Source organism: Nonomuraea marmarensis (assembly GCF_043197025.1).
GTDB classification, from domain to species: Bacteria; Actinomycetota; Actinomycetes; order Streptosporangiales; family Streptosporangiaceae; genus Nonomuraea; species Nonomuraea marmarensis.
In genome coordinates, this window is the sequence record NZ_JBICRM010000020.1 from 55,692 (window position 1) to 166,209 (window position 110,518).

The window sequence follows — 110,518 nt, forward strand, 5'->3', positions numbered from 1 at the left end:
CTGCAGCAGATCCGCACCGCCGTGCAGCATCTGCGTGACCGCGGGGTGGCCGACCTCGCGCAGATCACGCTCATGAGCGACGGCGTCAGCGTCTACGAGTGCACCTCGGCCGACGAGGTGATCGACCTGCTCCAGGGCGGCCAGGGCGTGTTCGGCATCGCGCTCGGCCGGGTCTGGCGCGAGGTCGAGGGCTCACTCGCGGAGCTGCCGGGGGAAAGAGCGGCGGTCGAGGACACCGTCCCGGCCGACCACCCCGCTGACGAGCTAGCCCGGCGGCGACGAGCGCGCCGCATAGTCTAGTAATCTAGGACAGCAAGGCTGACGACCCCGTGCGGGAGAGTCTCCGGACCCCAGGTCCCGGAGCGCCGAAGGAGCAACCCTCCCCGGAATCTCTCAGGCATCCTGTACCGCTCGGGCGAGGCAACTCTGGAAAGCAGGCGCGCCCGCCAGGTGTGCCTCACCGACGGTGCAAGCCCCTGTCCCGGGGTGAAGCTCTCAGGTCGCGATGAGCTCGCGCTGACAGAGGGGGAGATCCGGCACTCGTCCGCGCCCTGGCGCCGGTCTCCATAGCCTCGGGAGGCATCTCCATGACCGATCTGTCCGTTCCGCCGTTCTCCTCCAGGCATATCGGGCCATCGGCGTCCGAGCAGCAGCGCATGCTGGAGGCCGTGGGCTTCGAGTCCGTGGCGGACCTGGTGGCCGTGGCCGTTCCCGAGGCCATCAGGGCCAAGGACCGGCTCAAGCTGCCCGCCGCCGCAGGCGAGGCCGAGGCCATCGCCGAGCTGCGCGCCCTCGCCGGGCGCAACCGGGTGCTCACCTCGATGATCGGGCTGGGCTACCACGACACCGTCACGCCCGCCGTCATCCGCCGCAGCCTGCTGGAGAACCCGGGCTGGTACACCGCCTACACCCCGTACCAGCCGGAGATCTCGCAGGGCCGCCTCGAGGCGCTGCTGAACTTCCAGACGGTCGTCTCCGACCTGACGGGCCTGCCCGTCGCGGGCGCGTCCCTGCTCGACGAGGCGACGGCCGCCGCCGAGGCGATGACGCTGGCCCGGCGCGCGGGCAAGTCCAAGAGCAGTGTGTTCGTGGTCGACGCCGACACCCTGCCGCAGACCAAGGCCGTGCTCGCCACCCGGGCCGAGCCGCTCGGGATCACGCTGGTGGAGGACTCCCTGGGGGGCGGGCTGCCCGAGTGCTTCGGCGTGCTCGTCCAGTACCCGGGCGCTTCCGGGCGGCTGCGCGACTTCCGTGCCGTGGCCGCCGCCGCGCACGAGGCGGGCGCGCTCGTCGTGGCCGCCGCCGACCTGCTGGCCCTGACCCTCGTGGCCGCTCCTGGCGAGCTGGGGGCCGACATCGCGATCGGGTCCTCGCAGCGGTTCGGGGTGCCGTTCGGGTTCGGCGGGCCGCACGCCGCGTACATGTCCGTACGCGAGGGGTTGCAGCGGCAGCTCCCCGGACGCCTGGTGGGCGTGTCGGTGGACGCCGACGGCGACCCCGCCTACCGGCTGGCCTTGCAGACCCGCGAGCAGCACATCCGCCGCGAGAAGGCCACCAGCAACATCTGCACCGCCCAGGTCCTGCTCGCCGTCATCGCCGGCATGTACGCCGTCTACCACGGCCCCGAGGGGCTGCGCGGGATCGCCCACCGGGTGCACCGGCACGCCGTGGCCCTCGCGGGCGGGCTGCGCGAGGCGGGGCTCGAGGTCGTGCACCGCGAGTTCTTCGACACCGTGCTCGTACGCGTGCCCGGCCGGGCCGCCTCCGTGGTCGCCGCCGCCGTCGAGCAGGGCGTCAACCTGTGGCAGGTCGACAATGACCACGTGTCGATCTCGTGCGACGAGAAGACCGGGGCCGCCGAGGTGACCAAGGTGTGGGCCGCGTTCGGCGTCGACGGCACAGGCGACGGCACAGACGTGGGCCTGGACGCCGACGCGCTGCCCGCCGCGCTGCTGCGCGAGTCGGCGTACCTGACGCACCCGGTCTTCCACAGCCACCATTCCGAGACCGCGATGCTGCGTTACCTGCGCAAGCTGCAGGACAAGGACATCGCGCTCGACCGTTCGATGATCCCGCTCGGCTCCTGCACGATGAAGCTCAACGCGACCACCGAGATGGAGCCGATCAGCTGGCCCGAGTTCGCCGCGATCCACCCGTACGCGCCCGCCGACCAGGCCGAGGGCTACCTGGAGCTGATCGGCACGCTGGAGGGCTGGCTGGCCGAGGTGACCGGTTACGACGCCGTCTCGATCCAGCCGAACGCGGGCTCGCAGGGCGAGTTCGCCGGGCTGCTGGCCATCCGCGCCTACCACCGCGCCAACGGCGAGAGCGGGCGCGACGTCTGCCTCATCCCGTCCTCCGCCCACGGCACGAACGCGGCCAGCGCCGTCATGGCCGGCATGCGGGTCGTGGTCGTGGCCTGCGACTCCGACGGCAACGTGGACCTGGCCGACCTCGACGCCAAGATCGACAAGCACCGTGACGCGCTGGCCGCGATCATGGTGACGTACCCGTCGACGCACGGCGTCTACGAGGAGACGATCATCGAGGTGTGCGCCAAGGTGCACGACGCGGGCGGCCAGGTCTACGTGGACGGGGCCAACCTGAACGCGCTGGTCGGGCTGGCCAAGCCGGGCGAGTTCGGGGCCGACGTGTCCCACCTCAACCTGCACAAGACGTTCTGCATCCCGCACGGGGGCGGCGGCCCCGGCGTCGGCCCGGTGGCGGTGCGCGGCCACCTGGCGGCCTATCTGCCCGGGCACCCGCTGCACAACGGCACGCCGGTCGGGCCCGTCTCGGCGGCGCCCTACGGGTCCGCGGGGATCCTGCCGATCTCGTGGGCGTACATCAGGATGATGGGCTCCGACGGGCTCACCGCCGCCACCGAGCAGGCCATCCTGTCGGCGAACTACCTGGCGCGGCGGCTCGCCCCGCACTTCCCCGTGCTCTACACAGGGCGGGGCGGGCTGGTGGCGCACGAGTGCATCGTGGACCTGCGGCAGATCACCAAGGAGACCGGCGTCACCGTGGACGACGTGGCCAAGCGGCTCATCGACTACGGCTTCCACGCACCCACCATGTCGTTCCCCGTGGCGGGCACGTTGATGATCGAGCCGACCGAGAGCGAAGACCTCGGGGAGCTCGACCGGTTCGTGGACGCGATGGTCGCCATCCGAGGGGAGATCTCCAAGGTGGCGTCCGGGGACTACGACAGGACGGACAACCCGCTGCGGAACGCGCCGCACACGGCCGAGTCGGTCACCGCGGACGAGTGGCGGCACCCGTACTCGCGGTCCGAGGCGGCCTATCCGCTGCCGTCGTTGCGTGACGGGAAATACTGGGTGCCGGTGCGGCGCATCGACCAGGCCTACGGGGACCGCAACCTGGTGTGCTCGTGCCCGCCGCTGGAGGCCTACGAGGATTAGTTCGCTCTGCGGGCGTGTGTCCTCGTCGCTTCGCGTACGAGGACTGACCCCTGGCGGGGGCGCTGAGCCGCGCGGAGTAGCGTGGGATCATCGAGTGGGTCATCGGGGAGGCCGGTGATGCGCGGTGGCGTGCTGGGCGACCTCGTCAAGGGCCAGGTGTGCCTGTTCGCCGGGCTGAGCGTGTGCTTGGTCATCATGCCCGGTTGCCTGTCGTTCAACTGCGGGATGAGCGATTTCGGGGTGCACTGGGGCACGGCGGTGCCGTACGCGTTCGGGTTCCTCGGCGCGGCCCTCTTCACCAGGAGAGGGCTGCGGGCGGCGGCGCCCCTGTTGCCCGCGCCGCGGTTCGTGCGGGTGGCGGGGGACTCGTTCGCGTTGCTGCTGGTCGGGATCCTGCTGACGCCCTACACCTTGGCCGACGCCGTGCATTGGGTTCACAGGTCGTTCGGGGCGGCGTTGTTCCTGTACGAGATGGTGCTGGCGGTGCGGCTGCTGGCGTGGGGGTTCGGCGGGTTGTTGTCGGTCGTCGTCCAGGTGGTGGGCGGGGTGACGTCCGGCGTCTCCGTCGTGCTGGCGGAGGGGCCGCTGGTGGTGGGGCAGGCGGTGTTCCAGCTCGCGTTCGGGGTGACCATCATCAGGATGGCGCGGCTACTGCCCCGCCAGGGGCCCGAACCGGGCGAAACGAGCACCGGCCAGTCCTTCAGCGTCAACTGAGCAGACATGATCGCCCGAAGTCGTTAGGCTCGGTGCGACCGTCGCCACAAGGAGCTCCCTTGACGTTCTCAGAGCTGGAGACCCCGCCCCTCGACGCCGCCCGCCGCCTGGCCGAACGCGGTGACCTCGACGGCGCCGCCGCCATCCTCAGCGAGCTCGCCGCCGATCCGGAAGGACCCGACAGGGCTCAGGCCGCCGTCGGGCTCGCCGTGGTGCTGGAGGAGCGCGGCGACGTCGAAGCGGCTCGGGCCGCCGCCAGGACCGCGCTGGCCACCGGGCACCCCGAATACGCCGCCCAGGCCGCCTGCCATCTGGCGCAGGGCTTCGAGCGGGAGGGGCGGGCCGAGCAGGCCAGGGCCGCCTGGCAGGCCGTGCTGGGGGTCGGCACGCCCGCGTACGTGCCGCTGGCCCATCTCGCGCTGGCCCGGCTGGCCATGGAAGCGGAGGATCCGGACGGGGCAGCCAAGGAGCTGCGGGCCGCCATGGCGGCCGGAGACGACCGGCTCGGGGCGCACGCCGCGCAGGAGCTGGCCGGCCTCCTGCTGGAGCACGGGGAGCCCGGGGAGGCGGCCGGGGTCCTCATGGACGCGCTGGAGTTCGCTCCGGGCGAGGAGGTGCCGGGGCTGCGGATCCAGCTCGGGATCGCGCATCTGGAGCTGGCCTGCGCGGAGTTCGCCGAGACGGTGGAGGCCGGGGCCGATCCCCAGACGAGCGCCCTGGCCATCGAACTGCTGGCCCGCACGCTACCGCTGCGCGGGCGGCTGGACGACGCGGACCGGGTGTGGTCGTACGGGCTGGAGCACGAGGACGAGACCCTGGCCGCCGAGGTCCGCCTCCGCTACCACCGCGACACCTGACGGAGCGCCCTCCCCCTGAGGGACCGCGGCCCTGCTGCCGGGCATGCGTGATGGCGGAGGTGCTCCCGTCGCCTCCGCCCGGCCCGCGCGTCAGCCGCGGCGCATGATGGCCGCGGCGGCGGCGACGTTGATGACCACGATCGCCAGCCACGTGATCGTCAGCCCCACCAGCCCCGCGTTGCCCGCCGCGATGGCCGTCAGCGGGATGCCGATGCCCATCGAGCCCAGCGCGATGGGGATCATCGCCGCGCCCGGGGTCTGCCTCTTGTGCGGAGGGGCGCCCCGGTAGTCCGGCCCGTGGTCCAGTTCGGCGCGGACGCGGGCGGTGATCGTGGCGTCGAGGCGTTCGACGAACGACTCGACGAGCGCGGCTTCGTAATCCGGACCGAGATCACGGCGGGCGTCGATCGTGGCCTGCAGGTCATCCCGGATGCGATTGTCTGGCATAACGGTAATCATCCACCGTGTCCGCCGCGCCGTCATCAGACCTGAGGGCTAAGGTGCGCTCCTCCCCAGGTACGGTGCTGGCATGGAGGTGATGACCCCGCGAGGGCCCGCGCTGGTCGAGGTCGACGAGGTCGATGATCCCCGGCTGCTGCTGGTGCTGACCCACGGGTCGGCCGGGGGAGTGGACGCGCCGGATCTGCTGGCCGTACGCGATGCCGCGCTCGGTGTGGGGGCGAGCGTGGCCAGGGTGACGCAGGCGTTCAGGGTGGCGGGAGCGCGGGCGCCGGGCTCGGCGGTCCGGCAGGACGAGGCGTGGGAGATCGTCCTTGGCGAGCTGCGCGCTCGGTGGCCGGGGCTGCCCGTCGTGCAGGGCGGGCGGAGCAACGGGGCGCGGGTCGCCTGCCGTACGGCCAAGGCGGTCGGTGCGGCGGCGGTGGTGGCGCTGGCGTTTCCGCTGCACCCGCCGGGTAAGCCGGAACGTTCCAGGGCCGACGAGCTACGCGGCGCCGGGGTGGACGTGCTGGTCGTCAACGGGGACCGCGATCCGTTCGGCGTCCCCGACGCCGCCGATGCGGCGCGCCTGGTGGTGCTGCCGGGGGAGGGACACGACCTCAAAAAGGACCCCGCCCGGGTGGGCGAGGTCGTGGCGGAGTGGCTGATCCACTACGCCTAAGGTGCTCACCGGGTCGCGCGTCAGGCGGCGCCGACCAGCGGGTCGGGCCGGTGCGGGGCGATGACGGTGCCGCTGGGAAGGAGCTCCCCGGTGTCCTCGAACAGGACGACGCCGTTGCAGAGCAGGCTCCACCCCTGCTCGGGGTGGGTGGCGAGGGTCCGTGCCGCCTCGCGGTCAGGCGCCTCGGCATCCGGACAGGCCGGGTCGTGCGGGCACATCGGCGTGCCTCCGATATCTCGTGGGATGCTCCCGTTTGGAGGGGCGGGAGCTTGCTCGGGTGTTGTTGTTCTGGCAAGTGTGCGACGTATGTCACATGTTCCGACATAGTCCGTTTGGACTGTTACAGGAGGATCCCCAGGTCGTGTGACCTTCGACACAGCGTGCCTTATGCAGGATAACCGGCCAAGCGCGACACGCGCACTACGTTTGCAATCCCTTGAGCAGAGCGTCGAGTCCGCGCTCGAAGTCCACATCGGCTCTTTCGTCACGCCTGACCCACTCGTCAACTTCTGGATCGGCCCACCCAGATTGCTGGACCTCGACGGCCACGCTGCCGAACACGAAAGCCCTCAGCGCTCGTACGGCCTCCGCCGCGTCGTCCAGGCCCCCGTCGGAGAGTTGCTCGGTCTGCTCCCTGATGGCCACGGCGGTGGCGCCCTTGGGGGGTTTGGTCAGGGCCAGGGCGAGGACGCCCGGGTGCTCGCGCAGCAGCTCCCTTCCGGCCCTGCACCAGTGCTTGGCCGTTTCCTGCCAGGTCGCGGACTGTTCGACGTGGACCGTGGTGACGTGCTCGGCCAGGGCGTCCATCAGCGCCTCCTTGCCCCTGGGCAGGTGGTGGTAGATGGCCATGGCCTCCACCTGGAGGGCGTCGCCCAGGCGACGCATGGTGAGCCGGCGCAGGCCCTGGCTGTCGGCGATGTGGAGTGCGGCCTCGATGATGCGCTCGCGGGAGAGTGGCACGGGTGGTCTCTTGGCGGGCATGGAGATCATCTTACTATGTAAAGGGCCCGGCTCCGGGTCGATTTCCGCCCGTGTCGCGGGACGGCGTACTCTTGGCGGTTGACCGAGTACCGACCGCGTTTGAAGGGGCCTTCGATGGCGTTTTTCCGTCCGCGGGTGAGCCGGGAGGCCGAGGTTCGCTACCACGCGGACCAGGAGATCTCCAAGGGTTTCCCCGAGTTGCTCGAGAAGGCCAGGCAGGCCGAGCAGACGTTGCAGGAGCTGCGGGCCGCTTCGGCTGACGAGACCGAGCTGCTGGCCGCCGGGCTGGCGTTCGACCGGGCGCTCACGGATGCGCTGCGGGCGGCTGAGAGCGGGCAGCGGGCCACGTTCGGGGTGAAGGCCTACGACGATCGGATCGCGCGGCGCAAGGCCAAGGCCACGCCTGCCGGGGCGATGTGGACCGCTGAGGTGGAGCGGTTGCGGACGTTGCGCGAGGACAACCGGATGTGGGGGATCCCGCGTATCCCCCGCCTGGTGCCCGCGACCCGCTGACCCGGATTCCGTGCCTGAGAAGCCCCGGCGCTTGGTGTGCCGGGGCTTGTGGCGTCAGCTGGCCCAGTCGAGCAGCGGGCGGGTGTTGCTCGGGTGGCGGAGCTTGGACAAGGACTCCTTCTCCAGCTGGCGGATGCGTTCCCGGGTGAGCCCCAGGTGCTTGCCGATCTCGTCCAGGGTGTGCGGCTTGCCGTCCACGAGGCCGAAGCGGAGCGCCATGATCTTGGACTCCCTCGGTGAGAGGTTGTCCAGGACGCCGCGGAGCTGATCGCCCAGCAGTTGCCGGTCGACGATCTCCGAGGCCTCCGGCGAGTCGACGTCCTCGATGAGGTCGCCGATCGTGGTCTCCCCGTCCTCGCCGATCGTCGCGTTGAGCGAGATCGGCTGGCGGCTCGTACGCAGCAGCTCCTCGATCTGGTCCGGCGTCTTGTCGAGCTCGACGGCCAGCTCCTCGGCCGTGGGCTCGCGGCCCAGGCGCTGGTGCATGTCACGCTCGATCCGGGACAACTTCGAGAGCATCTCCAGCACGTGCACCGGCAGCCGGATCGTACGGGCCGAGTCGGCGAAGCCGCGCTGGATGGCCTGCCTGATCCACCACATGGCGTACGTGGAGAACTTGAACCCCTTGGTGTAGTCGAACTTCTCCACCGCCCTGATCAGCCCCAGGTTGCCCTCCTGGACCACGTCCAGCAGGGACATGCCGCGGTCGGTGTACTTCTTGGCGACCGAGACCACCAGCCGGAGGTTGGCCTCCAGCATGTGGTCCTTGGCCTGCTTGCCGTCCTCGACGACCAGGTGCAGGTCCTCCCGGGCGGCGGGGGACAGGTCGGGCTGGGTCTCCAGCTTGTACTCGGCGTACAGGCCGGCCTCGATCCGCCGGGCCAGCTCGACCTCCTGGGCGGCGGTGAGCAGCGTGCGGCGGCCGATGGACTTGAGGTAGGTGTGCACCGAGTCGCCCATGACGGACGCGGTGTCGTCCAGGTCGCTCGACTCGTTGTCGACGTCCTCGGCGTTCAGTTCGAGGTCTTCGGGTACGTCCTCCACATGCTCCGGCTTGGGCTCGGGCTTGGTGACGGCCTTCGCCTCGGCCGGGACGGAGGTTTTTGCCTCAGCCGCCTTGCGGCCGGTAGTCTTTGCCCGCGAAGGCTTCTTCGGGGCGGATGTCTTCTGCGGGGGGCTCTTGGGGGCGGTCTTGCTGAGAGACGGCTCGTTCTCGGCAGCCAGGCTCACGCCGCTCTCCGACAGCTCGCGCAGGATCGTGCGGCCTTCAGAGGGGCTGATGCCGGCCTTGGCGAACGCGTCACGCAGCTCCGCCAGAGAAAGGTGACCCTGGGCTCGCCCTCGTTCAATCAGCTGGTCGAGAGACGTGGGTGGGGTCGCCACGGCGGTTCTGGGCATGAGGACACCTCCTCCGTACGGAGTGGAAGCGATCAGGCAGGTTGTGGTGGGGCGGCTTCGTCGTCCGCACGGCGCACCAGTATCAATAACGTCATTCGCCGTCATTTGTTCCCGAGTGTGCCGCGGGGTACGTAAAGGGGCGGACCGCCCTATAAGCGAACCGCCCCTGGTGTCAGTCTTATTCCGTCATCTCCAGCGTGACCTCGGGCATCGGCATCGGCTGGGCGTCTTCCATGCGCTGGTCCGTCCAGTATTCGATGACCGCGCCCGGATCCGGGTTGACCTCGGTGGAGACCACGATGTCGTCGTCGGTGCCCTCCGGGGACGGGACCGGCCGGTCCGGCGGCTGGCTGGACGGTGGCGCCTTCTCCACCACAGCTCTGGTCTCCTTGCCGACCTCTTCGAGCTTGCCCGCCGAGGCGGCCGCCGCGATCGAGGCGCCGGCGGCGACGATCACGCCGACGACGGCCGCGGATGCCCACATCTTGCGGGTCTGGTCCATGAAGGCTCCCTCCCTCTCCCCACTATGACGCAGCCGCAACTCGTCAGGTTCCTGCCCTTAGCCGTACCAGATCGGTCTTGCCGTTCGGCAGCAGCGGCAGGCGTGGGACCAGGCGCAGGCTGCGCGGGGCGGCGTGAAAAGGAAGCCTATCGCGGCAGAATGCCCGCAATTGGGAAAGCGTGGGCGGCGTGTCGGGGTCGGCGGGGACCACGACGGCGGTGACCAGTTCGCCCCATTCGGGGTCGGGGGTGCCGATCACGGCCGCGTCGGCCACCTCGGGGTGCGTGCCGAGCACCGCGAGCACGGCGGCGGCCACGACCTTCTCACCGCCGGTGTTGATGACGTCGTCGGCCCTGCCCAGCACGCGCAGCCGGCCGCCGGCCAGCTCGCCCAGGTCGGAGGTGACGAACCAGCCGCCGTCGAACGGCGCGGCGGGCTCGCCGAAGCGGTAGCCGGAGAACAACATCGGGCCCGCGATCCTGATCAGGCCATCCTCGCCAATTTTAAGATCTACATTGTAAAGGGGCTGGCCGTCGTACACGCAGCCGCCGCACGTCTCGCTCATCCCGTACGTGGTCACGACCCGGCCGCCGAGGTCGCGAGCGCGGTCGAGCAGCCTTGGCCGGGGCGCCGCGCCGCCGAGCACGATCGTGCGGAACACCGACAGATCGGCCTCCAGCTCGACGAGCCGGTGGAGCTGGGTGGGCACGAGAGAGACGTGGTCCGCCCCGGAGCTCATGACCGCCTGGGGGTCGAAGACCGGGTGGATGATGGGCTCGCTGTCCGAGAGCAGGGCGCGTACCAGGACCTGGAGGCCGGAGACGTGGGAGACGGGCAGGCAGCACAACCAGCGCTCGCCCTTGGAGGCCTCGACGCGGCGCAGGGACGCCGCCGCGGAGGCGCGCAGCGCGGTGGCCGAGAGCTGCACGCCCTTGGGCGCGCCGGTGCTGCCGCTGGTGGCGATCACGACCGCCACGTCGGCGGGGACGCCCGCGCCGCCGGCCTGGATCGCCCCGTTGACGTGCGTGGGGCGCAGCGCCTCGAGGGCCGCCCCGGAGTGGCCTGGAGCCAGGGGGAGGACGGCGGGTCCGTCGCCCGACAGCGCGTCGCGGACCGCCGTGAACAGGTCAGGGCCCGGAGGCTGCACAATGGCATGCAGCGGACGGTCCGGATGCGACGGGTTCCTCCACATGCTCGTAAGGTTAATGGCGACAGGTCGGACAGAGGCTGGCAGGGAGGGTCGTTGACGCGTTCTCCCGTGGCTCCTGTTGTCTTCCGCATCCCCATGCGCACGCGATTCCGCGGGCAGACCGTCAGGGAAGGGGTGCTGCTGCACGGCCCTGCCGGGTGGGGGGAGTTCTCCCCGTTTCCCGAATACGGTCCGCGCGAGTGTGCCCGGTGGCTGGCGTGCGCCCGCGAGGCGGCGTTCGAGGGGTGGCCGGAGCCGGTGCGTGACAGCGTTCCGGTCAACGTGACCGTGCCCGCGGTGGACGCCGCGCGGGCCTACGACCTCGTGCGAGAGTCCGGGTGCGGCACGGCGAAGGTCAAGGTGGCCGAGCGGGGGCAGACGTTCGACGACGACGTGGCCCGGGTGGAGGCCGTACGCGACGCGCTCGGCCCGTCCGGGCGGTTGCGGGTCGACGTCAACGGCGCGTGGGACGTCGGCGAGGCGGTGCGGCGGCTGAAGCGGCTCGACCGGTTCGACCTGGAATACGCCGAGCAGCCGTGCGCCACGCTGGAGGAGCTGGCGGCGGTGCGGCGGGCGTGCGACGTGCCGATCGCGGCCGACGAGTCGATCCGCCGGGCCGAGGACCCACTGCGGGTGCGGGCGGCGGAGGCGGCCGACATCGCGGTGGTCAAGGTGCAGCCGCTGGGCGGGGTGCGCGCGGCGCTCAAGGTGGTGGAGGCGTGCGGGCTGCCCGCGGTGGTGTCCAGCGCCGTGGAGACGTCGGTGGGGCTGGCCGCGGGGCTGGCGCTGGCGGCGGCGCTGCCGTCGTTACCGTACGCGTGCGGGCTCGGCACGATGTCGCTGCTGTCGGGTGACGTCGTGGCCGACTCGCTGACGCCGGTGGACGGGCGGCTGGCGGTACGACGCCCTATGGTGAATTTTCAGCATTTGTCGGCTTTTGAGATTGAATCTCCCCAGTGGCTGCACCGGATGCAGGAGGCGTCACTTTGAACCCCGCCACAGCGCTGGCCACGGTCCTGGTCGACGAACTGGTGCGCTGCGGCCTGACCGACGTGGTGCTGGCCCCCGGCTCGCGGTCCGCCCCGCTGGCGCTGGCCCTGCACGCCGAGTCGCGGGTGCGCCTGCACGTGCGCATCGACGAGCGTTCGGCGTCGTTCCTGGCGCTGGGGCTGGCCAAACGCTCCGAGCGCCCGGTCGCGCTGATCTGCTCGTCCGGCACGGCCACCGCGAACTTCCACCCGGCCGTGATCGAGGCCGGTGAGTCCGGGGTGCCGCTGCTGCTGCTCACCGCCGACCGCCCGCCCGAGCTGCGCGGCACCGGCGCCAACCAGACGATCGACCAGATCAACCTGTACGGCTCCGCGACCCGCTGGTTCGCCGAGGTCGGCGTGCCGGAGGACCGTCCTGGGCAGGTGGCCTACTGGCGTTCGCTGGCCTGCCGCGCCTACCAGCGCGCGTCGGGCCCGGCCGATCCTGGCCCGGTGCACCTGAACCTGGCCTTCAGGGAGCCGCTGATCCCCGACGGCGACACCACCTGGTGCGAGCCGCTCGACGGCGGCGCCAACGGCCCCTGGGTGCGGGCCAGGGTCGCGCCCCCGCCGGTCGCCCTGCACATCCCGCCGACCAGGCGCGGCGTGCTCGTGGTCGGCGACGGCGCGGCCAACGTGCGCCGCTACGTGGCCGCCGCGGGCATGGCGGGCTGGCCGGTGTTGTCGGAGCCGAACGGCGGCGCCCGCTACGGCGACCACGCCATCTCGACCTACCACTACCTGCTGGGCACGCCCGAGTTCGCCGACGCGCACCGGCCCGACGTGGTCGTCACGCTCGGCCGGCCGGGGTTGTCCCGGCCGCTGCTGTCGTGGCTGAGGCGGGCGGGGGAGCACATCGTGGTGGCGCCCGGCCTGGACCGCTGGCCCGACCCGACCAGGTCGGCCACGCAGGTGGCGCAGGCGGTGGAGATCCCGGTCGCCTCGGGCGACGACACGTGGCTGCACGCCTGGCGGCAGGCGGACCAGGCGGTCAGGTCGGCCACGGACGAGGTGCTCGACGTGTCCGGCACGAGCGAGCCGCGGCTGGCCAGGGACCTGGTGGACGCGCTGCCCAACGGGGCGCTGCTGTTCTGCGGGTCCTCGATGCCGATCCGGGACCTGGACCAGTCGATGCGGCCGCGGCGCGGGCTCAGGCTGATGGCCAACAGGGGCGCCTCGGGCATCGACGGGGTGGTCTCCAGCGCGATGGGGGCGGCGCTGGCGCACAACGGCCCCTCTTATGCGCTGATCGGCGACCTGTCGTTCCTGCACGACCAGAACGGCCTGATCCTCGGGCCGCGTGAGCCCCGGCCCGACCTTTGTTTCGTGGTGGTCAACAACGACGGCGGCGGCATCTTCTCGCTGCTGCCCCAGGCGGCGGTGCGCGACCCGTTCGAGCGGGTCTTCGGCACGCCGCACGGGGTGGATCTGGGGTATGTGGCGGCCGCGACGGGGACCCCGTACACGCTGGTGTCGGACCTCTCCGAGTTGCCCAAGGCGTTGCGGGGCGAGGGGCCGCGGGTGGTGGAGGTGCGTACCGACCGCGAGGAGAACGTCGCCGTGCACGGCCGGCTGCGGGACGCCGCGCAGGAGGCCGTCCGCGCCTTCCTGGCGGGGCTAGCCGCCGAGGGTGTCTAGGAGGCGGTTGAGCGGGCCGTCCAGGCCGTGGCGGTCGGCCAGGCGCACCAGGGCCTCCGGGTCGCGCGGCTTGGCCGGCAGGGTCAGGTCGGCGGCGGGCAGCGGGGCGTCGGGGGCCACCTCGACGACGGCGGGCGCGGCGCGCAGGTAGTCGCGAGCGGCGGCCAGCCGGCTGCGGGCGCCCGCGGGGAAGCCGTCGGTGGCGCCCGCGTCGAGGGCTTCGAGCAGGGCGTCCAGGGTGCCGAAGCGGGTGATCAGGGCGGCCGCGGTCTTCTCGCCGACGCCCGCGACGCCGGGCAGGCCGTCGCTGGGGTCGCCGCGCAGGGTGGCGAAGTCGGCGTAGGCGCGGCCGGGGATGCCGTATTTGGCGGTGACGAACGCCTCGTCCACGATCTGCAGGTTGCGGATGCCGCGGATGGTGTAGAGGACGCGGACCGGGCGGGCGTCGTCGACGAGCTGGAACAGGTCGCGGTCGCCGGTCACGATGTCCACCGCGCCGGTGGCCTGGTGGGTGAGCGTGCCGATCACGTCGTCGGCCTCGTAGCCGGGCGACTCCAGCCGGGCGATGCCCAGGGCGTCGAGCACCTCCTGGATGACCGCGATCTGCGGGACCAGCGCCTCCGGCACCACCTCGGTGTTGCCGTGGGCGACGCGGTGCGCCTTGTACGTCGGGATCGCCTTGACGCGGAACGCGGGCCGCCAGTCGGCGTCCATGGTGGCCGCGAGGGCGGTGGGGGAGTGCTGGCGCACGAGCGTGGCGATCATGTCGATGAGGCCGCGTACCGCGTTGACGGGGGAGCCGTCGGGTGCCTTGATCGACTCGGGGACGCCGTAGAAGGCGCGGAAGTAGAGCGACGGGGTGTCCAGAAGCATCAGCACGTGTCCATGGTGTCACTTCCTGGCGGGTTACCGCCCCGGTATGCCCACCGCCAGCAAGCAGGCGTCGTCCTCCGGGTTGGGGCCGCCGATGTCGGTCAGGAGGCGGTCGAGCCCGGCGTCCAGGTCGCGTCCGGGCACGTCGCGGGCCGCGGCCAGGGCCAGGTCGAGGCCGACGTCGATGTCGCGGGTGCGCCGCTCCACCAGCCCGTCGGTGAACATCAGCAGCAGGTCGCCGGGTTGCAGCCGGGTGGTCGCCAGCTCGTACGGGCTGCCTGAGGTCGCGCCGAGCAGCACGCCCCTGGGCTGGGGGAGCTGGCTGGCGACGCCGTCGCGCACCAGGATGGGCGCCACGTTGCCCGCGTGGCCCCAGGCGAACACGCGGGTCTCCGGGTCCAGGTGGCCGATGATCGCGGTGGCGGTGGTGTCCTTGAGCTGGTGCATGACCAGCTCGTTCAGCCAGGCCAGCAACCGGTTGGCGGGGGTGCCGGTCATGGTGAGGCCGACGAGGGCGTGGCGCAGCTGGGCCATGCGCGCGATCGCGGGCAGGCCGTGGCCGGAGACGTCGCCGATGGCCAGCAGCAGGCGGCCGTCGGGGGTGGGGGCGGCCTCGAACCAGTCGCCGCCCAGGTTCGCGGTCTTCTCGGCGGGCACGTAGCGCACGGCGATCCTGGTGTGCGGCAGGTCGAGGCAGCCGGCGGGCTCGGGCAGGATGGCCTCGCGCAGGGCCAGCATCACGTGGCGTTCCTCGGCGGCCTGCTCGCGGGCCTCGAGGAGTTGGCGGCGCGACTCCGACATCATGCGTTCGGCACGGCGGCGGCCGGTGATGTCCTGGATGACGCCGTGCATGCCCGCGGGGCCGCCGGGGGCCATCAGGGGTTCCAGCACCACCCGCAGGTCGCGCAGCTCGCCGCCGCGGCGGATGCGGAACTCGGCCTGGACCGGCTCGACGCCCCGCACGGCGGACCACAGGAGCCGGTCGAGAGCGCCCACGTCCGCGGCCTCGATGTGCGCGCCCAGCTCGGGCAGGGGGATGGGGCCCTGGTCCGGGTCGCGGCCGAAGATCACGTACACCTGGTCGGACCAGATCGTCTCGCCGGTGTGCAGGTGCCATTCCGCCCAGCCCATGTTGCCGAGCCGCTGGGCGTGCGCCAGTCGTATGGCGAGCAGCTCGGCGTCGCTCTCGTGCCCGAGCAGTTCGGGCGCGCCTATGACGTCGACCATGGTCTCACTCTCGAGCGCGGTGGAACTGGACAATTGACCCCACAATACGTGATCGGTCTTGAACGGAGTGTAGCGATGGCTTGCCGTGTTGTGAGAGCTTTTCGCGGATTTTAGAAGGCCCCGCACCACATCGGGTCCGGAGTAGATTGTGGGCTGTGACGTCCTCAGACTTGTATCCCGTGTCCCGTCTCACCGCCGTTCAGGAGGCCACCGCCAAGGCCGGTCTCGACGCCCTGCTGCTCACGCCGGGGCCCGATCTGCGTTATGTGAGTGGTTATGAGGCCAGGCAGCTGGAGCGGCTGACGTGTCTCGTGGTGCCCGCCGCCGGCGAGCCGTACATGATGGTGCCCCGCCTGGAGCTGCCCACCGCGCAGGCGTCGCCCGCCTCGCGGCTCGGGCTGGAGTTCGTGGCGTGGGAGGAGACCGACGACCCGTACGCGATCGCGGCGGCGCGGCTCGGAAACGTGGGCAAGGTGGGCTTGGCCGACCGGATGTGGGCCATGTCGTCGCTGCGCTTCCGCGAGGTGCTGCCCGGGGCCGAGCAGGTGCTGGCCGGCAGCGTGCTGCGGGAACTGCGGATGCGCAAGTCGCCCAGCGAGGTGGCGGCGCTGCGGCAGGCGGGGGAGGCGATCGACTCCGTGCACCGGCGGGTGCCGGAGTTCCTGCGGGCCGGGCGCACGGAGCGCGAGGTGGGCAAGGACATCGCGGAGGCGATCCTGGCGGCCGGGCACGAGACGGTCGACTTCGTCATCGTCGCCTCGGGGCCCAACGGCGCCAGCCCGCACCACGACGTGTCCGACCGGGTGATCCAGGCCGGGGAGCCGGTCGTGGTGGACATCGGGGGGCAACTGCACAACGGCTACTGCTCCGACTCCACGCGCACGTACAGCGTGGGGGAGCCGCCCGCCGAGTTCGCCGCGTACTACGAGGTGCTGCACCGTGCCCAGGACGCGGCCTGCGCGGCGGTGCGGCCCGGCGTGTCGTGCGAGTCCATCGACGCGGCCGCCCGGGACATCATCGCCGAGGCCGGGTACGCGGACTACTTCGTGCACAGGACCGGGCACGGGATCGGGATCGAGACGCACGAGGAGCCGTACATCGTCGCCGGGAACGGCGAGCCGATGGAGCCGGGGTTCGCGTTCTCGGTGGAGCCGGGCATCTACCTGCCGGGGCGGCACGGGGCCAGGATCGAGGACATCCTGGTGTGCACGGAGAGCGGCGGGGAACGGCTGAACAATTCGCCACGGGATCTGGTGATCGTCTAGCGCGTGCACGTCGGCCCAACTTCGTAGCCACTCGTGACACCATGACTGCTTTGCGTGTGCTTAGGTAGTCCTTTGACTTTGTCGTGTGTCGGATGGGGTTGAAGGGTGTCAAGGTACGGCTGGCGTCATTCGGCGTTCGCGCCCGTGGTGGGCTTGGTGGTCTCGGCGCTGCTGCTGGTGGCCGGAGTGGTGGGAACGCTGCTGGAGTCCGTGGGCGCGACCACGGCCCCGGCGGCGGCGGAGCTCGTGGTCACGCTCATCATCGGGGTGTTCCTGACCACCGTGCTCAGGATCGTCAGGGCCGTGCCGGACATCCGGCGGGAGAGCGCCGCGACGGCGCGGGCCGTGGCGAACGTCCAGGCGGTCAAGCCGACCGAGGACACGCTGGTGGCGCGGCGGCTGAAGCTGTTCAGAGAGGCGGCCGAGGCCGGGAACGACTGCGAGGCGGTGCTGAGCGCCCGGTCCGCGCTGGACGAGAGCGAGATGGCCAACAAGCACCACCTCGACCACGCGCTCATCTGGGCGCTGCCGGTCTTCGGGTTCATCGGCACCGCGCTGACGATGGCCGGGATGGTCACCTCGTTCTCGGCCGCCCTGGACCGCCAGGGTGACCCCGGGGTGCTGATCACCGCGCTCAAGCAGCACGTGCTGCCCGAGCTGGCGTCCGCGTTCGGCGTCACCCTGATCGCGCTGTTCCTGAGCGTGCTGGCGTTCGGTGCGATGGCTGTGGTCGAGCGGGCGGAGCGGGCCGGGGTGGCGGCCGCCGACGAGGTGTTCCTGATCTACATCGCGCGCCTGCCCGCCAAGCAGGCGGCTCCCGCCATGCACGGGCTCACCCAGGAGCTGGCCCAGTCCAGAGGCAGGACCGAGGAGCTGGTCAAGGGGCTGGACGCGCTGCGTACCGCGGTGGAGCGGCTGAGCGCGGCCGAGAGCCGGCCGCAGAAGTACACGCTGGTGAGGGAGCCGTGAGGAGGCGGCCCGCCAGAGCGTTCGCGCCGCCGCTCGACCTGCGCTTCATCGACCTGTTCATGGCCATCGTGCTGGCGCTGTCGTTCGTCGCGATCATGCTGACCGTGGTGGCGCGAATGCTGCCGACGGAGGCCGCCTCGCCGCCGCCGCGCCACGAGAAGAGCGTGGTCCAGCTCAAGAGGGAGCTCGACGCCGCCGTGCTGGCCAAGCAGCGGGCCGAGGCCGAGCTGCGCGCCACGCGGGAGCAGATCGCCGACCAGACCGCCTTCGCGCTGCCCTGGTGGCTGATCGGGTTCTGTGCCCTGCTCGGCGTGCTCGCCGTGTTCATGGGCTGGCGGATCCGGCTGTGGAACAAGGGAAGTCTGCCGCGCCTGCGTAGCTGGCTGATGGTCACCGTGGTGGTAGCCGTGATCACGGTGGTGATCAGGTCGCTGAGCGACGGGGACGGCTATCTGCTGCTCGCCGAGATCCCCTGGTGGGCCGCCGACGCCCTCTGCCTGGGGCTGCTGCTGGTCGCGTACGTGCTGATCTCCGTCATCCGGGCCAGCCACGCCACGCTCGGCGAGATCAGGACCCGATCGGTGCGCGAACCGGCCCTCGACGAGAAGCGCCCAGTCGGGCCCACTCACTGACCCGGTCGGGGTGGGACGGGCTCACGGTCCCACGATAGGGGGCGCGGGTGTGGCACAGTCGCTGGCATGTTCGCGGAGGTCACGTACGCCAGCAGGGCCGGGTCCGCGCGGCCCAACGAGGACCTGGTGGTCGCCGGGCCGTCGTGGATCGTCGTGCTGGACGGGGCCACGGCGGCGGCCGGGGTGGACAGCGGGTGCGTGCACGACGTCGCGTGGCTGGTGGGGCGGCTCGGGGGTGCGCTGGCGTCGGCGCTGGCAGCTGAGTGCGACGGCACGCTGGCCCGGATTCTGGAGGCGGCCATCGAGGAGACGATGGCCGCGCACTCCGGCACTTGCGATCTTGGTAATCCCGACTCGCCGTCCTCGACGGTGGCGATGGTGCGGGGTGGCCGGAACGGTGTGGAGTATCTCGTGCTGGGGGATTCGCCGGTGGCCCTCTCCATGGTGGGGGGCGGGGTGCGGGTGGTGAGTGACGAGCGGGTGGAGGGGCTGCCGGGCGGGCGGCCGTACACGGTGGAGCTGGTGCGGCGGATGCGTAACGCGCCCGGTGGGTTCTGGGTGGCGGGTGCCCGCCCCGAGGCTGCCCGGCACGCCGTGTGCGGGGCGGTGGACGTGGGGGAGGTGCGGGGGGCCGGGGTGGTCACGGACGGGGTCGCGCGGCTCGTCGAATGGTACGGGTGGAGCTGGGGCGACGTGCTGGCGGCGCTGGAAACGGGCGGCCCTGGCGCCTTGATCGAGGCCGTTCGGGAGCTCGAAGTGTCGCGAGGCCCGGTGCGCGGGAAGCGGCATGACGACGCCACCGCTGCCTGGTTGCGCGTGGAAGGGACCGCCTGAAGTCGATTTGACCCCTTTGCGGTGCGGTGTATCAGACCCCGCCGCCGGTGCTCTGGGATTGCGAGGGCGGCGGAGGGAGTGCTCATGTTCGTCGGCAGGACTGCGGAGCTCGCCCTGTTGCGCGGGGAACTGCGCGCGGCGATCGGGGGCTCCTCCCGGACCGTGGTGGTCGAAGGGCCGGAGGGGATCGGCAAGACCGCGCTCATCCACCACACGCTCGATGGAGAGGCGGGCGTGCGGGTGCTGGCCGCCAGCGGTGAGGAGATCGAACGCCAGCTCAGGCTGGGCGTCATCCGGCAGCTCGCGGACGAGGCGGCCCGGCAGGACCGTGGGGCGCCCGGGCAGGACGTGGGTGCGGCCGGGCAGGATCCGTGTGCGGTGGGGCAGGCGGTGTGCGAGGTCATCGACCGGTTGCAGGCGCGGGGGCCGCTGGCCGTGGTGGTCGACGACGCGCAGTGGGCGGACCAGCCGTCGCTGCGCGCCCTCGGATACGTGCTGCGGCGGATGCGGGCCGGGCGGGTGCTCGTTGTGGTGGCCTGCCGCGAGCTCGCCGACGCCTGGCTGCCCGAGGGGCTGCGGCGGCTGCTGACCGGCGACGACACACTCCGCATCACGCTCGGTGGACTCAGCGCGGGCGACCTGGCCGAACTCGCCGCCGGCCCGGCCTCGGGCCTCGCCGACCCGGCAACCGGCCCGGCGCGGGGAGCGAGCGCCCCCGGGCAGATGAGCTCGGCGGCCGGGCAGGTGAGCCTCACCGAGCCGGCGGCCGTGCGGTTGTGCGAGCACACCAGGGGGAACCCGCTGCACGCCCGCGCCCTCCTGGCGACCGTGCCCGTGCCGGTGCTCGCGGACCCCGGCGCCCGCCTGCCGGCCCCGGACACGTACCTGCGTCCCTTCGCCCGCCGCCTGCACACCTGCACGCCCGCCGCCCGGCAGCTCGTCGCGGCCTGCGCCGTCCTGGGCGGGCGGTCCCCGCTGCACCTGGCCGCGGCCGTCGCCACCGAACCGGGCGGGGTCGGCGAGCCGCTGAACGCCCTCGAAGAGGCCGTCGCCGCCGGGCTGCTCAGCGAGCTGCCCGGCCGCCTGATCGACTTCCCCGAGCCGCTGGCGCGGGCCGCCGCCTATGACGGGCTCGGCGCGGGCACCAGGGCGCGCCTGCACCTGGCCGTCTCCCGGCTGGTCGACGACACCGGTACGGCCCTGCGGCACCGGGCGGCCGCGGCCGGCGGGCCCGACGAGGCGCTGGCCGAGGAACTGGCCAGTTTCGCCGCCAAGGCGGCACAACACGGGCAGTGGCAGGAGTCCGCCGCCCACCTGGACCTGGCCGCCGGGCTCACGGAGTCGGCGGCGCGCCGCGACGAGCTGCGTACGGCCGTGCTGGAACACATCCTCCTCGGGGGCGATGTGATCCGTGCGGCCGAGCTGGCCGGCCCGCGGAACGCCGACCCGCGGCCGGTTCGCCGGTACGTGCTGGGACGGCTCGCGCTGGCCGCCGGACGCTTCGATGAGGCGTCCGAGCTGCTGGCCGAGGCGTGGCGGCACAGGGAACCCGGATTCGCCGCCGATGTGGCCGAGCAGCTGGCCTGGCTGCAGTTGGTCACGGGGGACCGGGCGGCGGCGGTGAGCTGGGCCCGCCTGGCGATCGAACAGCCCATCCAGGGCATGGTCGCCAGGCCGTACGACGTGCTGGCGCGGGGAGGGGCACCCAGCGCCAGCACGCCACCCGACAGCCTCGCGGCGGCCGTCGCGTTCCTGGAACGGGACGCGGCCGAACAGGCGTGCGCGGTGCTCAGGCGGGTCGTGACCGCGGCCGGGAAGGCGGGACTGCCGCACCACCGGCTGCTGGCCGCCGCGCTGCTGGCCGTCGCCGAGCACGGGAGCGCCCGCTGGGACGAGGCCGCCGCCGGGGCCGGGCACGCGCTGGCGGAGGCGGCGGCGCTCGGTCAGCGGTGGTTGCTGCCATACCTGGAGGTGGTGTGCGTGGCGCCGCTGGCGGCCGGTGGCGAGCACGAGCGGGCGCTCGCCCACGCCACCGCCGCCAGGACCGCAGCCCGCCGCCTGCGCCACACGATGGGGGAGCGGCAGGCGGACCTGGCGATGGCGCTGCTCGGGACCGAGGGCGAGCCGCCGGGGGCCGGTGACGCGTTCGTCCCGGACCCGCGTCCCGGCCGGGTCGAGGCGCTGGTCGCCGACGGGCGGCTGGAGGAGGCCGAGCGCACGCTGGCCGCGTTCGACGAGCGCGGCGCCGTGCGGCGGCCGGGGCCGCGCGGGCAGGCCGAGCGGATCAGGCTCGGGGGTCTCGTCCTGGGCGCGAGGAACGTTCCAAACCAGGCGGAGGAGAGCTTCGCCCGCGCGCTCGCGCTGGTGGAGGGCGGCGTGTGCCCGCTGGAGGAGGCGCGCGTGCTGCTGGACCTCGGCAGGCTGCTGCGCCGCACGGGCCGGCGCAGAGCGGCCGCCGAACGGCTGGCCGCCGCCCGCGCCATCTTCGATCGGCTGGGGGCGCGCCCGCTCGTGGACCGCTGCGCGCACGAGCTGGCGGCCTGCGGGCTGGAACCCCCGGCCACGGTACGGCTCGGGCTGACGCCCCAGGAGCTCAGCACCGCCACGCTGGTGGCCGGCGGGCTGACCAACCGGCAGATCGCCAGGGAGCTGCTGATCAGCGTCAAGACGGTCGAATACCACATCGGCAAGATCTACACCAAGCTCGGGATCGGCTCCCGGGTGGCGCTGGCCGCCAAGCTCGCTCCCTACGGCCGGCCCACGTAGTCAGATCCGGATCCAGGAGGTCACCACCGGGCCGCCGCGCTCGGGGCTGACCCGCAGTCGCAGCGGCCCGGGGGCCAGCGCGCCGGTGGCGAAGCGGCCCAGATCGTCCGAGCGCAGCCGGGTGCCGCCGTCGGGCCGTTGCACCTCGATCTCGGCCGCCCCGCCGGACAGCCGCCCCACCAGCCGACCGGCGCGAGCTGAGAGACCTCGGCACCAGGCTCGAACAAGCCCTGCTCGGCCCCGTCGCCGCGCACGGCACGTTCAGGGCCGACAGCCCGCTGTTCTCCTCGCTCCACCTCGACGACGGCCCCCTGACCGGCTACGACCTCGAACGCCTGCGCCGCGCCCCCCACCGCCTCGTCCTGTCGAGCTGCGACTCCGGCCAGATGGCCCCCGTCGGCGCCGACGAGCTGCTCGGCCTGGCCACCGCCCTGCTCCACCAGGGCACCGCCGGCATCGTCGCGAGCGTCGTCCCCGTGAACGACGAGACCGCCGTACCCGTCATGGCCGGCCTGCACGACGGCCTGACCCTCCCCGAGGCGCTGTGCCAGGCCAGAGGCGACGACGTGTCGTTCATAGCCATCGGAGCGGGCTGATCGGCCACGCTGCTGATACCTTGATCGGAAGTGCACGATCATGAAACAATTCCCCAACAGATGTATATCCGGGTATTGGGGGTCGTCGCCCATGATCCGCGAGCCGATCGAGCGGCCCTAGGATGTCGGACGACGAGCTGGACGAGGCGTTCGAGCTCGGCAGGACGTGTGCGCTGGCCGCCGAATGCGGCAGGGACCTGCGGCGTTGTGCGCAGATGTACGGCGGGTTGTTCCCCGAGGCGGCCTTCGACGACGAGTTCTACAGCGCCCTGACCCTGGCGATGGCCTTCAGCGCCCCCTGGGCCACCGCCGACCGGCTGAAGATCCTCAACCGGGCCGCCCTGTGGGTCATGGCCGTGGAGCGACTGGTCGACCACACCGCGACCACCCGCGAACAGGTGAACCGCCTGACCCGCGAATGCCTGTCCGTGGCCGACGGCGCCGTGCCGCGGTCGGCGGTCACCCGTTTCCTGGCCGACCTGCGCGACGAGCTTGGCACCGTGGAGGAGTTCGACGACCTGCAGTGGCTCTGGCGTGACCAGCTCGCCAGGATGCTGGGCGGCATGGCCAGGGCGTGGGTGTGGCGTGACAGGCACGCCCTGCCGACGTTGTCCCGCTACCTCGACAACGCCGACAGCCGCGGCTCGTGCTTCGTGGACGTCTCGCACTGGATCTACACAGCCGACGACTGGTCCAAGTCCCACCTGGAGGACCTGCGGGCCGTCAGCAGGCAGGTGCAGCGTTACCTGCATCTGCTGGGCGACGTCGCCTCGTACCGCAGGGACATGAGCTGGGGCGACCTGAACGTGCTGGCGCTCGGCGTCACGCGCGCCGAGGTGACGGACGCGATGGCCGAGCTGGCGCGCGAGGCGTCCGGCCTGATAGAGCCGGTACGCGAACGCAGCCCCCGTACGGCCGCCTACCTGCGAAGACAGATCGGTTTCAACGCCGGTTTCAACGGCATTTCGGCCTACGGACCGATAACTTAATGGGCCTGTCGGATTCCCTGACAAACCCGCTTGACACTGGAGCTGTTAGATCGGCGAATAAGGTGGCTCCAGACTACAAACCGTGACATTTTGTTTCTTGTAAAAGATTGCGGCTTGAGTGGAAAATGTGGCGTTGCTAGGGTGTCTCGATGCCAGGCATGTGGATCGACCTTCTCAAACGCGCCTTGACAGGTACCACTGACCACGGCACCACAGGGTGGGGTTGTGCATGCGCGGGAGATGTACAGGCGGTGCTGGATGGAATTCGGTCGCACTGACCGTTGGCGGTTGCCGACAGCGATCAAGATCTTGATCGCCGGGGGATTCGGCGCGGGCAAGACCACCATGGTCGGATCCGTCTCCGAGACCCGGCCACTACGCACAGAAGAGGCCCTCACCCAGATCGGAACCCACGTCGACGACCTGTCAGGCGTCGAGAGGAAGCTCACCACCACCGTGGCCATGGACTTCGGCCGCATCACGATTCGCAACGACTACATGCTCTACCTGTTCGGCACCCCGGGCCAGGAGCGGTTCTGGTTTGTGTGGGACGAGCTGGCCGTGGGCGCGCTGGGCGCGGTGGTGCTGGCCGACACCCGCCGCCTGGAGGACTGCTTCCCCGCCGTCGACTATTTCGAGAAGCGCGAGCAGCCGTTCATCGTCGCGCTCAACTGCTTCGACGGCACCAGGCCGTTCACCGTGGGTGAGGTGCGCTCGGCGATCGGCCTCGAGCCGGAGATCCCGATCGTGCGCTGCGACGCCCGAAAGCGCGACTCGGGCAGGGAGGTGCTCATCACGCTGGTGGAGCACGCGATGCGGATGGGTGCCACCCCGGTCGGGACCATGTCGTGACCATCAACGGCTACCTTTGACCGATGGAGGAGATCGACCGCCGGATCGTCACGCTGCTGGCCCACGACGGCCGCATGAGTTTCACCGACCTGGCCCGGGAGACCGGGCTCTCGGTCTCAGCGGTGCACCAGCGCGTACGGCGCCTGGAAAAGCGCGGAGTCGTGCGCGGATACGCCGCGATCATCGACCATGACGCGGTGGGGCTGCCGCTGACGGCGTTCGTGTCGATCAAGCCGATCGACCCGGCCGCGCCCGACGACGCCCCCGAGCGCCTGGCGCATCTGGCGGCCATCGAGGCGTGTCACAGCGTGGCGGGCGACGAGAGCTACATCCTCAAGGTGCGGGTGGCCTCGCCGGTGGCGCTGGAGGACCTGTTGCAGCAGATCCGCGCCTCCGCCAACGTCTCCACCCGCACCACGGTCGTGCTGAGCACCCCTTACGAGCACCGGGCCCCCCACGTGGCCAGCGAACCCGCCTCCGACCAGGACCGCCCCGCCTGACCGGCCGCCACCCGGGGGGCTGACAACCTCTTACGAAGTGCGGACGGCTACGCCCCCGACCCCCTCCGGGACGCACGCCGATGCGACGCTGCCCACCATGAACGACCCCACGCCCGCCGCCCCGGCATCGGGCAGCGCCGCGTCGTCCGTCGCGCCACCGCGCACCGTCCCGGCCCTGCCGAGCGCGGCGGCACTGGCCGGCGCACCGGCACGCCGCCGGACGGTCTTGGCCGCCGGGCTGCTCGCCGCTCAGGTGACCGTGCTCGCCGTGATCTTCCATGCGGCGCCGAGCGGCCTGTACTGGTGGTATGCGGCCGCCTGGGGGCTGTTCGCCCTCGCGGTGTGGGCGTTGCGCGGCGTGCCAGGCCGCTCGGCCGCCCGGCTGGTGCTGGTGGGCGGCCTGGCCGTGGTCGCCACCGGACTGCTCGGACCGCCGGGCACCAGCACCGACTCCTACCGGTACGCCTGGGACGGGCGCGTCCAGTCGGCCGGAATGTCCCCCTACGACCATGCCCCGGCCGACCCCGCGCTCGCCTCCCTGCGCGACCCCTGGCTCTTCCCCGGCTGCGCGCAGGGCCACTTCTATCCGATCGGAGGGGGAGCGTGCACGAGGATCAACAGGCCGTCCGTGCACACGATCTACCCGCCGCTGGCGGAGGCGTACTTCCTGCTCGTGGACCGGCTCGCACCCGCAGGAGCCAGGCACGTGCCGTTGCAGGTCTCCGGCGCGCTGCTGGCGGGGGGCACCACGGCCGTCCTGCTGGTCCTGCTGCGCCGGCGCGACGTCCGCCAGGCCGCGTACTGGGCGTGGTGCCCGGTCGTCCCCATGGAGGCGGTCAGCAACGCCCACGTCGACATGCTCGCCGTGGCCGCCGTCGTACTGGCTCTCGGCGTGAGCACCCGGCACCTGCGAGGCGGGACGGCCGGGCGAGGGTGGCCGGTCCGGTGGAGGAGGCTGGCCGGGCGGGGGGCGTTGCTCGGTGCGGCGGTCGCGGTCAAGCTGGTGCCCGCTGTCGTCGTGCCCGGCGCGTTGTCAGGGGCGCTGTCGAGCGCGCGGCAGGCTCGCCGTGCCCTCTGGACGCTGGTGCCCGCCGTGCTGCTCGTCGTCGCCGCCTACCTGCCCTACGTCCTCGCCTCGCGCGCCTCCGTGCTCGGCTACCTGTTCGGCTACGTGGCCGAGGAGGGCTACGACGAGGCCGGGGCAGGCGACCGCTACGCCCTCCTGCGGCTGCTGCTGCCCGATTCCTGGACGCTTCCGGCCTGCCTGGCGATCCTCGCGGCCGTCGTGTTCCACGTCCTGCGGCACGGCGATCCGGACCGCCCGCAGCGCGGCGCGCTGACCCTGGCCGGCACGGCGTTCCTCCTGCTCACCCCCGGCTACCCCTGGTACGCGCTGCTCATCGTGGCCCTGGTCGCCCTCGACGGCCGCTGGGAGTGGCTCGGCATCCCCCTGGCGGGCGCGGTCGCCTACCTCACCCCGATGGGCACCCCCGCCTACGCCATGGCCGCCGTGGTCGTAGGAATAGGAGTTGTACGACGACATACGATGTCATCATGATGACTTCCGCGGACCGTATCGCCTGGGTTCGGCTTTCCTCCGTCTACCTCCCCCTCGACACTCCGGTCAGCGACGCCAAGGTGCTCACCGGCAGGCAGCGGCCGATGACGGAGATCGCGTTCCTGTTCGCCGAGATCGGGACCGAGCAGGGGCACGAGGGCATCGGGTTCGGCTACTCCAAGCGCGCCGGAGGCCCCGGCCAGTACGCGCACGCCAAGGAGATCGCCAAGGACCTGGTCGGCGAGGACCCCAACGACATCGCCCGCCTGTGGGACAAGCTGGTCTGGGCGGGCGCGTCGGTCGGCCGCAGCGGCCTGGCCGTGCAGGCCATCGCGGCCGTCGACATCGCGCTGTGGGACATGAAGGCCAAGCGGGCGGGCCTGCCGCTGGCCAAGCTGCTGGGCGCGCACCGAGACTCGGTACGCTGCTACAACACCTCGGGCGGCTTCCTGCACGCCCCCGTCCAGCAGGTCATGGACAACGCCACGGCCGCACTCGAACGCGGCATCGGCGGCATCAAGATCAAGATCGGCCAGCCGGACACGAGGGCGGACCTGGCCAGGGTCACGGCGGTTCGTGAGCATCTCGGCGCGGACGTGCCGCTGATGGTGGACGCCAACCAGCAGTGGGACCGGGCGAGCGCGCATCGGATGGGGCGGGCGCTGGAGGCGTACGAGCTGGTGTGGATCGAGGAGCCGCTGGACGCCTACGACCACGAGGGCCACGCGGCCCTGGCCACCGCGCTCGACACCCCGATCGCCACCGGCGAGATGCTCACCAGCGTCGGCGAGCACGCCGAGCTCATCAGGGCGCGCGGCGCGGACATCATCCAGCCGGACGCGCCCCGCATCGGCGGCGTCACCCCGTTCCTGCGGCTGGCCGCGCTGGCCGGGCACGAGCGGCTCCAGCTCGCACCGCACTTCGCCATGGAGATCCACCTCCACCTGGCCGCCGCCTACCCGGCCGAGCCGTGGGTGGAGCACTTCGAGTGGCTGGAGCCGCTGTTCAACGAGCGGCTGGAGATCCGCGACGGGCGGATGATCGTGCCGCAGCGGCCCGGCCTCGGCATCACGATGAGCGAGCAGGCGGCCAAGTGGACCGCCGAACGGTACACGACATGACCAGCCGCACCCAGCAGCTCGTCGACACGCTGACCGCGCGCATCCAGGAAGGCGTGATCAGGCCGGGCGAGCGGCTGCCGGCGGAGAGCGGCCTGGTGGAGACGTACGGCGTGAGCAGGACCGTCGTCCGCGAGGCCATCGCACGGCTGAAGGCGGCCGGGCTGATCGAGACCCATCACGGGCGCGGCAGCTTCGTCCTGGCCCGGCCCAGCACGACCGGGTTCGAGCCCGCGCCGGGCACGAGCCTGCCGGACGTGCTCGACCTGCTCGACTTCCGCATGGGGGTGGAGGTGGAGGCGGCGGGCCTGGCCGCCGGGCGGCGCACGGAGGCCGCGCTGGCGGGCCTGCGTGCGGCGCTGGAGAGCTTCGGGCGGGCCGCCGGGCACCCGGGCGCGGCGGTCAACGCCGACTTCCAGTTCCACCTGCGGATCGCGCTGGCCACCGGCAACCGGTACTTCGGCGACCTGCTCGCCTCACTGGGCCCGTCGATGATCATCATGCCGCGCGAACGGCTCCGCCCGGATCGCCCGGACTTCGCCAGGATCGTCGCCGAGCACGAGAGCATCTACGCCGCGATCGACCGCGAGGACGCCGAAGGGGCCCGGGCGGCGATACGCGTGCACCTGTCCAACAGCCGCGCCCGCCTCCTGAACGCCGGCCCACCGCCCTCAGCCCACCCCTGACGGCTCAGGGCGCGCCGGGCGGTCATAGTGGGCACGGAGGCGGGACTCGGCCGTCTCCGTGGCGCCCAGGTGTTCCAGGCCGAGCAGGGCCGCGCCCATGACCGGCGGCACGTCGGCCACGACGAGCTTCGCCCGCGGCGCCCGCAGCGCGAACGCCGGGTCCAGCAGCGACGTCAGCAGCGGATCCCTGGCCGTCAGCAGGCCGCCGCCCAGCACCACCTCCGCAGGCGTCTCCAGCAGCCCGAGGCGGCGCAGGCACACCTCGGCCAGCACCGTGACCTCCTCCGCCTGCCGCTCGACCAGCGACCTGGCCACCGCGTCCCCGTCCGCCGCCGCCGCGAGCACGCCGGGGGACAACTCGTGCAGCCGCCCCTCGTCCACCTGCCCGAAGTGCAGGTCCAGCACGAGTTCCTCGACCGTCGCCGTGCCGAAATGGGAGGTGACCAGACCGGTCAACGCCGTCGGCGAGCCCCGGCCGTCCTCGGCGCGGGCCGCGTGCCACAGCGCCTCCTCGGCCAGTCCCTGACCGCCGCCCCAGTCGCCGCTGACCCGGCCGAGCGCCGGAAAGCGGGCCACCGCGCCGGTGGGGGAGACACCGACCGCGTTGATCCCCGCCCCGCACACCACGGCCACCCCCCACGAGGCCGACGCCCCGGCCCGCAGCAGCGCGAACGTGTCATTGCGCACCGCCACGTCCCGCCCGAACCCCCTGGCGGCGAACTCGCGGGCGAGCGCCTCCTCCTCGACCGGCAGATCCGCGCCCGCCAGACAGGCCGACACATGGTCGAACCCTCCCACGGGCATGACGGCCGGAGGCAACGTCGCGAGCGCCTGCTCGACCACGTCCGCCGCCGCCGGCACCCCGTCCCGCTGCGGCACGAACGCGCCCGCGCGGCCCGTCGCGAGCACCTCGCCGTGCTCCGACACCACCGCCACGTCCGTCTTGCTGTTGCCGCCGTCCACAGCGAGAACAAGCCTGTCCCGCGCCACTAGCCCACCGTCCACGGCAGGTGGTCGCGGTTGGCCGCCAGCAGCAACCCCGTCAGCTCCTCGGCGATCTCGTCCTGCCCGATCAGCGGATGGGCGAGCAGCGCGTCACGCACCCGGTCCGCCCCGCCGTGCAGCGCCGCCCGCAGGGCGAGCGTCTCGTACGCGGACACGTTCGCGATCAGCCCGGCGTACAGCGGCTCCACGGGCGGCACCGGGAGCGGCGCGGCGCCAGTGGCGGAAATCGTGGCGGGCACCTCGATGACCGCCGAGTCGTCGAGGAACGGCAGCGTGCCGCCGTTGCGCACGTTCACCACCTGGGTATCCCCCCGATCCCCGAGCAACGAGGCGATGAGCGCCACGGCCGCCTCCGAATAGTACGCCCCGCCCCGCTTCGACAGCAGCTCGGGTTTCGCCACCACGGCAGGGTCGGCGTACAGCTCCAGCAGCCGCGTCTCCATCTGCGCCACCTCGGCCGCCCGCGACGGCTTCGAGCGCTGCTCGCGCACCACCGCGTCGTGCGCGTAGAAGTAGCGCAGGTAGTACGAGGGCACCACGCCGAGCCGCTGCAGCAGCCCGAGCCGCAGGCCCAGGCTGTCGGCGATCTCCTGCCCGTGCGTACGCAGGATGGCGGGCAGCACGTCCTCGCCGTCGAGGTACACGGCCCGTTCCCAGGTCAGGTGGTTGAGCCCGGCGTGACCCAGCGAGATCCGCGAAGGAGACACGCCCAGCCCGGCGGCGAAGCGGCGCTGGAACCCGATGGCCACGTTGCACAGGCCGATCGCCCGGTGCCCGGCGTCGAGCAGCGCTCTGGTGACGATGCCGACCGGGTTCGTGAAGTCCACGATCCAGGCGTCCGGGGCGTGCGTACGTACCGTGGAGGCGATCTCCAGCACGAGCGGGACCGTGCGCAGCGCCTTGGCCAGCCCGCCCGCGCCGGTCGTCTCCTGCCCCACGCAGCCGCACCGCAGCGGCAGCGTCTCGTCCACCTCGCGGGCGGCCTGCCCGCCCACCCGCAGCTGGAACAGCACCGCCCGCGCCCCCGCGACCCCCTCCGCGACCGAGGACGTGGCCAGCACGCGGGCCGGATGCCGCGCGTGCGCCAGCATCCGGCGCGACACCCCGGCGACCAGCTCCAGCCGCCTGGCGTCGGGATCTATCAGGGCCAGCTCCGTCACCGGCAGCTCGTCGCGCAGCCGCGCGATGCCGTCCACCAGCTCAGGCGTGTACGTCGAGCCGCCCCCGACCACGGCGAGTTTCAACCCTTCACTCCCGTCAAAGTCACGCCCTCGATGAACACTCTCTGGGCGAAGAAGAACACGATGATCACCGGTGCGGTCACCAGCAGCGTGGCGGCCATGGTGAGGTTCCACTGCACGCTGTGGAACGCCTTGAACGTGGCCAGGCCGAGCGACAACGTCAGGTCCTGCTGCTCGACCCCGGCGTACAGGAGAGGCCCGTAGTAGTCGTTCCAGCAGTAGAAGAACTGGAACAGGGCCACCGCCGCGACCGCCGGGCGGGCCATCGGCAGGATCACCCTGACCAGCGTCCTGAAGTCCGAGCAGCCGTCCACCTTGGCCGCGTCGGTGTAGTCGCGCGGGATCGTGACCAGGAACTGGCGCAACAGGAAGATCGAGAACGCGTCGCCGAGCAGCAGCGGCAGGATCAGCGGCCACAGGCTGTCGGTCAGCCCCAGCCGCGCCCAGACCAGGTAGATCGGCACCGCGACGACCTGCGGCGGCAGCATCATGGCGGTGATGACCAGCAGGAACGCCAGCCGCCGCCCCCGGAACCTGAACCTGGCCAGCGCGTAGGCCACCGGCACGGACGACACGACGGTGAACACCGTGCCCAGGCCCGCGTACAGGAGGGTGTTGCCCGCCCACCGCAACAGCATGGACTTCTCGAGCACCACGGCGAAGTTGTCCCAGTTCCACGTCCGCGGCCACAGATCGCTGGTCAGCGCCTGCTCGTCGGTCATCAGCGCGGTCAGCACGATGAACACCACAGGGGCCAGGAACATCAGCGCCAGCGCGATCGCCAGGGCGTGCGTGGCGATCCAGACCAGCGCCCGCCGCCTGCGGGCCCTGACCCCGTCCCGCCGCGCCGGGGAGGCCACCGTCCGGGGCGGCGCGGTGATCGTGGCGCTCATGCGTCCTCCTCGGCCCGGCGGAACTGCCGCAGCAGGATCAACGTGAAGATCATCGAGGTGCCGAACAGGAGCAGCGCGAGCACGCACGCGTACCCCATGGAGTAGTCGCGGAACCCGGCCTGGAACAGCCACTGCGGCAGCGTCAGCAGCGACTCGTCCGGATAGCCCGGGGTGAACGTGCTGCCCGCCGAGTCGGTCACGCCCGAGGCCACCCGGGAGGCGATCATCGCCTGGGAGAAGTACTGCAGGGCGTAGATGACGTTCGTGACCAGGGAGAACATCAGCACCGGCGAGAGCATCGGCAGGGTCACGCTGCGGAACTGCCGCCACGCGCCCGCGCCGTCGATGGCGGCGGCCTCGTACAGGTGCCTGGGCACGTCGAGCAGCGCCGCCATGAAGATCACCACGAGCTGGCCGCAGCTCCACAGCGACAGCAGCGTCAGGCTGGGCTTGGACCAGGCCGGGTCGCCGAACCAGTCGGGCCCGTCGATCCCGAACAGGGCAAGGAACTGGTTCCACGGCCCGGTCGCCGGGTTCATCAGGAAGACGAACGTGATCGTGCCCGCGGCCAGCGGCACCAGCGAGGGCAGGTAGAAGATCGTCCGGAACAGCCCGGCGCCGGCCTTGAGCCTGACCACGAGCTGCGCCATCGCCAGCGAGAACAGCACGGTCGCCGGGACCATGATGAGCACCAGCCACAGCGTGTTCTTCGCCGAGGTCGCCACCCTGGGGTCCTGCAGCAGGTAGCGGTAGTTGTCCAGGCCGACGAACTCGAGGGTGTACATGTCGTAGCGGTGGAAGGAGAAGTACACCGTGGACAGCAGCGGGTAGACGAAGAAGATCGACACTCCGGCGATCCACGGCGACAACCAGACGAGGGCACGCAGGCCCGCGCTGCGCCGCCACAAGGACGGTGCAGCGCTCGCGACAGAGGCCACCGGTCAGCCCCCGGACAACTTCAGTTTGTCGTTGATCTGCTTGTCCACGCCTTTCAGCCCGGCGTCCAGATCAGGTACGTCGCCTTTCTCCCATTTTGTGAAGAAGGTGGAAAAGGCTTCCTGGTTGAAGACGCTGTTCACGCTGGCGGGAAGCGTCGAGGTTTTCGGGTGGGCGAATATATCCAGAAATGTCTTGAAATTTGCGTCATTGGCTAGGTTTGGGGACTCCATGGACGCCTTCGTCGTGGGGACGTTGCGGAGCGCGTTCGAGAGCGTCACCAGCGAGTCGGTGTCCGTCGTGAGGTGCTTGACCAGCTCCCACGCCTGCTGCGGGTGCTTGGCGCCCTTCGGCACGCCGATCACGGTGCCGGCGGTGAAGCCGCTGCCGTACAGGTCGGGCCGGTCGTCGGCGACGGGCAGGGGAGCGGTGCCGTAGTCGAGGTCCTCGGCCTCGTTGGCGATCATGGCGTTGCGCCACTCGCCGTCCAGGCCCATGGCGACCTTGCCCTCGTAGAACGGGTGCTTGGCACTCCACTCGTCACCCAGGCTCTTGCGGAACTTCTCCAGGTTGTCGTAGCCGTACCAGTCGACGAGCTCCTTCTGCCACTGCAGCAGCCGCTTCCAGGCCGGGTCGGTGCCGATGGCCGAGGTTCCGTCGTCGTTGTACCACTTGGCGCCCACCATGGGGCCGAGGTGGTTGGGGGCGTTCTCGTAGTACTGGACGCTGGGGATGAAGCCGGCCACCTTGATCTCGCCGTTCGCGTCGCGGACCGTGAGCTTCTTGGCCAGGTCGGCCAGCTCGGTCAGCGTCTTGGGCGGCTGGTTGCCCTTCATCAGCGCCTTGTTGTAGTAGAGCCCGTACGCGTCGGCCAGCAGCGGCAGCGTGCACTGCTTGCCGTCGAAGCCGGAGTAGGTACGGGCCACCTGCGGCAGCACGGACATGTCGATGCCGTCCTGCCGGATCACCGGGGTCAGGTCCTGGAACGCTCCCGACCTGCACCACTGCGCGACGTTGTCGGTGGTGAACGAGGCCGCCACGTCGGGCGCGTTCCCGCCGCGGATGGCCTGGGTGATCTGGTCGTCCTGTACGCCCTTGGTGGCCTTGACGGTGATCTGCGGGAACTTCTTGTTGAACCCCGCGATGGCCTCCTCGAACGCCTTGACCTCGGCGTCGGTGGAGAATCCGTGCCAGAGCTCGAGAGTGGCGGCCGGGAGGGCCTGCGAGGCCGATCCCGAGGGTCTGGGCTGGGCGCCGAGCGAGGGCCCGCTCTCCTTGTTGGCTGTGCAGGCGGTCAGCGCGAGGGCCGCGGCGACCGCCAGGGGGACGAAGCGCACGGGGGGTGCCTCCTGCGATGGATCAGGTGGGAACGGTTGAGCTGAAGACCTCGTCACGCACGGTGTCGAGGGCGAGGTCGAGGGCGCCGGCCAGGACGGGGTTGCCTTCGACGCTCGACAGGCGTACTCGGGGTTGGGGGATGGTGAGCGCGTGCAGCTCGTGTTCGACCAGCTCGCGCAGGGTCTCGCCGCCCGGCAGCACGACGCCGCCGGTCAGCACGATCAGTCCGGGGTCGACGACGGAGGTGATGGCGGCCAGGCCCACGGCCAGGCGGGCGGCGATGTCGCGCAGCCCGGCTCTGGCGTCGTCGGCCCGCTGACCGCTTCCCTGCGCCGCCCGTACGGCGTTCGCCACGGCGTGGCGGAAGTCGGCGCCGCGCACACCGTACGAGCGCAGCAGCTTCAGCACGGCGGGGCCGCCGGTGAGCGCCTGGTAGCCGTGGTTGGCGTAGCGCCCGGACTCGCGGGCCGTCTGCGCGCCCGGGGTCGGCATGTAGCCCACCTCGCCCGCGCCGCCCGTCGCGCCCCTGTGCATCCGGCCGCCCAGCACGACGGCCGAGCCGATGCCCTCGTCGGCCCACAGCAGCACGAAGTCCGGGCTGTCCCGGGCCGCCCCGTGCGCCTGCTCGGCCAGGGCGACCAGGTTGACGTTGTTCTCCACGTCCACCGGCACGCCGAGGCCCGCGCCGAGCGTCGGCACCAGGTCGGGGATCTGCCAGCCGGGCACGTCCTTGGCGGCGGCGTACCCAAGCCTGCCGGTGGACGGGTCGATCGCGGCCTGCACGCCGATCACGACCCGGCGCAGCTTGTCCGGCGGGCTCGCGCCCAGCAGGGCGGTATTGAGCCGGTCCACCAGCTCGCCAGGGGGCCGTCGCGGGGTCGCCAGCGTGTGCTCGCCCACGACCGTGCCGGTGATGTCGGCCACCTTGGCCGCGATCCGGTCGGGGGTGACGTCGAGCGCGCCCACGTACGCCGCCGCCGGGTTGATCCGGTAGACCTCCGCCGTACGCCCCGGCAGGCCCTCCCTGATGCCGTCCAGCACGACCAGCCCGGCCTCCTGCAGCCGGGACAGGAGCTGGGATGCCGTCGGCTTGGACAGTCCGGTCAGGGCGCCGATCTCGGGGCGGGTCAGCGGCCCGCGTTCGAGGAGTGCCTGCAGGGCCGCGCGATCATTGATGGCGCGTAGCAGACTGGGTGTCCCCGGCACCGGACCGCTCACGGGTGGTACTCCTTGCGTGTGAAGTTAGGAAACTTTCCTAACTCGGAACATAAAGAGTACGACTGTGGCGGTCAAGGGCCGAAACCAAGACGTAACAGAAGGAGATCAAGAGGAAAGCGATGGGAGTGCCTCGACAGGCATGCTAATGTCGTCGTTTGTCGTAACAACAAGCAGAATGGCCCGGAGTGTCTCATTAACCACAATAATGGTCAGGCGGCAACTCGTCAAACCGAGCTCACACGGGAGCAGAAATACGTCACCCGCCTCTATGAGCGCCTCGACACCCTGCGTGAGCGTACCCAGCGGCAGCTCAAGGAGGTGCTGGCCGCGGGCGCCGTCGGCACGATGCAGAACAGGTCGGAGCGCGACACGTTCGCCGACATGTATGCTTCCAGGCTCGCGCGGCTCTGGGCGGTCGAGCGCGGCCTGGTTTTCGGTCGGCTCGATCACGTCGACGAGGGCCGGCTCTACATCGGCAAGCTCGGCCTCACCGACGATGAGCAGCTGCGCCTGCTCATCGACTGGCGGGCGCCGGTGGCACAGCCGTTCTACCGCGCCACCCCGGCCGCCCCGATGGGCGTGACCAGGCGCCGGCACCTGCAGACCAAGGGCCGCAACGTGGTCGTCGTCGACGACGACCTGCTCGACCTCGACTCGCTCACCGACGACGACCGCGCCACGCTCAACGGCGAGGCGGCGCTGCTGGCCGCGCTCGACGAGCATCGCACGGGCCGCATGCGCGACATCGTCGCCACCATCCAGTCCGAGCAGGACCGCGTCATCCGCAGCGACCTGAACGGCGTCCTGGTGGTGCAGGGCGGCCCCGGCACCGGCAAGACCGTCGTGGCCCTGCACCGCGCCGCCTACCTCCTCTACACCCACCGGGAACGCCTCGAGCGCCGCGGCGTTCTCATCCTCGGCCCCAACCTGACCTTCCTGCGCTACATCGAGCAGGTCTTGCCCTCGCTCGGCGAGACCGACGTGCTGCTGTCCACGGTCGGCGAGCTCTACCCCGGCCTGACCGCCACCGCCAGGGAACGCCCCGAGGTGGCCGCGATCAAGGGCGACCCGCGGATGGCCGAGGTGATCGCCAAGGCCGTACGCGACCGGCAGCGGGTGCCGCGCAAGCCCGTCGAGCTCACCATCGGCCGCATCACGCTCACCATCGACGGTTCGATGCTGGAGGGCGCCAGGAACAAGGCCACCCGCTCGCGCCGCCCGCACAACCAGGCCCGCGCCGTGTTCGTCCGGTCGCTGCTCAACGCCCTGGCCAGGCAGCAGGCCCGCAAGATCGGCAAGGGGCTCATCGACGACGAGGAGCTGGCCGATCTGCGGGAGGAGCTGCGTACCGAACCGGTGGTCAAGTCCGCGCTCAACCGGCTGTGGCCGTACCTGACGCCGCAGCGGCTCCTGCTGGGCCTGTACGGCTCGCCCGAGCGTCTGGGCTACGCGGCCTCCTCTTTCACCCCTGAGGAGCGCTCGCTGCTGCGCAGGGACGGCGGGGAGTGGACCGAGTCGGACGTGCCGCTGCTCGACGAGGCCGCCGAGCTGCTCGGCGAGATCGACGAGCAGGTGCTGCGGGCCAGCGCGCTGCAGGCGGAGGAGGAGCTGGCCGCCGCCAGGCAGGCCGAGGAACGCGAGCGCGAGGCCGAGCTCTCCTACGCCCGCGAGGTGCTGGAGCTGACGGGCCTGTCCGACGTCATGGAGGCCGAACGCCTGGCCGAACGCCAGCGCGGCGAGGGCCCCTACCTCACCACCGCCGAACGCGCCGCGGCCGACCGCACCTGGGCCTACGGGCACGTGATCGTGGACGAGGCGCAGGAGTTGTCGCCGATGGCGTGGCGGGCGGTGATGCGGCGGTGCCCGACGCGTTCGATGACGATCGTCGGGGACATCGCGCAGACCGGCTCGGCGGCCGGGGCGCGCTCGTGGGAGGAGGTGCTCGACCCCTACGTGGCCGGGCGCTGGCGCCAGGAGCGGCTCACGGTCAACTACCGCACGCCCGTGGAGCTGATGGCGGTGGCCGCCCGCGTGCTGGCCACCATCGACGCTTCCCTGCGGGCTCCCACCTCCGTGCGCGAGCTCGGCGTACAGCCCTGGTCGGCGCCCCTGTCGGCGCTGCCGGAGCTGGCCAAGGCCGAGGTCGGGGAGGGCGGCAAGGTCGCCGTGGTGGTGCCGGACGCGCTGCTGTCCACGCTGGGTCCCGCCGTCGCCGCGGTCGTGACGGGCGCGGCGGTGGTCGCGCCCGGTTCGGGGCGGGCGAGCGGGGCGGCGGCCCTGGACGCGCCGGTGGCCGTGCTGGGGGTGACGGACGCGAAGGGGCTGGAGTTCGACTCGGTGATCGTGGCCGAGCCCGACCTCATCGCCGCCCAGTCGCCACGAGGGCCCAGCGACCTGTACGTCGCCCTCACCCGGGCCACGCAGCGGCTCGGGGTCGTACACGAGCGGCCGCTCTCGGAGGCTCTTCAGGGCTTGCCAAGCCGCTCCCCGGCACCGGCAAATGAGCTTTGACCTGCTGACGATGCCTGCCCTACCTGCGAAAACTTGATGTTTCTGCTGATCGGGACACGGTTGACATCTGAGGTGGAGTCGGTAGTTTGCTGCGCAGTCCAGCACGGGACTTGGCCGGTTGGCCGTCTCTGACATCGCCGGATCCTGCGTCCGTGACGGAGCGTGGCTTCGTCCACACAGCCAGGTGCAGGGCCGTCGGTCCGTCGAGTCGGGGCACCCCAACCGGGCGGGGGGTTGGACCCGGGACGGGTCCGGGAGCCCAGTAGACAACGGAATTCCGAGCTCGCCGCCGACGAGACGGGTCCGGTCCGAAGGGTTTCCGGGCCCTCTTCCCGCTCTCGTGCGCAGGACCGCCGTTGCGCCGGGTGGTCCCGTACGCCACGGGATCACCCTGCCGCCCCCCGACCCCGGCTCTCGACTCCTGGGTGTTGCGCTGGCGTGAGCGTGACCGTAGGGCGGTAGCGTTTTCGCAAGCAGACTTGCGACTTTGGCGAGGAGACCCCGGAGTGGTTCAGGACAAAGCGAGCCTACCGCCCACACCTGGGCGCGACTCGGCCACCACCGAACGGCCCATTTCTTCCACGCCCGAAGCCGCGCCCGCAGGGAACGGCACCACCCCGGGTCCGGACGAAGCACCCGCACCGGACGTCTCCCCCACGCCCCCGGTTCCGCCCTCCGAGAACAACCCGCCCCACCCTGAGCCCCGGTGGGCGCTGGCGGCCCGGGTCGTGGCGGGCGTGGTCGGTGGGTTGGCGCTGTACACCGCCTTCCCTCCGCTCGACTGGTGGTGGTGCGCGCCGCTCGCCATCGCCCTGATCGTCGCCTCCCTCTACGGCACCCGCCCCAAGCGGGCCGCCTGGCTCGGCTACCTGACCGCGGTGGTGTTCCTGCTGCCCACCCTCGCCTGGGTGCGGGCCATCGGCGACGATGTCTGGCTCATCCTGGTCGGCGTGGAAAGCCTGTTCTACGCCGCCATGGCCGCCCTGGCCGCGCTCGTGTTCAGGCTGCCCGGCTGGCCGCTGTGGTTCGGCGGACTGTGGGTGGCCATGGAGTGGGCCCGCGGCCTGGTGCCCATCGGCGGGTTCCCCTGGGCAAGGGTGGCCTTCAGCCAGGGCGAGTCGCTGTTCACGTCCTACGCCGCACTCGGCGGGGCGCCACTGGTGTCGTTCGCCGTCACCCTGTGCGGCGCTCTGCTGGCCTACGCCGCCCTGATCCGGCCGGCCGCCGCCCTGGGCAAGACTGCGGCGCTCCGGAGGGCGGCCCCTGTGGCGCTGGCGCTGGCCGTGCCGGTGCTCAGCCTCGCGATTCCCAGGCCGGGCGACGAGGGCCGGACGGTCAACATCGGCATCGTGCAGGGGAACGTCCCCGGCCGGGGAATGTACGCTCTGGGCGACGAGCCTGCCGTTGTCCTGAAGAATCATGCCAACGAGACGAAACGGCTGGCCCAGGCCGTACGAGAAGGCAAGCTCCCCAAGCCCGACCTCGTCGTCCTTCCGGAGAACTCGACCGACATCGACCCCTACCGCGACGAGTTCGCCCGCCAGATCATCCAGGACTCCGTCCAGGACGTCGGCGTGCCCACGCTCGTCGGAGCCGTGGTCGCGATCGGCGACGATGACCGCGCCACCCGCAGTCTCGTGTGGGATCCGGTGACCGGGGCGGGCGACTATTACGACAAGCAGAATCTGGTGCCGTTCGGGGAGTACACGCCGTTCAAGGAGATCGTGCTGGCGTTGTGGCAGCGGGCCAACCTGGTCGGCAGGCAGTCGGTGGCTGGCGACAAGCCGGGCGACCTGAAGCTGGGACCCGTCACGATCGGCGCGGTCAACTGCTACGAGGTGGCCTACGACGACACGGTGCGCGGGACCGTACGCGCCGGCGGCACCCCGCTCGTGGTGCAGACCAACAACGCCACCTACGCCGAGTCCAACCTGCCGCCGCAGCAGCTGGCCATGTCCAAGCTGCGCGCCGTCGAGCACAACAGGGCCGTCGTGACGGCCGCCACCACGGGGATCTCGGCTTACGTCACGCCTGACGGTAAGGTCTCCTGGCAGACCCGCGAACTGGTCGCGGACATGAACGTGGTCAAGGTGCCCGTACGCACTCAGGAAACGATCGCCACGAAGGTGGGTGCGGTTCCAGAGTGGGCATTGATGATGATGGGAGTGGCGGCAGCGGGAGCCGCCGCGTGGCGTGGCAGGCGGCGAGGCGACCGGATGAGGAACGACTGATGATGGAGACTCTCGGCCGGGTGCTCGTCGTCGTACCGACCTACAACGAGTGCGACAACCTGCCGATGATCGTCGAGCGGATCCGCGCCGCCGTGCCCGAGGTCCACATCCTCGTGGCCGACGACGACAGCCCCGACGGCACCGGCGAGGTCGCCGACGGGCTCGCCGCCGACGACGACCAGGTCCACGTCCTGCACCGGCCGGGCAAGCAGGGGCTCGGGGCCGCCTACATCGCCGGGTTCCGCTGGGGGCTGGACGAGGGCTTCGACGTTCTGGTCGAGATGGACGCCGACGGCTCGCACCAGCCCGAGGAGTTGCCGAAGCTGCTGGAGGCTCTGGTGGACGGCGCCGATCTGGCGATCGGCTCGCGCTACGTGCCCGGTGGCAAGGTGGTCAACTGGCCGCATCGGCGCGAGCTGCTGTCCAAGGGTGCCAACGTCTACACCCGGGTCATGCTCGGCCTTCCCGTACGCGACGCCACCGCCGGGTTCCGCGCCTACCGGGCCGCCACCCTGGAGAAGGTGGGCCTGTCGGGTGTGGAGTCGCAGGGCTACTGCTTCCAGGTCGACCTGACGCTGCGGACGTCCCGGCATGGGTTGCGGGTGGTGGAGGTGCCGATCACGTTCGTGGAGCGTACGGTCGGCAAGAGCAAGATGAGCGGCAAGGTCATGTCCGAGGCATTGTGGCGCATCGGCCTGTGGGGCGTCACCGGCCTGCCCAAGCGCCTGCGCGGCGGCGGCCGAGACTAGGCGCGCGAGTCCTCGCGGCGGGTCGTCTCCGGCGGTGTCACCGTGCGCTTGTGAGCGGAGCGGTGGTGGCGGGCCGTGCACCCGGGCGATGTCATTCCGGTGGTGTGCGGGCGGAACGCTTCGGGGTCGCCGGGCGTTGTTCCTGCTGTAGCGCACGTGTGCGGAATCGAGGAAACGATGCGGCTCCTGCTCTTCCTGGCCTTCCTGGTCGTGCCCGTTCTGGAGATCTGGCTGCTGATCCAGGTCGGCTCGGTGATCGGCGGGCCGGCGACCGTGGCCCTGCTCATCGCCGACAGCCTGCTGGGCGCCTGGCTGGTACGCCGCGAGGGCCGCAGGGCCTGGCGCGCGATCCAGGAGGCACTGCAGTCCGGCCGGATGCCCGACCGCGAGCTGGCCGACGGCGGCCTCGTGCTGGTGGGCGGCGCGCTGCTGCTGACGCCGGGGTTCTTGACGGACGTGTTCGGGTTCTTGTGCATCCTGCCGTTCACCCGGCCGGTGATGCGCCGTCTAGGCTCGTGGTTCTTCGACCGCAGAATCAAGAAGATGGCGGCCGCTTCGCCGTACGCGAACCTGTTTCCGCCGAACCAGGACGCCGCGGGTCCGTACGATGGCCGCGTGGTGCACGGCGAGGTCATCCGCGAGGACCGCGAGCCCTGACTCGCGCCGGTGCCCGTGTTCGTGGACGCAGTGCAAAACCCCCGGGCCTCCGAGCCCGGGGGTTTTCACCGTGAGAAGAGGTCAGGCGCTCTTACGACGCTGGGCCCGCAATACCGCGAGCCGCTCGTTGAGCACCTCCTCAAGGTCTTCGATCGACCGCCGCTCCAGGAGCATGTCCCAGTGTGTCCGCGGGGGCTTCGTCTTCTTGGATTCCGGCTGCTCGCCGTCCACGCGCACCGCGGTCACGCCGCACATGCGGCACTCCCAGGTCGCGGGGATCTCGGCCTCGGCGGCAAGCGGAACCTCGAAGCGATGGCCCTTAGGACAGGTGTATGACACCTCCTGGCGCGGGGCCAGATCCGTGTTACGGTCGTTCTCGTAGCTGGTTGCCCCGAGCCGGGTGCCACGAAGTGCGCGCTCGCCCATGTCTAAATGCCTCCTACAGGGCCCCCTTGCGTGGGGGGTCTGTCTCCCACGGTGTCTAACGCTTGGTACCGTGATGGGATTCCCACCCACAGGGTGATCCAATCGCGCTTGGGGCGTCGGTTCTTCACGCGGTCTTCGATTAGGGCGCGGTCCAGGGATAACGCGATTTGCAATGATTCGGGAGTGCAGGGCCGCCATGATGCGCGGCTTGTCTCGTGTTGATCGCGTGGCGACCGGATCGCTGCAGCTCCCGGCGCTGTAGGGCATACGTGAGGCTGTCGGCTTCGTACGTGATCTGGAAGGCCGGGCGTCGGGGAGCGGCACTGCGTGATGGTTCTTAACCCTTGGTCGTGTTCTGGTGACGCTTCACTTTCAGCAATGCCGCCGCCAACCAGAGGCCGCCGATCATGATGAGGGCGCCGTGCGCGATCCGGAGCGGGTACGGGCCGAAGAACTGCGGGATGAACAGGACGAATCCCAGCGCCAGTGCCATCCCGCTCCACTTGGGCAGCGTGCTGGAACGCCATACGGAGATCGCGGCCATGACCGTTCCGGCGGCCAGCAGGAGCAGTCCGGCGGCGAACATGGTGATGGCGACGGGCCCGTACCTGAACTCCTGTGCCAGTTCCATCAGCGCTGGTGCCTGGTCGCGTAGGGAGCGCTGGGCGATCACGTTCAGGCCGAAGTCCTCGGCGCCGTAGTAGGGCAGCGTCAGGCCCGCGCCGGCCCACGTCACGGCCGCGGCGCGCAGTGACCCACGGTCGTCGAGCACCTGGTGCAGACCGAGCGTGGCCAGGCCGAGCAGGACGAAACCGAGCATCGCGGCGAGGTGCCCGGCGATCCAGGCGGTGGAGGCCATGGCGGTGGCGTCGTCGCCGGAGGGGCGGATCGCGGGGTAGACGAGGAAGAGGATGCCTGCGGCGGCGAAGGCGGCGGAGGTCAGTCTGGGGGCCATCAGTGCTCCTTGGAGAGGGCGTCGCTCTGTTATAAGAGCAATGCTCTCGCTCGGGAGACGCTAATGTCAAGAGCGGTGCTCTCGCTTTGGAGCGGCGAGCGCCAGTCGGTCTTCCGCGGACCGCCTTAAGTCCGGCGGAAGAAGACCGTAAGGTTCTCCCGGCACCGTTGAGCCCACAAGAGCCCAACTCCGAAGGGAAGCACCTCATGCGCAAGTTCAAGCTCCAGGTCCAGACCAGCGTCGACGGCTACATGGCGGGCCCGAACGGCGAGATGGACTGGATGACGTTCCCGTGGACCGACGACATCAACGCCTATATCGATGCGCTCACCGAACCGGTTGACTGCATCGTGCTGGGTCGCAAGCTCGCCGAGGGGTTCATCCCGGCTTGGGCTTCCGGGCCCGAGGGCGAGAGCCAGGAGACGATCGACTGGATGAACGACACGCCCAAGGTCGTGATCTCCAACACCCTCACCGAGTCACCCTGGAAGAACGCCGTCGTCGCCGGCGGCGATCTCGCCGAGACCGTGAACAAGCTCAAGGCCCAGCCTGGCGGTGATCTGATCAGCTACGGAGGTGGCACGCTCGTCAGGGATCTGATCGCCGAGGGCCTGCTCGACGAGATCCATCTGTTCGTCAACCCGACCGCGATCGGCGCAGGCATGCCGGTGTTCGCCAACCTCGGCGCCCACCAGCGGCTCCACCTCGTCACCGCGCAACCGTTCGACTGCGGGATCACCGCGATGCATTTCGAACCGAAGAGCCCCTGAACACGACTGCCTCGTGACGGAACGGGCGAGATGAGGGTTCAACGCACCGGCACCTCGTCGCCTGCGATACGTCCCCTTGCCGCGCTGCCCGGCGTTCGGCGCTGCCAATCCTGCAGCGCCGCACAGCGTCTGGGATGAGAGATCTCTCATCTCCCGCTCACAAAGGAACAATGCCCGACCCGCAAGCTGAGGATCGCAGCTCGCTGGACGACGATCGGGAGGCGCGGATGGGATTCGGGCCATGGTGGCGCTTGCTGGTGGTCGCGGTCACGTTCGTGCTCGGCGCGACCGTCGCGCCCTCGGCGGCGCGGAGCGCCCAGGCGACGGCATTGCCCGGCAGCGCCCATGTCATCGCCGCCGCCGATGATGACGGTGGGGGTGGGGATGACGACGGGGACGATGGAAAAGGCGGTAACGGGGGCGACGGGGACGATGGGGGAGGCGGCGATGGGGATGACGGGGGCGGCCAAGACAGCGATCACGACGGTCCCCTGAGGGGCCGCGCGGGCGGAGGTCCGGGCAGGGGCTCACGCGCTGACGAGCGGCCACGGGAGTCGCGGGAGCCTGAGCCGAAGGACCCTGACGGGCCGGGGCAGCGGACAGAGCCGGAGGGAGCGGCGGACGCCAGACCGGGGCAACGAAAGGACCCGGAGAAACCGGCGGTTGCCGGGCCGGCGCAACATGAGGAGTCGGAGGGAGCGGCGGTCGCCAGCCCGGGCGACACGACGCCGGATGCCGAGCACGGCGGCACCTCCGATCAGGACGGCCAGGCGGACGCCCGAGATCCTGGTGGCCCGGTCGGCGACGGTGCGGCCCCCCGGATGCCCGGTGGCGATGTGCCTTCCCCGAGGCCCGATGGCGGTGCGGCCTCAAGCATGCCCGGCGATGATGCGCCCTCCCGGTCGTCCGACGGCGATGCGGCCTCCCGGATGCCCGGTGGCGATGTGCCCTCCGGGAGGCTCGGGGGCGATGCGACGTCCCCGTCACCTGAAGGGGCGGCTGCCTGGCCCAAGGCTGACAGTGTCGCCAGCAGCGGACAGGTGGGGGTGTTGGTGTTGGTGGCCATCGTGGGCACGGGCGCGCTCGCGGCGACCGTGTTCTGGCTGGCACGCAAGCTGGGGCCGCGCGCCTGACCGGCTTGGATCCGGCCCGCGGTTCCTGGCATCCCAAGCCCGCTTGCCACCGCAGCCCGCTTGCCCACCGGCCGCGGCAAGCGAGCCGTCTCCCGCCGTCCTGAGGCCGTGCTCTTGCGTGGTGTCCCGCACCCCGCGGTGGTGTTGCGCGTCGGCAGGTGCCTCTGACGAAAGGGCGCTGGCCTGATGTCGCGATCAGATCCGGTTGGGCACCTCGTTGCCGGCGGCGCGGATGGCACGCGGGAGGTTCGTCAGGGCCAGGAGGACGAAGCCGACGACGAAGAAGATGATCATGGAGACGATGGCGATGCGATAGCTGTTGGTGAGCTGCAAAGCGATCGTGACCGTCAGCGAGCCGATGAACGCCGAGCCCTTGTCGCTGATCTGCAGCAGGCTGAAGTACTCGGCCTCCCGGCCCTTCGGGATCACCTGCGAGAACAACGACCGCGACAGCGCCTGCGTCCCGCCCAGCACGATCGCGATCGCGAACGCCATCAGGTAGAACTGCAGCGCCTGCCCCTCCCCGACGAACATGGCCGCCACCACGATCGCCGTCCACAACACCAGACTCGCCAGGACCGTGCGTTTCGTCCCGAAGCTGCGCGCCAGCCACCCGAGCAGCAGCGCCCCGAAGAACGCCACGAACTGCACCATTAAGATCGCGCTGATCTGTACGGTCTTGTCAAGCTTGAGGGCTTCGGAGGCGAAGGCCGCGCTGTTGCCGATGACCGTCTGCACCCCGTCGTTGTAGACCAGGTACGCCACCAGGAACAGCAGCGTCAGCGGATAGCGCCGCAGGTCGGCCAGCGTGCGCCCGAGCTGGCGGAAGCTGCCCCCGACCGAGCGCAGCGCCGTGCTCTCGTGTGCGGGCACGGACCGGTTGCGCAGCCGCAGCAACGGGATGATCGTGAATATCGCCCACCACAGACCGGCCGACATCATGCTGATGCGCACCGCCATGCCCTCGGCCAGCCCCAGGCTCTCGTGCTGCAGGTAGAGCACCAGGTTGAGGGCCAGCAGCAGGCCGCCGCCCAGGTAGCCGATGGCCCACCCGCGCGAGGAGACGCCGTCGCGCTCCTCCGGGCTGGAGATCTGTGGCAGGAACGAGTCGTAGACCACGACCGAGGAGCCGTAGGCCAGGTTGGCCAGGATGAACAGCACCCCGCCCAGCATGTAGCGGTCGCCCTCGACGAAGTACAGGCCCATCGTGGCCAGCGCCCCGACGTAGGCGAAGCCGCCGAGCAGCTCCCGCTTGCGGCCGGTGTGGTCGGCCAGCGCGCCCACGATGGGCAGGAACACGATCTGCAGCAGCACCGCGATCGTCAGCGTCAGCCCGAAGAACGCGGCCGGCCTGATGTCGGCGCCCAGCACGTCGACATAACCCAGGCCGGGGTTGGCGGCGGCCAGTTTGTCGAAGTCGGTCACACAGGTGCCGGAGGCCACGTTCGGGAAGTCCTGGGCACAGGCGGCGGTCTTGGCGACCGGGATGAGGTAGGGGCCCAGGAAGACCGAGATGATCGTGGTGTAGAAGGCGGAGTTGGCCCAGTCGTAGAAGTACCAGCCGCGCTGCTCGCGTCTGCGCGCTGCGGGGGAGTCGTCGAGGGCCGCGGGGGGTGCGGGTACGGGCATGGTGTCGTGTCGCTCCTATGCGGCCATGCGGCCGGGATGCCACAGGCCGCGACGCGTCAGCACGTCGCGCAGGCCGGTGACGTTGTCGGTCATGATGCCGTCCACCCCCAGGTCGAGCAGGTGCTCCATGCGGGCGGTGTCGTTGATGGTCCACACGTGCACCTGCATGCCGATGGCGTGCGCGGTGCGTACCAGGCGCCTGGTGGTGACGCGCAGGCCGCGGAAGCCCACCGGCACCTGCGCGCACGGGACCCCCGAGCGCGACAGGCGGGTCAGCAGGCGGCCGTAGCCGGAGGTGGTGGCGGCGGCGCGCAGCGCGGCGACGCCGCGCGGGCCGAGCGCCGAGCACACCTCCCTGCCCAGCGCGGCCCTGGCCAGCACCAGGCGCTCGTCGGAGAAGGAGGTCAGGCAGACGCGGTCGTAGGCGTTGGTACGCCTGACCGCCTCGGCCAGCGGGGCGATGGCCGCCGCCTCCTTGACGTCGATGTTGAAGCGGATCTCCGGCCAGGTGCCGAGCAGGTCCTCCAGCAGCGGGATCTCGTGCACCCCGCCGATGCGGGCCCGCCTGACCGCCCGGTAGGGCAGCTCCGAGATGCGGCCTCGCTGGTCGGTCACGCGGTCGAGCGTGTGGTCGTGGAAGGCGAGCAGCACGCCGTCGGAGGTGGCGTGCGCGTCGGTCTCCAGGTAGGTGTAGCCGAGCCTGACCGCCCGTTCGAAGGCCGCGACGGAGTTTTCCGCGCCCTCCGCGGCGCCTCCGCGGTGCGCGAAGGCCAGCGGGCCCGGAAAGTCGAGAAACGCGAATCGGCGGCTCAACACGTCCTGAAGTATGCCTTCCGTGGGTGAACGGTACGGTTACGAATCGGCGAGATTCTCCCACTCCTGGCGGCGCGCCTCGGCCAGGGCGATGGCCGCGGCCACCGCCACGTTGAACGAGCCGACCCGTCCGACCTGCGGGATGTAGCAGACGCCGTCCACGGCGTCGAGCAGCGCGGGGGAGCAGCCGTGGTCCTCGCTGCCCACCACCAGGCACACGTCGCGGCCCAGATCGGCCTTGTGCAGCGGCACGGCCTCGGCGGTCAGCTCGATGGCCAGCACCGTGTAGCCGTCCTCCCTGGCGGCCTTGACCGCCTCGGTGGCCGGCACCGCCTCGTGCCAGTCGACCAGCCGCTCGGTGCCCAGCGCGGTCTTGCCCGCCTTGGGGTTGGTCGGCGGGGTGGCGTTGCCGGCGAGCCAGATCCGGTCCACGCCGAACGCGGCCGCGCTGCGGAAGATCGAGCCGATGTTGAACGGGCCGGTGACCGACTCGATGATCAGGCCGAGGCGGTTTCCGGTGTTCCTGCGCCAGGTGCGGTTGAGCCGCTTGACATCGGTGGGGCGCAGCTGCCTTCTCATCGGGTCACCTTCAGGATGCGGTAGGCGGCCCGGCTGGCCTCGCGGGAGGCCTGCCAGCCCTGCTCGCCGAGCCAGCGCTGCAGGGAGTCCGAGCCGAGGTGTTTCTGGACGACCAGGTACGCGACCCCGTCGGGCGTCAGCCGCGTGAGCCACCTGGTGAGCATCTCGTGCAGAGCCTGCTTCCCAATACGGATCGCAGGATTAGACCAGACAGCCCGAAATTTCACTTCATCTGGCACTTCATCGACATGTGCTGACCTTACAGTGTAAAGGCGGGCGGCTTGGGCATTTCGCGCGGTCAGCTCCAGGCTGCGCCGGTTCACGTCGACGGCCCACACCGTCGCCCGGGGCGCCCGGGAGGCCATGGTCAGCGCGATCGGGCCGTACCCGCAGCCCAGGTCGAGCAGGTCGCCCTCCTGAGGCGGCGGCGGGACGCTCTCCAGCAGCGCGCGCGTGCCCACGTCGACCCGTTCCGGTGAGAACACGCCGCTGTCGGTCTCCAGCCGCAGGTGCAGGTCGGGCAGCACCAGGTCGACCGAGCCCGGCCTGCTGGCGGTCTTCGGCTGCTCGGAGAAGTAGTGGGCCACGCGCAAAACGTTACGGGATGCGGGAACCGAACAGGACCGCGGCGCCGGCCACCAGCAGCCCGGCCAGGATCGCGGCCACGATGAACCACTGGGTGATCTCCTGGTTGACCAGCTTGTAGCCGAGCGAGGTGCCGATCTGCTCGTAGACCTCGCGCAGCTCGCTGCCGGACTCTGCGGTGTAGGCGCGTCCGCTGGTGCCGTCGGACAACGACTGCAGGGTCTGCTTGTTGACCGGCACGTTCACCGGCCTGCCGTCGATGTTGACGGTGCCTTCCTGGGTGCCGTACGCGATGGTGGAGACGGGTACGCGGGCCTGCTGGGCGGCCTCGATGGCCTCGTTCACCGATCTGCCGGAGGTGTTGTCGCCGTCGGAGAGCAGCACGATCGCAGCCGGGGGCGGGTCGGTGGCGGCCTGCTGGTCGAACGAGCGCAGCGAGTCGAGCGCGTTGAAGACGGCCTCGCCGATCGCGGTGCCGGGGCGGGTGGTGAGGTTGCCGATGGCGGTGACCACGGCCTGGTGGTCGGTGGTGGGGGAAATGACGACGTTGGCGGAGCGGGCGAAGGAGACGACGCCCACGTTGAAGCGGTCGGGCAGCTCCCTGGCGAACGCCTGTGCGGCGGCCTTGGCGGCGTTGATCCGGTCGGGCTGGACGTCGTCGGCCTCCATGGACAGGGAGATGTCCAGGGCGATCATGATGGTGGCGCGGTCGCGCGGCACGCGTACCTGGTCGGCGGGTTTGGCCGCGCCGATGACCAGAAACGACATCATGACCAGGAACAACGCCGGCGCGACGTGGCGGCGCCAGCCGGGGCCGGCGGGGGCGACGAGGTTGAGCAGGGCCAGGTTGGTGAAGCGCACGGTGTAGCGGCGGCGGGCGAACATGGCCGCGATGTATCCGGCCACCAGCAGCAGCACCAGCACGAACAGCCACAACCAAGCAGGAGCGAGGAACGTCATGTGGCTCTCCGGTGGGCGAGGTGGCTCATGCGGCGCTGGCGCAGGACGAACTGCGCGACGTCGAACACCCAGTCCCGGTCGGTGCGCAGCACCAGATGGGCGATTCCGGCGCGGCGCAGGGCCCGGTGGGTGCCCTCGCGTTGCGACGCGGCCGCCTCCGCGTACGCTTGCCGAACTTTGGGCGAAAGATGCACTTCGCGTACGTTCCCGGTCTCGGGGTCGGCGAACGCGACGCGGCCGACGTCGGGCAGTTCGAGCTCGCGGGGGTCGATTACCTCGACGGCCAGGACCTGGTGGCGGGCGGCCAGGCGTCTGATGGGGCGTTCCCAGGGGCGTTCGGCGTCGGGGTCGAGGTCGGGGTGGGCGTCCAGGAAGTCGGAGACGATCAGCCGCATGCCGCGCCGCCGGCGGCTGGCCGACAACACCTCGATGCCTTCGGCCAGGTCGGGAGCGTCGGGGACGATCTGGCCGCGGGGGGCGTCCATGAGCGAGTGCAGCAGGCCGTAGAGCGCGGGGCGGCCGGTGCGGGCGGGCATGCGGTGCACGTAGTCATCGTGCAGCACGAACGCGCCGAACCGGTCGCCCAGCCGGCTCGACAGGAACCCGATCGCCCCGACGGCGGCCACCACCAGGTCGCGCTTGTCGGTGTCGGCGGTGCCGAAGTCCATGCTGGGCGACAGGTCGGCCAGCGCCCACGTCTCCAGTTCGCGGTCGGCGATCAGGTCGCGTACGTGGGGGATGGTCGTGCGGGCGGTGACGGCCCAGTCCATGCGGCGCACGTCGTCCTCGCCCGGAACGTAGACGCGGCTGTCGCCGGCCTCGCTGCCGGCGCCGGGCAGGAGTCCCTGGTGCGCGCCGTGCAGCAGCCCGTCCAGCTTCCGGGTGACCGTGAGCTCAAGCCTTCTCAGTGCCTGCTCGGCTGTGCTCATTGGTCGCTCACCGCTCCTCACTCCCCCCGCGGAGTCCCTCCTCCGTCGGGCCTCCACTGCGCTCGCTGCGTCGGGTTCGCTCCGTGGTGGTCACCGGTTCTGGTTCCAGACGACGAGGGGCGGGGGTACGGCGTGCAGGATCTGCCGGACGACCTGCTCGGGGTCGATGCCGTCGGCCAGGGCGTCGAAGGTGAGCATCAGCCGGTGTGACATGACGTCCACGGCCACGTCGCGTACGTCGTCGGGCAGCAGGTAGTCGCGCCCGCGCAGCAGGGCCAGCGCCCGCCCGGCCGAGACCAGGCCCAGCGTGGCGCGCGGGCTGACGCCGATCTCGATGGTCTCGGTCAGGTCCGTCAGGCCGTACTCGGCGGGGGCGCGGGTGGACATGACCAGGCGTACCACGTAGTCGGCGACGAGCTGGTGCACCGAGATCTGCTCGGCCGCCTCCTGCAGCGCCAGCAGCTTGTCCGGGTCGAGCACCCGGTCGGGCACCGGCGGGGTGACGCTCATGCGGTGCAGGATCTCCAGCTCCTCGTGCGCGGTGGGATGCGGCACGCGTACCCGGAACAGGAAGCGGTCGCGCTGCACCTCCGGCAGAGGATAGACGCCTTCGGACTCGATCGGGTTCTGGGTGGCGAGCACGATGAACGGCTTGGGCAGCGGATGGGTGACGCCGGCCAGTGTCACCTGGCGCTCGGCCATCACCTCCAGCAGCGCGGACTGGACCTTGGCGGGGGCGCGGTTGATCTCGTCGGCCAGCAGGAAGTTGACGAACACGGGGCCGAGCTCGACGTCGAACTTCTCGTTGGAGGGGTGGAAGACGCGGGTGCCGACGATATCGCTCGGCACGAGGTCGGGGGTGAACTGGATGCGGGCGAACGTACCGCCCACGACCGTGGCCAGGGTGGATGCGGCGAGGGTCTTGGCGACGCCCGGGACGCCTTCGAGCAGGCAGTGCCCGCGCGCCAGCAGGGCCACGACCAGCCGTTCGACCATGTGGTCCTGCCCGACGATGACACGCCGTACCTCGTCGAGACTCTGACGCAGCAGTGCCGCGTCGATTCCGCCTGGCAACTCTTCGGCGACGCTCATGACGCCATTCCACCAAACGTGCCGCAAACGTGCACGACGCCACGTCTGTGCTTTCATGGCAAACGTGGCAAGTCCGCTGCAGTACGGCGATCCGCCCCGGCTGGGGCCATACGTGGTGCAGGCACGCCTGCATTCGGCTCCGGCCGGTTTCGTGTACCTGGGCCAGGGGCCTGACGGGCGCGCGGTCTCGCTGGGCGTGCTGACGAGAGGGGCCGCGTTCGACGCCGCCGCCCGCGAGCGGTTCGTGACCGCGATCAGGGAGACCGCCGCGAGCGAGCGGTCCGGGGTGCGCGGCTGGCTGGGGCGGGGCGGCCGGCCGCGGGGCGCGGTGCTGGAGGGCGCACCCGAGGTGCTGGGCCACGACGCGGGGCACGCCCCGTGGGTGGCGGTGCCGTACGTGCCGGGTCGGCCGGGGGCCGAATGGTTCCTGGAGCAGGTGATGGTGGGCGGGACGCTGATCGGGGAGGCGCACGGGCCCGACTTCGTACCGTACTGGCTGACCGATCGCGCGCCCGCGCTGCCGGGGCCGACCAGGCGGCGCCGGCCGCTGACCGAGACCCGCAGGCGGGTGCTGCTGGCCGCGCTGGCGCTGACGCTGCTGCTGGTGCTGGTCACGGCGATCCTGCTGCTGCTGTTGCTGGGCAGGCAGGACAGCGAGCAGCAGCCCAGGCAGCTGCCGCCGACGGTGTTCGTGCCGACGCCGCCGCCCACGCCGGAGACCCCCGAGCCGCAGCCCTCGCCTTCGCAGTCGCCGTCGCCGACCGAGAGCGGGCCGGCCACGCCCGGCCAGTCGCCGGGGGATGAGACGGGGGAGGAGTCGCCGCTCTGATATCGGCTTGAGTCTCACGTAACGTGAGGCTCTAGCGTCCGCAGGCATGGAATTCATCGTTCACGACACGCTCACGGCGATGGCCGAGCTGCTCGGGCAGCCGGTCGAACGGCGGGCCGGCGCGCTGCGGGAGATGCTGGCGCCGATGCGCTCGGCGATCCCGATGCCCGGTGACATCGTCGACATCCACCACCACGGCGGCGGCTTCCGCGCCGACGCCGACGACCCGCGGTACCTGCCCGCCATCCGGCGCATGATCGAGGCCGACGTGCTCGGGCAGGTGCGGCGGGAGCTGGTCCGCGCCTCGGAACGGCTGATCGGGGCCAAGCAGGCGGAGTCGCTGCAGGTCATGTTCGTGCTGGGCAATCCCGACGACGAGCATCTGATGAACGGCAGCGGCGGTTACTACGGCATGGGGGGCTCGCCGGGCTGGCTCTACCTGCTGGGCTGGCCGTCCGAGGAGGTGATCGGCAGGATCGCGCACTGCGCGGTGCACGAGTTCCACCACAACGTGCGCTACACCAACGTCGAGTGGAACCCGGCGACGGTGACCGTGGGGGAGCACGTGGTGGCCGAGGGGCTGGCCGAGGCGTTCGTACGGGAGCTGTCGGGGCCGGAGGCGATGGGGCCGTGGTCGTCGATGGTGACCGGGGAGGCGTTCGACCTGGCGTACGAGCGGATCATGGCGGACTTCGACCTGGCCGGGATGCGGCACACGCCGGCGTACGTGCTGGGGGACAGCGCGATGCGGAAGTTCGGGCAGGAGCCTCGCGGCATTCCCGACATGGCGGGATATGCGGTGGGGTTGCGGCTCGTCGACCAGGCCCTGGCCGCCACGGGGCTGACGGCCGCCGAGGCGACGCTGCTGCCCGCGCCGGAGCTGATGCGGCGGGGGCTGGTACGGCCTTAGCCGGTTCGCTCGCGGGCCAGCCGGTTGCGTTCGGCGAGCGTACGGGCGTGCTCTTCGGCGGCGGCCAGCCGCTCCGACGGGGTGGGGCCGAGCAGGACGGGAGCCAGCCGACCATCATGTACGGCATCAGCAGCGCGCCGCCCAGGATGAGGCACGCCCATCGGCGGGGCAGCTCAAACGGGGCGCCGCCTTCGTGCGGATCGTCCTGCTGTGCGTGGTGGTGGCCATGGTGATCAGGCTGGCGTGGCAGCAGTTCGCCTGAGGTCCTGAGTCCCGCCCCCGGCTGGTCCGCGTCAGCCCACCGGCGCCTCCGTGCGCGTGCGTAGCGCTGCGGCGGTCACCGCCACGAACGCGGCCAGCAAGGCCGGGATGGCCAAGGCGCGCGGCAGTCCCGTCAGCTCGGCCGCCGCACCGATGAACACCGGCCCCGACAGGAACCCCAGATACCCGATCCCGGCCACCCGCGCCAGCGCCCGCCCGGCGAACGCCGGATCGCGGTGCCCGGCGGCCGAGAACACCTGGGGCACGATGCACGACAGCCCGGCCCCGAAGCACCCGAACCCGATCACCCCCGCCACCGGATGCCCCCCGAGCAGCGCCAGCCCCAGCCCCGCACAGGCCAGCAGCCCGCAGCAGCGCACCAGCGGCACGGGCCCGAACCGGGCGGCCAGGCGGTCGCCCGCCAGCCGTCCCGCGGTCATCATGATCGAGAATGCCGCGTAGCCGGCGGCGGCGAAGCCCGGCGAGGCGGCCAGGTCCTCGCGCAGGTAGACCGAGCTCCAGTCGGCCGCCGCCCCCTCGCCCACCAGGCAGCAGAACGCCAGCACGCCCAGGAACACGATCCCCTTGGGCAGCCGGGCACGCCCGCCGGCGGCGGGAGCGGCGGAGGGGATCGAGCGCAGCGCCCAGCGCGCGGCCCAGACCGCGAGCACCGCGACGAGCGCCCCCGCCGACAGGAACGTGGCCGAGGGCGCCAGCGAGAAGTGCGCGAACAGGCCGCCGGTCGTGGCCCCCGCGAACCCGCCGATGCTGTAGACGGCATGGAACGACGACATGATCGGCCGCCCGTGCGCCCGCTCCACCTCGACCGCGTTGGCGTTCATGGCCACGTCCAGGACCCCGTGCACGATCCCGAACAGCAGCAGTGTCCCTGCCAGCACGCCCAGGTCAGGTGCGTAAGCGGGCGGCACGAGGACGAGGCCCTGTAACAGGGCCGCTGGGATCATGACGCGGCTGCTGCCGTGGCGGTCCACCAGGCGGCCCACCGCCGCCATGCCGACGACCGCCCCGGCCGCGATGGCCAGCAGGGCCAGGCTGAGCTGGCCGTCGCCGAGACCGAGGCGTTCCTTGATGGCGGGGATGCGGGCCGTCCAGGTGCCGATGGCCATGCCGGCGAGGAAGAACAGCAGGTAGACGGCCACCCGTTCGCGCTTCACGCGGCCTCCCCGATGCCCCCGCGTACGCGCCTCACACGGCCTCCCTGACCGTCACCCCGGCCGCCACCAGGGCGTCGCGTTCCTCCCGCGGGATCCCGGAGTCGGTCACCACCACGTCCAGCCGCGAGATCGGGCACACCGCCCCGAAGGCCGTACGGGAGAACTTCCCCGAGTCGCACGCCACGATCACCCGCCGCGCGGCCGCGATGGCCGCCTGCTTGACCGCCACCTCCGGCAGGTCGTGAGCGGTCAGGCCGTGCTCGGACGACAATCCGCAGCAGCCGATCACCGCCGTGTCGAACCGCAACGCCTTGAGCGAGCTCTCGGTCAACGGCCCCATGAAGTTCAGCTCGCCCTGGCGCACCTCCCCGCCGGGCAGCACCAGGCGGACACGCGGCGCGGCGGCCAGCATCGTCACCGACTGCAGCGCCAGCGGCAACACGGTCAGCCGCCGGTCGAGCAGTGCGCGGGCCACCTCCAGCACCGTCGAGCCACCGTCGAGCACCACCGCCTCCCCGTCGGCGATCAGGGCGGCCACCTCCGCGCCGATGCGTTTCTTGGCCTCCGCCGCCTCCCGTTCGCGCACGCCGAACGGCGGCTCCTCGCCGCGCAGCAGCAGCGACAGCGCGCCGCCCCTGACCCGGCGCACGACCCCCTGCTGGGCCAGCTCGTCCAGGTCGCGTCTGATCGTCATCTCCGACACGGCGTGCTCGACGGCCAGCTCGGCGACCGAGACGCTGTCCTGGGTGCGTAAGGCGTTCATGATGGCCTGCAAACGTTCCATGTGTTCATACAAACACGATCAATGTGCGCAATACAATGGTCGGCATGCGTGCCAGCCGCCTGCTCTCGCTGCTCCTGCTCCTGCAGACGCGGGGCCGCATGACCGCGCCCGAGCTGGCCGCGGAGCTGGAGGTGTCGGTCCGCACGGTCTACCGCGACGTGGAGGCGCTGTCGGCGGCCGGTGTCCCGGTCTACGCCGACCGGGGTCCCGCCGGCGGCTACCAGTTGCTGGACGGCTACCGCACCAGGCTCAACGGGCTGACCGCCGAGGAGGCGTCGTCGTTGTTCCTGGCGGGGCTGCCGGGTCCGGCGGCCGAGCTGGGGCTGGCCGAGGTGGCGGCCAACGCGGAGCTGAAACTGCTGGCCGCGCTGCCGCCCGAGCCGCGCTCGCACGCCTCGCGGATGCGCGAGCGGTTCCTGCTGGACGTGCCGGGGTGGTATCGCTCGGGCGACGACGTGCCGCATCTGAGCGAGGTGGCCGAGGCGGTGTGGGAGCAGCGGCCGCTGCACATGACCTACCGGCGCTGGGGCCGCCAGGAGGTGGATCGGGTGGTCCATCCGTACGGGCTGGTGCTGAAGGGCGGGTCGTGGTACATGGTGGCCGCGCCGCCGGGCGGCGACCCGCGCACCTACCGGGTGGCGCGCGTGCTGACGCTGGAGACGCTGCCGGGGCGTTTCCCGCGGCCCGAGGGGTTCGAGCTGGGCGGGTTCTGGCGTGACTACGCCAAGGAGTTCCGCGAGCGGATGTACACCGCCGAGGCCGTCATCAAGCTCGCCCCCGGCAGGGGCGACCTGCTGGCGTACACGATGGGCGCCGACGTCGTCGGCACCGCGCTGGCCGCCGCGCGCCAGCCCGACCCGGAGGGATGGCTCACGCTGACCGTGCCGGTCGAGTCGCTGACGCACGCGCGCTGGCTGCTGCTGCGCATGGGGTCCGACGTCGAGGTGCTGGGGCCGCCGGAGCTGCGGGCGCTGATGGGGGAGACGGTCGCGGCGCTCAGCAAGATGTACGAATAAATCAGAAGATATTCGGGCGCGGGGTCTGCCACGATGCCCGGCATGTATCTCTCAGCGTTCGCGGGCGCGCTCGCCCGTGCGAAGGAGTGGGCCATCCGGCGGCGGGAGCAGGTGCGGCTGGTGGGGGCGAGATGACGATCTGGTACGCCGAGCAGGGCACGGGTGAGCCGGTGGTGCTGCTGCATTCGACGGCGGCCGACTCCGGCATGTGGGACGCGCAAGGGGACGCCCTGGCCGCCCGCTTCCGGGTGATCAAAGTGGATTTCCGCGGGTACGGGCGCACTCCGTACCGGGCGGAGAAGCCGTACAGCGACTCGGGGGACGTCGCGGAGGTGCTGGCCGAGCTGGGCGTGAGCCGCGCGGCGCTGGTGGCGTCGTCGGGCTCGGGCAGGGCCGCGCTGGAGCTGGCGGCGGCCGGGCTCGTCGATCGGATGGTGCTGCTGAACCCCATCTCCACGCTGGAGCCCACGCCCGACGTGCGGGCGTACTGGACGGAGGAGGGGCGGCTGCTCGAACTGGGCGACGTCCAGGGGGCCGCCGAGCTGAACGCGCGCACCCTGCTCGGCCCCGAGGCGTCCGCCGCGGCCTGGGACAGGCTGGTGCGGATGCAGCGGCACGCGTTCGAGCTGCAGCTGGCCGCCGATCCCGAGCCCGAGCAGATCGAGCACGAGCTGCCGCCGATCGACGTGCCCGCGCTGGTGGTGGCCGGGGCGCACGACCTGCCCTACTTCCTGGCCGGCGCCCGCCACCTGGCCGGCGAGCTGCCGCGGGCCCGGCTGGTCGAGCTGGAGTGGGCCGGGCACCTGCCCGCCCTCGAACGTCCTGAGGAGGTCAACGCCCTGCTGCTGGACTACCTTTAGGGCATGACGAACGACCTGGCGACCCTGATGAGGCAGGCGCAGGACGACGATCCGGTGCTGGCGCTGCACGCCACCACCGCGCTGCGCCGCGAGATCGAGCGCCTGGAGGCGGTCCAGGTGCGGCGGGCCAGGGTGGCCGGGCTGGCCTGGGCGCAGATCGCCGACGCGATCGGGGTGAGCAAGCAGGCCGTGCACAAGAAGTACGGCCGGCGCTAGCCTTTCCACTGGCCGGCGAACCAGCCCAGGGCGATGTTCCAGGAGTAGCCGCGCCGGATCCGCCCGGCCACGTCCGGGGGCAGCGTGTCGAGCCCGCGGTGCTCCAGCAGCACCTCGGTGCCGCCCTCGACCGGGCTGAAGGCCACCTCGATCTCCATCCGGCCGGTGTCGTTGATCAGGTCGGCCCACAGGAGGCGGTGCGGCGGCTCCCAGGCGAGGATCCTGCCGGTGTCGACGTGGCCGCCGTCGGACCACAACTCGCGCAGGTAGCCGTCCTCGAACCGGATGCCCACGGCGCGGGCGGGGTCGACCCAGCTGTGGCGGCCGCGTACGTACCAGTTGTCGATCTCGTCGGTGAAGATCCGGAACGCGGTCGCGGGATCGACCGGTACGGTGACGCTGGCCTGCACGGCATTCAACGGTTGCGCTCCACGTGGTCCCTGAACGAGCCGAGCTGCTCGGCCCAGAACGCCTGCACCTGGTCCAGCCACGCCTGCAGGGCGGCGAACGGCTCCTGGCGCAACGTGTACAGGCGCAGCCGGGCGTCGTCGCCGCCGGCCTCGGCCTGCACGAGACCGCCCGCCCGCAGCACGCGCAGGTGCCTGCTGAGGGCGGGCGCGCTCATCTGCACGGCCTGCGCCAGCTCCCCGGCCGGGCGCGGCCCTTCGCGCAGCAGGTCGATCACCTTGCGCCGGGTCGGATCGGCGAGCGCGGCCAGCGTGGCGTCCAAATCGTTAACGTTGCTGTTAATCTTTGCCTACTTCCGTTAGGCTGTTAATCCTTAACGATAGCGGCAATTATTGCGGAGGTACGCACATGGCTGTCGAGCTCGGCTACTACACCCTGTCCGTCGAGGACCTGGACCAGGCCGCCGCCTTTTACGGGGGGCTGTTCGGCTGGGAGTTCAGGCGCGAGCACGAGGGCTACCTGCACGTCACGAACACGGCCGTGCCGATGGGCTTCACCTCCGACGGCCCCTCGTCGCAGCCGAACCTCTACTACCGCGTCACCGACGTCGACGCCGCGGTCGAGCAGGTCCGCAAGCTCGGCGGCAGCACCGGCGAGGTGTTCGAGAGCAAGTCGGGCCGCGGCTGCTCCTGCACCGACGACCAGGGCACCCGGATCAGCCTCTGGCAGTCCGCCCCCGGCTACGAGTGAGTCCCAGTCGAGTGTGTCTCAGTCGGGGACCTTGATGGTGGCGATGCCGAGCGTGCTGGTCATCGGCAGCAGCCCGGCCTCGAAGACCGCGCCGAGGAACGGCGAGGCGAGGCGGGCCAGCCGCTCGGCCCGTTCCTCGCCGAGCAGCCGCCACGGCTCGGCCGCCAGCTCGTCCGTCATGCGCTCCACCTGGTCGCGCAGGGCCCGCCCGCGCTCGGTGGCCTGCCCGTCGGCGCCGACGAGCCCGCGCGCGGCCAGCCGTTCCCTGGCGGCCTCCCACTCCTCCTCGCTCCAGCCGCGCCCGGCGAAGTTCGCCACCGGAGCCGCGCCGACCGCCGCGAACGACACCAGCGACTCACCCGGATCCAGCTCCGCGGCCAGCAGCGCCGCCAGATGGCCGTCGCCGCGGTGCTCGCGCAGCACGGTGGCCGCCTGCCACAACACCAGGTGCGGCTCGTCCGGCCAGGGCAGGTCGAGGTTGGCCGCCGCGAACGGCCGCCCGGCCACCGTCACGCTCTCGGCGGCCCGCCTGGCCAGCTCCGCAGCCTCCGCCACCTCGGGCGCCGCCACCTGGTCGCCGAGCAGGTGACGGTAGGTCCGGTCGATCGCCGTCAGCCGCGCCCGCAACACCTGCTCGGGCGAGGCGACCTCCCAGACGGCGGGCACGTGCTCGGCGACGGTGCGCGGGCTGAAGCTGTAGTACGCCGCCATGGCCAGCCGCGTGCCGGCCCGCCCGAGAGGGGCCGTGCGGAAGGCGAAGTAGCTCGGCCAGCGCGACTCCACGTCGTAGCCGAGCGCCGCCGCCTCCTCGAACGCCTGCGGCGAGAAGTACAGCACCGCGTGGACGGGCTCGAGCTGGTGCCACATGCGGCGGGCAAGCCTGGACGATGCGCTCACGGCAATCCCTCACTGTCTAGGTAAGCTATGCCAGTGACGATAGAGGCATGGGCCGCGCTCGATGCGGCGTTCACCCGCCAGGGCTGGACGCCCAGCCGCGCGCTGTCCGCCGCCGACGCCGACCGGCTCGCCGGCGTGGCCGCCGAGCTCCGCCCCATCTTGATCGGCGTCGGCCAGGGGGTGCGGCTGCGGGCGTGCGAGGCGGGCGGGTGCGAGCTGGTCTTCTTCGACGTCACGCGGAACGCCTCGCGCAGGTTCTGCGGCCTGTCCTGCCAGAACCGCGCCAAGGCCAGCGCCTGCCGCGCCCGCCGGCGCGCCTAGCCCGCTCCAGGACGGCTGGTGGCGCAGACCGGAGCGTGACTCACATGCGGCTCACCGTTACTCTCGTGCGTCAGCGGGGCTGGATGGCGGTCAGAGCCGTCAGCAGGGCGGGGGTCGCTTTGGCCGTGGTCTTGGTGTCCTTGGCGTCGGCCGCCTGCTGGAGATCGCTCAGCTGGGTGTCGATCCCTGCGGCCCTGGTCTGATCGACGGTGGGCCGTACCCGGTCCCAGGTCCATTTCAGCGAGGCGACATCGCCGGCGACAGATCCCGCGCCGGCCGCGGCGGCGTCGATGCCGATTTGGCGGGCCCAAAGGATCAGGCGGGCGGAATCGATCGCCTGGACCGGCCGGTGCCGTACTTGCAGGTCGAGGTTGTCCTGGGCGATGCGCAACGCGGCCTGCTGAGCCCGGCCGCCGTCACGGGCGGCGATCGTGCCGGTGAGCAGGCCAACGTCCCGGTTCGTCTGCTTTTCGAGCAGGTCGGGCAGGCCATCGGACCGGTAGGCGGCCCATGCCCGCTTCAAGGTCTGGCTCGCCGCGGCGGCACGAGTCCAGTCGCCGGTGCCGACGGCGTCGAAGGTCTTGCCGACGGCCGCGGAGAAAGCGGCGAGCTTGGCGGGCAGCGGGCCGGGGTGCGCATCGGTGGGAATGGCCAGAGTGACCTCTTCGAGGTCGCCGTTGGGGCTCCCGGTGGAGAACTCACCGTAGCCAGGCGCGAAGATCTTGTCCTCGCGCTGGCCGTCCATGTGGAGCTCGCTGGCGGTGTACGCGCCTTCGACGCGGCCGCTCGGCCCGGTCACCCTCTGGCCGACGTTCTTGACGGTGACCTCCTCGAAGACGAGCCCGGGGATGTTCTCCGACCGGTAGGCGTCGCCGACCTTCGGGCGAGTGGGTGTGATCATCGCGGCCGGGCCGTGGCGGCCGGCCAGCCAGGTGCCCTCGTGGTCCTTGACCACGCCGTCGGCGTAGTTGAACACGTCCTCGCCGAAATACCACACCGAGCCGTCGTCTGCCTGGCCGAACCGGTCGAGGGCGACCTCGTCGATGCGTCCGTCGGAGAAGGCGAGGTACTGCATGACGACCGTCTCCACCGTACGGCCGTCCCAGGTGACCGGCTTGGTGCCGCCCAGGCGGGTGAACTCGGTCCGCCATGGTTTGCCGTCGACCTGGCCGCCGTAGATGACCTGGTCGAGCTTGCCGAGGGGATTGAGCGGGTTGGTGACCGACGCCGGATGGGAGAAGACGGGCCTGCCGAGATCGACCCGCTGGGCGTCCTTCGCGAGTGGGAGGCATCCCTTGCCGCCTTCCGGGGTGATGCACGAAGGAACGGTGGCGTTCCGCGTGGGCGTGCTCTGGCTGGACGAGCCGGCGCAGCCGGCGGTCATCACCGCCACCGCGGTGCCGATGGTCAGCAGGGCCGCCGCCGAATCTTGCCTGAGTGGGTGGCGCAGCATGGCGTCCTCCTCTGATGCCGAGGAACTCAGGCTGCCTGGCCTGCGCTGAAAGGACGCTGAACGTCCGGGTGGGTCAGCGGGGCAGGGTCACCCGGAAGCGCGCACCGCCCCAATCGCCGGTCTCGGCGACGGCTGTTCCTCCGTGGGCGCGTACGAGCTCGGCGACGATGGCCAGGCCCAGCCCGCTGCCGCCGTGGTCGCGGGTTCTGGCGTCGTCGAGCCGTACGAACCGCTCAAAGATCCGGATGCGCTCGCTCGCCGCGACGCCGGGGCCGTCGTCGTCGACCGTGAGGACCACGCTTTCGCCGCGCTCGGTGAGGGCGAAGGCGACGCGGGTACGCGCGTGACGCGTGGCGTTGTCGCCCAGGTTGCGCAGTATTCGCCGCAGCCCGGCCGCCTCCCCCTCAAGGCGGCCTGCTGACACCGCGGAGGTGTCGATGCGCAGCCCGGTGACCGAGCGCAGGCGTCGGGCCTCGTCGAAGACCAGGTCGTCCAGATCGACGGGCCGGCCTCGCAAGGTGAGCAGGGACTCGTCGGCCCTGGCGAGCAGGAGCAGGTCCTCGACCAGGCGCTGCACCCGCAGATCCTCGGTCAGCACGACCCCGGCCAGCTCGGCGAGAGTGGTGCGGCCGGGGTGGGCGAGGGCCACTTCGGCATGCTGACGGATGGAGGCCACCGGCGATCGCAGCTCGTGGGAGGCGTCGGAGATGAAGCGCCGCTGGCTGGTCTGGGCGCGTTCGAGCCGGTCGAGCATGGAGTTCATGGTGGTGGACAGCCGCGCGATCTCGTCGGTGCGGGATGGAGCCGGAACCCGCCGATGCAGCTCGGCGGCCGAGATCTCGTCAACCTCGCGGCGCATCGCCTCGACCGGTGCGAGCGCCCGGCCCACCACCTTCCAGGTCGCCATCCCGACCACCAGCAGCAGCACCGGCAGCCCGATGACCAGTAGCCGAGCCACGATCTGCACCGACTCGAACACGTCCACCAGCGCCCGGCCGACGATCACCTTGAACCGCCCGTCTCGCGTGACCACGGCCAGAGCGAGGAAGTCGTCGTCATGATCCAGCGGTGAGGAGAACACCACCGACTCGCCCGGCCGCAGCCGAGCCACCGCCGGCCTGCCCGCGATGTTGGAACTGGAGGCCACCACGGCGCCGTTCCGGTCGAGCACCTGGATCAGCTCCTCGTCCGGTACCGTAACCGGCAGACCGGGCGGCGCCCTGTCCGACTCCAGGGACTCGGCCACTTCCTGCCCTCGGGCCAGGGCGTCGGAGCGCACCTCGTCCAAGAGGTTGTCGCGCAACACGGTCACCAGCGCCAACGCCCCAATGACCAGAGCCACGCCCACCACGATCGAGGTCGCGACGGTCGAACGGACTCGGACGGAACCCGCCCAGGCGAGCGGCCGCCGCCTCGCACCGGACCGGCGGCGCGGTGGCTGATCATCCACCATTCTCGGCCAGCCGATAACCCGCTCCCCGGAGCGTCTCGATCGCCATCCGGTTGAAGGGGCGGTCCAGCTTGTTACGCAGGTGCCGGACGTACACCTCGACGATGTTTCGATCACCCTCGAAGTCGTAGTCCCAGACATGCTCCAGGATCTCCCGCTTGGAGACCACCTCACCTCGGCGGCGTAACAGGAACTCCAGCAGCGCCAGCTCGCGGGCCGTCAACCCCACCTCCACCTCCCCGCGCCACACTCGCCGGGCCGCCGGATCCAGCCGCAGATCGCCCGCCTCCAAGACGGAAGGCCGCTCGTGCGCCCCCCGGCGCAGCTGTGCTCGTATCCGCGCCACCAGCACCGCGTGAGAGAACGGCTTGGTCACGTAGTCGTCCGCGCCCGCGTCGAGCCCCTCGACCTCGTCCCATTCGCCGTCCTTGGCGGTGAGCATGATGATCGGAACCCAGATGCCCTCGCTGCGGAGGGTCGCACAGATCGCGTACCCGCTGACACCCGGCAGCATGATGTCGAGCACGATGGCGTCATAGGGGTTCTCCCGGGCCATCCACAGCCCGTCAGTGCCGTCGAGGGCCACGTCCACCGCGAACCCCTCGGCGCCCAACCCGTTGCGGAGCCCGGCGGCCAGCAGCCTCTCGTCCTCGACCACGAGAATCCGCATCGCTCCTCCTCTCCGAGCGGCCCGCCCGGATGGGGCTGGGCCGCTCTTCGCTGTGGCCGGTCGGACGATGCTGACCCGTCGATGCTGAATGCCCGCTGAACGGCTCGCCGGGCCGACGGCGGAACTGACGCCAGCCTGACATGGCAGGCGTCGTCGTCGATAGCCACCGCTTTCAAACCCGAGCCGGGTCGCCGCTGGACCTAAAACCGGCCCATCCCGCCACACACCAGGCGAGCCTCGACCCACCACCGAGGTCACCGCCCCGTGCACGTCACCGATCCAGCTCATCGATGTCGTACACGATGACCTGCTGAAATGCCCTATTTCAGGCCCTGGTCAAGCACTGGGGAAGGGCGGGAATCCGGGCGTTCGACCGCGTAGGTGGACTGGACGACGCCCGCGCCGAACACCCTGGTCGACAGGTGCACGAGCGGGACGTCGCCGCCGAGCGGGCCGAACAGCGGCAGGCCGGTGCCCAGGAGCACCGGGACCGTGGTGATGGTGATCTCGTCGATCAGTCCGGCGCGCAGGAACGCGCGGATGACCTGGCCCCCGTCGACGTACACGCTCTTGGTGCCGCGCTCGGCCAGCCCTCGCAGGAGCCGGTCGAGGTCGCGATAGACGGTGACGCGCGGGTCGGCGCCCTCTTCCAGCGTGGTGCTGAGCACGGCGACGTGCTTGCCCTCGTGCGGCCAGAGATCGTAGGTGAGCCCCGGCTCGTACGTGCCCCGCCCCATGACGACGGTGTCGATGCCGTCGGCGAACTCCTGGTAGCCCAGATCGCCCCCGGCGGCCTCGCCGCGGCTGGTGAGCCAGCCGAGGTCGCCGTCCGCACGCGCGATGAACCCGTCGAGGCTCGTGCCGATGAACACCGAGCAGGTGAACGGGCGGCCGGCGGTCATACGTGTCTCCCCGCTATTAGTAACTGCTCATTCGTTTACTAAAGTATCGAGCACCGCCTGGATGTGTAAATCCACGCTTTCTGCCGGTGCGGTCGTCCATGATGATGGCCATGGCTTCATGGCAGGAGTTCGAAGAGCAGGCGCCGGAGCTGGCGGGGGTGGCGCGGCGCCAGATGGATGCCTACCGGCACAAGGTCCTGGCGACGCTGCGCAAAGACGGCTCGCCCCGGGTCAGCGGGACCGAGACCAGCTTCAGGGACGGCGAGTTGTGGACGGGGTCGATGCTGGGCGCGGTCAAGGCGCTCGACCTGCGGCGAGATCCCCGGATGGCGATCCACGTCACCGCCAGGGACCCGGAGGAGGCCGACCCGTCGTCATGGGAGGGCGACGTGAAGCTGGCCGGGCGCGCGGTGGAGGTCGCCGACGAGGGAGGGGTGCCCAGCCCGGACTCGCACCTGTTCAGGATCGAGGTGACCGAGGTGGTGTGGACCCGGGTCGAGGGTGACGAGCTGGTCATCGACACCTGGCACGAGGGAGCGGGGCTACGCCGCATCCGCCGCAAGTAATCTACAAAGTAAAGGCGCTGGCTCGTCGACGACAGATTCGCGATCGCCCTCGACCCCTGTGTCGAGTTAGTGGACGGAGAATCCGCCGTCGACGAAAAGCACCTGCCCGGTGACGAATGCTGAGGCGTCACCGGACAGGAACACCGCCGCTCCGGCGAAGTCCTGGGGCACGCCGTTGCGTCCTGCCATGTGGCGGGCGGCGAGCGCTTCGACGCGGCCGGGGATGGCCTGGGTGGGTTCGGTCAGCGGGGTCAGCACGAATCCGGGGATGATCGTGTTGACGCACACCCCGCCGGCCGACCAGGCTTCGGCCTGGGAGCGGGTCAGGCCGGCGATGGCGGCTTTGGCGGCGCCGTACACGCCGCTGTCGCCGAAGGCGCTGATGGACTGCTGCGAGCCGACGTTGATGATGCGGCCCCAGCCGCGTGCGGCCATCTTGGGCCCGAAGTGCTGGCCGAGGAGGTAGGGGGCGGTGAGGTTCACGGCCACGGTCCGCTCGTAGTCCTCGGCGGTGAGGTCGGCCATGGGCTTGCGGATGTTGTTGCCGGCGTCGTTGACCAGGATGTCGATGTCACCCGCCGTGGCGCAGACCCGCCGGACGTCGTCGCGGTCACCGAGATCGGCGCTGATCCGCGACGCGGTGACACCGTGCTCGCGCAGCCGGCCGACGGCCTTGTCGAGCGCGCTCTCCGTACGGGCGACCAGCACGACTTCGGCCCCGGCCCGCCCGATCGCCTCGGCCATGGCGTACCCGATCCCGGAGCTGCCGCCGGTCACCAGGGCGCGCCGGCCGTGAAGAGAGAACATCTCCCGCAGATAGTCCGACATGACCGGCCAAGCTAGCACCCTCGCCCTCGCCACAACGCGGCAGGACGGAGCGACCGGGCTCAGCGCGGATCCGGTACGCCGGCAGTACCCACTGCCCCGCCGTATGGTCACCACGATGAAGGCCGCCTTGCCGCAAGCATCGTTGCGGCAAGGCGGCCAGTGGAGACGGCTACGCCGGTTGCATAGGTGTGGTGAACGTGTGGGTGCCGGAGCCCACCTCCGTCACCGCGGCGCCCGGCAGGTCCACCTCCGCGACCGTTCCCGGCGGGATCGTCGCCGTCAAGGTGAACGTCTCGCCGGTGCGGCTCCAGGCGACCGACGCCGGTCCGTACGGGGTGCGCAGGGTGGCCGAGGCCTCCGTGAGGTCGCCGCCGGGCCGCGGGGCGATGCGCAGGCGGCGGTAGCCGGGCGCGGCGGGGGCGAGGCCGGCGACCGTGCGGTGCAGGAAGTCGGCGACCGCCCCCAGCGCGTAGTGGTTGAACGAGGTCATCTCCCCGGGGTTGAGGCTGCCGTCGGGCAGGAGGCTGTCCCAGCGTTCCCAGACGGTGGTGGCGCCCATGGTGACCGGGTAGAGCCAGGACGGGCATGCGCGCTGCAGGAGCAGCCGGTACGCGGTGTCGTAGGCCCCCACCGAGGCCAGCGCGTCGCAGATGAGCGGGGTGCCGACGAACCCGGTGCCGATGCGGTGGTCGTCGTGGGCCACCAGTTCGGCCAGGCGGCGGCCGGCGCGTTCGCGTTGGTCGGGTTTGTCCAGGAGGTCGGCGTGCAGGGCGAGGGCGTAGGCGGTCTGGGTGTCGCAGGCCAGCCGCCCCGACGGCGTGACGAACTCGCCCCGGAACGCCTCGCGCACCGCCGAGGCCAGCGCGGCGTAGCGGTCGGCGTCGCCGGAGCGGCCCAGCAGACGGGCGGTGTCGGCGACGATCTGGGCGGTCCAGGCGTGGTAGGCGGTGGCGATGAGGGCCGGGTCGGTGCGGGCCTTGCCGGGGTCGTCGGGCGGGGCGGCGGGGTCGAGCCAGTCGCCGAACTGGAACCCGGACGCCCACAGGTGGCTCTCCCCGGCCACGCCGGCGATCTGGTCCACCCAGGCGGTCATGCTCGCGTACTGGGCCCGCAGCACGCCGAGGTCGCCGAAGCGCTGGTGGAGCACCCATGGCACGATGACCGCGGCGTCGCCCCAGGCGGCGGCCGGCCCGGGCGGGAGGCCGAGGTCGACCCAGGGCACGTAGTGCGGGACGGTGCCGAGGCCGGCCTGCTCGGCGGCCAGGTCGGCGAGCCAGGAGGTCAGGGTGCCGGCGCAGTCGTAGAGGAAGGCGGCGGCGGGCGCGAACACCTGGATGTCGCCGGTCCAGCCGAGCCGCTCGTCGCGTTGCGGGCAGTCGGTCGGCAGGTCGACGAAGTTGCCGCGCATGCTCCAGGTCACGTTGTCGTGCAGGCGCGTGAGCAGCGGGTCGGAGCAGGTGAACGTCCCGGTCGGGGTCATGTCGGTGTGGCAGACGACGGCCTCGACGGCCGACGGGTCGAACGTGCCGGGCCAGTCGCTGATCTGGGCGTAGCGGAAGCCGTGCACGGTGAAGCGGGGCTCCCATTCCTCGGGGGCGGGGTCGCCGCGCAGGGTGTACTGGTCGAGGGCGGCCGCGTGGCGCAGCGGGCGCAGGGCCAGGGCGCCGTCCTGCAGGACTTCGGCGTGGCGGAGCGTGACGGTGTGCCCGGCGGGTCCCTGGGGGCGGATGCGCAGGCGGCCGGCGATGTTCTGGCCGAAGTCGAGAATGGTCTGCCCGGCGGGGCCGGTCAGCACCGCCACCGGCCGCAGGGTCTCCACCCGGCGGACCGGCGGGCCGGAGGGGGCGACGAGCCGGGCCGGGTCGTGGTCGAGGACGTCGGCGGGCAGCCAGGCGCCATCGTCGAATCCGGGCGCTGACCAGCCGGCGGGCAGCAGGCGGGCGTCGTGCCTCTCGCCGTCGTACAGGCTCGCGGCGGTGACGGGGCCGGGGGCGCAGCGCCAGTGGCCGTCGGTGACGACGCGGTCGGTGGTCCCGTCGGCGTAGGCGATCTCGAGCTGGGCGATGAGGGCGGTGCGGTCGCCGTACACGCCGGTCCTGCCGCCGCGGAAGCCGACGCGGCCGCGGTGCCAGCCGTCGGCCAGGGTGGCGCCGACGGTGTTGGGGCCCTCGCGCAGCAGGTCGGTGACGTCGTGGGTGCGGTAGCGCAGCCGGTGGGGGTAGCTGCTCCAGCCGGGTGCGAGCACGTCGTCGCCGACGACGGTGCCGTTGAGCTCGGCCTCGTACAGGCCGTGGGCGGTGATGTAGAGGCGGGCGGAGGCGATCGGGCCGCGCAGGGTGAAGTCGCGGCGCAGCAGCAGGGCGGGCCCGTCGGGCGGGCCGAGCAGCTCGGCGGGCGGCGCGGTCGCGGCGGCGTGCCACTGCGAGGCCTCCAGCAGCCCGGTCTCCGCCCAGGACCAGGGGCTCCAGTCGCTGGCCGAGCCGTCGTGTCCGTGGACGCGCACGCGCGCGCCGCGCCGCGCGCGCGAGCCGAGCTCGGGTCCGGGCCAGGCGACCAGGACGGACTGCTCAGAGGTGACGATGCCGGTCGCGGTGCCGTCGCTGAGCTCGATCTCGTACGCCCGTTGCCGCCAGCCCGGCAGGTCGGTGGCGACCTGCCAGGACAGGCGGGGCGCGCTTTCGCCGATGCCGAGGGGGTCGAGGTGGTGTTCGAAGGCGGGTGGTGTGACGTGCGGCAAGGTGCTCCTTAGGTCAGCCCTTGATGGCGCCGGTGGTCATCCCGGCGACGATCTTGCGGTTGAAGAAGACGAAGGCGAGCAGTGGTGGGATGGTGATGAGCACGATGTCCATGAACAGCAGGTTCCACTGGGTGCTGTACTGGCTCTGGAAGTTGTAGAGGGTGACCTGGACGGTGGCGTTGTCGTCGCCGGGCAGGAAGTACAGCGGGTTGACGAAGTCGTTGAAGACGGCGACGGACGTGGTGATGATCACGGTGATCGTCACCGGGCGGAGCAGCGGGAAGATCACCTGGAAGAACAGCCGCAGCCCGCCGCAGCCGTCGATCATGGCGGCCTCGTCCAGCTCGCGGGGCACGGCCGCGATGAACGCGCGAAACAGCAGCACCGCGAACGACAACCCGAACGCGACCTCGACCAGCACCAGCCCCGGCAGCGTCTTGAACAGCCCGAGCGCCTGCAGCAGCGCGGTGGGGGAGGCCAGGGCGGTGGTCGTGGCGACGGCGAGCGCCGCTGCGAGCGTGTGTTGAGAGGTCTTCACGACACCCCTCCGAGATCCGATTGAATCGTTTTAATACCCCCGATTGCTAGTTAACGTAGGCGTTACAGAGGAGGTCGTCAAGAACGAATTTGGATAACGATCCCCAACCGTGATCCCGGCCTTTCACGGCTTCGAGTTGATGCGATTTGGGTAACGTTATCCACGCGGTGGTGCAGGTCGGCGGCGGGTGGCTCGTACAATCGGCACGTCCTGAGGAGAGGCGGGCGGATGACCACGCGCGACCGGCGGCGGCGGGTGACGATCGCCGATGTGGCGCGCCACGCGGGGGTGTCCACCACGGCGGTCTCGAAGGTGCTGCGCAGCGCCTACGGGGTCAGCCCCGCCATGCGCGAGCGGGTCAGGGCCGCCATCGACGAGCTCGGCTACCGGCCGCACGCGGCGGCGCGGGCGATGCGCGGGCGTACGTACACGATCGGGGTGCTGCTGCCCGACCTGCGCAACCCGTTCTTCCCCGACATCCTCGACGGCCTGTACGGGCACCTCGCCGCCACCGACTACCAGGTGATCATCGTGACCGGCGGGCCCGACGCCAAGACGGAGACGCGGGCGATCGACGCGCTGGTGGACCGGCAGGTGGACGGCATGCTCCTGGTCGCGCCGCGGGTGCCGCGGGCGCGGCTGGAGGAGGTGGCGGGAGGGCCGCCGACGGTGGTGCTGGGGCCGCACGAGAAGTCGGCGGTGTACGACGCGGTGCTGGACGACGACGAGATCGGCGCCGAGCTGGTGGTGCGCCACCTGATCGGGCTGGGGCACCGCCGGATCGCGCACATCGGGCAGCGGGAGGGCACGCGGGGGCGGGCCGCGGCGATGCTGCACACCATCAGGGCGGTGACGTACGAGCGGGTGATGCGCGAGCACGGCCTCGAGGACGAGATCGCGGTGGCGCTGACCTCCTACAGCGAGGAGGGCGGCTACCGGGGGGCGCGCGAGCTGCTGGGCCGCTCGCCGCGCCCGACGGCGATCTTCGCCGGCGCGGACCTGGCGGCGTTCGGGGCGCTGACGGCGCTGCACGAGGCCGGGCTGGCGGTGCCCGCGGACATGTCGCTGGCCGGCTACGACAACACCCGCCTGGCGGCGCTGTCGGACATCTCCCTGACCAGCGTCGACCAGGACGGCGGGGTGATGGGCCGGACCGCGGGGCGCCTGCTGCTGGAACGCATCGAGGGCCGCACGTCCTCGGTCCACTTCTCGGTCACCCCGACCCTGGTCCCCCGCCGCTCCACCGCCCCGCCCCCGCCCGGGTAGGCCACGGGATCGGCGGCGCCCTCACGCGCCGCCGCTGCCCACCGAGCGCCTGCCCAGCCGGTCCACATGCGAGGCGACCTGGTCCGGCGCATGATCATCAATGGACGCGCCGACACGACCCCCGGCCCCTCCGATGAAAGGAGTACCGCTTTGGCCAGACCCGGCTGAGGATCGCTAGCATGGTCGGTGGCGGCTGTCCGCGCCCAACCTCCGGCGACTCGCCCCAGCCGGGTCATCCCAGGAGGCAAAGGGAGGTTCACCTCTCGGACGGAGGATCTGTCGTCGGTCGTGCGCCCGCCGCACTGGTCGCTGGGGGATGCGCGGACGGCGCGCGGGAGACGTTCATGACCAAGCAGGCAGACTTCAAACGGCGGGTGCGCGCCCGCATGGCGAAGACCGGCGAGTCGTACGCGATCGCACGCAGGCGGCTCCTGGGCGAGCAGCCGGCCCCAGTCGAGGACCGGATGGCGGCGGCGCTGCACATCAGCAACGGCGACGGCACCGACCTGCCGGGGACCGGGCTGGCCCGGCACATCGAGTACTGGCGAGACGTGCTGCACGAAGGGCCGGTCCCCGCGTTGGGGCACGAGGAACTGCGTCAGGTCAGGGCCTCGTTCCTGATGCGAGCGCACGCGGATGACCGTGGGGAGGCCATGCGCATGTTCCTGCAGCGCGACGCCGCCCTGGAGGCCAACCGCGGCGGCGAGTACGTGCTGTGGTTCGAGGCCGACCTCTACGACCAGCTGCAGATCGTGGAGATCCTCGCCCGCCTCGCCGAGCTGGAGGTGCCGGCCGAGCGCATCACGTTGATCTGCATCGGGGAACATCCCGGCATCGCCCGCTTCGGCGGCCTGGGCCAGCTGCGTCCCGAGCAGTTGCGCGAGCTGCCCGCGACCAAGGCGTGCGCGACGCTCACCCCGGCCGCGCTCGATCTGGCCACCCGGGCATGGGCGGCCTTCCGTGCCCCGACGCCGGAGGGTCTGTCCGCCATCGCCGCCACCCGCTCCGGTGAGCTGCGCTTCCTCGGCGAGGCCTTCGAACGTCTCAGCCGCGAGTACCCCTCCACCCGTGACGGGCTCTCCCTCACCGAACGCCGCGTCCTGGCCGCCGTGGCGGACGCTGCGCGGGAGGCCACCGCCGGGGACGTCTTCGTGCGCGCCTCCGCCCGCGAGGCCCGCCCCTATCTCGGGGACACCTGGTGCTTCGCGGCGATGGACCGCCTGGCCCGGGCCCCGCACCCGCTGCTGGACGTCTGGCCCGCCGACGCCCCGGTCGAACGCACCACCCTGGTGCGTCTGACCGCCACCGGCGCGCGGGTGCTGGCGGGCGAGGAGGACCACGTGACGCTCAACGGCGTCGACCGCTGGATCGGCGGGGTGCACCTGACCGGCCGCAACGTGCGCTGGAGGTGGGACGAGGGCAGGGAGGCCCTGACGACCACGACTGGACCACGCTCGAACGGTTGATCGCTGCTGGTCGCCCAGGCGTGCAACATCGGCTACAGCCCCGTCATCGACCCGGACGACGAGGCGCTCAACCGGGGCCGGCCGGTGTACGTCGACCAGTACTACCTGCGCGCCGACACCATCGCCGCGGCGAACGCCACGCTGATCGAGGCCCAGGGGCGGGTGCCGATCGTGGAGCACTGGGGCGAGGGGCCATGAGCATGGCATGACGAGTACTGGCACGTGGACGATACGTGCACCCGGACTCCTGGTCGCGCGCGCGGCCGCCACGTCCAGGCCGATGGTCGGCTCGTCCAGCAGCACCACCGGCTCTGACCCCATCAGAGCGACAACGCGGCCATGAAGGCCAACAAGCCGCCCAGATGCCCGGCCGCCATGCCGAGCGCCATGACGACGTGCGGCCACCTCCTGGTGGGACGTACGGAGGGCAGCAGGGCCGGCGCGAGGGCCAGGACGCAGCCGACCGATACCCCCACCGTGTGGAGGAGAGGCATGATGCACTCCTTGCCGTTGTCGGTCACTACACCCTCAGACAGGACAGCTCGGCAAGCTGTGACGGAACGAAGGAGGTCGCGGGGCGGCGGCACTAAGGACTGGCAAGCCTAGACAGCCCCTCTCCTACCAGGAGTCCTTCACCTTCCGGGCGAACCGCCCACCGACCGAGCGCGCGGGCGGACCCTCGCATCGTCCGGAGGTTCCGTCCGGCACCTCACACCTTTGCCGACGCCGGCGACGAAGGCGCGTCAGTGGTGGTGGCCGTGCCGGCCGAGGGTCTCCACGGGGGTCGCGCCGGGGCGGGTCCACTGCGGCACGGGGCGGCTGGTCGGGCCCCAGGTGGCGACGCCGTCGGCGTCCGAGCGCCAGTACCAGCAGATCGGCGAGCCATGCCCACCGACAGGCGAGTCGGCCTGAGGGGCCTCGGGCCAGCCCTCGGGGTTGTCCTCCCACGCCTCGCGGCGGCCGTAGGGCGTCATGTCGAGCAGGCTCAAGGACCCGTTGACCGGCTCGTTGCCACGGCCCGTCGTGGAGTAGGTGAGGAACACGCGGTCGCCGTCGCGCAGGAAGCAGGTGATGTAACCCATGCTGCCGCCGACCGGCGCGTCCACGTCGCGCACCGAGTACCAAGGCTGGGTGTAGCCCATGAACTCGACGTAGGAGGCCACCTCGTCCCACCGGCCCGTGGTCAGGATGGCGAACGAGACGCCGCGGGCGTTGAGGTAGACGGCGTCCTGCAGGTGCCAGGCCGTGGTGGTGCAGCCCTCGCACTGCCCCTGGTGCGGCGCGCCGTCGTACCACATGTGCTTGTAGACCACGAGCTCGTCGCGGCCCTGGAACAGGTCCAGGAACGGGACCGGGCCGTCGGGTCCGACGACCTCGACCGTCCCGTCGAGCTCCACCATCGGCAGCCGGCGGCGGGCCGCGGCGATGGCGTCGCCCTCGCGGGTGTGGGCCTTCTCGCGGACCAGAAGCTCGTCACGGGCGGTCTGCCAGGTGGCCGGGTCAACGACGGGCGGGCGGCCGGGCAGCGCGGTGGTCGGGTCGTTCGGCGTGGTCGTCATGGTGTCCTCCGTGGTGTCTCGTGTCGGGCAGCGCGGGCAGTATTGCGCCCCGCAGCGTCATCTCGGCTTCGCTGCTGTTCCGTGCCGTACGACCGTCCTACGACGGTCACCGGAACAGACTCGCGACCCGGCCGGAACTCATCGCGCCGGGGACGCCCTCGGCCGAGCCTGTACGGACCACGTCGGGCCGACAAGTTCACAGACGCGCTCTGAGCGGTCACCAGCGTGGTGCGTCGCGGCCAGCGCAGCGTCATGATGGCGAAGGGAGGCCCGCCGATCACGGTACCGATGGCGAATGTCGAGATCAGTGCGCCGGCGGAGGACAAGCGGATCTTCAGGTTGTCGGCGATCTCCGGCAGGACCCCGGCCAGCAGGAACTCCGCGCTGCCCATCGCGAACAGGCTGAACGCGTGCAGGTAGACGCCGAGCGGCAGTCTCCCGCCAGAGACCGGCACCTGCTGCTGTGCGGTGTCGACGCTCACCGGCCATCACCCGCGACAGTGGCGCGGTGCTGTTCGACGGCGTGGTCGACGTCTTCGTCCAACAGGTCGGTGTTGATGGCGAAGGCGGCGGCGGACCCCATGCCGGCGGCGGTGATGACCTGGGCGCGTGGGTCGATGACGTCACCGGCGGCCCAGACGCCGGCGATGCCGGTGCGGCCGGTGGCGACAGCCGGTCTCGTCCTTGGCGCAACCCCGGTCGGTCAGCGGCTCATCGCGCGGGACCATGCGGGGGAAGAGGAAGGCGGCGGCGCGGGGGACGGTGTGACCGTCGGTGAGTTCGATGCCGCGCAGCCGGTCGCCGTCGATCGCCGGGGCGCTGGCCGGGGCGGTCATGAAGGCGACCCGGGGGCAGGCCGACGCCGCCCGCGCGCGAGCTTATCCTGGAGCGGCTGACCGGCTGACCGCGATGACGCACTTCGTCCACGGCTTCCGCATGGAGTCGGCCCAGGCCGGCATCGCGGCCGTCTCGCCGGCCATGAAGGTGCTGCACCGCTCGCCGGTCCGACAGAAGTCCGGTCGGTGGAGGGGTAGTTCCGACAGCTGTACGGTGACCGGCCCGCGTGTGGGTCATAGGGTTCCGCCTCATGATCTTTAACCGAAGGCGCAGGCTTTTACGCCTGCGATCGGGCAAGGCGCTGGCGGTGGTGTCCGCTGTCGTGTTCGGCGTATCGCTGAGCATGGCGGGCACCGGTCAGGCGTCCCCGGTGAAGCACGCTCCGGCGCTCAAGCCGATCGACCCGCAGCAGGTGCAGGACCAGGACGACATGACCTGGGACGACTACAAGCCGATTCCGGGTGTGAGCTGGGCGACCAGCGGCAAGACCCCCACCGGCCGGGCGCTGAAAGTGGCGCTCGTGGCGGTCGACTTCCCCGACCAGCCGTTCGTGATCACCAAGCCGAAGCAGTCCGACCCGTTCGGCAACCCGCAGATCGACCCGATCACGCGGGACAACGTCGCGGAGTTCTACGCCGGCTTCTTCAACAAGCCGAGCGAGCTGAACCACAACCAGACCCTCAACGGGTACTGGATGGAGCAGAGCGGCGGCAAGATCGGCATCTCCGAGGTGACCCCCATCGGCACCTACCGGATGCCGCAGAACTATCACCAGTACGGCCTGAACGACGGGTTCGGCCAGGAGAAAGAGGGCTGCCCGGGCACGACCACGGTGACCGGGGCACAGAGCGCCGTGTCCACCATCACGGTGGAGTCGACCAAGTTCTTCCACGTCGGCGACGTCATCACGATCTCGGGAGTCAGCCCGTCCGGGCGCAGGACCGTCACGGCCATCCCGGACGGCACGCACCTGCAGCTCGACGCGACGGTGACCGTCGCCGACAAGGCCACTGTCAACGACTGCATGGGGACCCGGCTGGAGACCGACGCCGACGCGCTGTGGCACGCCGACCTGGGTTGCACCGGCAACTGTGGCTACGACGTGATCCTGCGGATCTACGCGGGCTACGACGAGACCACGGTGTGGCAGGAATTCGGCGAGATGAAGTTCCAGTCGCCGGAGGACGTGCCGCGCGAGACCTGGGGCAATCCGAACCCAGCGCTGGCGAACACGGTCGTCACCCGGTACGTTCCTTGGACGTCCTATCTCGCCGGTTCGCAGCTGTGGGGTCTGTCCTCGGTACGGCAGGGTGAGAGCTCCGGCACGATCTTGCACGAGCTGAGCCATTTCCTGTACAGCATCGGTGACAACAACAACAACCCCTATGCGACGCCGTACCACCGGGTGGGGTCGGGTCCGTGGGACATGCTGGACCGGGGCTCGTTCAACGGTCCGGGCGGCCCGCACAAGCGCTGGGTGGTGCCCGCGCAGCAGGGCGCCTCGATGGGCGCCGAGCACACCCTGCGTAACAAGATCGGTATGGGCTTCGTGCCGTACTCCTCGGTACTGCGGCTCAACCGGGACGGGCTGGCCCAGTCCGGCCTGGCGGTCGCTGATGTGATCGCCCGCGCGGTGAACGCTGACAAGCTGCCCAAGGGGTCACGGGCCGGCATCCAGGTGTTGCTGGACGGCGCGGCGCCGGTGGACCGCTCGCCGGACTGCGACGTCAACACCAATCAGACCTGTGACGGTGGCGGTCCCAAGGGCAACTGGAGCAACTACAGCCTGGAGACGGTGCAGCGGATCGGGTACGGCTCGTTCGGGCCCGACAACGGTGTGCTGATCGCCAAGAACAAGACCTACGAGCCCGGAAAGGACGGCAAGGAAGGGTCGACCTGCGGGTACAACTGCTTCACCTGGGTACAGGACGCGCACCCCGAGGACATCAACAAGGTCGACTTCACGCGCCCTGACGGCACCCCCGTCATGCGCACCATGGGCGACTACCGGCAGCTCAACGACGCGCTGTTCCACGCCGGCACGAACTCCGGCTCCAAGAACGAGTTCGCCGACGCAGCCAACGACCTGCACTTCTACATCCTCGACAAGTACACCGACGCCAAGGGACTGCTGCACTACGTCATCGGCGTGCAGAACCCGAAGGGCGCCGGACCGCAGAAGCGCGGCGTCGCGGTCGCCAAGGGCCGCCCCGACAAGCGCTCCACCACCTTCATGGCCACCCAGTGCACCTTCGCGGTGACCAACACCGGTAAGGACGCGGCCACCGACCCCGCCCTGCACCCGCAGGACGAGCGGGCCCACCTGCACAACGACATCTACCGCCTGTCGACCGCGGTCAGCGGATCGGGCTGGACCGCCCAGCCCTACAACAACCTGACCACGGCGGCGTTCGGCCAGACCGTCAACGTGCCCGTCTACGTCACCCGCAGCGAGGGCAGCGCCGAATCGGCCACCGTCCAGCTGACCGCGACCTCGGTGAGCAACCCCGGTAAGACCGCCACCGCCACCTGCAAGGTCAAGGACAACGACACCGGCCGCTGACCCGCGACCGACGCACACCGCCACAAGCGGACCCCGAAGGGGAGACCGTGCTCGCTTAGCCCGCTGCTGTCGTAGGCACGGGCTTGAGTCAGGGTTGTCGTGTACCGGGCGTCGAACTGGCGGGTATCGGCCAACGCCGACAGCGCCGCCGGCCCGTCCTCGGTGAGGGCGAGATCTCGCAGGGGCGGCAACGCGTTCGCGTCTCCGCGGATCTCGCCGCGCGGGGTGGCCGGGGTGGTGCTGATGTCGTACACCCTGACTGCGGCGGGGCTGACTCCCGGCTCTCCAGCCACCAGTGTGTTCCCGGCGACGGCGACCAGCGGAGGCTGGGTCGTGCCCGGCCCGACGAACGGCAGCACGCGCGGACCTTGAAGAGTTCGACGCCCGCCGGGCCTCCACCGATGCCGCCGACCGCGCCGCGGCCGCCGCGCTCACCCGCCAGCGGCGAAGCGAATACGACGACGCCGTGCACCACGAGCGGGAGGCGCTGGCCGCGCAGGCACGATCAGCCCGTGACGGAACCGAGGCCGATGCGTCCCTGGACGTCTTCAACGCCATGGCCTAGATACGCATGGCCGCCTCACGGGCGCTGGCGCTGCTGCACAAGCAGCCGATCACCTTCACCACCGATCACGCCGCGGCCATCGCCGAGCTCTGCGACGGCGCCGAGACAGCCATTACCGCCGTCCGGGACCTGGCCACCGGCTGCGGCAGGCCGTCCGGGTCGGAGATCCGTGCGCGAACTGCACGGTGATGGACAAGCCGCCTCCGGGGCGTGCGCTGGTGGTGAGGGTGGCGTGGTGAGCTTGCGTGACGGCATTGACGATGGCGAGGCCGAGGCCGTAGCCGTCGCGGCGGCCGTGACGATCAGGCGCCAGTTTCTGGAAGGGTTGAAAGAGGCGCTGGATCTGGTTGCCGGGGATGACCGGCCCGCTGTTGGCGACTGTAAGGGCCACCTGCGTGCCGGAGGTCTGAGTGGTGACCTTTACGTGCCCGTCTGCGTGGTTGTGGCGGATGGCGTTGTCGATGAGGTTGGCGACGAGGCTTTCGATCAGTCTCGGGTCTCCCGTCGTCACTGCGGGCGTTAGGTGTTCGGCGAGGTCAATGCCTGTCACCGCTGCTTGGTCGCGGCGGGTGGCGAGCACTCCTTCGACGATGTGGGCGAGGTCGAGGGTGTCCCAGCGGGTGACGCCGCGTTCGCTGGTGGCCAGGGCGAGCAGTGCTTGGACGAGCCGCTCCTGGTGTCCGCCCAGAGCGAGGGCCTCCTGGCAGGCCGAGCGGAGGGTTTCGGTGTCGGCATCGGGGTCGGCGAGGGCGACTTCAAGAAGGGTGCGCAGGCCGGCGAGAGGGGTGCGCAGCTCGTGGGAGGCGTTGGCGACGAAGTGGCGTTGGGCGTCGAAGGACGCCTGCAGGCGGGCGAACAGGTCGTCGAGCGTGTGGCCGAGCTCGGTCAGCTCGTCCGTGGGCTCGCCGAGAGCAAGCCGCCGGTGGAGGTCTCCGGCGGAGATGATTTTGGCGGTGGCGGTGATGGCGCGCAGCGGGCGCAGGAACCGGCCGGCGACGAACCAGCCCAGAGCCAGGGCGACGGGAATCAGTATGACCAGAGCGACGGCGGATCCCATGAGGAGTTGGGGCAGGCTGATCCCGGGCCCGGTTTCGGTGATCGCGCTCGATGAGGGGTGGCCTTTGGGGGTGGCCGCATTGATGCTGGCGAGCGGGACGGCGACGAGGACGAGCACGAAGACCCCGGCGGCGTAGATGCCCGCCGCGTAGGCGAGCGCGAGCCGCGTCTGCAGGGACCTTCTGGCGAGCGTCTGGGGGGTCATGACGGTCGGATGCGGTAGCCGGCTTCGCGGATGGTCTCGATCACGGGCGGGTCGCCGAGCTTGGCTCGTAGCCGGTGCATGGTGTGCTTGACGGCGCTGCTGAACGGGTCGGCGGCCTTGTCCCAGACGCGTTCGAGCAGTTCCTCGGCGGAGATGACCAGGCCGGGTACGGCGAGCAGGCATTCGAGCAGGGCAAACTCCCTGGGGCTCAGCTCAAGGCGCCGCCCGGCCCGAAACGCGATACGGCGGGCCGGATCGAGGGTGATGTCCCCGCATGCCAGGGTCGGCGGGAGCGGCGGGGTGGCGCGGCGGGCCAGGGCACGGACGCGGGCGACCAGTTCGGCGAACGCGAACGGCTTGGGCAGGTAGTCGTCGGCGCCGAGGCTGAGCCCGTCGACGCGGTCCTCGATCGTGCCGGAGGCGGTGAGCATCAGTACGCGGGTCTCACAGCGGCCGTGGGCGAGTCGCCGGCAGATCTCGTCCCCGTGGACGCCGGGCAGGTCGCGGTCGAGGATCACCACGTCGTAGCGGGTGGCGGCCACGCGGTCGAGGGCGGCGGTTCCATCCAGGACGACGTCGACGGCCATGCCCTCGCGGCGCAGCCCGGTTCCGATGGAGCGGGCGAGGACCTCGAAGTCCTCGACGACGAGGACCCTCACCGCCACTCACCGCCGGTTGTCGTGCGGGCGGGGCGGCCGAACCGGCCGCCGGGTCGAGGTGCCATGGGTTAACGATGCCAGATCCCCGGTTCCAGCCGGGTCGCAGCGGCTGCGACCCGGCTGGAACCGGGTGCCGCGTACAACCGTCGGCATGAGTTCATTCACGCCTTACCGATCCAGCCAACGGGCCGGGCGGGACCGTTTCCCTCAGTTGCTGCGCGCGGAGTGGACCAAGTTCCGCTCCGCGCGGGGCTGGGTGCTCGCCATGGCGGCCTCGGTATTGGTCACCGTGTCGCTCGGATTGCTGATCGCCGGGGGCGCCCGCAGCACCTGCGTGACATGGAAGGGCGAGGGCCCCTGCCCCGCGCCTTTGGTGGGTCCCGATGGTACGGCGGTGAAGGACAAGTACTACTTCGTGCACCAGCCGCTCAAGGGGAACGGCAGCATCACCGCCCGCGTGTCGGATATGACCGGGCAGATGCGGCTGCCGGACGCCGTACCCGGGGTGCGCAACGTCAAGGAGGGGGTGGTGCCGTGGGCGAAGGCCGGGCTCCTCGTCAGGCAGAGCCTCACGCAGGGCACGCCGTATACCGCCGTCATGATCACCGGCAGCCACGGCGTGAGGATGCAGCACAACTTCACCCACGACGTGGCCGGCGGTCCTGTGCAGGGGCCACGGTGGCTGCGGCTGACCAGGTCGGGCGATACTCTCACCGGCTACGAGTCAGGCGACGGCAAGACGTGGACCGAGGTCAGCACGGTCAAACTGACCGGCCTGCCGGAGACGGTCGAGATCGGGCTGTTCGCCACCTCACCAGGCGCCTTGTGGGAGATGGCGGCAGCCTTCGCCCAGGCCACCGCCACCTTCGACCAGATCAAGCTGCAGGGCGCGAACGGTTCGTGGCGGCGTGATGACGTCGGCGTCTCCTTGGGGCCCGACGGCAAGACCCTGCATCACCCGGGCGGGGTCGTCGAGTCCGGCGACAAGCTCCTCGTGACCGGGGTCGGTGACATCGGGCCCGCCACGGTGGAGGGCGGTCTGCGCGCTGACCTCATGCTGATCGGCGGGGCCGTGGGGCTGATCCCGGTGCTCGTGGTGGCGGTCACGTTCTTCACAACGGAACACCGGCGCGGGCTGATCGGGACCAGCCCGCCGGCCGAGCCGCATCCAGCGCGGCTGCTGGCGGCCAAGGCCGCGGTGGTCGGCGCGGTCGCGTTCGTGGCGGGGCTGGTGGCCTCGGGGGTCGTGGTCCCTGTCGGCCTGGCGATGTTGCGTGCCAATCAGAACCCGATCCAGCCGATCACCCTGGGTACCGAGCTGCGGGTGATCGTCGGCTACGCGGCGCTGACCGCAGCCGCCGCCGTGCTGGCTCTGGGCCTGGCCGCGCTGGTCAAGCGGGGCATCGTCGCCATCGGGCTGGCCATCGCGCTGGTCGTCGTGCCCTACCTGCTGGCGATCGCGGGCCTGGCGCCATGGCTGCTGATGATCACTCCTGCCGCCGGGTTCGCGATCACGCAGAGCGTCCCCACGTTCGCGCATGTGGACGTGGACCAGTCACTGCTCGGCGGCTATTACCCGCTCCCGCCATGGGCAGGTTTGACCGTGACCTGCGGATATGCCGCCCTCGCCCTCGGGGTGGCGATTGCCGCATACCGCAGGAAAGTGCCACTCACTGCGCCTGCCGCGCGACCCGGACGCCCCAAGCGATGACGACGGCGAAGAGGAGTAGGGCGGCCTTGGGGCCAATGGATACAGCGTTGGACTCTCCTGCCGTGGGAGAGTCCACCATGATGGCATGCAAGACGAACTTCTCACCATCGGGCGCTTCGCCCGCCTGTGCCGGCTCAGCGTCAAGCAGCTACGGCACTACGACGAGATGGGGCTATTGGCTCCGGTCCGCGTGGACGCCAGCTCCAGCTACCGCTATTACGCACCTGAACAGGCACGTGATGCCCTGACCATCGCCCTGCTCCGCGAGATGGATCTTCCCCTGGCTGTGATCGCCCAGGCGCTGGCTGCCGAGCCTGCGCGCAGGGCACAGATCCTGCGCGCTGAGCGGGACCGGCTGGCCGAGCGGATCAGCAGGGACCAGGCACGGCTGGCGATGCTGGAGCGACTGGCGGAGGGCGGCCTGCCCGGCTACGAGGTGACGATGAGCAGAGAGCCGGAGCGACGGCTGGCAGTGGTGCGAACGGTCTGCACCCCTGCGGAGATCGCGGAGAAGGTCGAGGAATGCGTAGGCCGGCTGCTGCCCGCGCTCAGCAAGACGGCAATCGTATGGGAGCCGCCGCTGTGGGCGCTGTACCCGCTGGATCTGGAAGAGCGGATGGAGATCGCCGTCGGAGCGCAGACGCCGCAGGGGGAAAGGGCACCCGGCCTGGAGTTCGAGGTGCTGCCCGGCGGACTCGTTGCCGAGACCGTGCACATCGGGCCCTACGCCCAGCTGCCCCTGGCCTACAACGCTCTCTTCGCCGCCATCCACGAGCGCGGACTGCGCCCGCAAGCACCCGTACGTGAGGCCTATCTCGTCGGACCGGCAGAGGCACCGCGAGAAGAACTGATGACCCGGCTGATCATCCCCGTCCAGGAGAGCATGGCATGACCACGGTAATAGACATCGATGCCCGCGGTACGCAGCACTGCGAGACGACAGCTCTGGGGGTGCTGCTGCGGCACGAAGGACTCGATCTGTCCGAGCCCATGCTGTTCGGTCTCGGCTCCGGTCTGTCCTTCATCTACTGGGACAGCAAGAATATGGGCTTCCCCTTCCTCGGAGGGCGGGTCAAGCCTTTCGATCTGACCAGAAACCTGGCCACGAGACTCGGGCTGGAGCTCCTGGTCCAGGAGACCACCTCTCCTCGCAGGGCGTGGGAGAACGTGGCCGGCCCCATCGATGCCGGCCACCCCGTCGGACTGCAGCTCGACAGCTACCACCTGGACTACTTCGGGTCGAAGGTGCACTTCGGCGGCCATGTCGTCGCCATGTACGGCTACGACGAGCACGACGCCTACCTGGTGGACACCGACCAGCAAGGCAGAGCGGTATCCACCAGCCTGACCAGCCTCGCCCAGGCCAGAGCCGCACGCGGCCCGATGACCGCCAAGCACCGCTCCTTCACCCTCACCGCTCCGAGGAACCCGCCCTCCGCACAGGGCCAGATCATTCCCGCCATCACCGCCTGCGCCGACGCCTTCCTCAACTCGCCCATCGCCAACCTCGGCCACCGAGGCATTGACAAGGCCGGCAAGCTGGTACGCACGTGGCTCCAGCGCACCGGCAACCCGCAGCGGGACCTGCCGCAGGCTGCCCTCTTGATGGAGAAGGCCGGCACCGGCGGCGCCCTGTTCCGTAACCTCTACCGCGACTTCCTCGCCGAATGCACCCAACTGCTCGGAAGCAGCCACCTGCGCACCGGCCACGGGCTGTACACCGAGGCAGCCACCCTGTGGACGGAAGCCGCAGCACTGATCACAAAAGCCGGTGAATCAGGCGATGCGCGGTACCTCGTACAGGCAGGCACCATCTTCTGCGATCTTTCACGAATAGAGCGTGCGGCCATGCAGGCGCTGAGCTGCCTGGGGAGTGAGACCCCAAGCGTGATCCGGCCCTGACAATCCTCAAAAACCTTTCGTTTTCTGAAGATCGCTCGGATGTTCTACGAGCTGTACCGGGTGGCGGGCGAGTCCGGCGACCTGGACTGGGCCGAGCGGCCGGCGAGCGGGATCATGACGAGCGGGGTGCCGGACCGGCCCGTGCCCGGGCTGTGGGACACGGCCTGCCAGTGTTGCGGCTGCCAGTGTTGCGGCGTGGCGGGGCTGGTGGAGCTGTTCGCCGGGTTGTGGGCGGCGACGGGACGCCAGGCGTACTGAGCTTCGCGGGGACGCGGCGCGAGCACGAATAGTTTGCGCGCGGGCGCGCGTCAGGGTTAAGCTCGAATGCTGCAACTCAAAAGCATGAGCTTCACAACCCTCCGATAGAAGTATACCACCGAATGACTAATCGTCAAGATGGTCTTGTGGAAGCCCTTGACGCCGAGCAGCGTACCGTGGCGTGGCTGTACGGCAGGCTCGACGTCGCCAGGGAGCGGGCGCAGGCGGCGCTGCGCGAGGTGTACGGCAGGGGCGGCGCCCTGGGCACGCGTCAGGCGAGGGTCGAGCGCGAGGTGCTGGCCTCGGAGCAGGCGCGCCGGCTGGCGCAGCTGAACGCGGTCGAGCGCGGCCTGTGCTTCGGCCGCATCGACGACGGCTCGGGGCAGAGCACCTATGTCGGCCGGATCGGGTTGCGTGACGAGGGCCACGAGTCGGTGCTCATCGACTGGCGGGCGCCGGCGGCGCGGCCGTTCTACGTGGCCACGGCCACCGATCCGGGCGGGCTGGTGCGCCGCAGGCACCTGCATCTGAAGGACCGTTCGGTGGTCGGCATCGACGACGAGGTGTTCGACCTGGAGGGGATGAGCGACGGCGACCGGCGCACGCTGGTGGGTGAGGCGGCGCTGCTGGCGGCGTTGCGGCGGGGGCGGACGGGCCGGATGGGCGACGTGGTGGCCACCATCCAGACCGAGCAGGACCGGGTGATCCGCGCCTCGCTGCAGGGCGCGCTGGTGGTGCAGGGCGGCCCGGGCACCGGCAAGACGGTGGCGGCGCTGCACCGGGCCGCGTACCTGCTCTACACCCACCGCGACACGCTGGAGCGGCGCGGCGTGCTGGTGGTGGGCCCCAACCCGATGTTCCTGCGCTATATCGGCCAGGTGCTGCCCGCGCTGGGGGAGACGCAGGTGGTGATGTGCACGGTGGGCGAGATGTTCCCCGGGGTGCGGGCGGTCGCCGCCGACCGTCCCGCGGCGGCGGTGGTCAAGGGCGATGCGCGGATGGCCGAGGTGGTGGCCGGCGCGCTGGCGCTGCGCCAGGGGGTGCCCGACGGGGATCTGGAGGTGGAGCTGGACGGGCTGCGGCTGCGGGTGGCGCGTGCGGTGTGCCTGCGGTTGCGCGAGCGGGCGCGCGCGGTGCGGCTGCCGCACAACATGGCGCGCAAGCTGTACGTCACCGAGTTGCTCAAGGAGCTGGCCAGGGCCGAGGCGCGGGCGCTGGAGGAGTCGCTGCACATCGAGGACCTGGTCGTGGACGACGAGCCGGAGCTGTCGCAGCCGCTCGACCTGGAGGGCGACCTGGACGAGCTGGATCTGGAGCTGGCCTCGCGGCGGTTGTGGGGCGAGCCGGAGGTGCGGCGGGCGATCGACGGGCTGTGGCCGGAGCTGACGCCGCAACGGCTGATCTCGGAGCTGCTGTCCTCGTGGGACACGTTGTGGTCGGTGGCGCCGTCGGGGCTGGACTGGCAGGAGCTGCTGCGGCCGGTGGAGGCCGCGTGGACGGCCGGGGACGTGCCGCTGCTGGACGAGGCGGCCGAGCTGCTGGGCGAGGACGACTCGGCCAGGCGGGCGGCGGCCCGGCAGGCCGGGCAGGAATCGGCCGAGCAGGAGCTGTATGCCTGGGAGGTGCTGGAGTCGACGGGCGTGGCGGAGGGCGGCATCCTCGACCGGGCCGACGTGCTGGCCGAGCGGCACATCGACGACGGCTCCGGGCTGACGACGGCGGATCGGGCGGCGGCCGACCGCACCTGGGCGTACGGGCATGTGATCGTGGACGAGGCGCAGGAGCTGTCGGCGATGGCCTGGCGGATGATCATGCGGCGGGTGCCGGCCAGGTCGCTGACCGTGGTGGGCGACCTGGCGCAGACGGGGTCGGCGGCGGGCGCGCGCTCGTGGGGCGAGGTGCTGGACCCGCACCTGAAGGGGCGCTGGCGGGAGGAGCGGCTGCTGGTCAACTACCGCACGCCAGTGGAGATCATGCGGGTGGCCACCGACGTGCTGCACGCGTTCGCGCCGGGGCAGGAGCCGCCGGAGTCGGTGCGCGAGGGCGAGGCGGAGCCGCGGGCGCTGCGGCTGCCGGTGTCCGCCCTGCCCGCGCTGGTGGAGGGGGAGCTGGCGGAGATCGGCGATGGCCGGGTGGGCGTGGTGACGCCGGACGGGCTGCACGCGGAGGTGGCGCGGCTGTTCCCCGGCGGTGATCTGGACGCGCCGGTGGTGGTGCTGACGGTGGGGCAGGCCAAGGGGCTGGAGTTCGACACGGTCGTGGTGGTGGACCCGGCGGGGATCGTGGCGCAGTCGCCGATGGGCGGCCAGGACCTGTACGTGGCGGTGACGCGGGCGACGCGGCGGCTGACGGTGGTGCACGAGGGCGACCTGCCGGAGTCGCTGTCGCGCCTGACTGAGAAATCTACATTGTAAAGGCGGTGGGCTGCTTCTATCCCACCGCCTGCGAACCCGATCACCAGTCAGCAGCGGGTCAGTCGTGGTCGTCGGCGAGTTTGTCGGCGACGGCCCGGATGGTGCGGGTGACGTGGTCGAGGGCGCGCAGGGTCTCGGTGTCGAGGTGGTCCATGATGCGGCGGTAGTGCGTGAAGCCGGCGTTGTTGATCTCTTCGACGAGGGCGGCGCCGGCGGGGGTGAGCTCGACCCGGCGGACGCGGCGGTCCTGGGGGTCCTCGTGGCGGCTGACGAGGCCCTGGGCGACGAGGCGGTCGACGATGCCGGTGACGGTGCCGAGGCCGACGCCGAGGTTGTGGGCGAGGTCCTGGCCGGAGGCGGAGCCGGTGATGGACAGGACCATGACGACTTTGAGCTGCCGCATGGTGAGGTTGGAGGCGAACAGGGGGGATTGGTGCTGGGCGAACAGTCGCCCGAGGCCACGCTGTGTTTCGCTGATCCGGCGGATCAGGTCTTCGCGTTCGTCGTTCACGCTCACCTCTCGCTTCCTGAGAAGGTTATCAGGAAAGCTCGATCGGTTTAAATATTCGTTCAAGGCAAAGTGTTAGTCTGGGGCGAACTCTTGGAGGGGAACCCATGACCGCTTTCGCCCGGTTGAGCTTGGTCAACCGCACCCTTGTGATCTTGGTGGCGGTCGTGCTCAGCGCGTTCGGCGCGTTCACGATCCCGCAGTTGAAACAGCAGTTGCTGCCGTCCTTGGCGTTTCCGGGCGCGTTCGTGGTCGCGCCGTATCCGGGGGCGTCCCCGGAGATCGTCGAGGATCAGGTCACCAAGCCGATCGAGGACTCCTTCCAGGGGCTGGCCGGGATGGAGCAGCTGACCTCGACGTCGAGGGAGGGCATGGCGCAGGTCCAGGTGGCCTTCGCCTACGGCACCGACGTCGAGTCGTCGCTGAACAAGATGCAGCAGGCCCTGGACGGGGTGACGCTGCCGGAGGGCGTGGACCCGCGGGTGGTGGCGGGCAACACCGACGACATCCCGGTGCTGGTGCTGGCGGTGGGCGACGGCGGCGACGAGCGGGCGATGGCCGACAAGCTGCGCCGGATCGTGGTGCCGGAGCTGCAGAGCGTGGAGGGCGTACGGGAGGCGGCGGTCACGGGCACCCGCGAGGAGGTCGTGACGATCGAGCCCGACGCCGGCAAGATGACGAAGGCGGGGGTGTCGGCGGCGCAGATCCCCGACGTGCTGAAGGCGAACGGCACGCCGATCCCGGCCGGCACGCTGACCTCCGACGACAAGTCGCTGACGGTCCAGGTGGGCTCGCGGGTCGACTCGGTGGCCAAGCTGAAGGACCTCTACCTGACGCCCGCGCAGCCCGCGGCGCCCCAGCAGACCGCCCAGGCGCGGCCCCAGACCGGTCAGCCCGGTCAGCCTGGTCAGAGCGGGCGGCCGGGTCAGGCCGGCATCCCGCAGCAGACCGCCAAACCAAAGCCGCTCAAGCCGGTCAAGCTGGGCGATGTCGCGACGGTGACGCGCGGGCTGGCGGACGCGACGACGATCACCCGTACGGACGGCAAGACGAGCCTGGGCGTGTCGGTGACGATGGTGCCCGACGGCAACGCGGTGACGATCTCGCATGACGTCAGGGCGAAGCTGCCGGACCTGACCAGGGCGCTGGGCGATTCGTCGGACACGGCGGTGTCGGTGGTGTTCGACCAGGCGCCGTACGTGGAGGAGTCGATCCAGAGCCTGACCACCGAGGGGCTGCTGGGGCTGGCGTTCGCGGTGCTGGTCATCCTGGTGTTCCTGCTGTCGGTGCGCTCGACGCTGGTGACGGCGGTGTCGATCCCGCTGTCGGTGGTGATCGCGCTGATCGTGTTGTGGGCGGGCGACTACTCGCTGAACATGCTGACGCTGGGCGCACTGACGATCGCGGTGGGCCGGGTCGTGGACGACTCGATCGTGGTGCTGGAGAACATCAAGCGGCATCTCGGCTACGGCGAGGCCAAGCTGCAGGCGATCCTGGCGGCGGTGCGCGAGGTGTCGGGCGCGGTGACGGCCTCGACGCTGACCACGGTGGCGGTGTTCGCGCCGATCGCGATCGTGGGCGGCATGGTGGGCGAGTTGTTCAGCCCGTTCGCGATCACGGTGGCGGTGGCGTTGCTGGCCTCGCTGGTGGTGTCGCTGACGGTGGTGCCGGTGCTGGCGTACTGGTTCCTGAAGGCGCCGGACCTGACGCCCGAACAGGCGCGCAAGCAGCGTGAGGAGGCCGAGGCCAAGGAGCTGCGCTCGCCGTTGCAGCGGGCGTACCTGCCGGTGTTGCGGTTCGCGACGCGGTTCAAGCTGGTGACGGTGCTGATCGGGGTGGCGGTGTTCGTCGGCACGATGGGCCTGGCGGGCGGGCTGCGGACGAACTTCCTGGACTCCTCGGGCCAGAACACGATCTCGTTGTCGCAGCGGATGCCGGTGGGCACCGATCTGGAGACCACCGACACGGCGGCCAAGCGGGTGGAGGGCGTGCTGTCCGGTCTGGGCGGCGTGGAGTCGTACCAGGTGAACGTGGGCGGCGGCGGCAACGGCTTCGGCGGCGGCGGGACCGGGGGCGGCGCGGACCGGGCGTCGTACTCGGTGACGCTCACCGAGGGTGCCGACACGGCGAAGGTCGAGCAGGAGTTGCGGGACAAGGTCGCGGGCCTGTCGGGGGTCGGCGAGGTGACGGTGGGCGGCGCCGGCGGGGGCGGGTTCTCCTCCGACTCGATCGACGTGATCGTGCAGGCGCCCGACGTCGAGACGCTGCGGTCGGCCTCTGACGCGGTCAAGGCCGCGATGGGCGAGGTGCCGGGGCTGCGTGATCTGTCGTCGAACCTGGAGGCGAGCGCTCCTCGGGTCGAGGTCGTGGTCGATCGGCAGGAGGCGGCCGAGCGGGGCCTGTCGGAGGCGCAGGTCGGGCAGGCGGTGGCGCAGGCGTTCCGCGGCGCGCCGCTGGGCCAGATCACGCTGGACGGCCGTGCCAGCGACCTGGTGTTGCGCGGCGCGGACGCGCCGGACGACATCGACGCGATCGAGGACCTGAAGCTGCCGACTGCGGCGGGCCTGGTGAAGTTGTCGTCGGTGGCGGACGTGCGGCAGGTGGCCGGGCCGACGCAGGTGTCGCGGATCGACGGTGAGCGTTCGGCCACGGTGTCGGCCAAGGCGACCGCGGCCGATCTGGGCACCGTGACGGCGGCGCTGACGACGAAGCTGCAGGCGCTGAGCCTGGACTCCGGCGCCACCTACGAGATCGGCGGCGCCTCGGCCGACCAGGCGGACGCGTTCGCCGACCTGGGGCTGGCGATGCTGGCGGCGATCGCGATCGTGTTCATGATCATGGTGGCGACGTTCCGCAGCTTCATCCAGCCGCTGATCCTGCTGGTGTCGATCCCGTTCGCCGCCACGGGCGCGGTGGGGCTGCTGGTGGCGACCGACACGGCGCTCGGGGTGCCGGCGCTGATCGGCATGCTGATGCTGATCGGGATCGTGGTGACGAACGCGATCGTGCTGATCGACCTGATCAACCAGTACCGCGAGCAGGGCATGGGCGTGGTGGAGGCGGTGATCGAGGGCGGCCGGCGCAGGTTGCGGCCGATCCTGATGACGGCGGTGGCGACGATCTGCGCGCTGACGCCGATGGCGATGGGGGTGACCGGCTCGGGCGGGTTCATCTCGCAGCCGCTGGCGATCGTGGTGATCGGCGGCCTCATCTCCTCGACGCTGCTGACGCTGGTGCTGGTGCCGACGTTGTACACGATGGTGGAGCGGGCCAAGGAGCGGATGCGGCGCACGCCGGCCGCGCCGAAGCACGAGGCGAAGGTCCTGACGCCCACGCCGTGACCGCTCAAGGGGATCTCCTGCGCCCGTACGGCCTGGGTGCCGTGCGGGCGCAGGTGTGTGAATACACTTGTCCAACGTGACTTCCAAGCCGCGTATCCCCGATGTCCTGGCCGCTCGTTACGCCTCGCCGGAGCTGGCCCGCCTGTGGTCCGCCGAGTACAAGATCGTCGCGGAGCGGCGGTTGTGGCTGGCCGTGCTGCGGGCCCAGGCCGAGTTGGGCGTCGCGGTGCCGGAGGGGGCGATCGACGACTACGACAAGGTGGTCGAGCAGGTCGATCTCGACGCGATCGCGGCGCGCGAGCGGGTGAGCCGGCACGATGTGAAGGCGCGTATCGAGGAGTTCAACGCGCTGGCCGGGCACGAGCAGGTGCACAAGGGCATGACCTCGCGCGACCTGACCGAGAACGTCGAGCAGTTGCAGGTGCGCGACAGCCTGCTGCTGGTACGCGACCGGGTGGTGGCGCTGCTGGCGCGGCTGGCCACCCTGGCCGAGGAGCACGAGGCGACGGTGATGGCGGGCCGCTCGCACAACGTGGCGGCCCAGGCGACCACGCTGGGCAAGCGGTTCGCGACGGCCGCCGACGAGCTGCTGGTGGCCTACCGGCGGCTGGAGGAGCTGATCGGGCGCTACCCGCTGCGCGGGATCAAGGGCCCGGTCGGCACCGCCCAGGACATGCTCGACCTGCTGGGCGGCGACCGGGAGAAGCTGGCCGAGCTGGAGGGGCGGGTGGCCGCCCATCTGGGGTTCGCGCACCGGTTCACCAGCGTGGGGCAGGTCTATCCGCGGTCGCTGGACTTCGATGTGGTCACGGCGCTGGTGCAGCTGGCGGCGGCGCCGTCGTCGCTGGCCAAGACGATCCGGCTGATGGCCGGGCACGAGCTGGTGACCGAGGGGTTCAAGGAGGGGCAGGTCGGCTCCTCGGCGATGCCGCACAAGATGAACACCCGCTCGTGCGAGCGGGTCAACGGCCTGGCCGTGGTGTTGCGCGGTTACGCCTCGATGGTGGCCGAGCTGGCCGGCGACCAGTGGAACGAGGGCGACGTGTCGTGCTCGGTGGTGCGCCGGGTGGCGCTGCCGGACGCGTTCTTCGCCTTCGACGGGCTGGTGGAGACGATGCTGACGGTGCTGGAGGAGTTCGGGGCGTTCCCGGCGGTGATCTCCGCCGAGCTGGACCGCTACCTGCCGTTCCTGGCGACGACGAAGATGCTGATGGCGGCGGTACGGGCCGGGGTGGGCCGGGAGACGGCGCACGAGCTGATCAAGGAGCACGCGGTGGCGGCCGCGCTGGCGATGCGCTCGCGGGGCGCCGCGAACGAGCTGCTCGACCGGCTGGCCGCCGACGACCGCTTCCCGCTGGACCGCCCGGGGCTGGAGGCGTTGCTGGCCGATCGGGTGTCGTTCACGGGGGCGGCGGCCGATCAGGTGGAGGCGGTCTCGCAGCGGGTGGGCGAGGTCGTGGCGGCGCATCCGGAGGCGGCCGCGTACCGTCCCGGCGCGATCTTGTGATTCGTGAGCTGCGGACCGCCGGCCAGGTGCGGGCGGCGTGCGGGGACGACGACCTGCTCATGTGGGCGGCGCAGGGTCTGGCCGGCGGGGCGCGGGCGTGGGCGCTGGGCGACGCGGTGGTGGCCGGCTGCCCGGGGGTGTCGCGGCGTGATCGGTTAGGCGTGTGGGGCGGCGCGTCGTGCGCGGTCGATCTGGTACGTCATGCGCTGGCGGAGCTGGGACCCTCCTACCGGCCGTTCGGCGAGCGGGAGCTGGTGCGGGCGGTGACGGCCAAGCTGGACGGGGTGGAGGCGGGCGGGGAGTTCTCCTGGATGAGCCTCGACGTCGTTCCCCCGGGTCAGCGCGAGGGTGGGGTGGGCTGGCTGGGCGGCGGTGACGACGGGGAGGTCGCGGCGTTGCTGGCGGCCGACGCGCCGGAGTCGTACGCGGTGCCCGGGGTGGCGGGGGTGCGGCGGTGGGCCGGGGTGCGGGCCGGCGGCTCGCTGGCGGCGGTGGCGGCCGAGGCGTGGTCGGCGCCGACGGTGGGGCTGCTGGCCGGAGTCGCCACCGGGGCGCGCTTTCGCGGGCGGGGGCTGGCCGGGCAGGTGTGCCGGTGGGTGTCGCGGGAGCTCGTGGCGGCCTGCGGGCGGGCGGCGCTGATGGTGGACGATCACAACGGGGCCGCGATCGCGGTGTATGAGCGGATCGGGTACCGGCGGCGGCGGGTGATGGCCGCGCGCGTGGCGCGCTGAACGGGGCTCTTCGACGTCGCTTGGCGCGGCCCGAAAATCGGGTGTGGTTCGGGCGGTGGTCAGGCAGAGTTGACGAAGTGATGTCCGATTTTGTGCCTGGTATCGAGTTGTCTCGCGCCTTCTACCGCGAGGTGGTGGCGCCGCTGGTGCCCGGGGTGGCGCACAGCGCCGCGCTGGTCGGGCCCGGCTCGGAGGTGCTGGCGTTCGACACCGCCCGTTCCGCCGATCACGACTGGGGGCCGCGGGTGCTGGTGTTCGTGCCGGCCGGGGCGGTGGCCGAGGTGCGGGCGAAGGTGGTGGCGGGGCTGCCGGAGCGTTTTCGCGGGTTCCCGACCGTGTTCGGCTATCACGGGCAGGTGGGGCCCGGGGTGACGGTGACGGAGGTGGGGGCGTGGCTGGCCGGGCAGCTCGGGTTCGACCCGCGCGAGGGGGTGTCGCTGCTGGACTGGTTGTCGGCGTCGTGGCAGAGCCTGGCCGAGGTGACGTGCGGGGAGGTGTTCCACGACGGGCTGGATGGGGGCGGGCTGGAGGCGGTCAGACAGGCGTTGCGCTGGTATCCGGAGGATGTGTGGCGGTATGTGCTGGCGTGTCAGTGGCGGCGGATCGCGCAGGAGGAGCCGTTCCCCGGCCGCAGCGGTGAGGTGGGCGACGAGCTGGGGTCGGCCGTGGTGGGGGCGCGGCTGACGCGGGAGGTGATGCGGCTGGCGCTGCTGCTGCGGCGGCGCTACCCGCCGTACGCGAAATGGCTCGGCAGTGCGCTGGTGCGGATGCCGGGCTCGACGGAGCTGGGGGAGTCGCTGGGCGCGGCGCTGGCGGCCCGGTCGTGGCGGGACCGGCAGGAGGGGTTGTCGGCGGCGTACGCGCGGCTGGCGGCGCTGCAGAACCGGGTCGCGCTGGCCGAGCGGCTGGATGAGCGGGTGCGGGGGTTCTACGACCGGCCGTTCCAGGTGATCGGCGGGGACCGGTTCGCCGAGGCGTTGATGTCGTCGGTGTCGGATCCGGTGATCAGGGGGTTGCCGGTGGTGGGGTGTGTGGATCAGCTGTCGGATTCGGTGGATCTGCTGATGGCGCCGGGCCGGGCGCGGGCGGTGACGGCGGCTGTGCTGGGACTCGGCACTTAATGATCTACATTGTAAAGGGCCTGGGTGGATTCACCATCTCCGATTCGCCCGAAACCCCTAGTCGACCAGGGCGAAGCTGAGGGCTTCCACGTGGCTGCGCCAGGCGTCGCGGGCCGCGGCGCCGCCGGTGTGGGTGAGGATGAGGCGGGCGCCTTGGCCGGTGCCTTCGGCCAGTTCCCAGCGGACCGTGCCGCCCGTCGTGTCGTACTCCAGGATCTTGCCGGTCTCGGCGCGGGTGACGGGGCCGGGGTGGACGCCGGTGGTGGTGAAGGGGGCGGGCGGGGTGTCGCCGAGGGTGGCCTGGTCGCCGTGCAGGTGCTGCCATATGGCGTCGGCGGGGCGGGTGAGCTGGCGTTCGATGCGCAGGGTGTCGCCGTCGACGGTGACGGGGTCGAGGCCGAGGATGTGGATGTAGTCCTCGTGCAGGCGGGCCATCGTGGCGGGGTCGTGGTGGAAGGGCCGCTGGTCGAGGTGGGCGAGCATGGCCATGATGCAGGTGTGCCAGCCGCTGGTGAAGCTGGCGGCGCCGTGGCGGTCGTCGAAGGTGTGGGTGAAGGTGAGCAGGCTGTGCCGGCCGTCGGGGCCGTCGGGCTGGAGTTCCCAGCGCAGTTCGTCGGTGCCCCAGGTGTGGGCGAAGACGTTGGGCGGGTCGTTCTGGGTGATGCGGCCGTCGGGGCCGAAGCTGTAGGTGATGCGGTCGCCGTCGAGGGTGACCTCGGCGGGGAACCAGTGGGCGAGGTGTTCGGGCTGGGTGAGGGCGCGCCAGATTTTGGCCGGGGGGTGGGGGAGGCGGCGTTGCATGCGTACGGTGGTGCGGCCGTCGGGGTGGAGGGTGAGGGTTTCGTTCATCGGTCTGGGTCTTCCATGGTGTCGAGGTGGTGTTCGAGGAGGTCGAGGCTGTGGGTCCAGAGTTTGCGGTAGGGGGTGAGCCAGGCGTCGATTTCGGCGAGGGGCTGGGGGCGGAGTTCGTACCAGCGGCGTTGGGCGTCTTTTCGGACGGTGACGAGTCCGGCTTCGCGCAGGGCGCGCAGGTGTTTGGAGGTGCCGGGTTGGGTGAGGCCGAGGTGGTGGGTGAGTTCGCCGACGAGGTGGGGGCGTTGGAGGAGGAGGTCGAGGATGTGGCGTCGTGCGGGTTCTGCTAGCACGTCGAAGCGCATGACGGTGAATATACCCGATCGAGTATATGCTCGCAAGTGCATGTAGATGGGGTGCGGTTCAGGGGGTGGCGCGGCGGGCGTTGGCGTGGATGGCCTGGCGGAGGTAGGCGGCCAGGCCGGGGGCGAGCCGGTCGTAGGTGGCGGTGAAGCGGGGGTCGTCGACGTACAGGTCGGCCAGGCCGCGGTGGATGTCGTACGTGCAGGTGTAGAACCAGCGGGTGATGTGGCCGCGGTGGCGTTCGGCGAGGTCCATGGCGTGCTCGCCGTCGGCGGGCAGGCCGGCCTTGTAGGCGGCGGCGAGGTCGCCGGTGATGGCGGCGGCTTCGGCTTTGAGCCGGAGCCAGTCGGCTTTGGTGTAGGCGGCGACGCGGCGACGGCTCTGGGCGTACTGGCCGGTGTCCCCCCAGCGGCGTTCGACCTCGGCTTCGTGGTCTTCGGGGCGGAAGTCGCCGAACACCTCGAAGCGTTCCTGCGGGGTCAGGGCGATGTCGCTGGTGCGGGCCTGCATGGCGCGTTCGACGGCGGTGATGACCTGGTGGAGGTGTTCGGCCTTGCGGGTGAGCAACTCGTGCTGGCGGCGCAGGTGGGTGAGCTCGTCGGCGTGCGGCTCGTCGAGGATGACGGCGATCTCTTCCAGCGGGAAGCCGAGCTCGCGGTAGAGCAGGATCTGCTGCAGGCGGCCCAGGTCGGCGTCGGTGTAGCGGCGGTAGCCGGCGGTGGTACGTTCGCCGGGGGTGAGCAGGCCGATCTCGTCGTAGTGGTGCAGGGTGCGTACGGTGATGCCGGCGAGCCTGGCGACCTGCCCGACGGAGAAGCTCATGGTCTCTACTGTGCCGGGTGACGTGACGTGAGGGTCAAGCAGTGGACTCTCCCTCGGGGGAGAGCCCATGCTGCGCCGGCCGGGCCGCCCTGGCATGGCCGGCCGCCTGACCGCGGACGCGCCTCCGCGGGGCGCTCGGTCAAGGGTGAGGTGGCGCGATCCCATGGGACGGCCAAGACTTGATGTGGCTTTTGGCTGATCCCTCCCCTGATTGCGGCCCGGGCATAATCTGGGTGGCGACGACGAGGTTCCGGCGCGCGCGGTGACCCGCCGGCTACGTCGCTTTACGTCGTTTGAGGCACCATGACAGCGGTGATCACCAGTACCTCCCGAGGTCGGCAGATGGGCAGGCTCCCAGCGGAGGTGACCAGTTTCGTCGGGCGTCGGCACGAGGTTGCCGAGGTCAAGCAGCTGCTGTCCGCGTCCAGGGCGGTGACGCTGACCGGGGTGGGCGGGGTGGGCAAGACCCGGCTGGCGTTGCGGGTGGGTCATGAGGTGCGGCGGGCCTTCCGCGACGGTGTGTGGCTGGTGGAGCTGGCCGCGTTGCAGTGTCCCGATCTGCTCGCTCAGGTGGTGGCGGAGGCGCTGGAGATTCGCGGCCGTACGGCCGGCGCGCCGATGACGGTGCTCACCGAGCATCTGCGGGACAAGCAGGCGCTGGTGATCCTGGACAACTGCGAGCATCTGGTCGGCGAGTGCGCCGTGCTGGCCGAGACGCTGCTGCGGGCGGCGGGTGAGGTGCGCATCCTGGCGACCAGCCGGCAGGCGATGGGCCTGGTGGGCGAGCAGGTGGTGCCGGTGCCGACGTTGTCGTTGCCGGAGTGCCCGGAATGGGATGTGCCGCGGCCGTGGCTGGGGGCGCCGGTGCGGGGGGATCCGGGGGAGGCGGTGCGGTTGTTCGCCGAGCGGGCCCGGGCGGTGCTGCCGGCGTTCGCCGTGACCGAGGACAACCGGGAGGTCGTGGCCGGTATCGTCCGCCGTCTGGATGGGTTGCCGCTCGGGATCGAGCTGGCGGCCGTCCGGTTGCGGGCGTTGTCGGCTCAGCAGTTGCTCGATCGGCTGGAGAACCGTTTCCGTCTGCTGACCGGTGGGTCGCGGGCGGTGTTGCCGCGGCACCAGACGCTGCGGGCATTGATCGATTGGAGTTACACGCTGTGTTCGGACAAGGAACGGCTGTTGTGGGAGCGCGCGTCGGTGTTCGCCGGGGGACTGGACCTGGAGGCGGCCGAGGCGGTCTGCTCGGGGGCGGGGATCGCCCGAGAGGACGTGGTCGACCTGGTGATCGGCCTGGTGGACAAGTCCGTGCTGCTACGCGAAGACCACCGGGACGGCGTCCGCTACCGGATCCTGGAGACGTTGCGCGAGTACGGCCGCGAGCGGCTCCTCGCCTCCGGTCAGGAGGATCGGCTGCGGCGGCGGCACGCCGGTTATTACCGCGAGCTGGCGGCGCGGGCGCGGGCGGAGCTGTTCGGGCCCGGCCAGGTGGCCTGGTTGACCCGGTTGCAGGTGGAGCACGCCAACCTGCGTACGGCCCTGAACACCTTCTCGGCCGCGCCGAGCGGAGCGGAGACGTGCCTGAGCATGGCCACGGACCTGCTCTATCACTGGATCACCAGTTATTACCTGGGCGAGGGGCGCGGCTGGCTGGAGCGGGGGCTGGCCGCAGGGGAGGCCACAGGGGAGGAGGTACGCGCCCGCGCGCTGTGGGCCGGCGGCTGGCTGGCCATCATCCAGGCCGACATCCCCGCCGCCACCGCGCTGCTGCGGGAGAGCCGCCGCCTGGGGGAGCGGCTGGGGGATGAGTCGGTGCTGGGGTATGTCGCGCTGTTCTCCGGCATGACCGCGATGTGGGACGGACGCGCGGGGGAGGCGATCGAGCGGTACGAGGAGGCGCTGCCCCGGCACCGCGGCACCGGGGATCCGATCGGGTTGTCGCTGGCGCTGGTGCGGTTGTCGCTGGCGCATTCGTTCCTGGGCGAGTCGTCGGCGGCCGTGGCCGCGGGGGAGGAGTCCCTGGCGATCTCGGACGCCTACGGGGAGGGCTGGCATCGGGCGTACACGATGATGGCCTTGGGGGTGGAGGTGTGGCGGCAGGGGGATCTGGCGCGGGCGGCGGAGCTGGAGAGCCAGAGCCTGGCCTTCAACCGGTCGATGGGCGACTGGCAGGGGGTCGGGATCACCGTCGAGGTGCTGGCCTGGATCGCCGCGAGCGGCCGGCAGTGCCAGCGGGCGGCCCGGCTGCTGGGGATCGCGCAGAACGTGTGGAGTTCGCTGGGCGCTGCGATGTCCGGGTTCGGGCATCTGACGCGGTATCACGATGAGTGCGCGGCGCTCTGCCGGGAGACGCTGGGGGAGGCGGGGTTCGCGGCGGCTGTCCGGCGTGGCGGCCGGCTGCCCTGCGATGAGGCGCTCGCGTACGCGCTGCAGGAGGACATTCCCGGCCGGGACGGGAACGGCCAGGGGGAGGCGGCGCCGCTGACCCGCCGGGAGAGGGAGATCGCCGCGCTGGTGGCCCGGGGAATGACGAACAGGGAGATCGCGGCGTCCCTGGTGATCGCGCAGCGGACCGCGGAGTGCCACATCGAGCACATCTTGACCAAGCTCGGGTTCAGCTCGCGCGCCCAGATCGCCGTGTGGGTCGGCGAGCGCGCCAGACAGGCGGAGTCCGGCGGCGAAGAGCCCGGCGGCGAGCGGCGGGACAGCCGGAACCGGCTTGGAGGGTGAGCGCCGGTTCCGGCTGCCCGGGGGAAGAGGGGGACGGCGTGCTGGCGTGGTCAGTGTTCCGGGATGCTGAGTTCGAACCAGGCGACGTTGCCGGCGACACCTGAGCAGCAGGCCAGCCGGCCCGGCAGCGGGTTGGGCCGGGCGGCGACGGGCTCGGGGCCGGTGTCCTCGACCTCGCACCGCAGCAGCCCGTCCTCCAGGTGGAGAGTGAGCCTGATGGAGTCGGTGGCGTGGCGCAGGGTGTCGGCGACCAGCTCACCGGCGAGCAGCGCGGCGGTGCAGGCCTGCTCGTGCAGGTTCCACGCGGCCAGCCGGACCGCGGTCAGGCGGCGTGCGCTGGGCACCGCCGAGGGGCGTGGCGACAGCAGCCAGGAGACGGTGCGGTCCTGCCCTGTCCAGCCGGCGCGGACGGCCAGGGTGTCCCCGAGGGCCAGGAGCGTGTTCCACGCCGGCATCCGCAGACCGGGCTGTCTGTGCATGTCTTCCTGCTGACACATCGTTTCCACGTCGATCCTCTCCCTCCGTTGCCTGTCCACCTGTCAGCCTGCGCGGCGCTCGCCCGGCAGCGAGACGGGATTTCTCCCCACGTAGGTACCTATTTTCCGCGCGGGGCGATCGCTGGCCGGCGATCCGGGTGCGCGGCCGGTGCTGCGGGAGATCTCGCGGCTCAACAACGCCATCGACAAGGTCGTCGTGTCCGACAGCCTGACCGCCGAGCGGACGGCGCCGTGGCACGACACCCGCATCGTCGGGCGCGCCGACGCGCACAAGGTGGCCGGCGAGCTGAGGCGGGAGATCCTGGCCCGGTACGCCGCCGCGGTGTGAGGCCGCTTGCCGGGAGATCGGATCTGCGTTCAGGACGGGCTCGTGTCCGGAGGCGCGCAGCGGGGGATGCGCATGACGAGGCGGGCGCCGGGGGCGTTGTCCTCGATGGTGAGCGTGCCGTGGTGGGCGTGCACGATCTCCCGGGCGATGGGCAGGCCCAGGCCGGTGCCGGTGGGATCGCGGGTGCGGGCCGCGTGCAGGCGGGTGAAGCGTTCGAAGACCTTGTCGCGATGTTCGGGCGGGATGCCTTCGCCGTCGTCGGCGACCTCCAGCACCGCGGCGCGTCCTTGGGCGCGGACGGTGACGGTGACGGCGGTGGTGGCGTGACGCTGGGCGTTGTCGAGCAGGTTGGCCAGCACCCGGGCCACCAGCAGCCGGTCGCAGTCGACGATCACCCCGTCCCGCAGGTGCTGGGCGGTGGGGACCCGGTCGCCGGTGCGCTGTCGAAGTTCGGTGCCGATCAGCTGGGCCAGGTCGGTGGGGACGCGGTGGAAGGGGCCGCCGGTGTCCAGGCGGGCCAGGTCCAGCATGTCGGTGATGATCGCCTGCTGGCGTTCCACTCCGGCCAGCACCTGCCTGGCCACCTCCGGCCAGTCGGCGTGCTCGGGGTCCATCAGCGCCTCTTCCAGGCGGGTGCGGATGCCGGCGAGCGGGCTGCGCAGGTCGTGCGAGGCCTCGGAGGCGAAACGCCGCAAGTGGTCAACGGCGCTCTGCAGGCGGCTCAAGGTGGTGTTCATCGTCTGGGCCATCAGCCTGAGCTCCTGATGGTGGGGCACCGGGATCCGCGCGCTCAGGTCGGTGGCGGTGATGTCGGCGAGCTCCGCCCGGATGTCCTCGACCGGCGCCAGCGCCCTGACCGTCGCCTGGTAGGCGCCCCACCCCGCCAGCCCTGTCACCACCGCCGCGGCACCGGCCGCCGTCACCGCCAGGCCCCGCGATCCGTACCAGGGGACGCGCGGGGCCGCGGCGTAGATGATCGCCGGGCCGTGCACCCCCTGGCGGCGGCACAACTCGGGAACGATGAGCACCGACCGGACGGTCATGCGCCCGTCCAGCACCCGCTCGCCATGGACGTGTCCGCGGGGCGGGGCGAAGCCGGCCATGGGCGGCCGGCCCCGCAACGATCGGGTGGCCGAGATCACCCGCCTGCGCGCGTCCACCACCTGGATCGCGTGCCCGTACCTGTTCGGCAGCACCGCGGGCAGGTAGCCCTTACGCAGCAGGAAGAACACCCGGTCGACCGCCAGATGGAACCGATCGCGGGAGATGGCGGCCCGCTGCCTGTGCATCAGGCGAAGGAACAGCACGCTCACGCCGGCCGACTCCAGCGCCGTGACAGCGGCGCTGGTCAGCGCCGCGCTGACCCGAAGCGGCACGTGCTTCCACTCCATAGGGCTGCCCTGCCCCTTGACCACGACCGGACGCTTGGCCGTCATCAAAAGTTGCGTAACAGGCAGCTCGTCCCGCCGAACACCGGCCGCCCCCCGGCCGACGACGAGAGGGCGATAACTATACCGGTGTGCCGGGTATAGAGTGGAGCCATGGTACGACCTCCGCTGACTCCCGAGGAGCGGCTCCGCGGCGAGCAGCTCGGCTCGGTGCTGCGGCGCGCCCGCGGCGAGCGCAGCATCGTCGAGGTCGCCGCCGCCGCCGGCATCTCCGCCGAAACCCTCCGCAAGATCGAGACGGGGCGGATCGCCACGCCCGCGTTCTTCACGATCGCGGCGCTGGCCGACGTGCTGGGCATCTCCCTCGACCACCTCGCCGTCCGATCCACCCCCGCCGCCACCTGAGCCCGGGCATCCGTACGGCCACAGCTCGAGCCCGTCGTCTTGGTGTGCGGTCGATCGCCGGTGCATCACCTCGGGCCGGGTGACCCCCGGCATCGACGTTCAGCGAGCGAGCAGGTCCCGAAGAGCCTTGGCGACGCCGGCCGGAGCCTGTTCGGCCATGAAGTGGCCGTACGCGACCGTGTCATGCCGCAGGTCGCACGCCCACGCCCGCCACAGCGCCACCGCGTCGTAGCCGAGGGCGGCGCCCCAGTCCTGCTGCAGCACGGTGACCGGCATCCGCAGCCGGCGGCCCGCGTCCCGGTCGGCCTGGTCGTGTTCCACGTCGATGCCCGCCGAGGCGCGGTAGTCGGCCACGATCGAAGGCACCGCGTCCCGGCAGGCGTCCAGGTAGGCCCTGCGGACCTGCGCGGGGATCGCCGGCCCGGCGCCGGCCCACACGTCGAGGAAATGGCCGAAGAACACCTCCGCGCCGGCCGCGATCAGCTGCTCGGGCAGGCCCGGCGGCTGCGCCATCAGGTACAGGTGGAAGCCGACGGCCGCCCCGGTGCCGCGCAACGCCGCCCACATGTCCAGCGTCGGCAGCACGTCGAGACAGGCCAGGTGCGTGACCGTGTCCGGGTGGTCGAGCGCGGCGCGGAAGGCGACCAGGGCGCCCCGGTCGTGCCCGGCCAGCGCGAAACGCTCATGCCCCAGCGCCCCGGCCAGCGCCACCACGTCGGCGGCCATGGTGCGCTTGGCATAGGTGGCCCGGCCGGTCTCGGCGGGCTTGTCGCTGGCGCCGTACCCGCGCAGGTCGGGACAGATCACGCGGTGATCGGCCGCCAGGTCGGCGGCCACGTGCCGCCACATCAGGTGCGTCTGCGGAAAGCCGTGCAGCAACACGATCGGCGTGCCCGAGCCGCCGACGGCCACGTTCAGCGACACGCCGTCGGCGACGGGAACCCGCCGGTAGTCGAAGCCGGCGATGACAGGCGTCATGGATCGCCCCTCTTTTCTCGTGGGTGAGTGGATGCCTGCCAGCCTGCCGGGCGCCAATGAGCATCCGATGAGCGGCTATATCGTGGGCCCAGGGGGTGGTCGAAGGGTGCGGTTCGGGGTGCTGGGGCCGGTGACGGCCTGGGACGAGCACGACAACACGATCGGGCTGAAGGGGCCGCGGCACCGCGCCGTCCTGGCCCGGCTCATCGTCGCCCGCCGCCGCGTCGTCCCCGTCACCCACCTGGCCGACGACCTGTGGCAGGACCCGCCCACCGACGCGGTGGGCGCCGTACGCACCTTCGTGGCCGCGCTGCGCCGCGCACTCGAACCCCACCGCCCGCCCCGCGCCCCCGCCCGGCTGCTCGTCACCGAAGGCCCCGGGTACGCCCTGCGCGCCGCCCCCGGCACAGTCGACGCCTGGCGCTTCGAACAAGCGGTCACAACCACCGCCACCCTGCCGCCCCAGGACGCGCTCGCCCGCCTGGAAGAGGCGCTGACCTGGTGGCGCGGACCCGCCTACGCCGACCACGCCGGCGAACCCTGGGCCCGCGCCGAACGCTCCCGCCTGACCGAACTCCGCCTGCACGCCGTGGAACGCCACGCCGAAACCCGCCTGACCCTGGGCCTGGCCGCCGAGGCCGTACCGGACCTGGACGCCCACGTGGCCGAACACCCCTGGCGCGAGAACGCCTGGCACCTGCTGGCCCTCGCGCTCTACCGCACCGGCCGCCAGGCAGACGCGCTCGCGGTGCTGCGCCGGGCACGAACGCTGCTGGCCGAGCACCTCGGAGTCGACCCCGGCCCGGCACTGCGCCGCCTGCAGACCGACATCCTGCGCCACGCCCCCCACCTCGACCCCGCCGAGGCCGGAGATAGAGCGCGGGCCGTCGCCCTGCATCAACCGGGGACACAGACGACCACCACTGCGGCCCCCCGCACGGGGACACAGCCGACCCCCGACGACGATCGGGCGCAGGCCGGCCCGGCCGACCGGGTGTGGGCGCAAACGGCCGCCGCCTACGACCGCACCGCGGGCTCCGGCGCCCGCGCCCGGCTCGAGTCGACCGTCGGCCTGCTGCGTAACCTCGCGGTCACCGGAGGCGGCGGCCTCGAAACGGCCCGCCGGCACCGCATGGCCGCCATCGCCGCGGCCGAAGAACTCGGCGACGCGGAACTGACCGCCCGCGTCATCGGCGCCTACGACGTACCGGCGATCTGGACCCGCTCCGACGACCCGCGGCAGGCCGCGCAGATCGCCGCAGCCGCCGAACGCACCCTCACCGCCCTGCCATCCGGTACGCACCAGGCCGCCCGGGCCCGGCTGCTGGCCACCATCGCCCTCGAATCACGCGGCACCCGCGCGCCACGCGCACCCCAGGCCGCCCGGCAAGCCGAACAGATCGCCCGCCGGCTCGACGATCCGCCCCTGCTGGCATTCGCGCTCAACGGCCTGTTCATGCAGACCTTCCACCAGACAGGGCTAGCGCCGCGCCGCGACGAGATCGGCGCGGAACTGCTCGCCCTGGCCACCCGGCACGGCCTGGCCACCGTCGAGGTGCTCGGACACCTCATCCGCCTCCAAGCCCGCAGCGCCCTGGCCGACTTCCCGGCGGCCGACCAGCACGCCGCCGCCGCGGACCGCCTCGCCGAGCGCCACGAACTGCCGCTGGCGGGGATGTTCGCCCCGTGGTACCGGGCCATGCGGCTCGCCGCCACCGCGCAAGCACCCCTCGCCCAGGCCGAGACGGCCTACCGAGACGCCGCCGCGCGGCTGGACGACTCCGGCATGCCCGGACTACGGCACGGCCTCCTCCCGCTCGCGCTCCTGTGCCTGCGACTCCAACGCGGGCACCCCGCCCCGACCGGCGAGCACACCGACTGGGGACCGTACGAGCCCTGGGCCCGCCCCCTGGTGCTGCTCGCCCAAGACCGGCCCGGCCCCGCCGCCGCGGCGCTGCGCCGGCTCCCGGACCCACCCCCTGACCTGCTGCTGGAAGCCCTGTGGTGCCTGGCCGGGCGGGCCGCCATCGCCGTCGGCGACCGGCAGACGATGCGACGCGCCCACACCGCACTCCTGCCCGCGGCGGGGGAGCTGGCCGGGGCGGGCAGCGGCCTGCTCACCCTCGGCCCCGTCTCCCGGCACCTCGACGACCTCGCCACCGCGCTGCGCCACCCCCGGTGAATCCAGCACCGTGCCGCGCCACCTGGGGCTCTCGCAGCGTGGACAGCCGGCTCGCCACACCCAGCCACCAGCGACAGTCCCCATCACGCGGCCAACACGGGCCCCGCCGTCGCACACAGCCGCAGAACGCGACCGCCGTGCGCGGGAGCGCGGTCACCAGGCCCAACGGTCAGCGGGACGGTTTGCCGCGCAGCAGCGGATGCGCCCGCATCGCCACCTCCAACTCGCCCGGCAACTCATCGCGATAGCGCCCCAGCGTCGACAGGTCGCCGTGCCCCAGCACCCGCCGCACCGCGTCCATGTCCACCGCGTCCGCCAGCAGATGCGTCGCCGTCGTATGCCGCAACCCGTGCGGCGTCACCGAGCGCCGCTGATCCGGATCCACCCGGCGCTGCACCCGGTCGATCACCGCCTGCACATCGCCACGCGCCAGCCTGCGCCCCCGCCACGACAGCAGCAACGCCTTGTCCTGCACCGCCGGCCGCCCCTGCGCCAGATAGGCCTGCAACACCCTCGCCACGTCATCGGGCAACGGCACGTCACGCGTGCGCCCGCCCTTGCCGAAGATCCGCCAGTAACGCACACCGTCGTTGGTGAAGAAGTCCTCCACGTTCGCGCGCACGAGCTCCGACACCCGCGGCCCCACCGTGGACAGCAGCAGCACGATCACCGCGTCCCGCAGCTCCGTGCGCTGGTCACGCCGCTTGCCCGGCGACGGCGGCGCGTCCTGCAGCGTGCGGGCCGCCCCGATCAGGCCCTGCGCCTGCTCCCGCGTCAGCGCCCGCCGCTGCGGGCGCAACCCGCCACGCTCCTTCGCCGTCACCGTCGACAGCGTCATCGGGTTGATCTGCACCCACCCGGCCAGCGCCGCATGCTTGAACAGCGCCGAGATCGAACGGCGAAACCGCGCCTGCGACGACGCCGACTGCCCGGCGCCGCCACCATCGCCAGCGCGCACGTCCCCGGCGCGCCCACCCCCCAAGCGGCCGCCGGCGGTACGGCCGTCGGGTTTGCGGGCGAACGCCAGCAAGATCGCGTCCACATCCTCACCCGTCAGATCGTCCAGCACCACCCGCTCACCCGCCAGCGCCACCAGCGTCGCCACATCCCGCGCGTACACCTCCGCCGTCGACGTCGACAACGCCCCCGTCAACGTCTTGGCCCGCACCAGCTCCACATAGCGGTCAGCCGCCTCCGCCACCGTCAACCGGACCAGCTCCGCAGGCCGCACCGACCCCACCCCCTAGAAAGATCCCAGGCACGACGGTAGCGGCCCCCACCGACAGAAACTCAGATGTCGCGGAACGTCTCGATGCGCGCCCCCAGCGCGTTCAGCCGCTCGGCCAGATCCTCATAACCCCGGTTGATCACGTACACGTTGCGCAGCACCGACGTGCCCTCACCGGCCATCATCGCCAGCAGCACCACCACCGCCGGCCGCAACGCCGGCGGGCACATCATCTCCGCGCTGCGCCACCGCGTCGGCCCCTCCACCAGCACCCGGTGCGGATCCAGCAGCTTCACCGACGCCCCCAGCCGCGTCAGCTCCGTCAGGTAGATCGCCCGGTTGTCGTACACCCAGTCGTGGATCAGCGTCGAACCCTGCGCCGAGGCGGCGATGGCGGCGAAGAACGGCACGTTGTCGATGTTCAGGCCGGGAAACGGCATCGGATGGATCTTGTCGATGGGGGAGATGAGCTTCGACGGCCGCACCGTCAGGTCCACCAACCTGGTACGGCCGTTCGCCGCCGCGTACTCCCGCCCCCGATCATGATCGAGGCCCATCTCCTCCAGCACCGCCAGCTCGATCTCCAGGAACTCCACCGGCACCCGGCAGATCGTCAGCTCCGACGACGTCACCACCGCCGCCGCCAGCAGGCTCATCGCCTCCACCGGATCCTCAGAGGGGGAGTAGTCGACGTCCCGCTCGATGAACGGCACCCCGTGCACCGTCAGCGTCGTCGACCCGATGCCCTCCACCCGCACCCCGAGCTGCTCCAGGAAAAAACACAGATCCTGCACCATGTAGTTGGACGAGGCGTTGCGGATCACCGTCACCCCGTCGTGCCGCGCCGCGGCCAGCAACGCGTTCTCCGTCACCGTGTCACCCCGCTCGGTCAACACGATCGGCCGCGACGGCGAAGCCCCCCGATCCACCCGCGCGTGATAGAACCCGCCCGTCGCCGTGATGTCCAGCCCGAAATGCCGCAGCGCCGACATGTGCGGCTGCACCGTGCGGGTGCCCAGATCGCAGCCGCCCGCGTACGGGATCTGGAACTGCTCGGTCCGGTGCATCAACGGCCCCAGGAACATGATCACACTCCTGGTACGGCGAGCCGCCTCGGTATCCATCGCCTCCAGCTCCAGCCGCGCCGGAGGCACGATCTCCAGATCGCTGCCCTCGTTGATCCACCGCGCCCGCACCCCGACCGACGCGAGCACCTCCAGAATCCGGTACACCTCCTCGATCCGCGCCACCTTACGCAAGATCGTGCGGCCGGAGTTCAGCAGCGCCGCGCACAGCAACGCCACACACGCGTTCTTCGACGTCTTGACATCGATGCTGCCCGACAACCGGCGCCCGCCCACCACCCGCAGATGCATCGGCCCCGCATAGCCGAGCGAGACGATCTCACTATCGAGCGCCTCACCGATCCGGGCGATCATCTCAAGGCTGATGTTCTGGTTGCCACGCTCGATCCGGTTGACCGCACTCTGACTCGTCGCCAGAGCATCCGCCAGCTGCAGCTGCGTCCAACCACGATGCTGGCGCGCGTCCCGGATCAGCCGGCCGATCCGCACAAGGTAATCGTCTGCCACAACACGAGACCATATCTCACATATGAGATGCTCCCGCGCCTGCGGGGGCCGACGCGCCGGACAACTCCCGATGACGCGCCAGATGCTCCGGTGTCGCCTGCGCCCTGGCCTTGTGCACGAACGCCCGCCGCGCCGCCCGGAAGCCGTTGCGGTCGTCGAACATGTCGCGGCTCATCTCCGCCAGCTCCTCAGCCCGGTAGGCGTCCAGCGGCTTACGCCGCTCATCCACCTCCCGCACCTGCCGCCGGCCCGACAGCAGCCGATCATAGCCCGCGTCCGCCGCCAGCCGCTCGGCGTACTCCAGCACCCTGCGCTCGAACTCCAGCCGCGCCCCGCCCACCATCTTGTCGGCCAGCCCCAGCTCCACCGCCTCGGCCGCGCCGATCGGCAACGCCTCCTGCGTCAGCCGCCGCGCCGTCTCCGCACCCACCCGGCGCGGCAGCACGTACGTCCAGTACTCACTGCCGAACAACCCCATCGTCCGATAGTGCGGATTCAGCACCACCGACTCGCGCACGATCACCCGGTCCGCGCCCAAACCCATCATCACCCCGCCCGCGCCCGCATTGCCCCCCAGCGAGGTCACCACCAGCTGCGAGGTGCACCCGATCACCTCCCGGCACACCGCGTTGATCGCGTTGATGTTCATCCACGCCTCCAGCTCCGGATGGCGCGCCGCCTCGATCATGTTCAGGTGGACGCCGTTGGAGAACACCTCCCCGCCCCGCACCACCAGCACCCGCGTGTCCTGCGCCACCGCATACCGCAGCGCCGAAGCCAGCCGCCGGCACTGCTCGGTCGACATCGCCCCGTTGTAGAAGTCGAAACTCACCACCCCCACGCCGTCGCTGCGGTCATAGGTGATCTCGCTGTAGCCGCTGCGCTCCGGCGCGCCCGCCACCAGATCGCCCAGCGCCAGCGCCGCCGGCAACTTGACCGCGCCCTCCTGCTCCAGCCGCACATGCCCCACCCACACCGTGCCGTCCCCGGTGTGCACCAGCACCGCGCCCTCACGCCGCGCCGCCACCTGCCCCGGCGCCCCCTGCAGATCCGGCCCCCGGTACACGTCGAACACCCGCACCGGCACCTCGCACAACCGCGCCCGCCCGCCCGGCGACCCGTCGGCCGCCCGCACCCGCCGCAGAATGTCCTCCGTCGGCTCCGCCCACGACAACTCCCGGTCGGCGTGCCGCATCGCCCGCCGCAACCGCCCCCGCACCTCAGACGAGCGGTAATCCAGCGGCGCCGGCACGAACGCCGCGTCGCCCGCCTTGACCGCCACCTCCGCCACCAGCTCCACCGCCGCATCGGCCACCGGCCCGTTGTACAGCGCCGACTTGCGCGGCGCCTCCGCCGGCATCGCGAACGTCCGATACCCCCAGATCGGGCCCGCGTCCATCTCCTCCACCGCCTGCAGCGCCGTCACCCCCCACTCAGGCTCGCCATCGGCGATCGCCCAGTCCAGCGACGACGGCCCCCGGTCCCCGGGCGGCCCCGGATGGATGATCACCGTACGGTGGGCGCGCCACAACGCCGACGGCACCCGCTCCTTCAGGAACGGGCAGATCACCAGATCCGGCTTGGCCAGCTCGGCCGCCTCCACCATCGCCTGCTCCGAGACGGCCAGCTCGACGCTCACGTCATGACCGGCCCGGCGCAACTCCAGCCAGGCACGCTGGGTCAGGCCGTTGAACGAGGAGCACAGCAGCAAGATACGCACGCGGGACTTCTTTCCGAACAGGGAACGGGCGGGCCCCGGGGACTCTGGTCAGCCGGAGGGGCGGTCCCACCGCTCACCGGCATTAAAGACAGTCCCATATGACCCATACATGCCATTGATGCTGACATGAATCTTCCACCACTGCTGACAGTTCCCCGCAAAAACCCGCCCTGACCAGCCCCAATTGACCCGCTTTGCCCGAAACATCCTGCTCGGCCCCGGCCTGCCCACCACCCACACTCCAGCCGAATAGACAGGGGAGAAGCGACGGCACACGTACCGCCGCGCACCGGCACCCTTAAAGCCGGATTTATACGGTTATGTGCCATACCGAACAGAAGCCGAATTCTGTTTGGTTTGATATTGAATGTCGCTTTTGGTGGGGAGTGGGTGGCTCACAGGCGGTTGACGAAGCGGGCGGCGGCGCGCTGGCTCATGCCGGTCTCGCCACGCACGAGGAAGACGGCTTCCCGGATCTGGCCGAGGGCTTTGAGTTCGCGGGCCTGGTCGACGAGATCGATGCTGGGGTTGGGCCGGTTGCGCGGGCGCTGGGTGAGCCTGGCGGCCAGGATGATCAGCCAGATGGCGGCGGCGGTGATGACGGCCGTGAGCGCCATGAGGCTCGGGGTCGTGATCTCCAGGGAGGGCATGTGAGGGCGTCTGCCCGGCTGCGGGCGGTTCATGCGGGCCCTGTCTGATTGCTTGATAATGGATATTATGTCAAGTAATCGGCTTCGGGAGGGGTGGGCCGATCCCCTGTGCGGGTGTGATTTCTGGGTTTGGTGGGAAGATTTTTTACGGCGCCGCGGCGCGTTCCGGGACGGCCGGATGGCTCGACCGGCGCTGGTTTTGGGGTGCTGAGCGGGGGTTTCGTCGCGGAGGGTGACGGTGTGGCGGGTCCCCCGGGGTTTTGACGAGCCTTTTGACGCTCTGTTGATTCGCTGTCTTTGGTGGGATGTGTGGTTTTAGGGTGGAACTCCTGCTATTCGCGCCGCGAGAGGAGCAGCACGTGGGGAGCCAGTCAGTGTTATGCCCGGTGTGTCAGGGGGTTGTGCCCGCTTCCGGTAGAGATGCGTACACGCCGTTGCGGGGGCGGTTGATCGTGACGAACGGTTACTGCGGGGGTGGGTGCGCGGAGCGGCGTGCTGAGGCGGTGGATCAGGCCCAGCAGCAGCAGGCCCACCATCATGCTCAGCAGCAGACGCAGCAGATGGCGCGTCCGCAGCCGAAGCCGGTGCCGCCGGCGGTGGCCGCGGGGCCTGGTGCGGCGCCGTTGCGGGTGGTGCGCTGATCTTTTCCGCCGGGGTTCGGCGGTGTCGGCTTGGGGTTTGCCGGGCGTGCGGGCCCGTGAGCGGGGTTTATTGGTGGCCGTCGGCGGTGTGCCAGTAGTCGCGGGTTTGCACGGCGAGGCCGTCGGGGTCGAATCGGGCGAAGACGCAGCCTGCGAGGGTGACGGGGCGGCCGTTGTCGTGGGCGTGGACCCGGAATTCGATGGCGGCCTGGTCGCCGTCGACGACGGGTGTGGCGAAGGTGACGTGGGGTTGGGTTTCGCCGGTGAACGACCACCGGATGTAGTCGGTGATGGCTTGTTTGCCGTGGTGCGGGGGGCGGAACGGCATGCTGGTGTGGACGGCGTCGTCGCGGTAGAGGGCGGCGATGGCGGCGGTGTCGTGGTGGGTCCAGCCGTGTTGCCAGGTGTCGGCGAAGCGTTGGGCGGCCGTTCGGGTGTCCATGGTGACCATTGTGCGGGTGGCCGGGGCGCGCGGGTGGCCGGTGTGCGCTATAGGTGACCCCAGGTCAGGTGCGCGTGGCATCGTGTTGGGTTGAGGGCCGGATGCGGTGGTTGAGCCGGTGGTCCAGGTCTTCTCCCCCGGCTCCCCCGCTGGGTGCGTGACATCGGGTTCGCGGTGCGGCGGGTCTGGCGCGTGTGTGCGGCCCTCTCCGCCGGGTGGTCAGGCGGTGTAGGGGTGTACGGCGGTGACGGCGGTCGTGGGCAGGGGGCCGTACAGGTGGGGGAAGCCGTTGTCGAGGCGGATGTCGAGGCCGGTGGGGTCGATGTCGAGGATGAGCAGGGGCTCGGTGACGTGGCGGTAGAAGGCGGTGTGGACGCCGCGTAGCTGGGTGAGGTCGCGGCTGCAGTGGATGAAGCCTTCGTCGTCGAGGGTGCGGCCGAGGGTGGAGATGCGGTACTCCCCTGTTTTCTGGGCGGCTTCCCAGTCGGTTCGCAGGGCGAGGTGGTGGACGGTCATGGCGTCCATTCGGTGTCGAGGATGGCGTAGATGGCTTCGCTGGCCCATTCGCCTTTGACGTGTTCGTTGTCGATGAGGGTGGCTTCGTGGCGCATGCCGAGTTTTTCCAGGACGCGGGCGGAGGCGGTGTTGCGGGCGTCGAGGCGGCCGGTGATGCGGTGCAGGCCGAGGTCGGCGAAGCCGAGGCGGAGCATGGCGCGGGCGGCTTCGGGGGCGTAGCCGTGGCCGTGGTGGTCGGGGTGCAGGACGTAGCCGATTTCGCCTTGGCGGTGGTGGTTGCTGGTCCAGATGAGCAGGCAGTTGCCGATCAGATCGCCGGTGTCGCGCAGGGTGATGGCCAGGTCGATGGCGTCGCCTTCGTCGAGGAGGGCGACGCGGGTGATTTTTTTGTCGAGGAAGGTGCGGCTGGTGTCGCGGTCGCGGGCGTCCCAGTAGAGGTAGCGGGTGACGTCGGGGCGGGATTCGTAGGCGTTGACGGCGTCGAGGTCGCCGGGGGTGAAGGGGCGCAGGAGGAGGCGCTGGGTGGTGATCGGGTAGTGGGGTTTGAGCACGGGGGCAGTGTAGGGGGCGGTCATGGGGGCTTCAACGCGTTTTCGACGGCGATGGTGAGCAGGGCTCGGGTGTCGTCGAGGGGGCGTTGTTCGACGACGTGTTCGAGCCAGAGGGTTGAGATGGTGGTGTAGAGGAGGCGGGCGCGGGTGTCGGTTTCGGGCAGGTGGAGGGTGTCGGCGATGATGCGGGCGCAGCCGTCGGTCCAGCGGCGGGCGATTTGCTGGAGTACGGGGTCGCGGCCGGCGTGGACGTACAGCTCCCAGAGGCCGAGTTGGCGGGTGCGGTCGGCGGCGGCGACCTGGTCGGCGAGGGCGGTCAGGCCGTGGTGGGTGATCCAGGCGCGGGTGGTGGCGAGTTCGGATTCGACGAGCTGGGCGAAGGCTTCGGCGAGGAGTTGGTCGCGTGAGGCGAAGTAGTAGGTGGTGGCGGCCAGGGGCAGGTTGGCGTGCTGGGCGACGCCGCGGTGGGTGACGGCGGCGAATCCGCCGTCGGTGAGCAGGTCGACGGCGGCGGCCAGGAGGGTGGCGCGGCGGCGGCGGCCGCGGGCTTGGGCGGGTGGTGGGGCGAGGGCGGGGTGC

At 71.2% G+C, this 110,518-nt stretch carries 110 protein-coding genes and 2 riboswitches (2 of these 112 only partly in view); of the genes, 52 read left to right on the forward strand and 58 right to left on the reverse strand.

Going from position 1 to position 110,518, the window contains the following annotated elements; translation table 11 throughout:
• From ACFLIM_RS29320 to ACFLIM_RS29335, 4 genes are all read left to right on the forward strand, one after another.
• Window positions 1-300: the 3' portion of a MerR family transcriptional regulator gene (locus ACFLIM_RS29320; protein WP_393170891.1), read on the forward strand. 321 nt of this gene lie to the left of the window's left edge; the window shows 300 of its 621 coding nt (coding positions 322-621); its start codon lies off the left edge, out of view; its stop codon occupies window positions 298-300.
• Between the two features lie 22 nt (window positions 301-322).
• Window positions 323-420, forward strand: a riboswitch (glycine riboswitch).
• Window positions 421-533: riboswitch (glycine riboswitch) on the forward strand.
• A 54-nt stretch (window positions 534-587) separates the two neighbouring features.
• The gene (gene gcvP / locus ACFLIM_RS29325; RefSeq protein ID WP_393170892.1) at window positions 588-3,425 is read left to right on the forward strand and encodes an aminomethyl-transferring glycine dehydrogenase; all 2,838 of its coding nucleotides are present in this window, start codon (window positions 588-590) and stop codon (window positions 3,423-3,425) included.
• A gap of 117 nt (window positions 3,426-3,542) precedes the next feature.
• A complete protein-coding gene (locus ACFLIM_RS29330) occupies window positions 3,543-4,139 on the forward strand; it encodes a hypothetical protein (RefSeq protein WP_393170894.1) in 597 nt (198 codons plus the stop codon).
• 59 nt (window positions 4,140-4,198) lie between these two features.
• Entirely contained in the window at window positions 4,199-4,996 is a 798-nt protein-coding gene (locus ACFLIM_RS29335; RefSeq protein WP_393170896.1) for a tetratricopeptide repeat protein, read from the forward strand.
• 90 nt (window positions 4,997-5,086) lie between these two features.
• Here ACFLIM_RS29335 and ACFLIM_RS29340 read toward each other — a convergent pair whose 3' ends face one another.
• Window positions 5,087-5,443 (reverse strand): hypothetical protein, encoded by a 357-nt coding sequence (locus ACFLIM_RS29340; RefSeq protein WP_393170898.1) that lies wholly within the window; start codon window positions 5,441-5,443, stop codon window positions 5,087-5,089.
• A gap of 82 nt (window positions 5,444-5,525) precedes the next feature.
• Between ACFLIM_RS29340 and ACFLIM_RS29345 the strand changes: the two genes are divergently transcribed.
• Complete coding sequence (locus tag ACFLIM_RS29345; RefSeq protein WP_393170901.1) at window positions 5,526-6,116, forward strand: alpha/beta hydrolase family protein; 591 nt, start codon at window positions 5,526-5,528, stop codon at window positions 6,114-6,116.
• A gap of 20 nt (window positions 6,117-6,136) precedes the next feature.
• On the opposite strand, the gene ACFLIM_RS29350 is transcribed toward ACFLIM_RS29345, so the two are convergent.
• Window positions 6,137-6,334 (reverse strand): DUF5999 family protein, encoded by a 198-nt coding sequence (locus ACFLIM_RS29350; protein WP_393170903.1) that lies wholly within the window; start codon window positions 6,332-6,334, stop codon window positions 6,137-6,139.
• 202 nt (window positions 6,335-6,536) lie between these two features.
• Window positions 6,537-7,097 carry a TetR/AcrR family transcriptional regulator C-terminal domain-containing protein gene (locus ACFLIM_RS29355; RefSeq protein WP_393170906.1) on the reverse strand — a complete coding sequence of 187 codons (561 nt, stop codon included), beginning with the start codon at window positions 7,095-7,097 and terminating at the stop codon, window positions 6,537-6,539.
• 114 nt (window positions 7,098-7,211) lie between these two features.
• Here ACFLIM_RS29355 and ACFLIM_RS29360 point away from each other — a divergent pair, with 114 nt between their 5' ends.
• Window positions 7,212-7,610 carry a hypothetical protein gene (locus ACFLIM_RS29360; protein ID WP_393170908.1) on the forward strand — a complete coding sequence of 133 codons (399 nt, stop codon included), beginning with the start codon at window positions 7,212-7,214 and terminating at the stop codon, window positions 7,608-7,610.
• 54 nt (window positions 7,611-7,664) lie between these two features.
• Here ACFLIM_RS29360 and ACFLIM_RS29365 read toward each other — a convergent pair whose 3' ends face one another.
• The 3 genes from ACFLIM_RS29365 to ACFLIM_RS29375 form a co-directional block, all read right to left on the reverse strand.
• Complete coding sequence (locus ACFLIM_RS29365; protein WP_393170910.1) at window positions 7,665-9,008, reverse strand: RNA polymerase sigma factor; 1,344 nt, start codon at window positions 9,006-9,008, stop codon at window positions 7,665-7,667.
• Between the two features lie 178 nt (window positions 9,009-9,186).
• A complete protein-coding gene (locus ACFLIM_RS29370) occupies window positions 9,187-9,510 on the reverse strand; it encodes a hypothetical protein (RefSeq protein ID WP_393170912.1) in 324 nt (107 codons plus the stop codon).
• A gap of 43 nt (window positions 9,511-9,553) precedes the next feature.
• Window positions 9,554-10,702 carry an AMP-binding protein gene (locus tag ACFLIM_RS29375; protein WP_393170914.1) on the reverse strand — a complete coding sequence of 383 codons (1,149 nt, stop codon included), beginning with the start codon at window positions 10,700-10,702 and terminating at the stop codon, window positions 9,554-9,556.
• A gap of 93 nt (window positions 10,703-10,795) precedes the next feature.
• On the opposite strand from ACFLIM_RS29375, the gene ACFLIM_RS29380 reads away from it, so the two are divergent.
• Window positions 10,796-11,689: an o-succinylbenzoate synthase gene (locus tag ACFLIM_RS29380; RefSeq protein ID WP_393171101.1), complete on the forward strand. Its 894-nt coding sequence runs from the start codon at window positions 10,796-10,798 to the stop codon at window positions 11,687-11,689.
• Window positions 11,686-13,365: a 2-succinyl-5-enolpyruvyl-6-hydroxy-3-cyclohexene-1-carboxylic-acid synthase gene (menD, locus tag ACFLIM_RS29385; protein WP_393170916.1), complete on the forward strand. Its 1,680-nt coding sequence runs from the start codon at window positions 11,686-11,688 to the stop codon at window positions 13,363-13,365. The genes ACFLIM_RS29380 and menD overlap by 4 nt, the downstream gene beginning before the upstream one ends.
• Here the strand turns inward: menD and ACFLIM_RS29390 are convergent.
• Both ACFLIM_RS29390 and ACFLIM_RS29395 read right to left on the reverse strand, forming a co-directional pair.
• Window positions 13,345-14,238 (reverse strand): 5'-3' exonuclease, encoded by an 894-nt coding sequence (locus ACFLIM_RS29390; protein WP_393171103.1) that lies wholly within the window; start codon window positions 14,236-14,238, stop codon window positions 13,345-13,347. The two genes, menD and ACFLIM_RS29390, sit on opposite strands and share 21 nt — an antisense overlap.
• Window positions 14,239-14,271: 33 nt before the next feature.
• A complete protein-coding gene (locus ACFLIM_RS29395) occupies window positions 14,272-15,465 on the reverse strand; it encodes a PP2C family protein-serine/threonine phosphatase (RefSeq protein ID WP_393170918.1) in 1,194 nt (397 codons plus the stop codon).
• A gap of 170 nt (window positions 15,466-15,635) precedes the next feature.
• Between ACFLIM_RS29395 and ACFLIM_RS29400 the strand changes: the two genes are divergently transcribed.
• The 5 genes from ACFLIM_RS29400 to ACFLIM_RS29420 all read left to right on the forward strand — a co-directional run bounded on the left by ACFLIM_RS29400 (window position 15,636) and on the right by ACFLIM_RS29420 (window position 21,931).
• Window positions 15,636-16,730 (forward strand): M24 family metallopeptidase, encoded by a 1,095-nt coding sequence (locus ACFLIM_RS29400; protein WP_393171104.1) that lies wholly within the window; start codon window positions 15,636-15,638, stop codon window positions 16,728-16,730.
• Window positions 16,731-16,835: 105 nt separating this feature from the next.
• Window positions 16,836-17,699 (forward strand): hypothetical protein, encoded by an 864-nt coding sequence (locus tag ACFLIM_RS29405; RefSeq protein WP_393170920.1) that lies wholly within the window; start codon window positions 16,836-16,838, stop codon window positions 17,697-17,699.
• Window positions 17,696-18,331 (forward strand): hypothetical protein, encoded by a 636-nt coding sequence (locus ACFLIM_RS29410; protein WP_393170922.1) that lies wholly within the window; start codon window positions 17,696-17,698, stop codon window positions 18,329-18,331. Before ACFLIM_RS29405 ends, ACFLIM_RS29410 begins: the two co-directional genes overlap by 4 nt.
• A 66-nt stretch (window positions 18,332-18,397) precedes the next feature.
• Window positions 18,398-19,165, forward strand: a complete 768-nt coding sequence (locus ACFLIM_RS29415) for a protein phosphatase 2C domain-containing protein (protein WP_393170924.1) — start codon at window positions 18,398-18,400, stop codon at window positions 19,163-19,165.
• Window positions 19,166-19,249: 84 nt separating this feature from the next.
• Window positions 19,250-21,931: a helix-turn-helix transcriptional regulator gene (locus ACFLIM_RS29420; RefSeq protein WP_393170926.1), complete on the forward strand. Its 2,682-nt coding sequence runs from the start codon at window positions 19,250-19,252 to the stop codon at window positions 21,929-21,931.
• Here the strand turns inward: ACFLIM_RS29420 and ACFLIM_RS29425 are convergent, their stop codons facing one another.
• Window positions 21,932-22,111: a hypothetical protein gene (locus ACFLIM_RS29425; protein ID WP_393170928.1), complete on the reverse strand. Its 180-nt coding sequence runs from the start codon at window positions 22,109-22,111 to the stop codon at window positions 21,932-21,934. It lies immediately after the preceding gene.
• Between the two features lie 50 nt (window positions 22,112-22,161).
• Between ACFLIM_RS29425 and ACFLIM_RS29430 the strand changes: the two genes are divergently transcribed.
• From ACFLIM_RS29430 to ACFLIM_RS29460, 7 genes are all read left to right on the forward strand, one after another.
• Window positions 22,162-22,527, forward strand: coding sequence for a CHAT domain-containing protein (locus tag ACFLIM_RS29430; RefSeq protein ID WP_393171106.1), 366 nt, complete (start codon window positions 22,162-22,164; stop codon window positions 22,525-22,527).
• Between the two features lie 122 nt (window positions 22,528-22,649).
• Window positions 22,650-23,516: a terpene synthase family protein gene (locus tag ACFLIM_RS29435; RefSeq protein WP_393170930.1), complete on the forward strand. Its 867-nt coding sequence runs from the start codon at window positions 22,650-22,652 to the stop codon at window positions 23,514-23,516.
• 258 nt (window positions 23,517-23,774) lie between these two features.
• Window positions 23,775-24,368, forward strand: coding sequence for a GTP-binding protein (locus ACFLIM_RS29440; RefSeq protein ID WP_393170932.1), 594 nt, complete (start codon window positions 23,775-23,777; stop codon window positions 24,366-24,368).
• A gap of 23 nt (window positions 24,369-24,391) precedes the next feature.
• Window positions 24,392-24,868 (forward strand): Lrp/AsnC family transcriptional regulator, encoded by a 477-nt coding sequence (locus ACFLIM_RS29445; RefSeq protein WP_393170934.1) that lies wholly within the window; start codon window positions 24,392-24,394, stop codon window positions 24,866-24,868.
• Between the two features lie 97 nt (window positions 24,869-24,965).
• Complete coding sequence (locus tag ACFLIM_RS29450; protein ID WP_393170936.1) at window positions 24,966-26,426, forward strand: glycosyltransferase 87 family protein; 1,461 nt, start codon at window positions 24,966-24,968, stop codon at window positions 26,424-26,426.
• Window positions 26,423-27,547: an L-talarate/galactarate dehydratase gene (locus ACFLIM_RS29455; protein WP_393170938.1), complete on the forward strand. Its 1,125-nt coding sequence runs from the start codon at window positions 26,423-26,425 to the stop codon at window positions 27,545-27,547. Before ACFLIM_RS29450 ends, ACFLIM_RS29455 begins: the two co-directional genes overlap by 4 nt.
• A complete protein-coding gene (locus tag ACFLIM_RS29460) occupies window positions 27,544-28,230 on the forward strand; it encodes a FadR/GntR family transcriptional regulator (protein WP_393170940.1) in 687 nt (228 codons plus the stop codon). Before ACFLIM_RS29455 ends, ACFLIM_RS29460 begins: the two co-directional genes overlap by 4 nt.
• On the opposite strand, the gene ACFLIM_RS29465 is transcribed toward ACFLIM_RS29460, so the two are convergent.
• Genes ACFLIM_RS29465 through ACFLIM_RS29490 form a run of 6 tightly spaced genes read right to left on the reverse strand, consistent with a single transcriptional unit; the run spans window position 28,216 to window position 34,861 of the window.
• On the reverse strand, window positions 28,216-29,220 hold the full coding sequence (locus ACFLIM_RS29465) for an N-acetylglucosamine kinase (protein ID WP_393170942.1): 1,005 nt from the start codon (window positions 29,218-29,220) through the stop codon (window positions 28,216-28,218). The two genes, ACFLIM_RS29460 and ACFLIM_RS29465, sit on opposite strands and share 15 nt — an antisense overlap.
• Window positions 29,220-30,479, reverse strand: coding sequence for a family 4 glycosyl hydrolase (locus tag ACFLIM_RS29470; protein WP_393170944.1), 1,260 nt, complete (start codon window positions 30,477-30,479; stop codon window positions 29,220-29,222). The genes ACFLIM_RS29465 and ACFLIM_RS29470 overlap by 1 nt, the downstream gene beginning before the upstream one ends.
• A complete protein-coding gene (locus tag ACFLIM_RS29475; RefSeq protein ID WP_393170946.1) occupies window positions 30,476-31,369 on the reverse strand; it encodes a carbohydrate ABC transporter permease in 894 nt (297 codons plus the stop codon). The genes ACFLIM_RS29470 and ACFLIM_RS29475 overlap by 4 nt, the downstream gene beginning before the upstream one ends.
• A complete protein-coding gene (locus tag ACFLIM_RS29480; protein ID WP_393170948.1) occupies window positions 31,366-32,307 on the reverse strand; it encodes a carbohydrate ABC transporter permease in 942 nt (313 codons plus the stop codon). The genes ACFLIM_RS29475 and ACFLIM_RS29480 overlap by 4 nt, the downstream gene beginning before the upstream one ends.
• 3 nt (window positions 32,308-32,310) lie before the next feature.
• A complete protein-coding gene (locus ACFLIM_RS29485; protein ID WP_393170950.1) occupies window positions 32,311-33,642 on the reverse strand; it encodes an ABC transporter substrate-binding protein in 1,332 nt (443 codons plus the stop codon).
• Between the two features lie 22 nt (window positions 33,643-33,664).
• A complete protein-coding gene (locus ACFLIM_RS29490) occupies window positions 33,665-34,861 on the reverse strand; it encodes an ROK family transcriptional regulator (RefSeq protein WP_393170952.1) in 1,197 nt (398 codons plus the stop codon).
• A 318-nt stretch (window positions 34,862-35,179) separates the two neighbouring features.
• Between ACFLIM_RS29490 and ACFLIM_RS29495 the strand changes: the two genes are divergently transcribed.
• From ACFLIM_RS29495 to ACFLIM_RS29510, 4 genes are all read left to right on the forward strand, one after another.
• Window positions 35,180-37,372: a HelD family protein gene (locus ACFLIM_RS29495; protein WP_393170954.1), complete on the forward strand. Its 2,193-nt coding sequence runs from the start codon at window positions 35,180-35,182 to the stop codon at window positions 37,370-37,372.
• A 506-nt stretch (window positions 37,373-37,878) separates the two neighbouring features.
• A complete protein-coding gene (gene lnt / locus ACFLIM_RS29500; RefSeq protein ID WP_393170956.1) occupies window positions 37,879-39,603 on the forward strand; it encodes an apolipoprotein N-acyltransferase in 1,725 nt (574 codons plus the stop codon).
• Window positions 39,603-40,352: a polyprenol monophosphomannose synthase gene (locus ACFLIM_RS29505; protein WP_393170958.1), complete on the forward strand. Its 750-nt coding sequence runs from the start codon at window positions 39,603-39,605 to the stop codon at window positions 40,350-40,352. Before lnt ends, ACFLIM_RS29505 begins: the two co-directional genes overlap by 1 nt.
• 177 nt (window positions 40,353-40,529) lie before the next feature.
• Complete coding sequence (locus ACFLIM_RS29510; protein WP_393170960.1) at window positions 40,530-41,009, forward strand: FxsA family protein; 480 nt, start codon at window positions 40,530-40,532, stop codon at window positions 41,007-41,009.
• An 81-nt stretch (window positions 41,010-41,090) separates the two neighbouring features.
• On the opposite strand, the gene ACFLIM_RS29515 is transcribed toward ACFLIM_RS29510, so the two are convergent.
• Both ACFLIM_RS29515 and ACFLIM_RS29520 read right to left on the reverse strand, forming a co-directional pair.
• Complete coding sequence (locus tag ACFLIM_RS29515) at window positions 41,091-41,435, reverse strand: RNA polymerase-binding protein RbpA (RefSeq protein WP_125637410.1); 345 nt, start codon at window positions 41,433-41,435, stop codon at window positions 41,091-41,093.
• 337 nt (window positions 41,436-41,772) lie between these two features.
• The gene (locus ACFLIM_RS29520; RefSeq protein WP_393170961.1) at window positions 41,773-42,390 is read right to left on the reverse strand and encodes a hypothetical protein; all 618 of its coding nucleotides are present in this window, start codon (window positions 42,388-42,390) and stop codon (window positions 41,773-41,775) included.
• 206 nt (window positions 42,391-42,596) lie between these two features.
• Here ACFLIM_RS29520 and ACFLIM_RS29525 point away from each other — a divergent pair, with 206 nt between their 5' ends.
• On the forward strand, window positions 42,597-43,160 hold the full coding sequence (locus tag ACFLIM_RS29525) for a dihydrofolate reductase family protein (RefSeq protein WP_393170964.1): 564 nt from the start codon (window positions 42,597-42,599) through the stop codon (window positions 43,158-43,160).
• 345 nt (window positions 43,161-43,505) lie between these two features.
• Window positions 43,506-43,655 (forward strand): hypothetical protein, encoded by a 150-nt coding sequence (locus tag ACFLIM_RS29530; protein ID WP_393170966.1) that lies wholly within the window; start codon window positions 43,506-43,508, stop codon window positions 43,653-43,655.
• Window positions 43,656-44,488: 833 nt separating this feature from the next.
• On the opposite strand, the gene ACFLIM_RS29535 is transcribed toward ACFLIM_RS29530, so the two are convergent.
• The 7 genes from ACFLIM_RS29535 to ACFLIM_RS29565 form a co-directional block, all read right to left on the reverse strand.
• Window positions 44,489-45,922, reverse strand: a complete 1,434-nt coding sequence (locus tag ACFLIM_RS29535; RefSeq protein ID WP_393170968.1) for an MFS transporter — start codon at window positions 45,920-45,922, stop codon at window positions 44,489-44,491.
• A 15-nt stretch (window positions 45,923-45,937) separates the two neighbouring features.
• Window positions 45,938-46,735 (reverse strand): glycerophosphodiester phosphodiesterase family protein, encoded by a 798-nt coding sequence (locus ACFLIM_RS29540; RefSeq protein WP_393171108.1) that lies wholly within the window; start codon window positions 46,733-46,735, stop codon window positions 45,938-45,940.
• Between the two features lie 39 nt (window positions 46,736-46,774).
• Entirely contained in the window at window positions 46,775-47,314 is a 540-nt protein-coding gene (locus tag ACFLIM_RS29545) for a TrmH family RNA methyltransferase (RefSeq protein WP_393170969.1), read from the reverse strand.
• Window positions 47,311-47,901 (reverse strand): class I SAM-dependent methyltransferase, encoded by a 591-nt coding sequence (locus ACFLIM_RS29550; RefSeq protein ID WP_393170971.1) that lies wholly within the window; start codon window positions 47,899-47,901, stop codon window positions 47,311-47,313. Before ACFLIM_RS29550 ends, ACFLIM_RS29545 begins: the two co-directional genes overlap by 4 nt.
• Window positions 47,902-47,911: 10 nt before the next feature.
• A complete protein-coding gene (locus ACFLIM_RS29555; protein ID WP_393170973.1) occupies window positions 47,912-48,859 on the reverse strand; it encodes a VWA domain-containing protein in 948 nt (315 codons plus the stop codon).
• Entirely contained in the window at window positions 48,856-49,788 is a 933-nt protein-coding gene (locus tag ACFLIM_RS29560; RefSeq protein WP_393170975.1) for a DUF58 domain-containing protein, read from the reverse strand. Before ACFLIM_RS29560 ends, ACFLIM_RS29555 begins: the two co-directional genes overlap by 4 nt.
• A gap of 90 nt (window positions 49,789-49,878) precedes the next feature.
• Window positions 49,879-50,880: an AAA family ATPase gene (locus ACFLIM_RS29565; RefSeq protein ID WP_393170977.1), complete on the reverse strand. Its 1,002-nt coding sequence runs from the start codon at window positions 50,878-50,880 to the stop codon at window positions 49,879-49,881.
• Window positions 50,881-50,935: 55 nt separating this feature from the next.
• On the opposite strand from ACFLIM_RS29565, the gene ACFLIM_RS29570 reads away from it, so the two are divergent.
• Window positions 50,936-51,709, forward strand: coding sequence for a hypothetical protein (locus tag ACFLIM_RS29570; protein WP_393170979.1), 774 nt, complete (start codon window positions 50,936-50,938; stop codon window positions 51,707-51,709).
• Between the two features lie 46 nt (window positions 51,710-51,755).
• Complete coding sequence (locus ACFLIM_RS29575) at window positions 51,756-52,619, forward strand: DUF2268 domain-containing protein (protein WP_393170980.1); 864 nt, start codon at window positions 51,756-51,758, stop codon at window positions 52,617-52,619.
• Here ACFLIM_RS29575 and ACFLIM_RS29580 read toward each other — a convergent pair.
• The 3 genes from ACFLIM_RS29580 to ACFLIM_RS29590 all read right to left on the reverse strand — a co-directional run bounded on the left by ACFLIM_RS29580 (window position 52,616) and on the right by ACFLIM_RS29590 (window position 54,839).
• A complete protein-coding gene (locus tag ACFLIM_RS29580) occupies window positions 52,616-52,780 on the reverse strand; it encodes a hypothetical protein (protein WP_393170983.1) in 165 nt (54 codons plus the stop codon). The genes ACFLIM_RS29575 and ACFLIM_RS29580 overlap by 4 nt on opposite strands.
• Window positions 52,781-52,912: 132 nt before the next feature.
• Window positions 52,913-54,055 (reverse strand): MFS transporter, encoded by a 1,143-nt coding sequence (locus ACFLIM_RS29585; protein ID WP_393170985.1) that lies wholly within the window; start codon window positions 54,053-54,055, stop codon window positions 52,913-52,915.
• Between the two features lie 31 nt (window positions 54,056-54,086).
• Window positions 54,087-54,839 carry a DeoR/GlpR family DNA-binding transcription regulator gene (locus tag ACFLIM_RS29590; protein ID WP_393170988.1) on the reverse strand — a complete coding sequence of 251 codons (753 nt, stop codon included), beginning with the start codon at window positions 54,837-54,839 and terminating at the stop codon, window positions 54,087-54,089.
• A 44-nt stretch (window positions 54,840-54,883) separates the two neighbouring features.
• Here ACFLIM_RS29590 and ACFLIM_RS29595 point away from each other — a divergent pair, with 44 nt between their 5' ends.
• The 3 genes from ACFLIM_RS29595 (at window position 54,884) to ACFLIM_RS29605 (ending at window position 56,931) form a co-directional block, all read left to right on the forward strand.
• Window positions 54,884-55,855 carry a helix-turn-helix transcriptional regulator gene (locus ACFLIM_RS29595; protein WP_393170990.1) on the forward strand — a complete coding sequence of 324 codons (972 nt, stop codon included), beginning with the start codon at window positions 54,884-54,886 and terminating at the stop codon, window positions 55,853-55,855.
• Between the two features lie 131 nt (window positions 55,856-55,986).
• A complete protein-coding gene (locus ACFLIM_RS29600) occupies window positions 55,987-56,715 on the forward strand; it encodes an alpha/beta fold hydrolase (RefSeq protein ID WP_393170991.1) in 729 nt (242 codons plus the stop codon).
• A gap of 3 nt (window positions 56,716-56,718) precedes the next feature.
• Complete coding sequence (locus ACFLIM_RS29605; RefSeq protein WP_393170993.1) at window positions 56,719-56,931, forward strand: hypothetical protein; 213 nt, start codon at window positions 56,719-56,721, stop codon at window positions 56,929-56,931.
• Here the strand turns inward: ACFLIM_RS29605 and ACFLIM_RS29610 are convergent.
• Both ACFLIM_RS29610 and ACFLIM_RS29615 read right to left on the reverse strand, forming a co-directional pair.
• On the reverse strand, window positions 56,928-57,341 hold the full coding sequence (locus ACFLIM_RS29610; RefSeq protein ID WP_393171110.1) for an SRPBCC domain-containing protein: 414 nt from the start codon (window positions 57,339-57,341) through the stop codon (window positions 56,928-56,930). The two genes, ACFLIM_RS29605 and ACFLIM_RS29610, sit on opposite strands and share 4 nt — an antisense overlap.
• Before the next feature lie 5 nt (window positions 57,342-57,346).
• On the reverse strand, window positions 57,347-57,661 hold the full coding sequence (locus ACFLIM_RS29615) for an ArsR/SmtB family transcription factor (protein WP_393170995.1): 315 nt from the start codon (window positions 57,659-57,661) through the stop codon (window positions 57,347-57,349).
• Window positions 57,662-57,747: 86 nt separating this feature from the next.
• Here ACFLIM_RS29615 and ACFLIM_RS29620 point away from each other — a divergent pair, with 86 nt between their 5' ends.
• The gene (locus ACFLIM_RS29620) at window positions 57,748-58,089 is read left to right on the forward strand and encodes a VOC family protein (RefSeq protein ID WP_393170997.1); all 342 of its coding nucleotides are present in this window, start codon (window positions 57,748-57,750) and stop codon (window positions 58,087-58,089) included.
• Window positions 58,090-58,107: 18 nt separating this feature from the next.
• Here ACFLIM_RS29620 and ACFLIM_RS29625 read toward each other — a convergent pair whose 3' ends face one another.
• Window positions 58,108-58,956, reverse strand: coding sequence for an SCO6745 family protein (locus ACFLIM_RS29625; protein ID WP_449291485.1), 849 nt, complete (start codon window positions 58,954-58,956; stop codon window positions 58,108-58,110).
• 63 nt (window positions 58,957-59,019) lie between these two features.
• On the opposite strand from ACFLIM_RS29625, the gene ACFLIM_RS29630 reads away from it, so the two are divergent.
• Window positions 59,020-59,307 carry a CGNR zinc finger domain-containing protein gene (locus ACFLIM_RS29630; protein WP_393171000.1) on the forward strand — a complete coding sequence of 96 codons (288 nt, stop codon included), beginning with the start codon at window positions 59,020-59,022 and terminating at the stop codon, window positions 59,305-59,307.
• A 70-nt stretch (window positions 59,308-59,377) separates the two neighbouring features.
• On the opposite strand, the gene ACFLIM_RS29635 is transcribed toward ACFLIM_RS29630, so the two are convergent.
• From ACFLIM_RS29635 to ACFLIM_RS29650, 4 genes are all read right to left on the reverse strand, one after another.
• Window positions 59,378-60,760 (reverse strand): hypothetical protein, encoded by a 1,383-nt coding sequence (locus tag ACFLIM_RS29635; protein ID WP_393171002.1) that lies wholly within the window; start codon window positions 60,758-60,760, stop codon window positions 59,378-59,380.
• 73 nt (window positions 60,761-60,833) lie between these two features.
• Window positions 60,834-62,102, reverse strand: a complete 1,269-nt coding sequence (locus tag ACFLIM_RS29640; RefSeq protein ID WP_393171003.1) for a sensor histidine kinase — start codon at window positions 62,100-62,102, stop codon at window positions 60,834-60,836.
• 100 nt (window positions 62,103-62,202) lie between these two features.
• Entirely contained in the window at window positions 62,203-62,880 is a 678-nt protein-coding gene (locus ACFLIM_RS29645) for a response regulator transcription factor (RefSeq protein WP_393171005.1), read from the reverse strand.
• Between the two features lie 320 nt (window positions 62,881-63,200).
• Entirely contained in the window at window positions 63,201-63,782 is a 582-nt protein-coding gene (locus ACFLIM_RS29650; protein ID WP_393171006.1) for a dihydrofolate reductase family protein, read from the reverse strand.
• 110 nt (window positions 63,783-63,892) lie between these two features.
• Between ACFLIM_RS29650 and ACFLIM_RS29655 the strand changes: the two genes are divergently transcribed.
• A complete protein-coding gene (locus tag ACFLIM_RS29655; RefSeq protein ID WP_393171008.1) occupies window positions 63,893-64,348 on the forward strand; it encodes a pyridoxamine 5'-phosphate oxidase family protein in 456 nt (151 codons plus the stop codon).
• A 66-nt stretch (window positions 64,349-64,414) separates the two neighbouring features.
• Here the strand turns inward: ACFLIM_RS29655 and ACFLIM_RS29660 are convergent, their stop codons facing one another.
• The 3 genes from ACFLIM_RS29660 to ACFLIM_RS29670 all read right to left on the reverse strand — a co-directional run bounded on the left by ACFLIM_RS29660 (window position 64,415) and on the right by ACFLIM_RS29670 (window position 68,451).
• The gene (locus ACFLIM_RS29660; RefSeq protein WP_393171010.1) at window positions 64,415-65,176 is read right to left on the reverse strand and encodes an SDR family NAD(P)-dependent oxidoreductase; all 762 of its coding nucleotides are present in this window, start codon (window positions 65,174-65,176) and stop codon (window positions 64,415-64,417) included.
• A 169-nt stretch (window positions 65,177-65,345) separates the two neighbouring features.
• Entirely contained in the window at window positions 65,346-67,913 is a 2,568-nt protein-coding gene (locus tag ACFLIM_RS29665) for a glycoside hydrolase family 78 protein (RefSeq protein WP_393171011.1), read from the reverse strand.
• A 13-nt stretch (window positions 67,914-67,926) separates the two neighbouring features.
• A complete protein-coding gene (locus tag ACFLIM_RS29670) occupies window positions 67,927-68,451 on the reverse strand; it encodes a carbohydrate ABC transporter permease (RefSeq protein WP_393171013.1) in 525 nt (174 codons plus the stop codon).
• A gap of 228 nt (window positions 68,452-68,679) precedes the next feature.
• Here ACFLIM_RS29670 and ACFLIM_RS29675 point away from each other — a divergent pair, with 228 nt between their 5' ends.
• The 3 genes from ACFLIM_RS29675 to ACFLIM_RS29685 all read left to right on the forward strand — a co-directional run bounded on the left by ACFLIM_RS29675 (window position 68,680) and on the right by ACFLIM_RS29685 (window position 71,381).
• Window positions 68,680-69,717 (forward strand): LacI family DNA-binding transcriptional regulator, encoded by a 1,038-nt coding sequence (locus tag ACFLIM_RS29675; protein ID WP_393171015.1) that lies wholly within the window; start codon window positions 68,680-68,682, stop codon window positions 69,715-69,717.
• Window positions 69,718-70,061: 344 nt separating this feature from the next.
• Window positions 70,062-71,183: a hypothetical protein gene (locus ACFLIM_RS29680; RefSeq protein WP_393171017.1), complete on the forward strand. Its 1,122-nt coding sequence runs from the start codon at window positions 70,062-70,064 to the stop codon at window positions 71,181-71,183.
• Between the two features lie 6 nt (window positions 71,184-71,189).
• A complete protein-coding gene (locus tag ACFLIM_RS29685) occupies window positions 71,190-71,381 on the forward strand; it encodes a Tn3 family transposase (RefSeq protein ID WP_393171112.1) in 192 nt (63 codons plus the stop codon).
• A 122-nt stretch (window positions 71,382-71,503) separates the two neighbouring features.
• Here the strand turns inward: ACFLIM_RS29685 and ACFLIM_RS29690 are convergent, their stop codons facing one another.
• The 4 genes from ACFLIM_RS29690 to ACFLIM_RS29705 all read right to left on the reverse strand — a co-directional run bounded on the left by ACFLIM_RS29690 (window position 71,504) and on the right by ACFLIM_RS29705 (window position 73,578).
• Window positions 71,504-71,677 (reverse strand): hypothetical protein, encoded by a 174-nt coding sequence (locus ACFLIM_RS29690; RefSeq protein WP_393171018.1) that lies wholly within the window; start codon window positions 71,675-71,677, stop codon window positions 71,504-71,506.
• A 249-nt stretch (window positions 71,678-71,926) separates the two neighbouring features.
• Window positions 71,927-72,742, reverse strand: a complete 816-nt coding sequence (locus tag ACFLIM_RS29695) for a DUF899 domain-containing protein (RefSeq protein ID WP_393171020.1) — start codon at window positions 72,740-72,742, stop codon at window positions 71,927-71,929.
• A complete protein-coding gene (locus ACFLIM_RS29700) occupies window positions 72,739-73,224 on the reverse strand; it encodes a hypothetical protein (protein ID WP_393171022.1) in 486 nt (161 codons plus the stop codon). The genes ACFLIM_RS29695 and ACFLIM_RS29700 overlap by 4 nt, the downstream gene beginning before the upstream one ends.
• 141 nt (window positions 73,225-73,365) lie before the next feature.
• Window positions 73,366-73,578, reverse strand: a complete 213-nt coding sequence (locus tag ACFLIM_RS29705) for a hypothetical protein (RefSeq protein WP_393171116.1) — start codon at window positions 73,576-73,578, stop codon at window positions 73,366-73,368.
• Window positions 73,579-73,829: 251 nt separating this feature from the next.
• Here ACFLIM_RS29705 and ACFLIM_RS29710 point away from each other — a divergent pair, with 251 nt between their 5' ends.
• Window positions 73,830-76,142, forward strand: coding sequence for a peptidase M6 (locus ACFLIM_RS29710; protein WP_393171023.1), 2,313 nt, complete (start codon window positions 73,830-73,832; stop codon window positions 76,140-76,142).
• Between the two features lie 677 nt (window positions 76,143-76,819).
• Here the strand turns inward: ACFLIM_RS29710 and ACFLIM_RS29715 are convergent.
• The gene (locus ACFLIM_RS29715; RefSeq protein ID WP_393171024.1) at window positions 76,820-77,968 is read right to left on the reverse strand and encodes a sensor histidine kinase; all 1,149 of its coding nucleotides are present in this window, start codon (window positions 77,966-77,968) and stop codon (window positions 76,820-76,822) included.
• Window positions 77,965-78,627 (reverse strand): response regulator transcription factor, encoded by a 663-nt coding sequence (locus ACFLIM_RS29720; protein WP_393171025.1) that lies wholly within the window; start codon window positions 78,625-78,627, stop codon window positions 77,965-77,967. Before ACFLIM_RS29720 ends, ACFLIM_RS29715 begins: the two co-directional genes overlap by 4 nt.
• 151 nt (window positions 78,628-78,778) lie before the next feature.
• Between ACFLIM_RS29720 and ACFLIM_RS29725 the strand changes: the two genes are divergently transcribed.
• From ACFLIM_RS29725 to ACFLIM_RS29745, 5 genes are all read left to right on the forward strand, one after another.
• Window positions 78,779-80,338 (forward strand): hypothetical protein, encoded by a 1,560-nt coding sequence (locus ACFLIM_RS29725; RefSeq protein ID WP_393171027.1) that lies wholly within the window; start codon window positions 78,779-78,781, stop codon window positions 80,336-80,338.
• A gap of 85 nt (window positions 80,339-80,423) precedes the next feature.
• On the forward strand, window positions 80,424-81,230 hold the full coding sequence (locus ACFLIM_RS29730; protein ID WP_393171029.1) for a MerR family transcriptional regulator: 807 nt from the start codon (window positions 80,424-80,426) through the stop codon (window positions 81,228-81,230).
• A complete protein-coding gene (locus tag ACFLIM_RS29735) occupies window positions 81,227-82,240 on the forward strand; it encodes a BtrH N-terminal domain-containing protein (protein WP_393171031.1) in 1,014 nt (337 codons plus the stop codon). The genes ACFLIM_RS29730 and ACFLIM_RS29735 overlap by 4 nt, the downstream gene beginning before the upstream one ends.
• Before the next feature lie 39 nt (window positions 82,241-82,279).
• A complete protein-coding gene (locus tag ACFLIM_RS29740) occupies window positions 82,280-82,498 on the forward strand; it encodes a hypothetical protein (protein WP_393171033.1) in 219 nt (72 codons plus the stop codon).
• Between the two features lie 122 nt (window positions 82,499-82,620).
• Window positions 82,621-84,912, forward strand: a complete 2,292-nt coding sequence (locus ACFLIM_RS29745) for a HelD family protein (protein ID WP_393171035.1) — start codon at window positions 82,621-82,623, stop codon at window positions 84,910-84,912.
• Window positions 84,913-84,970: 58 nt separating this feature from the next.
• Here the strand turns inward: ACFLIM_RS29745 and ACFLIM_RS29750 are convergent, their stop codons facing one another.
• Window positions 84,971-85,429, reverse strand: a complete 459-nt coding sequence (locus ACFLIM_RS29750; RefSeq protein WP_393171037.1) for a MarR family winged helix-turn-helix transcriptional regulator — start codon at window positions 85,427-85,429, stop codon at window positions 84,971-84,973.
• A gap of 98 nt (window positions 85,430-85,527) precedes the next feature.
• On the opposite strand from ACFLIM_RS29750, the gene ACFLIM_RS29755 reads away from it, so the two are divergent.
• The 4 genes from ACFLIM_RS29755 to ACFLIM_RS29770 all read left to right on the forward strand — a co-directional run bounded on the left by ACFLIM_RS29755 (window position 85,528) and on the right by ACFLIM_RS29770 (window position 92,120).
• Window positions 85,528-88,761, forward strand: a complete 3,234-nt coding sequence (locus ACFLIM_RS29755) for an efflux RND transporter permease subunit (protein ID WP_393171039.1) — start codon at window positions 85,528-85,530, stop codon at window positions 88,759-88,761.
• A 76-nt stretch (window positions 88,762-88,837) separates the two neighbouring features.
• Complete coding sequence (purB, locus tag ACFLIM_RS29760; protein WP_393171041.1) at window positions 88,838-90,268, forward strand: adenylosuccinate lyase; 1,431 nt, start codon at window positions 88,838-88,840, stop codon at window positions 90,266-90,268.
• Entirely contained in the window at window positions 90,265-90,999 is a 735-nt protein-coding gene (locus ACFLIM_RS29765) for a GNAT family N-acetyltransferase (protein ID WP_393171043.1), read from the forward strand. The genes purB and ACFLIM_RS29765 overlap by 4 nt, the downstream gene beginning before the upstream one ends.
• A gap of 80 nt (window positions 91,000-91,079) precedes the next feature.
• A complete protein-coding gene (locus ACFLIM_RS29770; protein ID WP_393171045.1) occupies window positions 91,080-92,120 on the forward strand; it encodes a DUF4037 domain-containing protein in 1,041 nt (346 codons plus the stop codon).
• A 57-nt stretch (window positions 92,121-92,177) separates the two neighbouring features.
• Here the strand turns inward: ACFLIM_RS29770 and ACFLIM_RS29775 are convergent, their stop codons facing one another.
• The 3 genes from ACFLIM_RS29775 to ACFLIM_RS29785 are packed head-to-tail and all read right to left on the reverse strand — an operon-like array spanning window position 92,178 to window position 94,097.
• Window positions 92,178-92,969 (reverse strand): SRPBCC domain-containing protein, encoded by a 792-nt coding sequence (locus tag ACFLIM_RS29775; protein WP_393171047.1) that lies wholly within the window; start codon window positions 92,967-92,969, stop codon window positions 92,178-92,180.
• Window positions 92,966-93,277: an ArsR/SmtB family transcription factor gene (locus tag ACFLIM_RS29780; RefSeq protein WP_393171049.1), complete on the reverse strand. Its 312-nt coding sequence runs from the start codon at window positions 93,275-93,277 to the stop codon at window positions 92,966-92,968. The genes ACFLIM_RS29775 and ACFLIM_RS29780 overlap by 4 nt, the downstream gene beginning before the upstream one ends.
• A gap of 58 nt (window positions 93,278-93,335) precedes the next feature.
• Window positions 93,336-94,097, reverse strand: coding sequence for a MerR family transcriptional regulator (locus tag ACFLIM_RS29785; RefSeq protein ID WP_393171051.1), 762 nt, complete (start codon window positions 94,095-94,097; stop codon window positions 93,336-93,338).
• A gap of 303 nt (window positions 94,098-94,400) precedes the next feature.
• Here ACFLIM_RS29785 and ACFLIM_RS29790 point away from each other — a divergent pair, with 303 nt between their 5' ends.
• Complete coding sequence (locus ACFLIM_RS29790; RefSeq protein WP_393171053.1) at window positions 94,401-96,821, forward strand: ATP-binding protein; 2,421 nt, start codon at window positions 94,401-94,403, stop codon at window positions 96,819-96,821.
• 50 nt (window positions 96,822-96,871) lie between these two features.
• On the opposite strand, the gene ACFLIM_RS29795 is transcribed toward ACFLIM_RS29790, so the two are convergent.
• Complete coding sequence (locus ACFLIM_RS29795) at window positions 96,872-97,300, reverse strand: ATP-binding protein (protein ID WP_393171055.1); 429 nt, start codon at window positions 97,298-97,300, stop codon at window positions 96,872-96,874.
• A 166-nt stretch (window positions 97,301-97,466) separates the two neighbouring features.
• Here ACFLIM_RS29795 and ACFLIM_RS29800 point away from each other — a divergent pair, with 166 nt between their 5' ends.
• Window positions 97,467-97,646: a hypothetical protein gene (locus ACFLIM_RS29800; RefSeq protein WP_393171057.1), complete on the forward strand. Its 180-nt coding sequence runs from the start codon at window positions 97,467-97,469 to the stop codon at window positions 97,644-97,646.
• 29 nt (window positions 97,647-97,675) lie between these two features.
• Here ACFLIM_RS29800 and ACFLIM_RS29805 read toward each other — a convergent pair whose 3' ends face one another.
• Complete coding sequence (locus ACFLIM_RS29805) at window positions 97,676-99,082, reverse strand: HAMP domain-containing sensor histidine kinase (protein WP_393171059.1); 1,407 nt, start codon at window positions 99,080-99,082, stop codon at window positions 97,676-97,678.
• Between the two features lie 105 nt (window positions 99,083-99,187).
• On the opposite strand from ACFLIM_RS29805, the gene ACFLIM_RS29810 reads away from it, so the two are divergent.
• Window positions 99,188-99,439: a helix-turn-helix domain-containing protein gene (locus tag ACFLIM_RS29810; RefSeq protein WP_393171061.1), complete on the forward strand. Its 252-nt coding sequence runs from the start codon at window positions 99,188-99,190 to the stop codon at window positions 99,437-99,439.
• A 99-nt stretch (window positions 99,440-99,538) separates the two neighbouring features.
• On the opposite strand, the gene ACFLIM_RS29815 is transcribed toward ACFLIM_RS29810, so the two are convergent.
• Window positions 99,539-100,417: an alpha/beta fold hydrolase gene (locus ACFLIM_RS29815; protein ID WP_393171063.1), complete on the reverse strand. Its 879-nt coding sequence runs from the start codon at window positions 100,415-100,417 to the stop codon at window positions 99,539-99,541.
• A 67-nt stretch (window positions 100,418-100,484) separates the two neighbouring features.
• Here ACFLIM_RS29815 and ACFLIM_RS29820 point away from each other — a divergent pair, with 67 nt between their 5' ends.
• Complete coding sequence (locus ACFLIM_RS29820; RefSeq protein ID WP_393171065.1) at window positions 100,485-102,599, forward strand: BTAD domain-containing putative transcriptional regulator; 2,115 nt, start codon at window positions 100,485-100,487, stop codon at window positions 102,597-102,599.
• A gap of 169 nt (window positions 102,600-102,768) precedes the next feature.
• Here the strand turns inward: ACFLIM_RS29820 and ACFLIM_RS29825 are convergent, their stop codons facing one another.
• The 4 genes from ACFLIM_RS29825 to ACFLIM_RS29840 form a co-directional block, all read right to left on the reverse strand.
• A complete protein-coding gene (locus ACFLIM_RS29825; protein WP_393171066.1) occupies window positions 102,769-103,830 on the reverse strand; it encodes a tyrosine-type recombinase/integrase in 1,062 nt (353 codons plus the stop codon).
• A 59-nt stretch (window positions 103,831-103,889) separates the two neighbouring features.
• Complete coding sequence (locus tag ACFLIM_RS29830) at window positions 103,890-105,419, reverse strand: helix-turn-helix domain-containing protein (RefSeq protein ID WP_393171068.1); 1,530 nt, start codon at window positions 105,417-105,419, stop codon at window positions 103,890-103,892.
• A 16-nt stretch (window positions 105,420-105,435) separates the two neighbouring features.
• On the reverse strand, window positions 105,436-107,139 hold the full coding sequence (locus ACFLIM_RS29835; protein WP_393171070.1) for an enoyl-CoA hydratase-related protein: 1,704 nt from the start codon (window positions 107,137-107,139) through the stop codon (window positions 105,436-105,438).
• A 395-nt stretch (window positions 107,140-107,534) separates the two neighbouring features.
• Complete coding sequence (locus ACFLIM_RS29840; protein ID WP_393171072.1) at window positions 107,535-107,789, reverse strand: hypothetical protein; 255 nt, start codon at window positions 107,787-107,789, stop codon at window positions 107,535-107,537.
• Between the two features lie 452 nt (window positions 107,790-108,241).
• Here ACFLIM_RS29840 and ACFLIM_RS29845 point away from each other — a divergent pair, with 452 nt between their 5' ends.
• Entirely contained in the window at window positions 108,242-108,430 is a 189-nt protein-coding gene (locus ACFLIM_RS29845; protein WP_393171074.1) for a hypothetical protein, read from the forward strand.
• A gap of 67 nt (window positions 108,431-108,497) precedes the next feature.
• Here the strand turns inward: ACFLIM_RS29845 and ACFLIM_RS29850 are convergent, their stop codons facing one another.
• The 4 genes from ACFLIM_RS29850 to ACFLIM_RS29865 form a co-directional block, all read right to left on the reverse strand.
• Entirely contained in the window at window positions 108,498-108,872 is a 375-nt protein-coding gene (locus ACFLIM_RS29850; protein ID WP_393171076.1) for a nuclear transport factor 2 family protein, read from the reverse strand.
• Between the two features lie 219 nt (window positions 108,873-109,091).
• On the reverse strand, window positions 109,092-109,388 hold the full coding sequence (locus ACFLIM_RS29855; protein ID WP_393171078.1) for a DUF952 domain-containing protein: 297 nt from the start codon (window positions 109,386-109,388) through the stop codon (window positions 109,092-109,094).
• Complete coding sequence (locus ACFLIM_RS29860) at window positions 109,385-109,963, reverse strand: GNAT family N-acetyltransferase (protein ID WP_393171080.1); 579 nt, start codon at window positions 109,961-109,963, stop codon at window positions 109,385-109,387. The genes ACFLIM_RS29855 and ACFLIM_RS29860 overlap by 4 nt, the downstream gene beginning before the upstream one ends.
• Window positions 109,960-110,518, reverse strand: the 3' portion of a protein-coding gene (locus ACFLIM_RS29865; protein WP_393171081.1) for a TetR/AcrR family transcriptional regulator. The gene runs 47 nt beyond the window's last position; only the last 559 of its 606 coding nucleotides appear in the window; its start codon lies beyond the right edge, outside the window; its stop codon occupies window positions 109,960-109,962. The genes ACFLIM_RS29860 and ACFLIM_RS29865 overlap by 4 nt, the downstream gene beginning before the upstream one ends.

Bases quoted from the DNA above. Each gene is read 5' to 3' on its own strand.
- gcvP (WP_393170892.1), top strand. From the start codon at position 588: ATGACCGATCTGTCCGTTCCGCCGTTCTCCTCCAGGCATATCGGGCCA.
- ACFLIM_RS29330 (WP_393170894.1), top strand. From the start codon at position 3,543: ATGCGCGGTGGCGTGCTGGGCGACCTCGTCAAGGGCCAGGTGTGCCTG.
- ACFLIM_RS29340 (WP_393170898.1), bottom strand. From the start codon at position 5,443: ATGCCAGACAATCGCATCCGGGATGACCTGCAGGCCACGATCGACGCC.
- ACFLIM_RS29345 (WP_393170901.1), top strand. From the start codon at position 5,526: ATGGAGGTGATGACCCCGCGAGGGCCCGCGCTGGTCGAGGTCGACGAG.
- ACFLIM_RS29350 (WP_393170903.1), bottom strand. From the start codon at position 6,334: ATGTGCCCGCACGACCCGGCCTGTCCGGATGCCGAGGCGCCTGACCGC.
- ACFLIM_RS29355 (WP_393170906.1), bottom strand. From the start codon at position 7,097: ATGCCCGCCAAGAGACCACCCGTGCCACTCTCCCGCGAGCGCATCATC.
- ACFLIM_RS29360 (WP_393170908.1), top strand. From the start codon at position 7,212: ATGGCGTTTTTCCGTCCGCGGGTGAGCCGGGAGGCCGAGGTTCGCTAC.
- ACFLIM_RS29365 (WP_393170910.1), bottom strand. From the start codon at position 9,008: ATGCCCAGAACCGCCGTGGCGACCCCACCCACGTCTCTCGACCAGCTG.
- ACFLIM_RS29370 (WP_393170912.1), bottom strand. From the start codon at position 9,510: ATGGACCAGACCCGCAAGATGTGGGCATCCGCGGCCGTCGTCGGCGTG.
- ACFLIM_RS29375 (WP_393170914.1), bottom strand. From the start codon at position 10,702: ATGTGGAGGAACCCGTCGCATCCGGACCGTCCGCTGCATGCCATTGTG.
- ACFLIM_RS29380 (WP_393171101.1), top strand. From the start codon at position 10,796: ATGCGCACGCGATTCCGCGGGCAGACCGTCAGGGAAGGGGTGCTGCTG.
- ACFLIM_RS29390 (WP_393171103.1), bottom strand. From the start codon at position 14,238: ATGCTTCTGGACACCCCGTCGCTCTACTTCCGCGCCTTCTACGGCGTC.
- ACFLIM_RS29395 (WP_393170918.1), bottom strand. From the start codon at position 15,465: ATGGTCGACGTCATAGGCGCGCCCGAACTGCTCGGGCACGAGAGCGAC.
- ACFLIM_RS29415 (WP_393170924.1), top strand. From the start codon at position 18,398: ATGTTCGCGGAGGTCACGTACGCCAGCAGGGCCGGGTCCGCGCGGCCC.
- ACFLIM_RS29420 (WP_393170926.1), top strand. From the start codon at position 19,250: ATGTTCGTCGGCAGGACTGCGGAGCTCGCCCTGTTGCGCGGGGAACTG.
- ACFLIM_RS29435 (WP_393170930.1), top strand. From the start codon at position 22,650: ATGTCGGACGACGAGCTGGACGAGGCGTTCGAGCTCGGCAGGACGTGT.
- ACFLIM_RS29440 (WP_393170932.1), top strand. From the start codon at position 23,775: ATGGAATTCGGTCGCACTGACCGTTGGCGGTTGCCGACAGCGATCAAG.
- ACFLIM_RS29445 (WP_393170934.1), top strand. From the start codon at position 24,392: ATGGAGGAGATCGACCGCCGGATCGTCACGCTGCTGGCCCACGACGGC.
- ACFLIM_RS29450 (WP_393170936.1), top strand. From the start codon at position 24,966: ATGAACGACCCCACGCCCGCCGCCCCGGCATCGGGCAGCGCCGCGTCG.
- ACFLIM_RS29455 (WP_393170938.1), top strand. From the start codon at position 26,423: ATGATGACTTCCGCGGACCGTATCGCCTGGGTTCGGCTTTCCTCCGTC.
- ACFLIM_RS29460 (WP_393170940.1), top strand. From the start codon at position 27,544: ATGACCAGCCGCACCCAGCAGCTCGTCGACACGCTGACCGCGCGCATC.
- ACFLIM_RS29475 (WP_393170946.1), bottom strand. From the start codon at position 31,369: ATGAGCGCCACGATCACCGCGCCGCCCCGGACGGTGGCCTCCCCGGCG.
- ACFLIM_RS29505 (WP_393170958.1), top strand. From the start codon at position 39,603: ATGATGGAGACTCTCGGCCGGGTGCTCGTCGTCGTACCGACCTACAAC.
- ACFLIM_RS29510 (WP_393170960.1), top strand. From the start codon at position 40,530: ATGCGGCTCCTGCTCTTCCTGGCCTTCCTGGTCGTGCCCGTTCTGGAG.
- ACFLIM_RS29515 (WP_125637410.1), bottom strand. From the start codon at position 41,435: ATGGGCGAGCGCGCACTTCGTGGCACCCGGCTCGGGGCAACCAGCTAC.
- ACFLIM_RS29520 (WP_393170961.1), bottom strand. From the start codon at position 42,390: ATGGCCCCCAGACTGACCTCCGCCGCCTTCGCCGCCGCAGGCATCCTC.
- ACFLIM_RS29525 (WP_393170964.1), top strand. From the start codon at position 42,597: ATGCGCAAGTTCAAGCTCCAGGTCCAGACCAGCGTCGACGGCTACATG.
- ACFLIM_RS29530 (WP_393170966.1), top strand. From the start codon at position 43,506: ATGTCATCGCCGCCGCCGATGATGACGGTGGGGGTGGGGATGACGACG.
- ACFLIM_RS29535 (WP_393170968.1), bottom strand. From the start codon at position 45,922: ATGCCCGTACCCGCACCCCCCGCGGCCCTCGACGACTCCCCCGCAGCG.
- ACFLIM_RS29545 (WP_393170969.1), bottom strand. From the start codon at position 47,314: ATGAGAAGGCAGCTGCGCCCCACCGATGTCAAGCGGCTCAACCGCACC.
- ACFLIM_RS29555 (WP_393170973.1), bottom strand. From the start codon at position 48,859: ATGACGTTCCTCGCTCCTGCTTGGTTGTGGCTGTTCGTGCTGGTGCTG.
- ACFLIM_RS29560 (WP_393170975.1), bottom strand. From the start codon at position 49,788: ATGAGCACAGCCGAGCAGGCACTGAGAAGGCTTGAGCTCACGGTCACC.
- ACFLIM_RS29565 (WP_393170977.1), bottom strand. From the start codon at position 50,880: ATGAGCGTCGCCGAAGAGTTGCCAGGCGGAATCGACGCGGCACTGCTG.
- ACFLIM_RS29570 (WP_393170979.1), top strand. From the start codon at position 50,936: ATGGCAAACGTGGCAAGTCCGCTGCAGTACGGCGATCCGCCCCGGCTG.
- ACFLIM_RS29575 (WP_393170980.1), top strand. From the start codon at position 51,756: ATGGAATTCATCGTTCACGACACGCTCACGGCGATGGCCGAGCTGCTC.
- ACFLIM_RS29580 (WP_393170983.1), bottom strand. From the start codon at position 52,780: ATGGGCGTGCCTCATCCTGGGCGGCGCGCTGCTGATGCCGTACATGAT.
- ACFLIM_RS29590 (WP_393170988.1), bottom strand. From the start codon at position 54,839: ATGGAACGTTTGCAGGCCATCATGAACGCCTTACGCACCCAGGACAGC.
- ACFLIM_RS29595 (WP_393170990.1), top strand. From the start codon at position 54,884: ATGCGTGCCAGCCGCCTGCTCTCGCTGCTCCTGCTCCTGCAGACGCGG.
- ACFLIM_RS29600 (WP_393170991.1), top strand. From the start codon at position 55,987: ATGACGATCTGGTACGCCGAGCAGGGCACGGGTGAGCCGGTGGTGCTG.
- ACFLIM_RS29605 (WP_393170993.1), top strand. From the start codon at position 56,719: ATGACGAACGACCTGGCGACCCTGATGAGGCAGGCGCAGGACGACGAT.
- ACFLIM_RS29620 (WP_393170997.1), top strand. From the start codon at position 57,748: ATGGCTGTCGAGCTCGGCTACTACACCCTGTCCGTCGAGGACCTGGAC.
- ACFLIM_RS29625 (WP_449291485.1), bottom strand. From the start codon at position 58,956: ATGTGGCACCAGCTCGAGCCCGTCCACGCGGTGCTGTACTTCTCGCCG.
- ACFLIM_RS29635 (WP_393171002.1), bottom strand. From the start codon at position 60,760: ATGCTGCGCCACCCACTCAGGCAAGATTCGGCGGCGGCCCTGCTGACC.
- ACFLIM_RS29645 (WP_393171005.1), bottom strand. From the start codon at position 62,880: ATGCGGATTCTCGTGGTCGAGGACGAGAGGCTGCTGGCCGCCGGGCTC.
- ACFLIM_RS29650 (WP_393171006.1), bottom strand. From the start codon at position 63,782: ATGACCGCCGGCCGCCCGTTCACCTGCTCGGTGTTCATCGGCACGAGC.
- ACFLIM_RS29655 (WP_393171008.1), top strand. From the start codon at position 63,893: ATGGCTTCATGGCAGGAGTTCGAAGAGCAGGCGCCGGAGCTGGCGGGG.
- ACFLIM_RS29660 (WP_393171010.1), bottom strand. From the start codon at position 65,176: ATGTCGGACTATCTGCGGGAGATGTTCTCTCTTCACGGCCGGCGCGCC.
- ACFLIM_RS29675 (WP_393171015.1), top strand. From the start codon at position 68,680: ATGACCACGCGCGACCGGCGGCGGCGGGTGACGATCGCCGATGTGGCG.
- ACFLIM_RS29680 (WP_393171017.1), top strand. From the start codon at position 70,062: ATGACCAAGCAGGCAGACTTCAAACGGCGGGTGCGCGCCCGCATGGCG.
- ACFLIM_RS29690 (WP_393171018.1), bottom strand. From the start codon at position 71,677: ATGCCTCTCCTCCACACGGTGGGGGTATCGGTCGGCTGCGTCCTGGCC.
- ACFLIM_RS29695 (WP_393171020.1), bottom strand. From the start codon at position 72,742: ATGACGACCACGCCGAACGACCCGACCACCGCGCTGCCCGGCCGCCCG.
- ACFLIM_RS29705 (WP_393171116.1), bottom strand. From the start codon at position 73,578: ATGACCGCCCCGGCCAGCGCCCCGGCGATCGACGGCGACCGGCTGCGC.
- ACFLIM_RS29710 (WP_393171023.1), top strand. From the start codon at position 73,830: ATGATCTTTAACCGAAGGCGCAGGCTTTTACGCCTGCGATCGGGCAAG.
- ACFLIM_RS29715 (WP_393171024.1), bottom strand. From the start codon at position 77,968: ATGACCCCCCAGACGCTCGCCAGAAGGTCCCTGCAGACGCGGCTCGCG.
- ACFLIM_RS29725 (WP_393171027.1), top strand. From the start codon at position 78,779: ATGAGTTCATTCACGCCTTACCGATCCAGCCAACGGGCCGGGCGGGAC.
- ACFLIM_RS29730 (WP_393171029.1), top strand. From the start codon at position 80,424: ATGCAAGACGAACTTCTCACCATCGGGCGCTTCGCCCGCCTGTGCCGG.
- ACFLIM_RS29735 (WP_393171031.1), top strand. From the start codon at position 81,227: ATGACCACGGTAATAGACATCGATGCCCGCGGTACGCAGCACTGCGAG.
- ACFLIM_RS29740 (WP_393171033.1), top strand. From the start codon at position 82,280: ATGTTCTACGAGCTGTACCGGGTGGCGGGCGAGTCCGGCGACCTGGAC.
- ACFLIM_RS29745 (WP_393171035.1), top strand. From the start codon at position 82,621: ATGACTAATCGTCAAGATGGTCTTGTGGAAGCCCTTGACGCCGAGCAG.
- ACFLIM_RS29755 (WP_393171039.1), top strand. From the start codon at position 85,528: ATGACCGCTTTCGCCCGGTTGAGCTTGGTCAACCGCACCCTTGTGATC.
- ACFLIM_RS29770 (WP_393171045.1), top strand. From the start codon at position 91,080: ATGTCCGATTTTGTGCCTGGTATCGAGTTGTCTCGCGCCTTCTACCGC.
- ACFLIM_RS29775 (WP_393171047.1), bottom strand. From the start codon at position 92,969: ATGAACGAAACCCTCACCCTCCACCCCGACGGCCGCACCACCGTACGC.
- ACFLIM_RS29780 (WP_393171049.1), bottom strand. From the start codon at position 93,277: ATGCGCTTCGACGTGCTAGCAGAACCCGCACGACGCCACATCCTCGAC.
- ACFLIM_RS29785 (WP_393171051.1), bottom strand. From the start codon at position 94,097: ATGAGCTTCTCCGTCGGGCAGGTCGCCAGGCTCGCCGGCATCACCGTA.
- ACFLIM_RS29790 (WP_393171053.1), top strand. From the start codon at position 94,401: ATGACAGCGGTGATCACCAGTACCTCCCGAGGTCGGCAGATGGGCAGG.
- ACFLIM_RS29795 (WP_393171055.1), bottom strand. From the start codon at position 97,300: ATGCACAGACAGCCCGGTCTGCGGATGCCGGCGTGGAACACGCTCCTG.
- ACFLIM_RS29805 (WP_393171059.1), bottom strand. From the start codon at position 99,082: ATGACGGCCAAGCGTCCGGTCGTGGTCAAGGGGCAGGGCAGCCCTATG.
- ACFLIM_RS29810 (WP_393171061.1), top strand. From the start codon at position 99,188: ATGGTACGACCTCCGCTGACTCCCGAGGAGCGGCTCCGCGGCGAGCAG.
- ACFLIM_RS29815 (WP_393171063.1), bottom strand. From the start codon at position 100,417: ATGACGCCTGTCATCGCCGGCTTCGACTACCGGCGGGTTCCCGTCGCC.
- ACFLIM_RS29820 (WP_393171065.1), top strand. From the start codon at position 100,485: ATGAGCGGCTATATCGTGGGCCCAGGGGGTGGTCGAAGGGTGCGGTTC.
- ACFLIM_RS29840 (WP_393171072.1), bottom strand. From the start codon at position 107,789: ATGCCCTCCCTGGAGATCACGACCCCGAGCCTCATGGCGCTCACGGCC.
- ACFLIM_RS29850 (WP_393171076.1), bottom strand. From the start codon at position 108,872: ATGGACACCCGAACGGCCGCCCAACGCTTCGCCGACACCTGGCAACAC.
- ACFLIM_RS29855 (WP_393171078.1), bottom strand. From the start codon at position 109,388: ATGACCGTCCACCACCTCGCCCTGCGAACCGACTGGGAAGCCGCCCAG.
- ACFLIM_RS29860 (WP_393171080.1), bottom strand. From the start codon at position 109,963: ATGACCGCCCCCTACACTGCCCCCGTGCTCAAACCCCACTACCCGATC.